Raw genomic sequence first — 84,253 nt, forward strand, 5'->3', positions numbered from 1 at the left:
AGGAGCTCTGCTCCGCTCGCGCCTAATTTTTTTTGAAAAAGGACTTGCATTCGGACGATGGGCCTGATATATTATTACTTGTCGCGCTGAACAAAAAGTTCTTCGACAAGCGGAAGTGGCTCAGCGGTAGAGCATCGCCTTGCCAAGGCGAGGGTCGCGGGTTCGATTCCCGTCTTCCGCTCCATACGTGCCCGTAGCTCAGCTGGATAGAGCATTTGACTACGAATCAAAAGGTCGGGAGTTCGAATCTCTCCGGGCACGCCATTTATACAACGGGATGTAGCTCAGCTTGGTAGAGCACCTGGTTTGGGACCAGGGGGTCGCATGTTCAAATCGTGTCATCCCGACCATTGCTTCAACTTGCCTGTCGATTTCGTTTGCGGGTGTAGTTCAATGGTAGAACTTCAGCCTTCCAAGCTGATAGCGTGGGTTCGATTCCCATCACCCGCTCCAATAGAGAAACCTTCAAACCTTGCCTAGTGGCAAGGTTTTTTTGTAACGTCAACGCTTTAACACAGTGCTTGGGCAAAAAAACCTGCCCCGGACCGTCTTCTATCCCTATAGCTTTTGTAGTATGATGGGAAAAGCGATTTGAAGTCACCTGCAACCGGGAAAGACGCGCCAGGAGCGGCGTTCAGGGATTCAGCGCCAGGCTGGCTATGCTTACGATTTGGTTCTTTCCGCAGCCTTAGGAGCGAACCAGGAGGAGGAACATCATGTCGGAACAGGCTGCAACGGCCCAAGCGACGGCTCGCCCGCAATCGAACAACTTGCTGCGCCGAGACGTAAGGTTCATGGGCAATCTATTGGGTGAAGTGCTTGTCCACCAAGGCGGCGACGAGCTGCTCGAGGTGGTCGAGAGGATCCGCGAGATGAGCAAGGCGCTGCGCGCCGAATTCGTCAACGAGCTGTACGAGGAATTCAAGAAGACGATCACGACGCTCGGCCCGGAGATTCGTCACCAGGTCATCCGCGCGTTCGCGGTCTACTTCCAGCTGGTGAATATCGCCGAGCAGAACCACCGCATCCGCCGCAAGCGGGATTACGAGCGCTCGGTGGGTGAAAGCGTGCAGCCGGGCTCGATTGAGGCGGCGGTTCAAGTGCTTCATGAGCGCGGCATCGGGGTCGACGGCGTCAAGTCGATGCTGGACGGCATCTCGCTCGAGCTCGTCATGACCGCCCATCCGACGGAAGCGACCCGCCGCGTCGTGCAGGACATCCACAAGCGCATCGCGCTCGGGCTGATGGAGCTCGACAATCCGACGCTCACGCATCGCGAGCGGGAGAAGCTGCGCGCCGGCCTGCTCAACGACGTGCAGATCCTCTGGCAGACCGACGAGCTGCGCGACCGCAAGCCGACCGTCATCGACGAGGTCCGCAACGGCTTGTACTACTTCGACGAGACGCTGTTCGAAGTGCTTCCGAACGTCTACGAGGAGCTGGAGCGCTGCCTGCACAAGTACTACCCGCAGGAGCAATGGCATGTCCCCACCTATCTCAAGTTCGGTTCCTGGATCGGCGGAGACCGCGACGGCAACCCGTCCGTCAAAGCCAAGGTCACCTGGGAGACGCTGACGCTCCACAAGCAGCTGGCGCTGAGCAAGTACCAGACGGTCCTGAAGGAATGGATGGACATCCTCAGCTTCAGCACCAACATCATCGACGTTCCGTCCGAGCTGCTCAGCTCGATCGAGGCCGACGAGCAGGCCGTCGAGCTCCGCGGAATCGACAAATGGCGCAACAGCAGGGAGCCGTACAAGGTCAAGCTCTGCTACATGCTCGAGAAGCTGGCGAACACCGGCGACGATGCCCTCAAAGGCACGGCGAAGCGCTACAACGGCCCCGAGGAGTTCAAGCAGGACCTGCTGCTCATCGACCGCTCGCTGCGCTCCCACTACGCCGACTACACGGCCGACTCGCATGTGCGCAAGCTGATTCGCCAGGTCGAGCTGTTCGGCTTCCATATGGCGGCGCTCGACGTCCGCCAGCACTCCAAGGAGCATGAATCGGCGATGGCCGAGATTCTGGCCAAGATGAACATCACGCCGGATTACGCCTCCCTCTCCGAAGAGGAGAAGATCGAGCTGCTGGACCGGCTGCTGAACGATCCGCGTCCGCTGACCTCCTCCCATCTGGATTACACCGAATCCACGCGGGAATGCCTGGACGTCTACCAGACGATCTACCGGGCGCAGCAGGAGTTCGGCGAGTCCTGCATCTCGAGCTATCTGATCAGCATGACCCAGGGCGCCAGCGACATGCTCGAGGTGATGGTGTTCGCCAAGGAAGTCGGCCTGTTCCGCCAGGAGGCGGACGGCACGGTCCGCTGCACGCTGCAGTCGGTGCCGCTGTTCGAGACGATCGACGACCTGCATGCCGCACCTGGCATTATGCAAAGGCTGTTCGAGCTGCCGCTCTACCGCAAGGGAGTCGAGGCTCGCGGCAATCTGCACGAGATCATGCTCGGCTACTCCGACAGCAACAAGGACGGCGGCGTCGTCACCGCCAACTGGGAGCTCCGCTGCGCGCTCATCGACATCACCGAAACCGGATCCCGCAATGGCGTGAAGCTCAAGTTCTTCCACGGCCGCGGCGGCGCGCTCGGCCGCGGCGGCATGCCGCTCGGCCGCAGCATCCTGGCCCAGCCGCCTCATACTGTCGGCGGCGGCATCAAGATTACCGAGCAGGGAGAGGTCTTGTCCTCCCGCTACTCGATGCAAGGCATCGCCTACCGCAGCCTTGAGCAGGCGACCTGGGCGCTGCTCACGGCGGCGCGCCTGGCGAGCCATCCGGAGCAGATGCCGGAGCAGATGCCGGAGTGGGCCGAGATCGCCAAGGAAATTTCCGAGACGGCTCAAGAGAAGTACCAGGATCTGATCTTCCGCGATCCGGACTTCATGGAGTTCTTCAAGGAGTCGACGCCTCTCTCCGAGGTGGGCGAGCTCAACATCGGATCCCGTCCGTCGAAGCGCAAGAACAGCGACCGCTTCGAGGACCTGCGCGCGATCCCATGGGTGTTCGCATGGACGCAGAGCCGCTATCTGCTGCCTGCCTGGTATGCATCGGGCACGGCGTTCCGCCAGTACGTCCAGGGCGACGAGACCCGCCTGCAGACGCTACGCGATATGTACAAGGGCTTCCCGTTCTTCCGCCAGCTTGTCGACAACCTGCAGATGGCGATGGCCAAGGCCGATCTGCTCATCGCCCGCCAGTACGCCGGCATGATCAAGAACGCCGCCGTGCGCGACCGCATCTTCCAGCTGGTCGAGCAGGAGTACTCGCTGACGCTGCGGATGATCTTGGACATTACCGGCCAAAAGGAAATTCTCGACAACGTGCCGGTCATCCAGGAATCGATCCGCTTGCGCAATCCGTACGTCGATCCGCTCAGCTACCTGCAAGTGGAACTGCTCACCGAGCTGCGCCAGAAGCGCGAGGCGGAGGAGGACGACGCGGAGCTGCTGCGCGAAGTGCTCCTGACGATCAACGGAATCGCCGCCGGCCTCCGCAATACCGGTTGATCTGCTGAAAGGACTATTCCCTACCGTCCCATGCCGTGCGCACCGGCTGCGCACGGCTTTTTCCTGTCATGGAACGTTCTTGCTTTTTCCATGCGCGTGAATTACCATGGGCTAGACAGTCCGGTTAGTCTGGAGGAATGTAGGCCGTGAAATCCATCGAAGCCAACTTGGTCCGCCTCTCTCTCAAGGGAGATCAGAGAGCGTTCGCGGAGCTCGTCGGCATGTACCAGGACAAGCTTTACCATCTTGCATACCGGATGCTGTACAACCGCCAGGAGGCGGAGGACACCGTGCAGGAGACGTTTCTGCGCGTCTTCCGCAACATGGAGCGCTACGACGAGTCCATGAAGTTCTCGACCTGGATCTACCGCATCACGACCAATCTAGCCATCGACCGTCTTCGCCGCCGCAAGCCCGGCTTCTCGCTGGATGCCGAGCTGCCCGAGCATGACGGCCTGGACGGCTATTCGATGTTCGCCAGCGAGGATGCCTCTCCGGAGGACGAGGTGCTGCTCTCGGAGACGCAGCGGATCATCCGCTCGGCCATCGACACGCTGCCTCCCAAGTACAAGAGCGTGATGGTGCTCCGCTATCTGGAGGATCTTTCGCTGCAGGAGATCGGCGACGTGCTCGACATGCCGGTGACGACGATCAAGACGCGCGTCCATCGCGGACGGGAGTTCCTGCGCAAGAAGCTCGAGCATAAATTATAGGCTCATCCGGGCCATAAAAAATGAAACACCTTCCGCCATCAAACGTACCTTATAGGTAGACTTGGCATCGAGGCGTCCGCGCGCCGATGCGAGACGACGGGCAGGGCCTGCCTCTGTACCCTGAAGAAAGGACTGGCTGCCATGAATTGCAATGTCGCTATCGTTTGGATGCACGACTATATCGACGGCGAGCTGCCGCGCGAGGATTGCCTTACCCTCAAGCAGCATCTGCTTTCCTGTCCGGCATGCAGAGCCCGGTTCGAACAGCTGGAGAAGACCGAAGCGCTGCTCACCTCGGTTATGGCTGAGCCAAAGGGACAGGCGATGACGCCGGCCGCTTCCGCAGCGCTCACCGACAAGATTCTAAAACAAATTCCTCCTCCCGCTCGTCATAGAGACTGGACGGGATGGATTCGCAGACATCCTGCCGTCACGGCAGCAGCCGTATTCGTGGTCGTCATGCTGGCCAGCCTGGCGCCGACGGTGAACAACGGCTCCGAGCTGATCGTGCGCGGCGACGACCTCAAGCAGGTCGTCATCGACGGTCATACGGTCATCGTGCCGGAGGGCGTCAAGATCTACGGCAATCTGACCGTGGAGAATGGAACCGCCGATGTGCGCGGGGACGTGGAAGGCAGCGTGACCGTCATCGACGGATCGCTCCTCACTGCGTCCACGGCGCATATCGCCGGCCAGTCCCGCATGATCGACCAGCTGCTGGACCGCTTCTGGTACAAAGTGACCCAATCGTTCGGCAGCACGCCGTGAACGGGTGACGCCCCCTGCGCGCAGGGGGCATTTTTTTTGGCCGAAAAAGGATTTATGTTATGATACCTAGAAAAGAATAGGGTTACGACTAAGCGATGGAATCAAGGTCTTCGGCCATACATAGAGAAGGGACCGCAGGCAGCGGGCGGGGGTATCGGATATGAGATTTTTCACGGAAATGACGTGGCAGAACTGGATCCGGAACATCATCGATATCGGGATCGTCAGTTACATTATCTATAAAATGATCCTGCTCGTACGCGGAACGCGCGCCGTGCAGCTGATCAAGGGCATCCTGCTGCTGGTGCTCACCTGGGCGATCAGCACCTGGTTCGATCTGTATACGCTCAAGTGGCTCATGAACCAGATGTTCACCTTCGGCGTCGTCACGATCATCATCATCTTCCAGCCGGAGCTGCGGCGCGCGCTGGAGCAGCTCGGCCGGGGCAAGCTGTTCGCCCGTACGTCGTCGCTCGACCGCGACCAGGTGAACGAGCGCATCATGGAGCTGATCAAGGCCGTCCAGTACATGTCCAAGCGGCGCATCGGCGCGCTGATCGTCTTCGAGCGGCATACCGGACTGAACGAGCTGATCGAATCCGGCATCAAGATGGAGTCTCGCATCAGCTCGGAGCTGCTCATCAACATGTTCACGCCGAATACGCCTCTTCACGACGGAGCGGTCATCATCCGCGGCTCGCAGATCATGGCCGCGGCCTGCTACTTGCCGTTGTCGGAAAACCCGTTCATCAGCAAGGAGCTCGGCACGAGGCATCGCGCCGCGATCGGCGTGAGCGAGGTGACCGACGCGGTATCGGTCGTCGTGTCGGAGGAGACCGGGCAGGTAACGCTTGCCGTCGGCGGCATGATCGTGCGCGACATCAAGGAAGAGTCGCTCATCTCCAAGCTGTTCGAGGAGCTAACCCAGCAGAACGGACAGACGTCCAAGACGAAGTCCAAGTTCCCGTTCCGCAAAAAGAAAGAAGGGGAAGCCAATGGATAGATGGCTGAGCCATCCGACCGCCCTCAAAATTCTCTCGATCGTCATCGGCGTCCTGCTGTGGGCGGTCGTTCACTTCGATCCGGAATCGACGCCCAATACGGTCACGTCGACGACGGAGACCAAAAGCGTCGACATGCTGCGCATCCAGACCGAGGGGCTCGACGAAAGCGCCTATGCGCTCAAGGTGCTCGAGCCGAGCGTCGCCAAGCTGATGGTGCGCGGCAGCCGCTCGGCGCTCGCCTTCGCCGAGGATGGCGATTATACGGTCAGCGTCAATCTGAGCGGCAAAGGCCCGGGCAGCTATACGATTCCGCTCACGGTCGGCAAGCTGCCCCGGGGCATCGAGCTGCTCAACGTATCGCCGTCGATGGTCGAGGTGATCATCGACCGGCTGGAGAGCGGCACGTTCGACGCCGGCGTCGTCACCCAAGGCAAGCCGGCCGAAGGATACGAGCTCGGCGCTCCGGTCATCCGTCCGGGCAGCACCGTGCAAGTGACGCTGCCGGCGCAGGACCTGGCCCGCGTCGGTTCGGTCAAAGTATTCGTCAACGTCGAGGGCGAGACCGAGACGGTGCGAGACAAAAAAGCCCGCATGATCGTCTTCGATAAGTCGGGCAATGAAATTCAGGGAGCCGTCATCGCCCCGGCGACGCTCGACGTCGAGGTGCCGATCACGATGCCGGGCAAGGCCGTGCCGCTGCAGATCGGCACGAGAGGCAGCCTGCCGGCCGGTCTGTCGCTGGAGGCGATCGATTCCGACGTGAGCGAGGTGACCGTATACGGCGATCGCTTGCTGCTGGACTCGGTCAATCTGCTCGCCGCCGACGTCGATCTGTCCCAGATCCGGGCGACGGGCGACGTCGAGCTGGAGCTGCTTCCTCCCGAGGGCATGAAGGCGGTCGAGCCGAGCAAGGTCAAGGTGCGCGTGACGCTCGCTTCCTCCGACGTGAAGACGCTGCAGGTGCCGATTACGCTCGAAAATGCGGGCAGCGGCCTCGATGCGGCTCTGGAGGCTCCGACAGGCGGCACGATCGGCGTGCGCGTGCGCGGCACCCCGGACGAGCTGTCCGGGCTGACGGCCGGAGACATCCGCGCCGTCGCCGACCTGCAGGACCTCAAGGAGGGCGCGCATGAGGTGCGGCTGCAGCTGACGCTGCCGAACTATGTGACGGCCGTCGATCCGGCTCCGACCGTCACCGTGCGTCTGACGGCCAGCGAGGCGGCCATGGGCAGGCCGGAAGGCGGCAGCGCGACGCCATCGCCGACGCCGACGCCATCTCCGGACCGCGGGCAGGGCGAGAACGACTCGAGCGGAGGCTCCGGCCCGTCCCATGGATCCGGCAACGAGAACGACGCCGGTGCCGGCAGCGGCGATGGCGCAGACAGCGGAGAGGGGCGGCGTTGAAACGCCGCGGCTCCCTTCCGCTCTTTTTTTGTGGAACCTATCGTCTCCGACCGTGCGTATGATATCGAATGGGCGCGAGGCCATGGACTGGATTAACCCGCCATAGCGTTAACGGCATGAACACTTTATAATCAATACCATTCATCCGATTCACTATCCACCTCAATCCGAAAAGGGGCAGCAGGAATACATGGGAAAATATTTTGGAACCGACGGAGTACGCGGGGTCGCGAACCTCGAGCTCACGCCGGAGCTTGCCTATAAGATCGGCCGCTGCGGCGGTTATGTCCTGACGGCAGGAGCGCATAAGCCGACGGTCGTCATCGGACTCGACACCCGGATCTCCGGACCGATGCTGGAGTCGGCGCTGATCGCCGGCCTGCTGTCGATCGGAGCGAGCGTCATCCGGCTCGGCGTCGTCTCGACGCCGGCGGTCGCTTATCTGACCCGCCAGCTGAAGGCGGATGCGGGCGTCATGATCTCCGCGTCGCATAATCCGGTCGCGGACAACGGCATCAAGTTTTTCGGCGGCGACGGCTTCAAGCTGTCGGACGAGACGGAGCTCGAGATCGAGCGTCTCATGGATGCGGAGAGAGACGAGCTGCCGCGCCCGGTCGGCGGCGACATCGGCACGGTCGAGGAGCATGAGAGCGGCAAGCGCGAATACCTCGATTTCCTCAAGACGACGATCCGCACCCGCTTCGACGGGCTCAAGATCGTGCTCGACTGCGCGAACGGCTCGGCTTACGAGCTGGCCCCGCAAGTGTTCCGCGAGCTGGGAGCGGAGATCGTCACCGTCGGCGCGGAGCCGAACGGGCGGAACATCAACGACGGCGTCGGCTCTACGCATCCGGAGCATCTGCGCGACGAAGTGCTGCGCCACGGCGCCGATCTGGGCCTCAGCTTCGACGGCGACGCCGACCGGCTGATTGCGATCGACGAGCGCGGCGAAGAGGTCGACGGCGATTTCATCCTCTGCATCTGCGGCGACGCCATGAAGCGCGCCGGCACGCTCAAGGGCGATACGGTCGTGACGACCGTCATGAGCAACATCGGCTTTTTCAAGGCGGCGGAAGGCCTCGGCCTGCAGACGGCGCGCACCGCGGTCGGCGACCGCTACGTGATGGAGGAGATGCGCAGAGGCGGCTACAACCTCGGCGGCGAGCAGTCCGGGCATGTCATTTTCCTCGACCACAATACGACCGGAGACGGCATCCTGACGGCGCTGCAGCTGACCGACACGCTCGTGCAGTCCGGCCGCAAGCTGAGCGAGCTGCGGGGCCTCATGCGCAAGTATCCGCAAGTGCTCATCAATGTGCGGGTGGCCGACAAGACGCTGTACAACGACAACGAGGCGATCCTGTCGGCGGTGCACAAGGTCGAGCGGGAGCTCGGCGACAACGGCCGCGTGCTCGTCCGTCCGTCCGGCACCGAGTCGCTCATCCGCGTCATGGCCGAAGGTCCCGACAAGGATCAGGTGGCGGCTTATGTCGACGAGATCGTGCATGTCGTCAAATCCGAGCTCGGCTAGTCGCTTGCAGCGGGTCGTTTAACCCGGGCCAGTCCCGGGTTAATGTCCCCTAGCGGCGGAACCAGGATGGATTTCCCGACGTTCCGGGGTTGCCAGCCAAGCCCGCATCGAATATGATAGAGCGTATTGCATTTCTTTTATTCCAGCAGGAAAGCGAGGATCGAGGTACGCCCATCCAGCATCACAAGCGCCAGAGCTTGCGACGATCAAGCCGATCCATCCCCCGGCCTCTTCGCCCGTTGCGAAGAGATGCCGGCAGCATTGATCCGTCAAGCTGACGAGGTGAAGGTGTTCGAAATTTTCGGCGGGGACCTTCCGGTGGAGCATGACATCGACAGCCATTCCGGCAAAAGGACGCGGGCAACCGGTCCCACAAACGGATGGCGAACATGCCCTTGAAACGACTTTAATCCGGACGCGGGCGAGATTCCTCTTGCAGGGATAGCCGCGGTCCGATGCGATGATACTAATCCTTATCAAACTACAACTGAGCGGGCAAGCCGCTCGGACGGAACGGATGCCCCGGCCGCTGGCCGGAGGTTCAATTGAATACTGCCATCAGCCTGGATTCATGGCATCCTTACCGGAGCGGCTTGCGGCCGCATACGGAGGTTTCTTTTCTTATGTGTGGAATCGTGGGCTATATCGGCAATCGGGACTCCAAGGAAGTTCTCATCGAAGGTCTGAAAAAGCTGGAGTACCGGGGCTATGACTCGGCGGGCATCGCGGTGTTCACGGACAACGGTCTGGAGATCCGCAAGTCCAAAGGCCGTCTGGCGAATCTGGAGGATAAGCTGAAGAGCGAGCCGATCGAAGGCTCCGTCGGCATCGGCCATACGCGCTGGGCGACCCACGGCAAGCCGTCGGACGTCAACTCCCACCCGCATACGGACAACAGCGCCAAGTTCTCCGTCGTGCACAACGGCATTGTCGAAAATTACCTTGACCTCAAGGAAGAGCTGTCGGCCAAAGGCCATACGTTCGTGTCCGAAACCGACACCGAGGTCATCACCCACCTGATCGCCGACGAGTATCAAGGCGACATCGTAAGCGCCGTGCAGCGCGCCGTCAAGCGCATGAGAGGCGCGTACGCGCTCGGCGTGCTGACGGAATACGAGCCGACCAAGCTGGTCGCGGTACGCTTTGCCAGCCCGCTCGTCATCGGCATCGGCGAGAACGAGAACTTCATCGGCTCGGACATTCCGGCGATCCTGGAATATACGCGCAACGTCTACATCCTGAACGATGGCGAAATGGCGGTTTTGACGCGCGCCGGTGTCGAACTGATGACGACGGAGGGCGACATTATTTCCAAGGAAATATTCCATGTCGACTGGGATCTCGTCACGGCTGAAAAGGCCGGCTTCGACCACTTCATGCTGAAGGAGATCCATGAGCAGCCGAAGGCGTATCGGGACACGATGATGGGCCGCATCGCCGAGGACGGCAAATCCGTCACGCTGAGCAAAGAGATCGGCATGACGACCGAGCAGATCCGCGGCATCAGCCGCGTGCATATCGTCGCTTGCGGAACGGCGTTCCACGCCGGCCTCGTCGGTAAGACGGTCATCGAGAGCCTGGCGCGCATCCCGGTCGAGACGGATGTCGCTTCGGAATACCGCTACCGCTCGCCGATCATCACGCCGGATACGCTCGTCATCGTCGTCAGCCAGTCGGGCGAGACGGCCGACACGCTCGCGGCGCTGCGCGAAGCGAAGCGCAATGGCGCCCGCGTGCTGGCGATCACCAACGTTGTCGGCAGCTCGGTCGCCCGCGATGCGGACGACGTCATCACGACGTGGGCGGGGCCGGAGATCGCCGTCGCTTCGACGAAGGCTTACTCCTCGCAGCTGATCGCGTTTTATCTGCTCGGACTGTACCTGGCTCAGGAGCGCGGCACGATCGACCAGGCCCAAGTCGTCGACATTGTCGAAGCGATGCACCGGCTGCCGGAGCAGGTCGAAAGCATCCTGGAGCAGGCGGAGCTGTTCAAGGGCGTGGCGGAAGCCGTGTCGAAGCATGACAACCTGTTCTTCATCGGCCGCGGCCTCGACTTCGCCGTCGCCCAGGAAGGCTCGCTCAAGCTCAAGGAGATCAGCTACATCCACTCCGAGGCTTATGCGGCAGGCGAGCTCAAGCACGGCACGCTGGCGCTGATCGAGGAAGGAATCCCGGTCATTGCGCTCGTCACGCAGGAAGACCTGTACGAGAAAACGCTGAGCAACATCAAGGAAGTGAAGGCGCGCGGCGCGCATGTGATCGGCATCGCCAACGCCGGCTACGAGGACGAGGTCGCCAAGTCGGTCGACGAGACGTTCTCGATCCCGCGCACGCTGCCGCTGCTCACGCCGGCCCTGTCGGTCGTGCCGCTGCAGCTGCTCAGCTACCATGCTTCCCTGGCTCGCGGCAACGACGTCGACAAGCCGCGGAACCTGGCGAAGAGCGTGACGGTGGAGTAAGCAGAGAGTCGCGAAGTCGACATCTGTCTGGTGACATTAAAGTTGGTTCCAATACAATATAGTTGGTTCCTATACAATATAGTTGGTACCTTTGCAATATAGTTAGTCCCCTGCAGAATAGTGTGTGATTTAATAATTAAGCTCTGTGATTCATTACATTAATGTATTGTTCTCAACAAAATAAATAGAATATAGTTTTGTTCTGATTGTCAGAAGAAAATAAAGTTCTAGACTGAAAAATAAAGTGTTAGACTCGGCAAATAAAGTTGTAGACTGAGAAAATAAAGTATTAGACTGACGATGCTTCATTAAGAGAGCAGCGCGGAAAAGCAAAGGAGCCTCCACTCAAGTTGGGGGCTCCTTTGCTTATTCAGAACTCGCCTGAGTAGCTTTGTCACGTAGAACCACATTAGGAACAAATCGAACATAGATAAGTTCTACAGCAAGCTCAACAATGGTTTGCGTCACTATAATTGCAGTGACTAGTGTGCTCCAGTTTTCAGGTAAAGCTAGAGCAAGGGGAAGAACCACAAGGGAATTACGTGTTCCCGAACTAAAGATAACCGCTCGTCCTGACTCAACATCTAGTCTAAACCATTTTACGATAAAGCGAGTAATGAACGGCATAATGAGCATGAATGCGATATAAATAGGAATTACTTTGATAATTAGATCCCAGTAGGCGGATAACTTGCTAATTTGTGATGATACAACAATAAAAAGCGTTAGCGCCATCAACGGAACAGGAATCCACGCCGAGGCATCTAATAAGTTTTGAACACCACGACGAGTTTTATTAGAAAACAGTTGTAATCCTATAGCCAGAAGAAGTGGCAACACGATGATGATAAGAAAAGCTTCTATAAAAGGTCCCGGATTCACAACTTCAGAAGCTTTTTTGCCCATGAAAATCCACAGATAAACGGGTAATAAGATCATTTGCGTCACAAAGAGTATAGGTGTTGAAAGGAGCATAGCTTTTTCATTTCCACGGCCTAGATGAGTAAAAACAATGACATAATCTATACACGGTGCCAGTAAAACAAGATACACACCCAGTAATACAGGAGCCTGTTGAGGCAGGAACTGAGATAACAGCCAGACGACAATCGGTACCGCAATATAATTGGCGGTTAGGATGGCTAGGATAAAACGTCGATTGCCAAGCGATTCCTTCATGGATGTAAAAGGAATCTGTGTAAACATGCCAAACATTAAAACAGCGATGACGACAGAAATTAATATGTGATTATCTAATGTCGTCATTAGATTAGGGGCAAATAAGCCAAGACCAGCTGCTAGCACTAATATCGCGACATAGAGCCAAATCTGTTTTTGCTCAAGTTTCTCCCGGTTTATCATTCCGTTACCTTCTCTCCTCTAACACGAGCCTTCGTTTTCTATTTTATCCTTGCATTCCGACCAAGTAAGGCATTTGCAGCTCAAGCCGCTGTCTAGGATCTGTATCATCGAATTTAGCTGTCTTTTTCGCTCTTCGAGTTCGGAGCGTTTTTGCCTTGCCATCTGCTCCCACCGATCCGATAATGAATCGCCTGGTTCAAATCCTTCTAGCAAAATCGCAATTTCCTGAATGCTAAATCCCGTTTGCTGTGCGACTTTAATAAAATTAATGCGATCTAAAAGTCCCTCGTCGTATCGGCGTTGACCATTTTTGCGTTCTGGGGGAGGAAGAAGCCCAATGGACTCATAATAACGCAGCGTCGACGCATTAATCTCTGCCTTTGCCGCGAGCTGACCAATACTCAGTCCAGCCATAACAATAACCCCCTTGACTTAAAGTTAGCTTTAAGTTTTATGATTAGTATTATAACTATACTTGGAAGGTGATGTAAATGAAAAAAGGGAGTTGGCTCGCCGGTCTTGGACTATTAGGGGCTTGCGCTTTGTGCTGCATGTTGCCGCTGATTGGAGGTCTAGCTGTTTTAGGGGTATCCTCCTTCTTTTCAAATCCATTTGTCATTACGGGTATTGCGCTTCTATTCGTAATAGCAGGCATCGTGATTTATCAAAGACGAAAAGCAAACGGATCAGCTTGCATGACGACAGGATGCGGCTGCAATTCCTGTAAAACGAAAGGAGCATAATAAAATATGGAAAAGGAAATACCAGTGGCTTGCTTTCACAGCGTTTTTACGACTGAACAGCGCGTGGAGTATAAGAGCATTTGGGGAGAGCTTGAAACAAGAAGGCTCGGCATCACAGAGCTTGAAAACGGGTACAAATATGGCTTCCCAGGGGACGCGGAAACGCTGCGGCTTATCAATGAATGGGTAAGCATGGAGCGCAAATGCTGCCCATTTCTAACGTTTACGGTCATTGCAAGAAACACAGACGAGTCAGTTTTGCTTCAGCTAACAGGAAATGAAGAAGCAAAGGCATTCTTGAGGAGCGATATTAAATCAAATAAACATCATAATTGGTAAGTCACAGGAGAAACAATGAAACCAACCGCATACTGGATAAGCACCATATTAGCTACAGGACTTTTATTTATCGGCGGCATTCTTTTCATCATGCGGGGAGAGCACCAAATAGAGGAAATGAAGCATCTTGGGTACTCTATCTACATTTTAACGTTTTTGGGGATTGGAAGAATCCTGGGTTCTATCGCAATCGTTATACCACGCTTTCCACGCCTGAAAGAATGGGCATATGCGGGCTTTGTCATTGACCTTATCGCCGCTTCAGCATCTCATGCCTACGCAGGGGACAGCCCAGTTCAGATTGCATCACCATTAATATTTCTTGTACTGATTATAGTATCTTGGGCACTACGTCCACCAAGTCGTAAACTTAAGGTTTAGTAGTGTATTCAACTAACGGAAAACGTTAGTTGAATGACTGCAGTGGCAGTCTAAGACTTTATTTATCAAGTCTTGGTCTGCCGCGCTGCTTTATATTAATGGTTCAGTCTAAAACTTATTTTTCAAAAGCTGACGATTCTTCAATTCAACCCCCCCCCCCCCCCCGCTAAATCAACAACTCCAGTCTAATACTTTCACCGAACACTGATTAAAAGCAGCAAAGTGTCTATTAATAAAAAAGTGTAGAACCGTCAAGTTAGTCCCGATGATGCAATGATGTCATCGGGATTTCTTCGTATCTTAAGGAGGTTGTCGGAATGTCTACGATCGGTGAAAGAATCAAACGGATAAGAAAAATATATGGGCATAATCAGGTCGATTTTTCTAATATAATCGGGGTCTCACAAGGAACATTAAGTGAATTGGAACAGGATAAATATAAACCTGCGTTAGACACAATAATGCAAATTTATAATAAGTTCAATACAGATATTTATTGGCTGTTATTTGGAGTAGAACAACATAATGACGATAAAAACAGGTTTGGTAAAACCGAGAGTGAACTAATTTTACAATTTAGAAAATTAAACTTAGTTGACCAGGAGGAAATTCTTGATATTATCCAATTGAAACTAAATCGTTATAATAAGGTAAATGATATAATAGAAGAAAAAGAGGGTAGTAAATGATGCAAAATAAGGTGGATAATCTTTACTTTGGTACCGGTGGGGAACATCATGTGTATGAAAGTCTTGATTTTATTCACTAAGTAACAACTAAGGAGCGTACATCATGGATTCGATATTATTTATTGCAGCGTGGGCAATTGTTGGGATTTTTATTGGTGGAGTAATAGTACTTGTAAAAGCTAAATTCAAGAAATAAATTTACAACAGAACACCCTTATTTGTTTTTTATGACGAATGAAGTTTTTAAGATGTCTAGTTGAGACATATTAATTAACCGGTAAGATCAGGAGTCCTGATCTTACTGGTTTTTTTAGTTTTCAGAGTGTGTAAGGACGTGGATCGAATTACTTACTCAGAGCGATGGTTTTTTAATTTATTAGACTTACAAATGACACTTTCAGTAGGAGGGAGAAGCAAAGAACTAGAAATCAAATACTTGGTTCTCTGAAAATCAATTATATGCCCCGAAAAGAAAAGTGGATTAAAAAGGAAGCTATGGGTACTAGTGAAAAATTGCAAAATGTAAAGTGAAATTAGATTAACTGTAATTATAAATATGCTACAAACACAGTGCTACTGGGATACACAAACTCAAATAAAAAATCAGGACAAGTTATTATAAAAAATGCTTTACAAAGAGCCTATGGTATCATATATTCTATTCAGGATAAAAGTTTCCTTCAGTCAACTTTTTGTCCCTTGGTAAAATAAAATTTTTTTATAAATTATTTTGCATCAAGGCAAAATAATTTCCTTATATTAACATGGAGGTGAATAGTTAATGGCACTTGATCCAAATCGACAATTTTCAAGGAGAAGCATACTTAAAGTTGGGGCAGCTGGGATACTGGGTGTTCTGGGAAGTAGTTTTTTAAATACAACTGCATTATTCGGAACGGCTGCTAATGCAATGGGAAATGAAAAAATGCACCATTCGCTCAAGGATCAGATGAAACAGGGGATGGCACATGGCTATGATCCTGGAATAGATTCAACTCCGGGACTAGAAGCAGCTATCAAGGCGTTAACAGCTTTCGATTATGGGGTTGTAAGTAAGTCTTCGGATGGCAGGACCATTAGAGAATACGAAATTCAGGCATGGGATACTGAGGTGGAGATAGCGAAAGGCATCAAATTCCCTGGATGGACATTCAATGGTACGATTCCTGGACCAACATTGCGTTGCACGGAAGGAGATATCGTACGAATTAAGTTTGGGAACGGTTCGGCTCATCCTCATTCCATTCATTTACACGGTATTCATCCAACGAATATGGATGGATTGGAACCAGTTCCGACAGGTGGGGAATTCATATATGAATTCGAAGCAAAACCAGCAGGACTGCAACCTTATCACTGTCATGTACCACCGCTGGCTAGACATATTCACAAAGGTCTCTATGGTCACTTCATCATCGACCCTAAGAAACCAAGGAAACCGGCAAAAGAACTAAGCATGGTGATGAATGGCTTTGATTTGGATTTAGATGGTGAGAACGAGGTTTATACCGTTAATGGCTACGCATTTGCTTACCAATCGAGACCCATTAAAGTGAAAACGGGAGAGCTGGTTCGTATCTATTTAAGTAATTTAACAGAATTCGACCCCATTAACTCATTTCATTTGCACGCGAATTTTTTTCACTATTATGCGACTGGAGCCGATCCGGATGCGAGACCACAATATACGGATACGATTATGCAATGCCAAGGGGAGAGAGGCATCATTGAAGTAACGTTTCCTGCTCCGGGAAAATATATGTTCCATGCTCATCAGAGTGAGTTCACGGAGCTCGGCTGGATGGGGTTCTTTGAAGTCGGATAAAAGAGGAGGAATACGATGTGCAGACCGATAGTGTAAATAAGAAGTTAAATAGGACAGTCGTTTGGTTACTTGGTATACTGCCGCTTCTGCTGCTGGCAGTTATGATTGCTTTTATCGGTACATGGGGTACAGGTGTTAAAGAACAGCAGGCAGCTCCAATTGAAGTGTTGAATATTGAACGCATCATTCTTACTGATGATGGATTTGAAGTTCGAATTCTCAATTCTGGGCCGGCGGAACTGACCGTTGCGCAAGTTGTGGTAGATGGCTCGTTTTGGAACGCTTCCTATTCACCTAGTTCAACTATTGAGCGATTTGAAAGCTCTACGGTTAGCATCCCTTATCCATGGGTAGAGGGAGACCCACATGAAATTAAGCTTATTACCACAAACGGATTAATTTTTATTGGTGATGTACCTGCTGCAATGAAAACGCCGGCTGCTGATACCAATCGATTTTTGCAATATTCACTCATTGGTTTTTATGTAGGCGTAGTTCCAGTTGGTCTGGGGTTACTATGGTTTCCTTTCATGCGTCGTTTTTCTTCAAAAGGCATTCAAGCGGTTATGGCATTTACAGTTGGTCTGCTTTTCTTCCTTGCCGTTGATACTATTCAAGAAGGGCTAGAGCTTGGTGCGGAAGCGCCTGGCGTCTTCCAAGGAACGGGTCTCGTTTGGTTCGGAGCTGTACTCAGCTTTTTATTTCTGCTTGCACTTGATCAGACGAATTCGAAGAAAACAGTGAATACTGATGATAATGGTAAGCGGGTATCCTTCAAGATAGCAGGGGGAATCGGTCTGCATAACCTCGGAGAAGGTCTCGCGATAGGTGCAGCTTTTGCTTCAGGTGAGGCCGCACTTGGTACATTTCTCATTATTGGTTTCACGCTTCATAATATTACAGAGGGTATTGGCATTGCTGCGCCGCTGCTGAAAGCAAAGCCAACATTAAAGACATTCCTTGCATTAGCTGTTCTCGGCGGAGCGCCAGCCATTATAGGAACTTGGATCGGCGGATTTGTGTTTAATCAGACTTTGGCAGCATTATTTTTCGGTATTGGTGCAGGTGCCATTGTTCAAGTCATCTATGTCATTTTCAAAATGATCTTAAGAGATGCCAACGCTGACGGTACTCCTTCAGTTTCATGGCTTAATTTTGGCAGTCTAACGTTGGGAGTCTTGTTAATGTATATGACAGCCCTTTTGGTTAACTTCTAATTCATTGCGAGTATAGGGGGAGAGTCATTTGCCTATGAACATAGGTGTTGCAGGAGTTGTATTGCTTGTCATTTTGGGATTGCTACTTTTCGGGCCATCAAAATTACCTCAGTTAGGGAGAGCTATCGGCACGACATTGTCGGAGTTCAAAAGAGGAACAAAAGGATTAATTGATGTAGATGAAAAGCAGGAGCAGGCAAAGGAACAAAAAGAATAAGGAAAGCAAAAAGCCGTTAGAATACCTCTAACGGCTTTTTGCTTATTCACGTTATTGTTTACCAAGATGCTTTTTTCTTTCAATTAATATGGTTAAACTAACGAGCGTAACAAATATGGTAGCTCCCATATCAGAGAGGATGGCAATCCATAATGTGAGCCATCCGGGAATGGTGAGCAAAAGAGCAATTACTTTTAGCCCGAGTGAAACGATAATGTTGAAACGAATAATACGATTTACCTTTTTGGCAATCGAAACGGCTTCCGGAAGTTTCCCTAGATGATCCTGCATCAAGACGATGTCTGCAGTCTCGACGGCACTATCCGTTCCTTTGCCCATCGCAATGCCTAGCTGCGCAGAAGCGAGGGCGGGAGCGTCATTAATACCATCACCAATCATAGCGACATGATGATTCGCGGAGAGTTCTTTAATTCGTTTTACTTTGTCTTCCGGAAGCAGATTTCCATAAAATTCGGAGACTCCGACTGCTGAAGCCACTTTCTCTGCTGTCTTCTGATGATCGCCTGTTAACATGATCGTTCTTTTAATTCCTAGTTTGTGTAATGACTCAATAACAGAGCGACTTTCTTCTCGTATTTCGTCAGCAATTCCGAACATGCCAATTACTTGTTGCTCGTCTGCTAACAGTACGAGGGTAAGACCTTCTTCTTTTAATTGTTCTACGCGGGTTTGTATGGAGTCAGGGATAATTATGTGCTCGATGCTTTTTTCATTGCCGAGCCAGTACGTTTGACCGTTCACTTTCGCTTTAATCCCTCGACCAGTAATCGTTTGAATTTCATCCGGTTCAGAAGCGACGATGTTCCTACTGTCAATTTCTTTCATAATCGCTTTCGCCAGCGGGTGAGAAGATGATTTTTCGATTGCTCCGGCAACAAGGAAGAATCGTTCTTCGTCATAGACCTCCAATTGAGCCACATGTGGTTCACCTTTAGTCAATGTCCCTGTTTTATCAAAGGCAAGCGTATCGATCTTACCGAGCTGCTCCAGGAACACACCGCCTTTGACCAGCACACCATTACGTGCGTTTCTGGTAATTCCCGAAACAATCGCAATAGGTGAGGAAAGAATCAGAGCGCAAGGACAACCAACAATTAATACAGATAAACCTTGATAAAGCCATGTCATCCAATTTCCTTGAAAGAGAAGAGGAGGTATTAACATGACAAGAGCTGCGACAATCATAATGAGCGGTGTATAGTACTTGGCGAACTTATTAATAAACAGCTCAGTTGGTGTTTTCGTTTCTTGTGCTTCTTGAACAAGATGGAGAATTTTTGCTAAGGAAGAATCTTTATACGCTTTATCTATACGAACGAGCAGAAGCCCTTCATTGTTAATGCTTCCACCGTAAACGGGCTCTCCGGATTCTTTCTCAACCGGAAGTGATTCGCCTGTAATGGCAGCCTCATTCACCGAACTCTTACCTTCTGAGACAATACCGTCCGAAGGGATTTTTTCACCAGGTTTTATCTTTACCAAATCACCGACTTGAAGAGAGGAAATCGGAACGATGATTTCTTCGCCATTCTCCATCTTTAAGGCTTCCTTTGGAGCAACTTGCAGTAAAGCTTCCATGGAACGGCGAGCTTTTTCCATACCATAGCCTTCGAGCAACTCATTTAGTCCAAACAGAATGGCAACGAGTGTAGCCTCTTTCCATTCACCAATGGATACAGCTCCCACTAACGCTATGGTCATTAAAGTATCAATATTAAATTTTAATTTGAATAAGTTTTTTAATCCTCTAAAAAAAGTTGTGTAACCGCTAATAATCGTGGCGACTAAATACAAAAGAATCACTGCTTGTTTGTCGAGGACACCATCTAACAGTAAGGCGGCTACATAAATAACACCAGATGTAACAAGCATTTTAAGCATTTTCGCATTGCCTTCTGTATGGCTATGATCATGTCCATCATGATCATGGTCACTATGGTCGTGCCCAGTATTCGTTTCCGAGTTCTTCTCAATGTAAGCATTGTCTGATTTCAAAATCTTTTTGACATCAGTCATTGAGACTTGTGGATTTACCGTTAATATTCCAGAGTTATAACTTAGTTTGGCATCTTCGCCATGTTCTAATTGTTGAATCTCTTCCTCAATTCTTTGGGCGCAACCACTACAAGAAAGCCCCTTTATCCGATATTCATTCATAAGACATCCTTCTTTCAAAGTAATATATGAATACTTGCTCATATGATATGCGATACCAAGATTTATGTCAAACTTATTCTCTCCAATTAGTCGTAGAAAAATGAAAACCACCGGACTGTTATTCCTCAGAAACAGTCCGATGGTTTAAATTCAATGATCCCGAATAATCTCATTTACAACATGTTGAGCATCTAAGCCAACTCCGCCAATCAGTGCAGAGGTTCTACGATGCTGCCAAGGCATGCCAACGATATATAATCCGCTTTCTGGGGTTATACCACGTTCGTGTTTGATGGCACCACGTTCATTAATGACATGGGATAGTTCCAACCACTTATAATCCGGTTTAAAACCTGTACTCCAAATAATATTGGTGAATTCCCTCTGACTGCCGTCTGAAAAAATAATGCTTTTATTTTTCGCATCAATTGTTCTCGGAACTAAAGTAATAGCTGAAGCTTTTATCCGTTTTTTTAATTCAAAACCAAAGATTGGGTCAGGCCGTGATTGAATTTTCTTACCTATAAAAGAGTGAGCTGTTGCCTTTAAAATACCGAGTTTATCAAACCAGTAAAAAATATTTTTACCTCCAATATGAAGAGGGAGTAATAACGGACGATGTCCAGATGATAAATAGACTTTCCGATGTTTTGATATTTCTACGGCAATCTGTGTCCCTGAATTGCCGGCTCCAACGACTAAAGTATCTCCTTCGGAAAGCTGCTCTGGATTTTTGTAACTGGCGGAGTGGATCTGTTTAACGTCTGTTGAGATTTTAGATGCAATATCGGGTATCGCCTCTTTATGAAAGGGACCTGTAGCAATAATGACATGGCGTGCTATATAGTCTTCTTTGTTTGTTGTTATATAAAATAACCCATTACTTTTGTTTAGGCTAATAACACTTGTATTGAGATGAAGGGGTAACTGGAAGTTTGATGCATATGTCTCCAAGTAATCGGCTGTCTCGTTCTTGTTTGGGAGCTGCTCCTTCTTCCCAGGAAAGGATAAACCGGGAAGTTCACTATATCCTTTTGGCGTAAATAATAAGAGGGAATCATAACGATTTCTCCATGAATCACCAACGCGTGAACTCCCGTCGACAATAATAAAGTCAATTCCTGCAAGGGTTAAGTAATATCCTGCTGCTAAACCAGCTTGTCCTCCCCCGATGACGAGCACATTCGTAGTCATTGTAATGAGAAACCTCTCCTCTACTTCACAGATAATAGTAAACCAAGGAATGGAAGTATAACGCCTATAATCGCAAAAGTAGCAAATAAGCCGCGTTTATCTTTTTTGTAAAATGGATTCAGCAGGGACAGAGCAATGAGTCCTAATACCATCATGATTAAATGAGAAACATTCCAATTCCATTGAAGAGCTAAGTCCTGTACATTACCATGCAGAAATTTAAATAATAAAGAAGGTGATGGTTGTTCAAACTCGTCTTCATGTGGAGGTTCTTGTACACCCATATAGGCTGTAATCATAAGGACAGCAAGGGCAATAAACGTTTCCATACGAAGCCACCACTTTAGCTTTCGTTCCTTGGTGCCATTGTTCGTTAACTTCGTAAGGAAACCATTCATAAAGCCAAGAAGAAGGAGGGGCAGGAAAACGAGATGTTTTAGTAGGAGAGCCTCTCCGTAATTAATTCCCCAGGAACTGATATATCCGTCAACAATTAATGACATCATAACCAACCCAGCTACGATAATAAGCACAATACTGCTTATCGATAGTGGTGTAAACCAACGAGTAAAAGCTTTCCAATTCATGGCGCCTGTCGTAAACCACGCAACCACAATAAGCGTTCCCAACCAGATTGAAACGGCAGCGACATGAATGGATTGGGAAAGTAATCCCCATGTTGCAGAGAAACCTGTTGGGTGACTGGCCCACCCATGTGCAAGAATACTACCTATCCAAGTGAAAGCCAATGCCCACTTTGTCCATTTTTGATGAAAATCACACAAGACTGTTATCATATACATCCCGGTACAGATGATCAGGTTCCAGATCCAAGCGTTTCCGTAGGAGTAATCTTTTAATACAATAAGTAAAACTTGAAGGAAAGACATATCTTGCGCAAAATCTCGAAGGATGATGGTAGTTCGTATAATGGATATAAATGAGAATAACGGAATTCCTAAAATAGCATATTGAAATAAGTCGAACGGGTTTTTAACGGCAGGTTTTGAGTGATCTGGAATAAACAGAAGTAATATATAACCACCAGTAAAGGCAAAGGACAAATAAAGAAGAGTTTCAAAGAAGTAAATGTACAAATTCACCAGCTCCAATTCGATGGTTAGATCCAAGTGAAATCATATCATAAATGAAAACAATTGAATGTATGCTCATATGACAATTGTTCGAAATTTCGTGATACATACAAAGTTTTTTACCTTTTTCTTTTGATATAATAAACACGTTTCACAGATGAACAATAAATTAGGAGGGGATATTCTTGCGACGTGTATATATCATGTCTTTCTTATCATTTTTATTGCTGCTTATCGTGTTTCCACAATTCACATTTGCGCACACGAAGCTTCAAAATTCGTCACCGGAAGCTAATGCAACAGTATTAAAAGAAACCAAGGAAATTGTAATGGAATTTAATACGGAAGTGGAGCCTTTAAGTTCATTTAAAATGAAAATGGAAGACGGAAATGAACTTAAGATTGGCACTACAGAAATCGTAGAAAATCGAATTATCGGAACATTTGATGAAAGTATTCCGAATGGTGTCTATACAGTTGAATGGAAAATTGTTGGCCGAGATGGACATCCCATTCAAGGCGACTTTAATTTCACTATCGCTGTGCCTGTTGAAACCTCAGAATCATCTCAAGAGCAGCCTCCGACCCTTACACCTACAGAGCCTATTCATTCTCCTCAGCCAGTTAACGCAGAGGAGAATGAGGTTGACCACAGTGCTACAGGACAAGATCGTAATCAAGCTGGGTTTTGGATCGTGGCTGGCGTGGTCATGGTAGCATTGATCTTCATTATTTTTGGTAAGAGGAGGAAGAAATAGCGATGTGGTATTGGGCTGCGGAGCCTTTTCTTTATCTATGTTTTGCGATTGTAAGTGGTTATGTCCTTTTAAATCTTGTTCCGGAGAGTTATCGACCGGTTACTCAACTATCGCATAAAGTTGTAGCAGTTGCCGCACTCGGAATAGGTCTGTTTTCATTTTTTCCTATATTAAGAATAGTCTCGTTCTTCGCAGAAGACATTGGATGGGGTTTAACCTTCCGGAAAGTAATCCTTGATTTCACAGAAGGAAGAGCTTTCTTATTTACTTTAACGTTATCTCTTATCTTAGCTGGTGTTATCATGCTTAATGGTCGTGTAAAGGGAACCGGAGGATTGAAGGTAATTTTATTCATTCTTTCCCTCCTCATTGTAGCGCAGGGTTGGTCTAGCCATGTGGCTTCCTGGTACGGCACATGGGGAATACTGGCTCAAACGCTGCATTTGATGGCTGTTTCTTTGTGGGTTGGCCCATTACTTATAGCAGGCTGGCAGAATCGCAGAACGGAGCATTGGAATGGTTTCTTAAGCTGGTTTCATCCAACGGCTATACTATGTATGACTGTAATCGCTGCATCAGGATTCGTCTTGACCATCGGTGTAGCTCCAGAATATGTGAATGCATGGAAACTCTCTTACGGACAAGCCCTGCTCGTGAAGCACGTTTTAATTATACCGTTAATACTTTTCGCCATTATTAATGGGTTTTGGGTGAAAAGGAAGTTACAAATGGATATAACGTTTAATCCTCAGCCTTGGGCTAAGGTCGAAAGTGTTATTCTAGTGCTTATCTTTTCAGTCACCGGCTTTATGAATCAGCAACCTGCACCGCATGATGTTTCAGAAACATTGAATGAATCGCCTGCGTCTCCATTGTATCTATGGTTTACAGGGGGTATGTTAGATAAGCAGAAAGATTTAACTTTATCTTTCGGTTGGTTAAGTGCTTCCTTCTTATTTGCTACTATGATTACAATAGGGACCGCAGTCATTAGTGCTAAGCGTCGCAATGTAGCACAAACCCTTTTATGGGCTTTAGTAAGTTCAATCCTTGTGTATTATGGTCTCATGTCGTCGATTTAAGCTCTCATTTATCTAGACTGCTTTAAACGTAATCTTTCTGATATAATAGAGGATACGAATATGAAGGCGGTGGCGAAGAGAGATGGATCGAGTAGTGGAAGATCAATGCGATGATACTTGTTTAGGAACCGAAATTAATCTTAATGCCTTGATGCAAGCCAGGCTCCATGAACAAACGGCTGTCGATTTGGCTGAGTTGTTTAAAGCTCTAGGTGATCCTACAAGGGTGAAAATGATACATGCTTTACTTAGTAGTGAGTTATGTGTTCATGATTTGTGTGTAGTATTAAGCATGGCTCAGTCGGCAGTGTCTCATCAACTCCGTTATTTGCGTAATGTAAGAATGGTCAAACGTCGTAAAGAAGGAAAGACCGTTTATTATTCCATCGATGATGATCATGTAAAAGAGATTTTTATTCAAACCTTAAAACATTTGGAGCATGCTTAAGTAGAAAGAGTAACTGTATGTAAATACGGATACTCTTTTTTTGTGTCTAAAATATATCTGAGAATCATTAAATTAGCTCGATGAATGAGCTTATTTATTGATGAATAGTTATTCATATGTTAAGGTAATTTATGATTTTAGTCTGTGTATGAAAGAAAAGGAGGCTGCAATGTCACCAAGCAATGTTAGAATGAATTTGAAAAGACCGAAAAAAATTGTAACTCTGGTCACACTTGCTATGCTGGTATTAATTTGTAGTGGATTTGTCTTGGCTTCACAAATAAAGACCGTTTATCAGGTATCATATAAAGGTACTACAATTGGTGAGGCTTCAAATCCGGAGATCGTAAAGCAGTGGTTCCAAAATGAATATGCGAAGTTTTCTTCCGAGTATCCTGATATACAGTTTGAAACTAACGAAAACGATTTTTCCATAGTAGAAATAAAGCGTTTAAATGCAAAAGCTGCAGATGAAGCAGTGAGAAGTTCACTACAAAAATCGTTTGTCGTGCAAGGTCGCGGTATACAAGTAATCGTTAATGGCAAAGTAATGGGGATAGTAAAGGACCGGGAGACAGCAGACAAGATTTTAAACGAATTACAACAATCTGTAGCGTCAGCGAAAAAGGATTTAAAGGTTCAAGCACTTAGCTATAATGGCGAAGAAAATCAAGATAAAAACGATATAAGCAGTCAACCTACTTTAAAATCGATCGGTTTCGTTGAGCCAGTCAAGTTAGAGACCATTGTTTCTGATCCATCTGATTTTATCTCGGAAGCAGATATTGTCAAACGATTAAAGGGTACTGATCTTAAGCCCATTACGTATGTGGTGAAAGAAGGAGACTGTGTCTCCTGTATTGCACAAAAATTTAATATTTCGCAAGAGGCTATTTATACAAATAATCCATGGATTATTAATGATTTCATTAACATCGGAGATGAGCTAGACCTCACGGTAAGGCAGCCTAAGCTGTCAGTGAAAACGGAAGAAGAATATTCCGAAACCGTCAGCATTTCGGGTGGGGTTGAGATTACTTACGATAAAACGATGCGTGTTGGTGTTTCGAAAGTTACGAATCCCGGTAAAGCAGGGAAAAAGAAAATAACCTACCTCATGACCAAGGTGAATGGTGATCTTGTGGAAGAAAAAGTGTTAAAAGAAGAGACTTTGGACAAGGCGGTACCTAAAAAGGTGACTCAAGGCTCTAAAGTCATTAAAGGAGTGGGTACTGGGGCATTTGCTTGGCCAATAACAGGACCTACCATAACAAGCGGATTTGGAAAAAGGTGGGGAAGGCTGCACGCAGGTACGGATACTGTCTCTTCAAATCGGGACATCTACGCATCAGATAATGGGAAAGTTATAACGGCAGATTATAACTCAAGCTTTGGCAATCATGTTATTATCGATCATCGAAATGGTTATAAAACAGTTTATGCTCATCTAAGCAAAATCAAAGTTAAAAAAGGAGACTTATTAGAGAAAGGTGATCTGCTTGGCATTATGGGAACGACTGGCCAATCGACAGGTGTCCATCTTCACTTTGAAATTCGTAAAGGTAGCACGCAGCTTAATCCTTTGAAGTTTCTAGATTAGCTATAAAATGAAAAATAAGAGATCCCATTTGAAAGGGTTCTCTTATTTTTGTAATAGGGATGAGACAGGATATGCTATCATTGAGTGCACGTTTGATTGAAATGAACTTTCGTATTTGGGATTAAACTATTGTTTGTAGTCTAAAGAAGTGTTCTTGCGAAAGGAAGTAAACCATGAGTTCTGAGAGCAAACATATTCTAGTTATCGACGGTGATAAACGATCTAGAAGTGTGATAAGAAGGTATTTGGAGAAGGAACGTTGTTTTGTAGAGGAAGCTGAAGATGGTGAAACTGGTCTGCCATTAGCACTTCAAAAAAACTATGACCTGGTTATTCTTGAATTAACCCTTAGCGGAATATCTGGTATAGAGGTATGCAGCCTTTTGAGACAGATAAAATCTACGCCTGTCATTATGGTAACTGCGGAAGGAGATGAGGAAAGTCGTTTGAAAGGATTTCAGGCAGGAGTTGACGATTATATTCTCAAACCATATAGTCCACTTGAAATGACACACCGTGTTAAAGCTTTATTACGGCGAGCAGCGTCAAACTCATATTTAAGAATAGAAAAAAATACGAACAACTTGGTACTTCCTCATTTAGTCATTGAATGGGACGCCCATCGAATAAGAGCAGCAGGCCAAGAAGTTTACCTCACTCGAAAAGAATATGATTTGTTATACTACCTGGCCAGTAGTTCAGATAAAATATTCTCTAGGGACGAATTAATAAAGGTAATTTGGAATAATGAGAAAGGCATTGATGCACGAACAGTTGACATGAATATTAAACGTATTCGAGATAAGTTAAATAAAGTTTCTCCAGAGGCAGCATCAATGATCAAGACGATTTGGGGTGTTGGGTATATCTTGAAGTTTAGCAGCTAAGTGACAGATTTTTTTGTATGTTGAATGATTAATTGCTCATGTGTTAATCTTTTGAGTGCGTCTATTAAATAGTTGATTGAGGTGGAAAATGAACAAGAAAAGTAAGAAATCGCGTAGTTTAGTCCTTTATACTTTGGTTGTTATCGTGTTATTTGTGGCCTTATTCGCTATTAATCAAGCTACAAATAAGAAGGATAATGTGAATCAGACGACAGCAGAAGCCCCGTCAACGGCTTCACAGCCTGTAATGGGTAAGGAAGATGCCAAAGTTTCAATTGTTGAGTTTGGTGATTACAAATGTCCATCCTGCAAGGCGTGGGGTGAGCAAGTATGGCCTCTGCTAAAAAGAGATTACATTGATTCAGGAAAAGCGAAATTTTCGTATACTAATGTTTTGTTCCATGGTGAGGAATCAAAATTAGGTGCTTTAGCTGGAGAAGCCATATTTAAGAGTAATCCAGAAGACTTTTGGACTTTTCATAAAGCATTATTCGATGAGCAACCAGAAGTTAACCATGATGGGCTTTGGATAACAGAAGGAAAATTGTTAGAGGTGGCAAAGAATTCTATTCCAGCAATGGATTTAGAACAATTTCAGCAGAGCTTAAAATCGAATGAGATACAAGGATCAGTTGATCTAGACCAAGAATTAGTAAGGCAGTTTAATATTAAACAAACCCCAACGATTATGATTAATAATATTGTGATTGCTAATCCGTTTGATTATGCTGCAATTACAGCAGCCATAGAGCAAGAAATGAAATAACTCGAAGAGGAGTAGGGGTTAATGGGGATTAGGCAATACACCTTGTATATGGCATGGATGGTAGCTGTCGTTGCAACTCTTGGTAGTCTTTATTTCAGTGAAATTAGAGGGTTTATCCCGTGCGAATTATGTTGGTATCAACGCATCTTAATGTATCCATTAAGTTTGATTTTAGGTATTGCAGCTTTTTACGATGAATATAAGATTAAGAAATACGTATTGCCATTATCCATTATGGGAATTTTTGTTTCATCTTTTCACTACATGGAACAAAAAATACCGGGATTTGCGGCAATTAAACCATGCACGCAAGGTGTACCTTGTAATGTTCAATATATTAATTGGTTTGGTTTTGTTACGATTCCTTTTTTAGCTCTTTCAGGTTTTATTTTAATCACTCTGATTCTGCTTATTAAGAGAAGATAATCCTTTTCGTGCGGGATATAAATGCTTTATGGAGGTCAATATGTTTCATAGTCATTCAGGTCAGATTGGATTTAACAAGAAAACGATCATTTGCAGCAGTGTTTTACTAGTTATTACTTTAGGTTTAGCGGTGTTATCGATAATCCTGTTTGAGTTTAGTAAGATTGGACAAGTATATTGTTTGCTAGTTCCTTTTCTCATTCATATTGTCATATCAATTTTCATTAAACAGAAAGCTTCTTGGATGCTAGGTGCGACTGCTGCAACAATCATTTCTTTACTCCTATTTGTAGTATGTGTTGTATTCCTTGTAGACAATAAATAGCAGATTTAGTATCGGGACGTCTCGGTTTGCTAACGAGGCGTTTTTTGATTTTTCAAAATATGAGCATGTATTCATATTTGTGAACAGGATATGATCGACTTGTGTAAGGCTGGTGAACAAAAATTGACTATCTCATGACATCGTATTATTAGACTACAAAACTTAGTTTAATTGTAGTAGCATAATCTTTGAGCTGAAAGCATTCCCCCAATTAGAAAGGAAGGTGAACTGAACTAATATGTTCAAAAATGTTAAACCATGGTTAATCGTAATGATAAGTTTAATTTCACTGATTGTAATAGCAGCATTAGGTGTTCGCAGCGACCTAATTATATTAGATCCTAAAGGACCAGTTGGAGCAATCCAAAAGGATCTGATTATGTTTTCAATCTACTTTATGCTTGCTATCCTAATCATTGTTTTTGCTTTGTTTGCATTTATGCTGACAAAATACCGTGATCGCAAAAATTTTAATAACAAAAACTATAAACCGGATATGCACGGCAGCACGAAATTGGAAATCATTTGGACGATCATTCCGATCTTAATTGTAACTGCATTATCGATTCCCAATGCTAAGGCTCTCTATGAATTGAAAGAACCACCGAAATCAACTATTGATAAAGAGCCTATCGTTATCTATGCTACTGCCGCTGACTGGAAATGGATATTCAGTTATCCGAAGGAAAATATTGAAACCGTTAATTACGTAAACGTTCCTGAAGATCACCCGATTCTCTTTAAAGTTACTGCTGCAGATTCTATGGTTTCTTTCTGGGTTCCACAGTTAGGTGGTCAAATATACGGGATGCCAGGAATGGTAAATGATCAATATCTGCAGGCAGATGAGCCAGGAGAATATAAAGGCATGAACTCTAATTTCACAGGTGCAGGTATGGCACATCAACTGTTTAGTTTTGTAGCCTTAGAAGAGGCAAGTTATCAAGATTGGGTGAAAAAAACGCAAGAAAACGCGCCAAAATTAGTTGAAGAAACCTATGAAAAATTAATGTTGCCTGAAACAGTTGATGAAATGACGTTTTCATCCACTCATTTGGAATTTGTAGATCATGGCAATGATTCCGAATATGCAATGAACATTCGTGAGAAATATGGTGTTGAAGTAAAAGGAATTAAAGTAAAAGTGGATGGCAACGAAGATAACGAAAATGAAGAGACGGTTTCAAATAATGGTTCTCACTCGAACCATTAAGAAGGGACGAACAAGATGTTTAATTTTATAAAGGATAATCTAATTCTAAATGATCCAATGATTCTTGGGGCGAATATTTCCATTGTATTAACCGTGATTGGAATCGTGGTTGTTCTTACTTACTTTAAAAAATGGAAATGGCTTTGGACAGAGTGGATAACATCTGTCGACCATAAACGAATTGGAATCATGTATATCATTGCTGCCTTATTGATGCTTTTCCGCGGCGGTGTGGATGCATTGTTAATGAGAGCTCAATTAACAGTGCCTAATAATACATTCTTGTCAGCACAGCATTATAATGAGATTTTCACAACACACGGTACTATCATGATTTTATTTATGGCTATGCCGTTTCTACTCGGATTGATGAACGTCGTTGTTCCTTTACAAATAGGAGCAAGAGATGTAGCATTTCCATTTTTAAATAATTTAAGTTTCTGGTCATTCTTCTTTGGAGCAATCCTTTTTAACGTCTCCTTTGTTTTTGGCGGATCACCCGATGCCGGTTGGACAAACTATGCTCCACTAGCAATTGAGGGAAGTCCTGGACCAGGAATAAATTATTATTTACTAGGTTTACAGGTTTCAGGGATTGGTACGCTTTTAACGGGTATTAATTTTATTGTAACGATTATTAAAATGCGTGCACCTGGCATGACATTACTGCGTATACCGATGTTCACTTGGACAACGTTGATTACATCGTTTATTATTGTTTTTGCATTTCCAATACTTACTGTTACTTTAGGGTTAATGACATTTGACAGATTATTCGAAACGCATTTCTTTACACTGACTAACGGCGGTAATCCAATGCTCTGGTCAAACTTTTTCTGGCTTTGGGGACATCCTGAGGTATATATTGTTGTATTGCCCGCATTCGGTATCTTCTCAGAGGTAATAGCTACATTCGCTAGAAAAACATTATTTGGATATAAATCTATGATTATTTCTCTAGTCGTTATTTCAGGCTTAAGCTTCCTTGTTTGGGTTCACCATTTCTTCACAATGGGAGGAAGCGCAGCGTTAAATAATGTATTCTCAATAACCACGATGGCAATCGCCATACCAACAGGGATAAAAATCTTTAATTGGCTTGGCACCCTATACAAGGGCCGAATACAATTTACTGCAGCAATGATGTGGGCACTTGCGTTTATTCCGACGTTCATCATTGGAGGAGTAACAGGTGTTATGCTTGGAATGGCAGCAGCGGACTTTCAATATCATAACAATTACTTCCTTGTTGCCCATTTCCATTATACGTTAATTGCTGGAGTTGTATTTGCTTGCTTCGCAGGCTTTGTGTACTGGTATCCAAAAATGTTTGGACATAAAATGAACGAACGACTTGGAAAGCTGGCGTTTTGGTTCTTTGCGATTGGATTTAATGTCTGCTTCTTGCCACAGTTCTTATTAGGGTTTGCAGGTATGCCGAGACGTGTATATACTTACCTTCCGGAAGATGGATGGACGGCATTAAATGTTGTTTCCACCGTTGGGGCAGTTGGTATGGGAATTGGTTTTGTGATCTTGGTTTACAATGTAAATTATAGTATGCGTAATGCCAAAAGAGAGACAACGGGAGATGCGTGGAACGGACGCACGTTAGAATGGGCAACCACAACAGCGGTTCCTCCACATTATAATTTTGCGGTTCTTCCTGAGATTAAAGAAATAGATGCTTTTTGGCACATAAAACAGCAGAACAAAGGAACAAAGAAAGAAAACATGGAGTATAAACCGATTCATATGCCTAGCAACGCATCTACACCATTTATTATGTCAGTTCTCTTCTTTGTTGGAGGTTTCGGCTTAGTGTTTGAATTGTGGTGGATGGCTATAATTAGCGGAATAGGTATACTTGCTTGTATGATACTTCGTTCACTCCGCTCACATAAAGAAGATGAAGGATATTATGTTAGTGTGGATGAAATAAAAAAATTGGAACAAAAGTTTCAAAAGGAGGCGTGAGTTTATGTCAAATATAAACAATAGTGCAAGTACAAACACGCCCTTGGAATATCAGTCTGAAACAGGCAAACTGAATATATTTGGATTCTGGATTTTCTTAGGCGCGGAAGTTTCGTTATTTGCTACTTTATTTGCGGCATATTTTGCCCTTAAAAATGGCACAGTGGGAGGTCCGCTTCCCAATGAAGTTTTTGACTTAAATAATACAATAGTTATGACGTTAATTTTATTAACAAGCAGTTTCACTTCTGGTTTGGCGATTAATGAGATGAGAAGAAACAACGTTAAATCAATGATTATTTGGTTGATAATCACATTATTATTCGGTTTAGGATTTCTATATATGGAAGTTGCTGAGTTTGTGCACTTGGTAAACGAAGGTGCTGCTCTGGGCACAAATGCTTTCTGGTCATCTTTTTATCTTCTGACTGGAACACATGGACTTCACGTATCACTTGGTATTGGGTGGATAATATTGATTATAATGCAAGTGCTTAAAAGAGGTTTAACACCAGATACTGCTAAAAAGGTTTTTGTCTCCAGTTTATACTGGCACTTTTTAGACTTTGTATGGATTTTCGTCTTTACAGGTGTATACCTATTAGGGATGGTGGGATAATGGCAAATAAAACAGTTAATCGCAATCATTTTCCATGGTCGCAGGTCATTGGTTTCCTCCTATCTATTGCTTTAACTTTTATAGCAGTTTGGATAGGTATACGTACAGATTTAACGTATAGAACGATTGTTATTCTTGTGTTTTCACTAGCGTTTATTCAAGCGGCAATTCAGTTATTTATGTTTATGCACGTATCGGAAGGAGAACACGGAATTTGGCAAATTGGTAAGATGATTTCTGCTGCTTTTATTGCAATTGTGATTGTTGTAGGCAGTATGTGGGTATTGAACCAAATGCATTAAAATATAAGAAATAATAGATATAGCAATAGAGCGCGTTCTGAACTGGACCCTTTGTCAAGGACACTTTAAAAAAGAGGGAGATAGAACATTTAGGTAGCCGACAAAAGATGATTCCTGTACTGTACGAGGCCACTAAAAAAAGTCTCCTTGATGTCAAAAGGTACGGTCCCTCAATAAATTGAGGAGATTGTACCTTTTTTACTGTATAATTAAGACGACATAAGGTGTGGGTGATTCGAATGATTCAACCACAATAAATGCTGACCGTAAGTCCATATATAGAAATCTATAATTTGGTAATTCTTAAGGATAATATGCTGCGTCAATTAAATGAGTTGGTTGACTTCTCATTTGAGTATGAAGAACTGAAAGAACGCTACTGTCTGGATAACGGTAAAAATGCGATTGCCCGGATTCAGATGTTTAAGTACTTGCTCATGAAGTCGATCTTTGAATTATCCGACGTTGACATCGTCGAGCGATCCAAATACGATATGTCCTTTAAGTATTTTCTCGACATGGCGCCGGAAAAATCAGTAATTGACGCCAGTTAGTTGACCAAATTCCGGAAGTTGCGACTTAAAGACTTGAATCTGCTCGTCATGCTCTCGTGGGCAAAACGGTTGAAATCGCAATGGAGAAGGATCAGAAACCCTTTGCCAAAAACTCATTGCAGTGCTTGAAGCAGAAAGGGCATCTATGAGCTTCCAAAAATAAAATAACCATAGAATCTATTGAAAGAAACGGTTGCAGACGACCTAGAACAGCTACCGATCTTAGAAGGTGTGCCACAAGAGTGCGGATTCCTCGTTTTTCGGATACAAAATCCACATTGCTATGACCGAGAAACGACTTATTACGGTGGTTATTGTCACGACTAGCGAGAAGAATGACGGGAAGCAGTTGCAAACACTGAAAAAAGCAAGGCAACTGGCATGGAAGTCAAAACGGTCATTGGAGACACAACCTACTCGGAAAGAGACAACATTAAGTTCAACAACGACATTGACATTGAATTGGTCGCCAAACTAAATCCGCTAATCACGCAAGGGACACGGAAAAAAGAAGATGAATTCTTATTCAACAAGGACGCGAGTATGTATGTGTGCAAGGCCGGCCATATGGCGATTCGGAAAGCACGGCAACCTACCACTTCGATGTAGAGGTATGCAAGAGATGTCCGCTTAAGGAAGGTTGCTATACCGAAGGAGCAAAAAGCAAAACCTACTAGGTGAGTATTAAATCTGATGAGCACAATAGTATGAGTTATAATAGATTCTTGAGAGGAGAATCCGCGCATGAAAATTAAAAAATTAAATTTACATGAAGAAGGAATAAGTCGTTTTTTCGGCTCTCTTGAAGTCAAAGTCATGAACATCATGTGGGAAAAAGAAAAGCTTACAATTAAGCAGGCTCATGAAATTATTAATAACGAGAATCCCGTTTCTATTAATGCGGTCATGACCGTCATAATCCGACTAGCTGAAAAAGGACATTTGTACAAGGAAACCTCGGGTGGTGGACGGAACCGCTTGACGTTCTTTTATCCGGTTCAAAGTAAAGAGCAATTCATCATCGAACAGACAAAAGTTGTAACAGACGGACTTATTGAGGATTTCGGCTCAGTAATTGTTAATCATTTTATTGATACGCTGGATGGTGCAGATCCTGAGTTGATTCAGAAGCTAGAAAATAGGATTAATGAGATAAATAAAAATGATGAAGCTACTTGAGATGCCACTAAAACCCAAAGCCGCGCTTACGTTTATTTTACTTCTTGTTAGCTGGATCTTGTTGCAGATGGGATACAATGTCGTCCACCAATTAAATGATGTACCCACTACACCGAGCTTCAGACAGTTAGTACTCGCCGTCATACTTGATATCGTTACTAATCATGCTATTATGGAGCGACTATATAACGGATTCATTGTTTATATATTTATTGTCGTCTTCTACCATTCTGTTGTACAACTAGTACTTCATAACAAATTACAACGCTACATTAGAGACCGCCTCGATGCTAAATTATCTGCGTCTTGGAATCAACGATATCAGCAAACACAAATGGAGATCATAGTCATTAAAGAATCTGCTTTTGTTGCGATGTCATACGGTTTATTGAGGCCAAAGATCCTAATATCTACAGCGGTTTTTAATCAATTTCAGGATGAAGAAATTGAAGCCATTCTGTTGCACGAACTATATCATTGTAAGGCGTACCATCCGCTCCAAATGATTCTTTTAACAATAGTAAGTAAGGGACTTGCCTTTGTACCTGTCATAAAGGAGCTCACCCATTATTACGCTATTTGGACAGAGGTGCTGGCTGATCGATATGCTATTAGTTGTATGAACACTGAGGTGCCGATAGGGAAAGTATTGTTATCCTTGATTAAAAGAAATACAAATTCAACTGTCGGAGCTGGAACTCATTTTGCTAATGAAGCCGTTAATTATCGTATCAAACAAATTATAGATCCTTCCGGTGATATACGCATTTCAATGACCAACCGAAAAACTTTGATTATATCTTTTGTCGTATTAATTGCGATGTCTTTGTTATTAATTGGGAGGTGCTTGAATTAATAAGGACGGGGATTCGTCTAAGGACTTTCCCCCTTGTTGTATTTGGATATCTATGTATGATGAAATAAACTATTGCGCGTAGTTTAATAAATGAAGGAGGATTACAAGTGTCACAGGTTATTGTTTTTTTTGCCATTATTACTATTGTAGCAGTTATATTGCCTTTCATTGTTGTGAAATCAGTAAGATCGACTCAATTTGGGCAAACGACTAAAAGACAATATGAAAGAAAAGATGATGATATATGAAAGTATTCTAATAAACTTATTGGAGGATTATGACTAAAATAATCGAATTAAACTATAACGTGTAGTCTAATATAATGCCTAATTCTTTATTGAGGAAACGGGGGAACCATCTAGGGTGAATTGCTTAAGGAAAATCCTTTAGCATAGGGATCTTCAACCGAACCCATAAGCTAACCTCGTAGGCAACGAAGGGAGAAGCAGTTTTGAGAAAGCGTTTAATTGTTTTTTTATCATGCATGATGTTATTTATTGGTGGAGGAAGTGTGCTCGCAGATAAGTCCGCATCATCAGAGCTTATAGATTCAGTAGATGAAGTCATTGGAACTCCATATAAGTGGGGTGGCACAACGGTTAAGGGTTTTGATTGTTCGGGTTTTATCTTACATATCTTTAATCAGTTTGATGTGAAATTACCAAGAACATCTAAATCGCAGGCTGAGGTTGGTAATAAAGTTGATAAAGAGGAGCTACGTGAGGGTGATCTCGTATTCTTCAACACAAGTGGAAGAGGAATCTCTCATGCCGGCATTTACATAGGGGAAGGAAAGTTTGCGCATTCTTCTTCGAGCAAAGGAGTTACCATCAGTAAGCTGAGTGATGATTATTATGAGAAACGTTATGTAACGGCCCGGCGTGTAGTAACCGAAGATACATTTACTGCGATGATGGATTCAAAGTAATTAAGGGATGGACGGTTAGGTACTTATAACCGTCCATTTTAATGCAATAAAATAAAAGCATCTATGGGGTGTCGGTAATGAAACTGGCAGTTTCGAATCGTAAAATCATTCAAATTTCTATTCTAATATTTGTATTAGCGGTAGGTGGGTTTGCCATAGGAAAGACCTTTATAAAAACAAACAATTATCCTCAAGTAGGTGGAGAGCCTCCTACAATTGAACTAACAGATATGGAAGGGAACGTACATCGTATATCTGATTATATAGGGAAACCGTATATTATTAATTTTTGGGGTACCTTTTGTCCTCCATGTGTCAAGGAAATGCCTGAGTTTCAGCGACAATATGAAAAGTGGGGTAGTAAAGGATTAAAAGTTCTTGCTATTAATTTAAGTGAAGACGATTTGACAGTTAGGAACTTTTTGCAGAAATTCGAATTAGAGTACACGATCTTACGTGATCGGAATAGGGTTACTGAAAGACGATTTGGTCTAAAAGCTTACCCAACAACCTATTTTGTTAAAGCAGACGGGACGATAATGGGAATTTACGTCGGTGGCATGACGGAGAGTGATATTAATGAGAGAGTGGAAGGCTTGTTCAGTAATTAAAGAGATCGATATTAGATCAATTGTGACACGTAAGTGATTTCATTTTTTTGATGGAATTTTATTGGACGTTTAAATGGAGAGGTGGCGGTCATCGTTTTCGCCGGTTCACCGATGTACGCAACTTATGAACACGCTGATCAGCTATCTGCTTTACTTGGTCCGATTGATGATCAACAGTTAGGAGGAGTCATCATGAAATTTGTTCAAGAAGGAGCGCTTGCGTATGCGCTCGCTCGACTCGTATCAGCATGGCGAAAAAGAGAATTGGTGGAGGATTAGCACTTTAATTTCGATAATGCAGCGGCAGTCTAGGACTTTATCGTTCAAGGCTGCCGATTGTCTTCTTAAACAAGTCAATCCCCTGAAAAATAAGAGTTTTTCTAATGGATGGACTTTAGCAGACCCTATTGCAAGTGTGCTGGTAGCCATCATGATCACGATCAGCGCTTGAGTGCCTCGGCTATAAGAATAAATATCCGTAACTAAATAAAATTGATTAAAAAATTTATTTTCGGATAAAATTACAGATATCAAAAGTCTTTAAAAGAGGTGTCAACATGATATTTGAAATTACTGAAGAGATGGAACAAAAAATTGAGGAATGGGATTCATGTGATGCAACAGATGTAACAGGAGCGAGATTATCATTCACATTTATTCCCACAGGACTTGGATTAGTCATTATAGTCAATTGCGATGTTTGTAAAAGAATCCTGGACCTTACTGAAGACTGGGGGTGACTAATTACTTCAGTTAAGTATGCAAGAAGACAATTCGGAACAGTGGTTAAGTTAGCCCAATTCATGCTTGTAAGTTACACACGTTTTACTGAATTTTAATAACAATAATTACTTGCGTAACATTATATAATGAAACATTTAAATACTAATTCGAAATTTTTATTATTGACATACATAATATGTTAATTTAACATCAAAATTATAATGCAATTGCTTGGTGTTGTTATTATGTTCAGAGTATATGAGTTAATTTGTATGAGCCATGGAGGTGATGAGATGTCTCAAAGGGGTTCGCGAATAGCGAAGATGCAAACGAATTACATAAAGAAAGGAAGAGGGCAAGGCTCTGGGAAAGATTATAAGCCATTTATTCAAGCTCACGATAACAAGACGGCCTCAGAAGGATGGTTAACGCGTCATAAAGGGTGGAAGACAAATCGTATTCACCATACGTTATCGGAACATGAAAGGAAATTCCTGTACTTTTGCGAGTGGTCTGATAGGATAACAGACATCCGCGAACAATGGGCGCTACTGCCTATTGAAAAGACGATTGAAATCTCGGAACAACTTGGAATTAGACATGCAAATGTAGATGGCACACCAGTTACGATGACCACTGATTTTAGACTCACTTTGCAAACTTTAACAGGTACTGTAGATGAAATTGTAACGGTCAAACCAAAATCGAAGCTTGATGAACGGACTCTTGAACTCTTTGAAATTGAACGTAGGTATTTTGCAGAAGAAGGAACACCTTGGAGGATTATTACTGAGGAAGAAATACCTGAGACGTTAGTGGCTAACGTTGAATGGCTTTGTGAAGCAAAATACTTAAATACTAGACCAGGAATTGATGAAGAACTTCTATCCTTAGTGTCAGAGGAATTGTATGATCTCATTGTGTATGATGCAGGACAATCATCTATAAGTAAAATGTGCTTGCTTACTGATAAAGAGTTTGGTTTACGGAATGGGGCGTGCTTATTTATATTGCAGCATATGCTTGCCAATAAGAGATGGAAAACAGACATGCATTCAAAGAAGATTAAAGAATTAGAGCCAATTGTAATTCATTCGAATAACCAAAGAATTACATCAACTAGCTCTATTCATTTTGCTTAGAGAAAGGGGTGTTTTTTTGCATCTTGTTATAAATTCTATCATTGAACGATTAAATGTAAATCTCGAAACAGAAGTTCTCTTGCGGGTGCTCTGGATTTCAGATGATAAGAAGAATGTTGTGGTTGTGAATATTAATGATCACCGTAAAATGACACTTCCATTTTTTCTTGATTATGAGGACATGATCGAGGAATTAGAGGCGGGAATGAGCAGAATCATTGAGCTGGAGGTTGATATGCAACTCCTGTCCCCAGATGATGATTATCTCGATAAATATAAAGCAAACCGTAACCGAAGATGGGAACTTATTAAGGATATTGTAAAAAAAGAACCTGAAATTTACTTACCAGAGAAGAGGGGGAAACTCATTACAGAAGCTCATCTGACTTCCAATAAGCCAAAAAAAGTTATTAGAAACTACTTAAAAAAATATTGGTATTACGGTAAGACTATTAATGGACTATTAGATAATTATTTTGATTGTGGTGTTTCAAGTAAAAGGAGGAATTATAGAAGAAAACCAGGGCGTGTATCTGATAATCGCTATCTAGTTACTGAATCGGACAAAATAAACTTTATTTCGGCGATTAAGTTGTTTCATAAGCGCCAAGGAATGAACATTAAAACAACACATGAGCGTATGTGCGAAACGTATTATAAACGGGGATTTTATCGGAAATATGGAGTGAGAGTACCCATTGTAAATCCTGATCAGGCTCCAACTCTTCGTCAATTCAGATACTGGTATACCCAAAATTCAACCTTGTTCTCGAGATATTCAAATAGGCATGGGAAGCGACGGGCATCAATTGATGTTCGCCCGATGCAAGGGAACTCTTCGGAAAGAGCATCTTGTGTAGGTGCTGTATTTGAGATTGATGCCACACGTTCAGATGTCCTCCTTGTGTCATTTGATAGAAAGACGATTCTCGGAAAGCCAACGCTTTACATAGTAATTGATGTTTTTAGTAGATTGGTTGTCGGCTATCATGTTAGTCTAGCTTCAGAATCCTGGCTAGAAGCTATGATTGCGATGGAACATGCAGCAACAAGCAAAGTTGAAAACTGTAAGAAGTTTGGCATCGATATAACGGAAGAAGAGTGGCCATGTCATGCATTGCCGAAGTATCTAGTCGGGGATCGTGGTGAGCTGAAGGCCCAATATACCGAAAGGTTTGTAAATTTAGAAGTTGATGTATTGAATGCACCTTCCTACCGTGGCGATTTAAAGCCATTTGTTGAATCACGATTTCATATTACAAATGAAACCATTCGGCAATTATTACCCGGATCCACAGAGGCGCAACCTAAAGTTAGAGGCGATCATGATCCAGCACGAGATGCTGTTCTAACTATTGAAGAATTCAATCGATTTTTAATTGTGTTTTTTATGACCTACAACAAGAGCGCAGTTAGTGAAGAGTTCAAGCCCACGAAAGAAATGTTCGTGGAAAAAGTAGAACTAACACCGTTAAAGATTTGGTCCTGGGGAAAAGGGAAGAGATTGCTTCACGAAAAAACTAGAAGTGAAATTCGATATAACCTATTACCTCGAGCACAAGGAAAAGTAACACGATTCGGAATCGAATTTAAAGATTTGTACTACACCTGTGACATAGGTTTGAAAGAAGGATGGTTCGAAGGAGAAGGGAGAATAAACGGTCAAAAATATATTGAAATTAGCTATGACCCAAGAAACTGCAGCAGTATCTTTTTAAAACATAAAAAAGGGCTGATCCAATGTAGTTTGACTGGTCAGTCAAAGGAATACGAAGGGCTTCACTTTGAGGAAATTGCTAAAATTACGGAGTACAAGAATGAAGAGATTAAACAACAGGAAAAAAACGAAAAGCAGCATAAAGCTGAACTTCACGCTTATACTCAGCAATTGAATAAAACAGCCATAAAGGAAACGAAAGAAGTTATAAATGATAAGAGCTTCTATTCAAGACAACAAAACAAACGTCAAAGGCGCCATGAGGATAGTCGAACTTGGGGAGCACAGAATGCTTGGTCAAATCCTGAGGCGAATTTATCGCCAGTTGAGGCGGAAAAATCCCGCATTATACCTTTTCCTAATGATGAAGCTGAAGAAACTTCGTTGATTGACATGCATTCAAAAGATGTCCAAGCATTGTTTTCGGCTAAAAATAGAGATCGAAGGAGAAAGCATAATGATGAATGACTCCTTTGCAAACCTAAAGGGTTCACATTGTATGGCCCAATATAAACAGCAGCTAATACCGCAAAATCAAGATAACCCCTTTATTGAAGCAATCCCGGATCGGGTAACGATGGAACAATTTATTGATGTTCTATCGAGCGTGCCTCCTGTTTTACCCGATTATAGAAATTTATCGGTTGAAGATCGATTAGAGTTTGTTCAGCAAATTAAACCTCATTTCTGGCTTACACTCCCCTCACATTATGATAAATATCGAAATATTTATTCTATGATAAAAATCGGATATCAATCACGTAATCCTCTTCAAGCCGTATATAATAGACAATTTGCCATTGGAGTAGATAAGATATTTCAAGCGGGTATCGATGAGAACGGTGCTAATCTTGCAGGAGTAGTGCAAACAGCGCAAAGCCATGTCGAAATTGCAATAAGTGGATGGGGGAAATCGCAAATATATGAAAGAATGTTGATGTATTTATTTCCACAAGTGATTCATCATAGTGAGTACAAATGCAGAAAACTACCGGTTACTCAGGTAACTTGGTTAAAGGTTGAGTGTCCTTTTAATAAGTCAGTGGGAGCTTTTTGTAAAAATGTTTACGCAGAAGTCGATCGCATATTGGGGACGGATTTCTATGAAAAATTTGGTGAAAAACCTGGAAGAATTGACGCGCTTGCAAGAAGGTTAATTAAAGTGGTTTCCCAGATAAATTTAGGCGTCCTTGTAATAGATGAAATCCAAAAGATTCAAAAAGCATATTCCGGCGGTACGGAGGATATGATTGACTTCATTACAGAGCTTGTAAATACCATAGGCATTCCAGTAGTACTGTTGGGCTCATATAAAGCGCTGTATCTATTTAAAGATTCACTTGCGAATACACGTAGAGGAATTGCAAATGGATTTACTGAAAATATTTCTGGATACATGTTAGAAGATAGCTGGGAGTGGAGGGAACTTATAGATAACTTGTGGGATATTCAATATACAAGGAAATACACCGAAATGACAGATGAGATTAGGAAGGCTTTGTATGAAAATTCTCTGGGGATTCCTGATTTGGCTGTAAAATTGTTTATGCACGCGCAATCAAGAGCGATTGTAAGTGGTGGAGATGAAAAAATAACAGTATCACTCATTAGAGATGTAGCAGGTAAGAGTTTGAAACTCGTGCAACCTATATTTAAAAGAATGCTGTCTGGTGATACTTCAGCCTATGCAGCATTTGATGATGTAAAGCCTGATTGGGTTGCTCTAAATGGTTATATTAAGGAAGCAGAACATCGAGTTATTATTACTGGAAACTTAGCAAGGGAGCATTCTAGAGCTCTTCAGCAAAAGGATAAGTATGAGATTTTAAAGAAATTATCTGATTTTGCCCTACGCCTAGGTCAAATGCCAGCACATGCTGAAACCCTTTCAAACCAGGTCTATGATTCTAGTGAGGGAATGGGAGATTTAGAAAGTATGTTTGCTCAATTGGCCCAATTAGCATTAGGAAATACAGTATCAGATCCAGGAGAACAAGGAAATAAGGTTGGAGCCCTTCCAAGAAATAGGCCGACAAAAAAAGTAAAACCCGAATTAGATGAACAAGATATTCGTTATATAGTCCAAGAAGGTCATCGACGGGGACTAACAACAGAAGAAGTTTTGGGGGAAAGTGCAATCATTAGAGGAATAGACGATTTGTTGAGCAGTAATTAGGGGAGGAGATCGAATGAAATCACTCGTTTGTTTTCCAGAGCCGTTTCCAGATGAAGACTTTAGAAGTATTATTTTTAGGTACCATTTACGGTCAACAAATACACAGTTTTCAGAGAGTCAATTCGAATTGTTTGGTGTACGATCAAACAAACAAGATGTATTTCCTAAAAAACTTAACCATTTAATTGAAAAACTCACTATTGGACATACCTTCACGATAGAAGGGTTTCTATTTAACAATACGTGGTATGGACTGTATAAAGTGTTTTTATCAACTGAACGGAACGAGAGACTACTTAATAATATTAAATACGGAGCAGCAAATCTGGGTATTACATATATTGGTCATTCTGTTCTTACATCCGAGATAAAATTTTGTCCGATATGCGTAGACGATGACGAGAAAAAATATGGTGAAGTTTATATACATCGATTGCATCAAATTTCATTTCTCGATATATGTCCAAAGCATTATGCGAGGTTGCTTTCACAATGCCCATTATGTAAGTTGAATTTATTTAATCTTAATTCATTCGTATATCTTAAGTCTATGGTTTGTAGCTGTGGACAAAAATTACCCATAAACTATGTATACAGAAATGATGAGCACGTCACTATTCAAATTTCATTGTTAAATGATTTAGTTTCACTTCGAGAACTTCATCATCAAATTTCAATTGAGTACTTTCGTTATAAAATATTAGACAAGTTAAATGATATCGGTTACATTACGCCTGCTGGATTAATTTTAAAAAGTCAGCTTTTTTCTGATTTAAATAATTTACCGTCAAACGAGATACTAAAAGCACTCAGCTTAACAAATAAGAGTTTATCTCATGGATACAATATCTTTAATAAGAAGTCTATGGTTAACTTTATTGGATTCTATCTTTTTCTGGCTCATCATCTGGGTAGTACTTTAGTGGAAATATTAAAACCAAATCGGGTAATGAGAGAGAAGGTTACTCGTATAAACGTTTTGATTAGCAATAAAAAGCAGCCTTGCATATTCTCAGCGGGGCTTAGTGAGTTAATACAGGCGAAACAGCAAGTGAGTTCAACAAGTGAAGTAGATAAACGAGAAATGATACGACAGAGAATGAACAATTTTTTGTTGAAAAATGAATGTATGACTCGAAAAGAAATAAGAATGAAGCAATATTCCATATTCACTTGGTTAGTGAAAAATGATGCAGAATGGTTTAAAGATAGGGCTATTAAGAAAATAGATTCAAGAATCAGGGAGATGTATTTCATCGAAATGGATAAAGATTTACAGCAAAAGATTAAAGATGCAGGTAATAGAATTGGTTCAGACTATCATTCATCTGTTGATCAAATGACTATACTTAGCTTTCTCAGTGCGTCCGATAGATTCCACTTTAAGACCTTTGCTCATGACTTCTTACCTGCGGCAAGACAAGAGATTGCCAATTACGTAGAGTCTCCAAAACAATTTATATCTCGAGTAAACCAAGATATTGTAAATCATAATTATAACAAGGAATAACTAAAATAATTGAATCCTCGTAGTGATTGTGTATAAAATTTGTCCTGAAGGAAAAAATAATCATATAGCCAAATCACGCATTGGAGTGAGGTATATGATTTTTTTTCCTTCTTTATTTGAAGACGAACTTTTCTACAGCGCTCAAGCACGTTACCACTGGTTTACTGGGAATGAGAACCCTAGAGTGTCAATGAAAGAAATGTTTGGTTCGCATAATATTTGTGCCACACTATTATTCCCTTCACACTTATCTGATTTTTGCGGACATTTACCTGTTCCCAACACCTATACAAGCGATGAGTTAATTGAGAATCATTCATTTCTCCCCTATTTTTCTCCCTTTATTCCCGAAGAACGAACAGTGAAATTAATAGATTCGATGAAAAAGAGGAACGGGACATCAATATACATGATGTTGGGCTTAGCAGCCAGTGAGATTAGACGAGATCCATTTTTAAAATTCTGTCCAAAGTGTGCTGAAGAAGATGAGGAAAGACATGGAGAAGCATATTGGCATAGATCCCATCAAGCATATAGAGTTAGTGTCTGCTATAAACATGAGTGTTCATTAATAGATTCAGATATTGAGGTAGATCAGCGGCATAAGCACGAGATGTTTACGTTAAGTAATTTTCATAGACGGGGAGGTTGTAAATTTGAAACTGTTGAATCACGCCATGCGGAAAAAGAATTATTTATCTCTCAGCAGTCTTATCAATTGCTAAATACGAATTTCGGATCACTGGGGATTAATCAAATTAGGGATTATTATGTATTTAAACTCCAGGAAAAGGGCTTAGCAACTGAATCGGGGCGAATTAGGTGGCTAGAATTCCTCCCGCTTTTCAATCAATATTATGGCCAAGAGTTCCTTTCAAACTTATCTAGCTATGTTCACCCTAGCGATGAGGACACCTGGTTACATAAGCTGCTGCGTTCACCAAGAGTTACTTGTCATCCTTTAAGGCATATACTCTTTTTGGGTTTTGTAAACGAGTCAGTAAGTTCATTAAATGCAGCTATGAATAATAAATTTGACCGAAAACAGCAAATGAGAAAGATTTTACCTGATAAGAAGTTGGTATCAAAGAAAGCAATTATGTCTCATCGGGTAAATTGGCTTCGTCGGGATATGGAGATAGCTGAAGAAGTACGTAAGGTTGCTAGTGACATTGCCAAAACTGAAACAAAATTAGTACGTATTACAAAAACGGAAGTAGGAAGAAGACTTAGGATTCAGCCACTTCTAAATAGAGCGTACTTTAACTTGCCAAAGACAAAGGAGGTTATGAATGAAGTAATCGAATCTTCCGAACAGTACCAAATTAGAAGAATAAAATGGGCAGTAAAACAGTTAAGTAAACAAAAATTAAACGTCCAAGTCTGGGAAGTAAACAGAGCTGCTGGAATTAAGCAAAAGTTCGAAAAGAAGTACAGATTACTAATTGAGCAAGAGATACAACTTCAGATGGTAAGCAACAAAGAGACCTCTCTATAGTTGGGGTTTTATTTTTCTGTTTAAGTAGACTGGTTTCTTCAAGTAATTAGCCGTTTTTTTGATTTATAGCCACAATCAAGAACAAGAAGTATCCTTCGGATATTAATTTCTTTTCCACTTAATCATCATCCCATTAGGAATGGTCTTTCCTGATTCTTCGCTGCGAATACGCTTTACGATCAAGTCGATATTGATGATCTTCTGGGCAAACTCTTCAACGTTTGGCTCGAAGCCCCAATTCCTTTTCACTGAACGGTAATACAGTAAGAATTGTTTCTTCGCTTGATTTAGATTCATTCCTTGTTTCTTCTGCAAAATCTCAATGACTGAATACATATAACGTTTATTCGTCGATTGAAATAGTGTTTGCCTAGTCATAGTATCTCCACTCCCCCTGTGTGTCTATAATATTCATTGATTTGATGGGTGTAGCTCCTTAAATTGAATTTTCCTATAGTTCATCATCTCCTTCTTCAATTGCTTTAACACCCTACTATGTAAGCGTCTAACAAGAAGGTGTATTCCAATCGAATTTAGATTTTGAGACAATTCCGTTAGAGTAGTCGTTGGAGTTTTTCGACTCTACTCGAAAAACTCTAATGGGAGTGTGTCCAATTGCAAACTGTAGAAATGAGGAATCGCTATCGACTCCAGCAGTGGACCGAGATCATTCGTGACTGCCGTTCCAGTGGTCAGACCGTGGTTCGCTGGTGTGCCGATCACGAAGTTAATGTGAAAAGCTATTACTACTGGCTTCGGAAAATCCGTGAAGCTGCTTGTGAATCCCTTCCTGCCTTCTCCTCCCCGAATGAACCAACTCTAGTACCGGTCCCTCCATCTTTGCGGACGAACGCCCCACGTTCCGAAGCGAGTCATGAACAAGCGGCCATCATTCTTCGTATGAATGCCATTACGATTGAAATTCATCCGCATGCGTCTACCGCACTTCTCGAACAGACGCTTCGCATCCTGCAGTATGTTCGGTGACATCTCGAAGGCCGATCAACTGTATATTGCCTGTGGTTATACGGATATGCGAAAGTCCATTGATGGACTCATTCACTTGGTGCAACATGAGCTACAATTGAACCCGTTTCAGAATCATTTGTTTCTGTTCTGTGGTCGCAAGCGTGATCGGATGAAAGCCTTGTATTGGGAAGGCGATGGATTTGTCCTGTTGTACAAGCGACTGGAATCCGGTCAATACCAGTGGCCCATGGATGTGGAGGCCGTACGCTCGATCACTCCACAGGAGTTTCGGTGGTTGTTGGAGGGACTGTCGATCCATCAGCCAAAAGCGGTCAAAAAGTTAGGCTTCACCCCTTCCATGTAGGTTAAAACAGAGACGAAAACCCTTGTGAAACCTGGGTTTATGCACGCTTCTATGGTATAATAATAGGCATAGAAGACAGTGAAGGAACGGTATCTCATGAGCCCCTTGGAACAGATACAAAAGATGGAACATCGCATCGGCGACCTGGAAAAAGAGAATAAGCGGCTACATGAAACCGTGCAATTTCTAACGCAGAAGCTGTACGGCAAAAGCTCCGAAAAAACAGCTTCCCTCCCGGTGGGTGTGGAGCAGCTGTCTTTATTTGATGAGGCGGAAACAGCAGCTTCACGCACTGCACCGGAGCCAACCATCGAGCAGATCCAAAGCTACCAGCGGAAGAAGCAGGTAGGTGAACGAGCAGAACTACTTCAGGATCTTCCGCATGAGAAGCATCTCTGTCAGGTGCAGGATCGTTGTTGTGACGTATGCCGCAGCGAGCTTGTCTTGGTAGGGGAAGAGTTTGTGCGTACGGAAGTGGAGTTTATCCCTGCTCGCGTTCAAGCGATTGATATATACAGAGAAACCTTAGAGTGCCGGACCTGTCGGAAAGAGGACAAGCCTCACATGAAAAAGGCAACGACACCAACGCCTGTCATACAGCATTCGATGGCCTCAGCTTCCTCTGTCGCATGGGTGATGTACCAGAAGTTTGTGAACAGCATGCCGCTGTACCGTCAGGAGAAGGAGTGGAAGAGCATTGGCCTTGATCTGAGTCGAGCCACGATGGCGAACTGGATGATCGCGGCCACGAGAGACTGGCTGAAGCCACTGGTGAATCGACTGCATGAGCTCCTTGTACGAGAGCGCTATCTGCATGCGGATGAGACGCCCTTGCAGGTCATGAATGAGAAGGGACGGAAGAACACGACCGCTTCCTACATGTGGATCTACAGCAGTGGGCATCATAGTGCGCATCCCATGCGAATCTTTGAGTACCAACCAGGACGAGGGGCGAAGTACCCGCAAGCGTTCCTGAAAGGATTCAAGGGATACTTACATAGCGATGCAACTCGGGCTATGCGAATCTAGCAGGGACGACATCCTGCCTATGCTGGGCGTATCTTCGACGTAAGTTTGTTGAGGCGTTACCACCGGAGGCGAAGCAACCGGAAGGGGCGCTTGCCAGTGAAGGGGTAGCCTATTGCAACAAGCTTTTTGAGCTGGAGGCACAGCTTGCCTCACGTCCTCCTGAAGAGCGAAAGGAACAACGTCTGGTGCAGGAAAAGCCTGTACTCGATGCTTTTTGGTCATGGGTAGAAACGGCTAAAGGTAAAGTTCTTCCCAAATCCAAGCTAGGCGAAGCGCTGAAGTATGCACATAACCATAAGCAAGAGTTGCTAAATTACTTACAAGATGGGAACTGTGTGATCTCGAACAATCTAGCTGAGAACAGCATTCGTCCCTTTACAGTAAACGTAAAAACTGGTTATTCAGCGGCAGCCCACGGGGGGCAACCGCAAGTGCAGCGATCTACAGCATCGTAGAGACAGCAAAGGCAAATGGATTGAGCCCATACAAATATCTAGTCTATCTGTTGCAACAGTTACCAGCGGTTGCATTTCGCCAGCAGCCGGAGCTACTTGATGCGTACCTTCCATGGAGTCCGGCAGTTCAACAACATTGTACATAACGCAGAGCCTGTGGATCTTCATGAACCATGGGCTTTTCTTTTTCAATACACCTTCTTGTTTGACGCTTACCCTACTATTTATTTTATTCAATTTTTGCCGATATCTTGGACTGTATTAATCCGTTCGTATAACGTAATAAATTTTCGATGTGTTCACTATAAATTCTTTTCAAAAAACTTATTTTCATTAACAATGTTCAGAATTCTAAAATTTTACAAAAACCAACATAATACAAAGGGAAAATAAGCGCTGAAGTCGAATTTCCTTTAGAAGGGATATGTCTTATTGGCCAGGTTATTAGAACTGGGTAGGAAAATGGGGGGATAGTTTTGTATTTAACAAAGATGAATATTAAAAGGTTCAGAAATTTCGATGAAACAGAAATTGAGTTTCAAGATGGCATTAATATTATTATAGGACCAAATAATGCTGGGAAATCAAACTTACTTAAGGCGATTAATCTTCTTGATAATATTTCTGAAAATGATGGATCTGTCCATGACTTTAATAAAAATGATCTTCATGCAAACTTACATCATTATAAAACAGAGCCACCTTGTATCGAAATATATTATCATATTCAACATTCACTTATGTTAGATAGATTTGATGATGGTATTCTGAGATTTAAGAATTTCATAGTTTATAATGAGGACGGAAATGTTTTAACAGAGGATGGGAAGTACATAATTAGCGCAGTTGTTTTACTCAAGTATGAGCTGGATCCAAAATTCCTAACCGACTATAGAGAAGAGATGAAATCTAAAGAAAAACTGAGTGATTTTCTACTTTCATTGGAGAAACTTATTTCTAGATTCTCTTGGAATTATTACAATACGACATCTCATAAAAGTATTAAGAAAAATGAAGTTCAGAATATATTTAATATCGATTACATTCCTGCTGATAGAAATACTGACGGGTTGCTTCCACATACACAAAAATATATTAAGAAGCGATTAGATAAGTACGAAGGTCAGGTTGATTTAAGAGCAAGTATTACTCAACTATTGGGAACGAATTTTGCTGAGATTACTGATGAAATGAAGCAGTTAATAGAAATCGATCAAGGCCGTGTTGGAATTAAAAATGGAAATAATTCTTTGACGCCAAGTTTTGTATATGATTCATCTTTTGAACGTTATTTTCAATACATTTTTCAAGATACAAATTTAGGTTATGAGATGCCAATGAAAAATAATGGACTTGGATACAACAATCTTGTTCAAATATATAATATTATCGCTTTCAAAATAAATAATGATTACAATCTTTTGTTAATTGAGGAGCCAGAGGCACATCTTCATCCAGCTATGCAGTATAAACTCTTCAGATATTTAAGAGATTTAAAACAAGCCGACGAATTATCTAAGAAAAAAGAGAGTGAAGGAAAAGAAGAGGACAGCACGAATATCGATAATGGAAGGGTCATAAAAAACCAAATTTTTGTAACTACTCACTCACCTAATATAACAGCTGCTGCTAATATCGACGATATGATCTCATTGAAATACTTTCGCAACTTTAATTTTAACGAACATAAAGTTGCTTCAGACAACTTGAAAAATAAATACTTGAAAAAGGAATACGTTGATAGCAAAGCACATCTAGCAAAATTTCTAGATGTTACAAGATCTGATTTGCTATTTGCGTATAAAGTAATTTTGGTCGAAGGGCTAGCTGAAAAAATGCTGATGTCAGCATTTGCTAGCAAATGTGGAATAGATTATGAAATTGAAACAAACCATATCTCAGTAGTAGAAGTAGGCGGTATAAACTTTAACCACTTCCTTCCGCTTTTCTTAAATACGAGTGTCAAAGTTTTGTGTTTTAGAGATTGTGATTATAAATATTTTGACGATGGTAATTTTAATGACTTATCGATGTATCAAAAGCACTTAGCTTCAATGAAATTAATAAATAAAGAGTTCATAGAAAGTGAAAATATTTTAGTTAAAACACAAAAAAACCTAGGCTCAACATTTGAAAATGAGCTTTTTTTGGATAATTTCGATAACTCCTTTGTTATAAAAACATTATTCAGATTTGTTACTCCAGATAGTTTACACCCGTTTATTAATGGTATAGAAGATATGTCTATACTAGATTGGAAATCAGATTTAGACTTAATAAAACACCCTAAGACTAAAAAGAAAATCAGCGATTATATTGATCTATATATTAACGATTATACAGATGCAAAAGATGAAGCAGTTAAAAGAAATATTGAGAAACTTTTCTTTGCCAATTTATTTCTTAGTTATGCCGATAATAAAAAAGGTGATCTTGCATTAAATATTCTTTCAAAAAATATCTTGGATGATTCAGACTTGAAACCTAAATATATTGTTGATGATCTACTTGTCCCTGAATATATTAAGGAGGGACTAGAATGGCTCAAGAAATAAGTTCATCAGATGATCTAAGGATTTACGAAAATAGCAGACATTTGAAAATATTTGCTGGTCCTGGAGCAGGGAAGACACATTTATTAATCGAGAATATAAAACAAATGGTTCAGCATAGTATCAAACTTAATAGTAGCTTTAGGAAAATACTTTGTATAACTTATACGAACGTTGCAGTAGAGCAAATACAAAACAGATTAGGTGCATTTAATAATAATGTTATTGTCTCAACCATTCATTCTTTTATAAATGAATATGTCATAAAGCCCAATCAACTCCAACTTAAAAATATTATTAAACAAGAGTTTGGTTTACAGATACACACGAAGAAGGTGATTTCTTCAGTTCAAGAAGGCTTTACTGTTTTGAGTGGGCATAAAAAGGAAGAAATTTATAATTATATTGAAAAAAATTATCCAACAATAGCATCTGATTTATATACAGGATTATCCCGAACTAAAATGGCAGAAGTCCAGATTGATATTACTAATTTGAATTCAGAGAATTCAGATGAAAACTTATACGGTGGTTTGAAAGATATTAGAAATATAACTCCACAAGTAGCAATGGCAGTAAAAAGTTATATTTGGGGCGAAGCCGGGAAATTATCTTTTGATGAGATATTATATTTTGGTTATAAAATCTTGAAAAATTTTAATCTTTCTACACATCTTATCAGGTGTGAATTCCCATATATCTTGATTGATGAATATCAAGACACGAATCCGATTCAAAATAAGATTATAAAAGTGATTTCAAAAAAAGAATGTATCATAACTGTTATTGGAGACGTAGCACAATCAATCTATTCTTTTCAGGGAGCAAATTATAAAGAATTCCAAAACTTCACTTTAGATTCTACTCTGCCAATCCAAAATTATGTTATTAAAGGAAACAGAAGAAGCACACAAAACATTATTAATTTAATAAATTACTTACGCCAAGAAGACAAGGAATTAAATAATCAGAATTGTGAATTGAATTTTGATAATAAACATAAGGTTACTTTTCTTATTCAAAAGAATCCAAACACCATTTCAAGGCCTTTAAATACGATCCTTGAGAAGGACACGGTTTTTTTATGCAGAAAGTGGGCAGAGGTATTAAAATATATTAGCAATACCTCTGAGGAACAACGTAAACTGATAAACGACATCATTAATGCATACTCATTTCAAGTTCGAAGAAACCTGGAAAATGAAATTCAAGCCAAAAGAGAAGCCTGGATAGAGTCTATGATTGCAATCAATGAACTTGACGATGCATTTAATAGAAAATGTATTCCGAGTGCATTTGAAGTCTTAGAAAAATATTTTGATATTGCTCCCTCATTACGCAGCTATAATGAAGTGAATAATAAACTTCTAAGAAAGGTTTTTACATTTTGGGAGAAGGTACACAGTAATATTGATGAAACTATATTGTTAAAAGATTTGATACGTAAAATCAATAACTTAATAATCGAATTAGAGATTCCAGTAAGATCTTACTTCAGATATCCTGATGAGAATGATGATGATTACATAGAGAATGTATATAAATACATCGATAAATTGCAATACTTCACCTCCAAGAAAATCACTAACGAAATCTTTTCTCGAAATAGTAAATTCATGACAATACACAAAGCTAAGGGAGCAGAGTTTGATAATGTACTCATAAATATTGAACCAGCGACTAGACTAGATTCCCAAGCATGCACTCCTCTAAACATAATATGTAATCCTATTATTTTTAAAAGTTCACCCGATAGAGATGGAAATTCATATGAAGAGTTCACTAGAATTGTATACGTGGCTGCAAGTAGGGCCAAAAATAAACTCTATATTCATTTAAACGGAGATGAGCAAACGGCTAATATTATTGATCATGCTCTTGGGGAGTACTGTATCAAGAATGAGAAAGAAAAGTTTTTTGATTTTGAGTATTGTTAACGAGAAACCAACATTAATGTAAGGAAGAGGCACAAACTTTAATGTCATCGTGTGTTGACAGTTCAATTATTAGGTACCAACTATAATGTGAATTTAAATATTGATAAAAACCTTGGAATTCCTTGATTTTACTGAGTTTTTCAGGAACAAACTATAATGTCACTGAACACATCAAGAACAACAACATGACTCTTTATTTGGGGGCTGCCTTCGGGCAGTCCTTTTTTTATTTTGTCAAAACGAGAATGTATGTTCTGATATAATTGGACGGAGAACCGTTGATCTTCTACGATCTAGATTCGAACGGAAATAAAACCGTGAGGTGATTAACATGATGGAACAAAGGAATGCCAAAGGTAATCCTTGAACTTTGGGATGAAGGGGATCTAGGGTTGCTCCGCCAATTAAATTCAGCAGAGATGACCGTGCACTTCGGCGGTCCAGAAACGGAGGGAAAAATACTAGCTCGTCATAAGCGCTACATTGAAATCGCCCAAAAAGGAACCGGACGAATGTTCAAGATCCTCTTGCTTCAAATGCCATTTGTCGCAAACTCGGCTTCTCATTTGCCGGTGAATGTGATTAATGACTGGAGGTTGACGATCGGGGAGAATGAATAATAATCGGTCCTCGACAGCCGATGCCGACAATCAATACGTCGAACACGGATGCTCTTGAGGTGGCATTGCCGATAAAAGAGTGGGCGCAGCGATCTCTCTGAACGACAAGCAACCGAAAAAGGAGCGGCCCTGCCAGGGCCGGCTCCTTTTTCGGTTTAACACGCATCTATTCGGTTGAGGGGCTTTAGCTTTCAGCTCTTCTCGATCAGCTCCAGCCCGAGCTCGAGCCGCACCGGCTCCATCAGGCCGTCCGCGCCGAAGCGGAGCGGGCTTATGCAGGTCTCGCGATGGTAGCCTTTTCCGTCCGGGAACCGCGTGAGCGGCGTGACGAAGCGGTGATAGGCGATCCAATAGCGGTCGGCGTCGGGCTCGTGCAGGATCGAATGATGGCCGGTGCCGAGCATGTCCAGCTCGTTGTTTTTCTCCAGAATCGTGCCGCGGTAGGCGATCGGCCCGTAAAGCCGCTCCGACGTGCCGTAGTGGACCCGGTAATCCTCGCTGCCGGTGTCGTCGCAGGACCAGGTGAAATGATACAGTCCGCCGCGCTTCAGGACGGCGACCGCCTCGCGGAATTCGTGCAGGCCGTCGATGTTCGCCATCGTCTCCTCGACGACGCCGACCCGATCGTCCGTGAGCTGCACGATCGCGCCATGGCCGTTGCCGAACAGCAGGTAGGCCGTGCCGTCCTCCTCGACATAGACGGACGGGTCGATCGTCTGCCCCATGGCGATGCCGAGCCGCTCCATCTGATCCATCGTCAGCAGCGGCTCCGGCTCGGCGCGGAAAGGTCCCGTCGGCGACGGCGCCGTCGCCACGCCGATGGCGCTGACGCCGCTTGGCGTCTTGCCGCAGAAATAGAAGAAATACTCCCCGTCCTTGCTGGCGATGGCCGGAGCCCACGCGCTGCCGACGGCCCAAGGGACATCGCCGGCGGCGAGATCCAGAATGACGCCCTCGTCCTTCCATTCCCGCAAGTCGGACGAGGAGAATACGCTGAAGCTGCCGCCCGACCAGCCGGTGAAGCCGTCGGTCGTCGGGTAGAGATAATACCGGTCGCCGAACTTCGCCAGATCGGGATCGGCGAATTGCCCGGGCAGCGCCTGATGGCCGTCGCCGTATGCCGCCAGCAGGCGGCCGCATTCCTCGGCGGTGATCGGCAGGACGCCGCCATGGCGCTTTTTGGACCGGCCCAGATCGAACTCCTCGTCCGCCAGCACGCGGAATTCGCCGCTGTCCAGATCGCTCGTCAGCAGCGGCAGATAGCCTTTTCCTTCGGCGAAGCGGTCGACGATGAGGCACCATTCCTCGCGGCCGCTCCGCTTATAGATCTGCGGCCCTTCCACGCCGTACAGCTGCTCGAGCGCCGGCGCCTGCACGGGGACGAACGCATCCTTGTGCAGAGAGGAGCCCTTTTCGACGAGGATCGTCTTGGTCGTCTCGTCCTTGGAATAGCGATAGTAGGCGCCGCCATGGGCGATCATTGTCGTGTCGATGACATGGTTGTCCCGTTCGATATACAGCTCGGCCGGGGCGAAGCTGCGGAAGTCCTTCGTGCGGGAGCTGTATATTTTCTGCTTGCGCTCTTGTTCATGCGGCAGCTGCGTGGCGGACGCCCAGTAGACGAGAAAGTCTCCGCTTTCTTCGTCATAAATGGCTTCCGGCGCCCAGACGCAGCCTGCGCCGTCGACGCCGACGGTGATCGCGCGAGGGGCGGACCAGCTCACCAGATCGCCCGACTCCCAGACGATGATGTCGCGGCTGCCCGCCTCGACGGCGGCTCCCCAGCCTTTGCCGTTCGCGATGCGGAGATCGGTGGCGATCAGATAGAACTTGTTCTCCTGCGGGTCGCGGACGAGGAACGGATCGCGCACGCCCTTCTCCCCGAGCTCGGAGCGGAGCGCCGGCAGGCCGGCGTTCAGATCCTTCCAATGGAGCCCGTCCTCGCTATAGGAAAAATAGACTTGCTCTCCGTCGGGCTGTTCCCCGATGAAATGGGCCATCAGATAGCCGGAATAACGATTGCCATGAATGGACAACGAGAACTCTCCCCCTTGCGGAAATGAACGTAAGGAACGCTCTTTTCTCCCTATCATAGGGGAATGTCCTCGTCGTTTCCCACAACAAAAAAAGTCGGGGAATAGCACAAAATTGCTCTTGCCCCGGTGCGAGCCTTAGACCGGCTGCTCCGCCTTCGCCACATGAAGCGCGATGCCGGCGGCCCGGTAGGCGTCCGCCTCCGCCTCGTTGAGCCGGTCGTCGGTGATGATCTCGTCGAAGCCGTCCGCCGGAGCGAAGATGGCGAGCGAGCTGTAGCTGAACTTGTCGGCGTCCGCGAGCAGATAGCTCTTGGCGGCGGCGTTCATCGCCGCCTCGCGCGGGCCGACGAGCACCGGCGACCAGGCCATCGCGCCCTTGGCATGCGACACGGCCTCGCAGGTGAGGAACGCCGCGTCGACGGTGACCGAGCCGAGCATCTTCTCGGCGTAGATGCCGTCGAGGCTGTACGCCCACTTGCTGATCCTGCCGCCCGTGCAGTACACGTCGAAGCTGCCGAAGCGCTTCTCGTCGGACAGCAGCAGCGCCGTATGCAGGTCGCGGGTGATGATCTTCAGCCCCTTGAACCGCTCCAGCTCGCCGACCATCGCCGCGATCGTCGTCCCCGCATCCAGAATGATGCTCATCCCGTCCTCGACATGCCTCGCCGCCGCCCGGGCGATCGCCAGCTTCTCGGAGCGGTTCTCGCTCGCCCGCTGGTCGTAGCCGGCGCCCATGAAGCGCTGCACCTTGACCGCTCCTCCATGCGAGCGCTGGATCTTGCCCTCCGCCTGCAGCTGCTCCAGATCCCTGCGGATCGTCATCTGCGAGACCTGGAACGCCTCCGCCAGCTCCGCGATCGTCGCCTGCTGCCTGAGCTCGAGCAGCTTCATGATCTCATGCTGCCTCGTTCCCATGAGCATGATCGATTTCCTCCTTCTATTCCGCAGCAGCCTGCGCTTGGCTTCTTTCTTCTGCTTGCATTATCTTGCATTATAGCGTGAGTGCAAGCGGTTGTCAGCACGAAAATGAACATAATGGATGTTCGAAAATGTGAAAAAGAGCTAGCCAAAGCATGTTTCTCTGTGATATAAGGGAGATATAGATGTCAGGAAACCATACATGATCGAAAAGAGGGGAAGGGGGGGACGGCCTTCATCCAGGCCGGATAAACGGCATTCAAGCCGACAAAAACAGATATATGTCAGACTATATGACATAAAAGGAGCGGGAGAGATGGCATTCCGTTATGAAGGCAAGGCGTACGAGCGGCATTTCCTGCCGCGGCTGACGAGCCGTGAAATCGCGGCGCTGCCCAAGGAGGACGCGCTCGTCGTGCTGCCGGTCGGCGCCGTCGAGCAGCATGGCCCCCACATGCCGGTGTTCACCGACACGCTGATCGGAGAGGCGATGATGGCGGCGGCGTTCGAGCATCTGCCGGACGAGGCGCCGATCTGGCTGCTGCCGTCGCTCGCCTACGGCAAGAGCACCGAGCATAAAGGGCATCCGGGCACGATCACGCTGTCCGCGCAGACGCTGATGCTCGTGCTGCAGGACATCGCGGAATCGCTGGCGCGCGCCGGGTTCCGCAAGCTGCTGCTGTTCAATACGCATGGCGGCAACGCCGACCTGCTCGGCATGATGGCGCGGGAGATCCGCATCGCGACGGGGCTGGCGGTGTTCCGGCTCGACTCGGGCGCGGTCGGGTACAGCGATTCGTTCACGAGCGACGAGGAAAAGGCGGCGGGCATCCATGCCGGCGACGTGGAGACGTCGCTCGTCCTGGCGGTGTGCCCGGACTGGGTCCATCCGGAGCTGGCGCCGCGGGAAATGCCGCGCTTCCCGCAGCTGCCCTACTTTTCCTTCCGCGCCAAGTCGTTCGCCTGGGTGATGGACGACATCTCCGCGAGCGGCGCCGCCGGCGACGCCACCGCGGCGACCGCGGAGCGCGGCGCGGCGATGCTGGAGCTGGCCGGGCCGCGGCTGGCGGAGGCGCTGACGACGATCGCGGCGTTCGAGATGGAGTCTCTCCGAGCCTGAGGCTCGGGCATCCGCAACAAGGAGGCGATAGGCATGGAAGCGATGGCGTCTACGAAAGAATGGGTTCGGATGGATTCGGTGTCCAAGGTGTATCCGAACGGCACGACGGCTTTGCAGGAGGTCGATCTGTCCGTCCGCGAAGGCGAGTTCCTCTGCTTCGTCGGCCCGTCGGGCTGCGGCAAGTCGACCGTGTTCAAGCTGATTACCGGGCTGTCCGGCGCGACCGGCGGCACGCTCGAGGTGATGGGGACGAGTCCGCAGCAGGCGCGCAAGCAGAGCGACACCGCCTTTGTGTTCCAGGACCATACGCTGCTCCCGTGGAGCTCGGTCGTCGACAACGTGTCGCTGCCGCTCGCGCTGCGCGGCATGTCCCGCAAGCAGCGGCGGGAGGAGGCGGAGCAGGCGCTGGAGCTGGTCGGCCTCAAGGACTACGTCAAGGCGATGCCAAGGCAGCTGTCCGGCGGGATGAAGATGCGCGTGTCGATCGCCCGCGCGCTCGTCTCGAAGCCGAAGCTGCTGCTGATGGATGAGCCGTTCGGCGCGCTCGACGAGATCACGAGGCAGACGCTGCAGCTCGAGCTGCTGGACATCTGGAGCCGCAACAAGGAGATGACCGTGCTGTTCGTGACGCATAACGTGTTCGAGGCAGTGTTCCTCTCGACCCGCGTCGTCGTCATGACGCCTCGCCCCGGCAAGGTGGCCGCGACGATCGACGTCCCCGTGCCTTTTCCCCGCGATGCCTCGTTCCGCACGACCCCGCGCTTCGGCGAGCTCGTCCGCTCCGTCTCGGAGGCGCTGAAGCATTGACCGCGAGCCGTCCTGCCCTGGCGCAACGAATCCATAGATTGGAAGGGAGACTTGTCCATGACCGTCAAGCCTGAATGGTCGGCCGGCCTGGCCGGCATCGTCGGAGAGGAGCGGCTGCTGCTCGGAGAGGAGCAGCGCGAGAAGCTGTCCAAGGACTACTACTGGTATTCGCCCGTGCTGGAGCCGCTGCTGCGCGGCAAAAGAGCCGACGGCATCGTGCAGCCGGAGGCCGAGCGGGAGGTCGCCGAAGTGCTGGCCTACGCTTATCGCCATGACATTCCCGTGACGACGCGCGGCGCAGGCACGGGCAACTACGGCCAGGCCGTCCCGCTGGACGGCGGCCTCGTGCTCGATCTCAGCCGCCTCGACGCGGTGCTGGAGGCGACGGACGCGTTCGTCCGCGTCCAGGCCGGCGTGCGGCTCGGCGCGCTCGAGAAGCGGCTGCGCGAGCAGGGCAAGGAGCTGCGCATCTATCCGAGCACGTTCATGAAGGCGACGGTCGGCGGCTTCGTCTGCGGCGGCTCCGGCGGCATCGGCTCCATCACCTACGGCAATCTGTGGGACGGCAACGTGCTGGAGGCGGTCGTCTGGACGATGGAGGAGTCGCCGCGGCGGCTCGTCGTCAAAGGAGCGGAGCTGCAGGCGTACATCCACAACTACGGCACGAACGGCGTCCTGACCGAGCTGACGCTGCCGATCGCGGAGCGCACGGAGTGGAGCCAGGCGGTCGCGCAGTTCGACGAGTTCGAGGCCGCCTGCCGCTTCTGCTATGCGCTCAGCCTGACGGACTCGATCCGCAAGCGGCTCGTCGCGCCGGTCGAGTGGCCGATCCCGTCCTTTTTCAAGCCGCTCGTCAAAAAGCTGGAAAGCGGAGCGGCCGCCTGCCTGCTGGAGGTCGAGGAGGGCAATGAGGCGGCGCTGGCCGCGCTCGCCGAGGCCGAGGGCGGCCGGATCGGCTACGCCGTGCCCGCGGACCGCTATCGCCAGGGCATCGGCTTGTCCGACTTCACCTGGAACCATACGACGCTCTGGGCGCTGAACGCCGATCCGACGCTCACCTACCTGCAGGCCGGGTTCGATCCGATCCGGTTCATGGAGCAGATCTCCGAGCTGAAGTCGCGCTTCGGCGACGAGCTGCTGCTCCATCTGGAGTTCGTCCGCTCCGGCGGCACGGTCATGCCGTCGGCGCTGCCGATCGTGCGCTATACGACCGAGGAGCGGCTGTACGAGATCATCGCCTTCTGCGAGTCGATCGGCGTCGGCATCAACGATCCGCATACGTACAAGCTGGAATCCGGCGGCCGCGGCCGTCTCGAGGCGATGCTCGCCGCCAAGCGGGCCAACGATCCGAAGGGGCTGCTCAATCCCGGCAAGCTGCAGCTGCCGGTCGCCGGATCGGCAAGGGGGGATGGACGATGAGAGAGGAGATCGCTGCCGAAAGCATCGCCTTGCCGCTGCGGAGCGCTTCCCCGAACGGAGCGGCCGCCGCTCCCGGAGCGGGGCGGACGACCCGGCTCGCCGCCAGGCTGCGCTCGGCGCTGCCGCCGGCCGTCGCGTTCCTCGTCGTCATCGGAGGCTGGGAGCTGTTCTGCCGGCTGGCGGGCATGAAGCCGTACCTGCTGCCCAAGCCGTCCGACATCGTCGCCGCCGCGTCGGCCAACGCCTCGAACCTGTGGGTATCGGTCTACACGACGATGTCGGAGGCGGTGCTCGGCTTCCTGCTCAGCGTGCTGCTCGGCGTCGGCCTGGCGATCGCGCTCGCCAGCTCCAAGCTCGTGGAGCGGAGCATCTACCCGTATGCCATCGTCATGCAGACGATCCCGATCGTCGCGATCGCGCCGATCATCGTCATCTGGTTCGGCGCCGGCATGAACGCCATCGTCATCATCGCCTTCCTGATCGGCTTTTTCCCGATGCTCTCCAACACGCTGATCGGCCTCAACTCCACGGACCACAACATGAAGAACCTGTTCCATCTGTACAACGCCTCCCCGCTGCAGACGATGTTCCGCCTCCGCCTGCCCGCCGCGCTGCCGTTCATCGTGGCCGGGCTGAAAATATCGTGCACGCTCGCCGTCATCGGGGCGATCGTCGGCGAGTACATCGCGGGCATCGGCGGCGGCAAGGGCGGCCTCGGCTATGCGATCACCGTCGCCGCCGCGCGCCTGCAGACCGCGTATCTGTTCGCCTGCGGGCTTGCCGCCTCGCTGCTCGGCATCGCCTTTTTCCTGCTCGTCAGCCGGCTGTCCAAATGGCTGCTCAGCTCCTGGCACGAGTCCGAGCTGAACTCGTCGGAAGGTTGAAGCGCCGCAAGAGCCGCGGCGGCCGCCGCAGGCCGCTGCGAGGAGAGGGGGAAAGCCGATGGAGCCAGGCAGAATCGAGCTCGTCAACGCCCGGCTGCCGCTGAAGGAGGAAGGCCGCCTGTACCGGCTCGTCCTCGAGGACGGAGCCTGGAGGAGCGTCGAGCGGCAGGAGGAAGGATGGCTGGCGGCGCCGGAGGCGCTGCCGATCGGCCAGGCGGGGCTCGGCGAGCTGCGGGGAGCGGCGACGGTCGATCTGCAGGGGCGGACGCTGCTGCCGGCGTTCGTCGACGTCCATCTGCATCTGGACAAGGCGTACTCGCTGCCGGCCGTCCGCAACCGCTCCGGCACGCTGCGGGAGGCGATCGACAACTATCGCGCCCATGTCGCCGGGTTTTCCAAGGAGGAGCTGCGCGAGCGCATCATGCGCGGCGCGCGGACGGCGGCGTCCTACGGCAGCCTGCTGCTGCGCACCCATCTCGACGTGCCGCTGCATCTGGGCCGCGACGTGGCGATGCGCTCGGTCGAGGCGGCGCTCGAGGCGAGGGAGTCGCTGCGGGACATCGTCGACCTCCAGCTGTTTCCGATGTTCGCGTATGAGCAGCGGCGGCATGCGGAGCTGAGCGAGTTCGCCGGGGAAACGCTGCGCATGGGGGTCGACGGAATCGGCGGAGCCCCCCATCTGACGGACGATCCGGGCGCGGGCATCGAGTGGGCGCTGGCGCTCGCGGCGGGAGCGGACCGGCCCGTCGACCTGCATCTCGACGAGACCGACGACCCGCAAATGAGGACGATCGGGCTGTTCTGCGACGCCGTCCGGCGGCATGGCTACGGCGGCCGGGCGACGGCGGGCCATCTGTGCTCGCTGTCGGCGATGCCGCAGGAGGACGCGGAGCGCCTGATCGCCGGCATGCGGGAGGCCGGCGTCGGCGCCGTGACGCTGCCCGCAGTCAATCTGTATTTGCAGGGACGGGGCGACCGGGGCAACGTGCGGCGCGGCCTCACCCGCGTCAAGGAGCTGCTGGAGGCAGGCGTCACGGTCGCCGCCGCCTCCGACAACATTCAGGATCCGTTCCATCCGTTCGGCAGAGGCGACCTGCTGCAGATCGGCCTCATCGGCGCGTATGCCGCGCATCTGGCCGGAGAGGAGCATGTGCGGACGGTGCTGCGGATGCTGACCGAGGCTCCGGCCGCGCTGGCGGGCGTCCGGAATTACGGCGTCGCGCCGGGCTGCGCGGCATCGTTCGTCGTGCTGGGCGCCGCCTCCGGCGAGGAGCTGCTGCAGGAGCTGCCGTCATCGCGCTGGGTTTGCCGCCGCGGCGGCTGGATCAGCGCCTCGGTGCTGCGGCGCGAGGAGCTGTCGGCCGGAGCGGAAGCGTTTGTCGGAAAGAACCTATAGATCGGGGAGGAAAAGAACATGGACAATCGGAAGACGGCAAGCAAGGCGATGAGGAAAGCGGCAGGGATGGCGGCGCTGGCGGCGGCCATGGCGTTGTCCGCATGCGGGTCGAACGGCGGCAATGAAGGCGGAAGCGCGAACGGGGCGGCTCCGTCGCCGTCCGGCTCGGCGACGGCTGCGCCGGAGGCGTCCGCGCCGCCGGCCGAGCTCGCCAAGGTGACGCAGGTGACGAACTGGTTCGCCCAGCCGGAGCATGGCGGGCAGTACGCGGCGCTCGCCAAGGACTTTTACAAGGAAGCGGGCCTCGACATGACGATCCAGTCCGGCGGCCCGGGCATCTCCTCGACGCAGATCGTCGCCTCCGGCAAGGCGGAGTTCGGCATGGGGCAGGCGGACGAGATTCTGCTGGCGCGCCAGAACGGAATCCCGCTCGTCGCGATCGCCGCCACGTTCCAGAAAAACCCGCAGGGCATCATGTACCACAAAGGCAAGTACAAGGACGTGTCCGAGCTGAACGGCCATAAGGTCTATGTGGGCAGCGGCGTGGCGTTCTGGGAATACCTGAAGCGGGCCTACAAGCTCGACGGCGTCGAGGAGATGAAGTATACCGGCTCGCTCGCGAACTTCGTCGACGATCCGGATTCGGCCACCCAGATGTACGTCACCTCCGAGCCCTATACGATGGAGCAGCAAGGCGTCGCGGTCGACTCTTTCCTCAACTACGACCTCGGCTACAAGCAGTACGGCAACGTCCTCTACACGACGGAGGACTACCTCAAGAAGCATCCGGACCGGGTCAAGGCGTACGTCGAGGCATCCGTGAAGGGCTGGAACTATTACCGCGACAACGCCGAGGAGATCAATCTCGTCATGCAGAAGAGCAATCCGGATCTGAAGCTCGAAGCGATGGCCTTCGGCACGAAGGCGCTGGAGCCGCTCGTCTACGGCGGCGATGCCGAGACGAACGGAGTCGGCTACATGAGCAAGGACATCTGGGAGGGGCTGCAGCGGCAGCTCGTCGAGATCGGCCTGCTGACGGAAGCCGAGCCGATCGACGGCGTGTTCACGAACGAGTTCCTGCCGAGCCCATGACGATGGAGGCGGTTCGATGACCATACCCTATGACCTGCTCCTGACGAATGCCCGCCTGCCCGGCGGCGGCGCCGTCGATATCGGCATTGTCGACGGCCGCATCGCGGCGGTCGGAGCGCTTGCCGCAGAGCCGGCAGCGGCCGGGCAGCCGCTGCCGGAGGGGAGCGCGCTTCGGCTGGCGCCGGCGAAGCGGCGCTTCGAAGCCGGCGGACTGCTGCTGCTGCTGCCGTTCGCGGAAGCTCATGTCCATCTGGATACCGCGCTCACCGCCGGCATGCCGGCTTGGAACGAGAGCGGCACGCTGGCGGAGGGGATCGGCATCTGGAGCTCGCGCCGAGCCGCCCTCACCCGCGAGGATGTGCTGGAGCGGGCCGAGCGGACGCTGGAGCTGTACCTCGGCTACGGCGTGCTGGAGCTGCGGACGATGGTCGACATCGGCGATCCGCAGCTGACCGCCCTGCGGGCTGTGCTTGAGCTCAAGGAGCGGTGGCGGGACCGGATCCGCCTGCAGGCGATCGCCTTTCCCCAGGACGGGATCGAGTCGTGTCCGTCCAACCTGGAGCGGATGCGGGAGGCGCTCCGCCTCGGAGCCGACGGCGTATCGGCGGTGCCGCATCTGGAGCGCACGCGCGAGGAAGGCGTCGCCTCGCTGCGCGCGGCGTTCGCGCTGGCCGAGCGGAGCGGCGCGCAGGTGCATCTGTTCTGCGACGAGACGGACGACGGGCAGTCCCGCTTCCTCGAGGTCGCGGCCTCGCTCGCCTTGGCGACCGGCCTGGGCGGGAGCGGGCGGGTCGCGGCGGCGCATGCCAACGCGGCGGCCTATTACAACGAGCCGTATTTTCAAAAGCTGCTGCCGCTCGTCCGGCAGTCGGGCCTGTCGATCGTCGCCTGTCCGCTCATCAACAGCGTGACCCAGGGGCGCAGCGACGGCTATCCGAAAGGAAGGGGGCTCACCCGCATCAAGGAATTCCATGAAACGGGGGTGAACGTCGCGCTCGCCCACGACGACATCCGCAGCCCGTTCTACCCGCTCGGCACGGGCAATCCGCTCGACGCGGCCCATATGGCGGCGCATCTGGCCCATATGAGCGGCCGTTCGGAGCTGCGCGCGCTGATCGGCATGATCGCCTCGGGCGCGCGGGCGGCCATGGGGCTCGGCAAGCCGGCGGACGGAGCGGCCGGCTTGCGCGTCGGCGATCCGGCGTCGTTCCTGCTCTTCGACGCGCTGGACGAGAGCGAGCTGATCCGGCTGCGCCCGGCGCCGCGGCAGGTGTTCCGCGAAGGCAGGCTCGTCGCCGAGACGGTCCCGGCCGTCACGAGGCTGCTGCCCGGCGGCCGGGCAGCCGGGCCTCCTGCGGCCGCCGACGGCGGCCAGGGAGCGGCGAAGGAACGGCCGATCCTCTCCGGGACGGAGAGGTAAGCAGGAGAGTAGCAAGCCCATGCGGCAGGCCGCATGGGCTTTTTGCCGCTGCTTGCCGGCAACATCCGTCCCTCTTCCTCCGTCAGGAGGGGAAAGGGAGGGCGAGAGGCATGAACAAGCTGGCGGGAATCGGGATGGCGATGACGATCATGATGGCGCTGCTGCTGGTCCGGCCGCCGCAAGCGGACGCGCTGTCCTGCGTGGAGATCCGTTCCGGAGCCGATGCTTATGCCGCGTATGACGGAATCGCAGTCGGCCGCGTGAAGAAGGTCCGCGAAGGCGTGGAGCGGAACTCGCTCCGGATTGCGGTCGAAACGAGCTACAAGGGAGTCGTCTCCGAGCGCATCACGGCGGACGAGGATAAGTTCTGGGGCGCGCTGAACGGTCCGAGCCAGGCCGGCGAGAAGTATCTGTTCTTCCTGAAGGCGAAGGGCGAGCGCTGGGAAAATCCGCTCTGCGCGCCTTCCAAGTCCATGCAGGACGCGGCCGCGGAGCTCGCGTTCCTGAAGGGCAAGGAAATTCCGCTGGAGCGCGAGCCCGCGCCGCTGGCGGGAGCGGACTCGCGCCACCCTGCGCGGCAGGCCGCGGAACGGGGCTTTGCCGCCGCTTCTTTCCTATGGATCGCGGCGGGCATCGGCATGGCGATGCGCAAAAGGCGCGGCTGAGCGGGCTTGGACCTGCGATCGATGCTATAATGCGGTTAACCCTTCCTGAGGATCATCCTTCATCAGGCTTATCCTCCATGCGGTTAAACTTATCGTCCGAAGGAGAATGAGCATGTCGGAATCAAACGTATTCATCCGCTATCCAGAGGAATCCGATGCCGCGCAGCTGGCCGATCTTTACAGGCGGAACCGCTCCTTTTTCGAGCAGTTCTCGCCCGCGCCGGGCGATGAATTCTATACGGAGGAGCATCAGCTCGAGTCGATCCGCGCCGCCAAAGCCGACCGGGAGAACGACTCGCGCTATTCGTTCGTCATCTGCCTGCGGGCGGACGAGTCGGTCATCGGCAGCATCGGCTTGTCGTTCGTGGCGCGCGGGGTGCTCCAGAGCTGCATGGCCGGCTTCAACCTCGACCAGGCGCACAACGGCAAGGGCTACATGTCCGAAGCGCTGCGCCAGGTCGTCCGCTATGCCTTCGAGGTGCTGCGCTTCCACCGCGTCACCGGCGAGGCCTCGCCGCGCAATCCGGGCTCCATCCGCACGATGGAGAAGGCCGGCTTCCACAAGGAAGGCATCGCTCGCCAGAACGTCAAGATCAACGGCGTCTGGGAGGATCATCAGGTGATGGCGATCCTCAATCCGTCCGGGGACGTCTAGCTTCCCGACAGGACAAGGCCGGCGCATGCCGGCTTTTTCTATTTCTTCAAGTCGCCGGCGGCGGCCATTCCTGCTGCATGAACGCGATCCACTCCCGCGCGGCATAGCTCAGGTACTTGTCCTTTTTCCAGATCATGTTCAGGCTCCACACCATCGTCGGGCGAACGACCGGGATGACGAGGAAGCGCTCCGGATCGAGCGAGCGGCGCATGCCGCCGGGCAGCAGCGTGATGCCGAACCGCGCTCCGACGAGCTGCACCATGAAGTCCCACTGCGAGCTCTCGAACACGATGTCCGGCTCGAACCCGGCCTGCCTGCAGCGGTCGAGGATGAGATGATGGAGCGTGAACTCGTCGCGGAACAGCAGGAACGGCTCGCGCTCCAGCTCTCCGAGCTCGACGCTTGCGCGGCCTTCCGCCCAGTGGCCGCGAGGCGCGATCAGATGCAGGGGCTCGTCGAGGCACGGGAGCAGATGGAACTTCTCCTGCTGGGCCATCGGCAGGATGACGAGCCCGACGTCGAGATCGCCGCTGTCGACCTCCTGCTCGATCCGCTTGCCTCCGCGCTCGACGAGCTGCAGCCGGATCTGCGGATAGCGGCTGTGGAACCGCTCGATCAGCGCGGGAAATACATGCACGCCGATCATCGGCGGGATGCCGAGCCGCAGCGTGCCCTTGCGCGCCTGCGCGAGATCGTCGAGCTCGGCGGCCATCGCCTCGATCGAGCGCAGGATTCCCTGCGACGAGCGCAGGATCGTCTCGCCCGCATCGGTCAGCGCGATCTGCTTGGACGAGCGGTCGAACAGCGTCGCGCCCAGCTCCTCCTCGAGCAGGCGGACCATCTTGGACAGCGTCGGCTGCGTCACATGCAGCTCGCGGGCCGCCTTTGTAAAGCTGCCGTGCCGGGCGACGGCGGCGAAGTAGGTCAATTGCCGGATATCCAATGAAATCGTTCCGCCTTTCGTTCGTGACGCTCGGCTTTACTATAGACATATGGAATGAAATCCATTCCTTATATGTATTTTATCTATAGTTTAATCGCGTGTACAATTAAGGGCACTTCCGGTCCAGGCTGGAACCGATCCGAACGAAAGAAGGGTTATGGCTATGATTCCCCACCACCAAGCGATGCCGGCCAAGCCGGCCAGCGATTCCTATACGATCAAAGCGTCGATCGTGCTGCCGCCCGACACGAACCATCACGGAACGATTTTCGGCGGCAAGCTGATGGCCTACATCGACGACGTCGCCACGATCGCCGCGACGCGCCATGCGCGCCGTCCGGTCGTCACCGCCTCGACCGACTCGGTCGATTTCCTGCACCCGGTCAAAAAAGGCGACGCGGTATGCCTGTCCGCCTTCGTGACCTGGGCGCACAAGACGTCGATGGAGATTTTCGTCCGCGTCGTCACGGAGGATCTGCTGTCCGGCGAGCGCAAAGTATGCGCGACGTCGTTCCTGACGTTCGTCGCGCTCGGCGAGGACGGCCGTCCGGCCGAGGTTGCGCCGGTCATCCCGGAGACGCTGGAGGAGCAGCGGCTGCATGAGACGGCCGCGGAGCGCAAGCAAGCGCGCCAGGTGCGGCGCAAGGAAAGCAAGCTGTTCGCCGAGGTGCTCGGCCCGGACTTCAGCCTGCGCAAGGCGAAGCAGACGCTGGACGAGAAGCGCGCGAGCCGTCCTCAGCGGGTCGGCGGGCGCTCGGCGGCGCGCGCCGGGCTGGAGCCGGCGGGCGCAAGGCTCGAGCCGCGGGAGGAGCCGGCGGCCGGCAGCGGCGCGCCCGCGGGTCCGCGGCCTGCCGGCCGCCTCGCGGCGGCCGACGCGCCTGCTCCGCGCCTGACGGAAGCGTACGCCAATGCCTGGGGCAGCGAGTGGTAGACAAGCTGCCGCGAATGTGGTCCATTTGCCCGCCGGGGCTGTCCGGCGGGCTTTTTTTGAGCAAAACCCGCGTGCAGGGATTGAACTCCGAAAAATCTATGGTACGATCATGTTATATATTCTTACATTGATAGTCATAGGGGGATCGCTCATGAAGAAATGGACGACAGTCGGCATGATCGCGCTGCTTGGGGTGACGCTGGCGGCCTGCGGCGGCAACGAGGCGGCAAGCGGCGGAGAGACGCTGAAAATCGCCACCGATGCGAGCTACGCGCCGATGGAGAGCATGGACAAGGACAAGATCGTCGGCTTCGACGTCGACTTCCTCGATGCGGTCATGAAGGAAGCGGGGCTGAGCTACGAGCTGACGAACACCGGCTGGGACCCGCTGTTCGCCGATCTGGAGAAGGGCGAGAAGAGCGCCTACGACGCGGCGATCTCGGCGATCTCGATCAGCGACGATCGCAAAAAGACGTACGACTTCTCGATCCCGTACTTCGAGTCTGTGAACATGATCCTGACCAAGGAAGGCGCCGGAGTCAAGGACGCGCTGGAGCTGAAGGACAAAAAGGTCGCGGTCCAGGGCGCGACGACGGCCGAGGAGCTCATGAAGGGCATCATGGGGGACGGCAACACGGACCTCAAGCGCTTCGCCAGCAACGCCGAGGCGCTGCTCGAGCTGGACAAGGGCGGCGTCGACGCGGTCGTGGCCGACTTTGCCGTCGTGCAGGCTTATGTCGAGAACAATCCGGACAAGAAGTTCGACGCCATCTTTGACAAGACTAACTTCGCTCCGGAGTACTACGGCATCATGTTCCCCAAGGGGAGCGAGCTGAAGGCGAAGATCGACGCCGCCGTCGAGAAGGTGCGCGCGAGCGCCGAGTACAAGGAGATGTACAAGAAGTGGATCGGCGTCGAGCCGGACACGAGCGATCTCGTGAACGTCAAGTAGGACGAGCGGGCGGGAGGGACCGATCGGAGGCATGCGCGGGCGCAAGGCTGCGGCGCATGCCTCTTTTCGCGGCTGGGCTTCCCGCCCCGCGCCTCATCATCCAAGAGGGGAGAGCGGCTTGTGAAGTTCGATTTCGACATCGTGTGGGACTATCTGCCCCTGCTGCTGAGGGGCACGGGCATTACGATCGGCATTTCGCTGCTGTCCATCGCGCTTGGCGCGCTGCTCGGGCTCGGCATCGGCTTCGCCAAAATGTCGCGCCGCTGGTGGCTGCGCTGGCCGGCCAGCGCCTACATCAACTTTTTCCGCGGGACGCCGCTCATCCTGCAGATCATGATCACCCACTTCATGCTCGTGCCGATGGTGCTGGGCACGACGCATGCCTTCGCCGCCGCGATCGTCGCGCTGTCGCTCAACTCGGCCGCCTACACCGGCGAGATCTACCGGGCGGGCATCCAGTCGATCGATCCCGGCCAGGAGGAGGCGGCGCTGTCGCTCGGGCTGACGCGCTGGCAGTCGATGCGCTACGTCGTCCTGCCGCAGGCGGTCAAGCGGATGATCCCGGCGTTCGGCAACGAGTTCATCGTGCTCGTCAAGGACTCCTCGCTCGTCGCCTATATCGCCGTGCCCGAGCTCATGTACTGGAGCAACGCGATGAAAGGCCAGTATCTCAAAGTATGGGAGCCGTACATGACCGCGGCCATCATCTACTTCATCCTCACCTATCTGCTGAGCAAAGCGCTGCAGGCGGTGGAGAAGCGGGTGTAGCCGCCAGGACGCATGGAAGTAAAGACGCCTTCGACGAGGCGTCTTTTTTTTCGCCTGCGTTCGTCAAACCGCGCCTCCAATCCAATCGTTTTGCCTTAGAAAAGCGGAGGTTTACCCTATGTAAAGGCTTTCAAAGGAACGGTACGATGGGAATATCCGGCATGGGCCGCAAAGCGTGGCTATTGCCGTCGACAAGCAGCGAAAGGGGGGGCAGGACGAAGAAAAAAGACGCGAATGCGGCATGAATGCTGAAGGAAGGCGTCATGTCCATCCGATCCATCTCAACTCGAATCAGGGAGGAATGAAAATGTCGGGTAGAAAGAAGAGCGCTCATCGTTCGATGATGCTCGTCATGGCCTTCGCCATGCTCCTTTCCAGCTTCATGAGCGGGACAGGCCTGCAAGGGATCGCAAAAGCGGCGGAAAGCGGAGCCGGAGACCGCTTCACCAGCATCCTGTCGCCGGCGTATCGGTCTGAGATCACGGACGATACGATCGACATCGAGTTTTACAACCAGCTTGGCACCACGGCCAAGATTTATTCCCAAAAGCAGCCTGCCGATCTGGCAAGCGACAGCAACGGGACGAAGGAATTGGTGGGCGAGGTCGCCTTGAGTGACGGCAATGGCATGATCTCGTTCCCCGCCAGCCAATATCCGTACGGTCCCATTACGATTCGAATCCAGGTATTTCAAAATGGGGCGGAGCTCGACAACGCCTACCTGCAGCTGTACAACAAAGCCGGCGTGCGGTGGAAGCTCGGACTCGACGAAGCGCCCGCCAATCCGGTGACGGCAGGCATGGACGTCGTGTTCAGCGACGATTTCAAAACGATGCCGGCCATCAACAAAACCGGCATCGGAGCGAAGTACGCTTCGGCTAAAATCGACGAGGCGCGCGGCGGCATGTTCGGCTGGGGCGCATTCGAGGATTTCGACGGGCCTTACAATCCGTTCGCCATCCAGGACAACGAGCTGATGAAGCTGACGACGACCTATCACCCGACCGGCTATGTCCGCAACGACTATTGGGGACAGAAGATCAGCACCGGCTACCTGAGCTCGATGAACCAGGCGGGCGGAGGCTTCTACACGGAAGGCGGACGCAACCAGTATTTTGAAGCGAAGATGTTTTTCGGCGCCAATCCCGGCATGTGGCCGGCTTTCTGGACGTTAACCGCCAACGGTTATGTGCAGAACGCGAACTTGCCCAACGAGCCGAGCGATGAGATCGATATTATCGAAGGCTACATGGGCACGCCGGCCGGCTATCAGATCGCCTGGCATCCTTGGGGCTACGACAAAGGGCCGGCAGCCGGCTACGATGCTTCGAAGCTCGGCGGCGGAGCAAAGGTGGAGCTGGATGCGCCGGAATTCGGCAACATCAACCTGGCGATGGGATTCCATACGCTGGCCACCTACATCACGAAGGAATGGACGTACTACTACTGCGACAACATTCAAGTCGCGAAGCACAAGACGCTGCCGTTCAGCTGGGAGTACGGCAATTATTTCATCATCAACGCCGCTGTGTCGGACCACTACGGAATCAGCGACGGCAGCAGCGATCCAAGATCTTTGCTGATCCGGCGGGCAGCGTCAATCCGTTCGCTGTGCTCGGCGAAAACTTCCTGCGCATCCGCGCAAGCAAGGCTCCGGCGGACTACGCCGATCCGCAAGGCTGGCACCGCGAGCACGTGAGCGGCTTGTTGTCCTCCGTGAGAGTTGACGGCTCGGGCTTTGCGGCGACGAACGGCTACTTCGAGGCCCGCATCCAGATGCCGGCCGGCAAAGGCGCATGGCCCGCGTTCTGGCTCATGTCCCAGGACAGTACCGGGGCAAGCGGCCGCCCGTCTACGGCGGAGATCGACATCGTCGAAGGCTACGGCCATAATCCGCAGGGGGTATGCCAAGCGAAGCATTGGTGGGCCGGCCAGCCCGAGACTCACGGCACGAGCTGCCTGCCGAACAGCTTTTCCTTCGGCGACAGCGCCTCGACCTGGCATCTGTACGGCGCGAAGGTGACGAAGTCGGAAGTCATCTATTATATCGACAACATAGAAGTGTGGAGGCATGACACGTTCGAGCAGGCGAATACGCCGCTTTATTTCATGTTGAACCTGGCTCTCGGCGGAGGCTGGCCGATCGACCTGGCGCAGTACGGCGACCAGCTCGACATGTATGTCGACTATGTGCGGGTATTCGAGCCGAAAAAGGGCGAGGCGACGCCGACGCCGAGCGCCGGCGCAAGCCCGACGCCGACGCCGAGCGCCAGCGCAAGCCCGACGCCGACGCCGAGCGCCAGCGCAAGTCCGACGCCGACGCCGACGCCGTCCGTGGAGAACGGCACGCTGCGTCTGCCGTTGTCCGGTTCGGTCAAGGACGGAGCATGGACGGCTGGACTTGCGCCTGAAACCTGGGCGCAGCTGTTGAAGCAGTCGGACGGCCTTCGCAGCCTCGTCCTCGATGCGCAGCAAGCCGCGACGTCCGATTCCTATTCGCTGGAGCTGCCTGCGGCGCTCGTCGACGGCTCCCGCGCCGGCTTCACGACAAGCATCCTGCTGCCCGGCGGCATGATCGCAGTCCCGGGCAGCCTCGGAGCGAGCGGCGGCCTCAGGCTGACGCTGAGCATCGGTCCTACGCTGCAGCTGCGGCTTGAATCCGGAGGCAATCCGTTCGCCGTCGCCTCAGGAGCGACCGGGCTGACGCTTGAAGCTTCCTTCCCGGCGAGAAGCTTCGTCCACAGGCGCTCGTCGCGAAGCGCGTGCTGGAGGGCGGCCGCCTGCAGCCGATCCCGAACAGCCGATTCGATGCGGAGCGGGGCGTCCTGAGCTTCACGGTCGGATCGTCAGGCTCGTTCGTTCCTGATTTCGCGCCGGCCGCCTTCACGGATACGGGGCATCTGGGCTGGGCGCAGAAGCCGCTGGATGCGCTCGCCGCGCGCGGCATCATCGCCGGCACCGGCGCCAGCCGCTTCGGGCCTGCCTCGGAGATGAAGCGGGCCGATTTTATCCTTATGCTCTCCCGCCTGTTCGAGTGGCAGCCGGTTTCCTCCGACGCCGGCTTCAAGGATGTGGATGCCGCCGCTTATTATGCGGCTGCCCTTTCCGCCGCGCGCAAGCTCGGCATAGCGGCAGGCGATGGAGTGTCGTTCCGCCCGGCCGCCTCGGTGACGAGGGAGGAAATGATGACGCTGCTTTATCGCGCCATGCAGGCGCATGGCATCCGCTTGCAGCCTGGCTCTGCTGACGCGTTGAACGCTTTTGCCGATAGCGGCCGGATGTCGGGCTATGCGCAGGAAGCGATGCAGTCGCTTCTTGGCATGGGCATCGTCCAGGGCAGCGGCGGGAAGCTGCGTCCGGAAGAAAAGGCGACACGAGCCGAAGCAGTCCGCTTGCTGTACGGAGCTCTTGAACAGCTGGGACATAGTTGATAGCGGTAGAGGGAAAGTAAACAGACGACGATTTTACCGGGATGCCGCATCCCTTATGATGGACTCATGGAAGAAACGCAAGGCAGCGACAAGCATGACATAAGGGGAGGCAACGCAGATGAAAAAGATCCGTCAACGAAGCGCAGCGCTATCGCTCGTCCTGCTGCTCGCCATTACGAGCGCCTGCAGCAGCAACGGAGGAAGCGGCGGCAACGCGGCGAATGGAGCCGCAGGCTCGCCGGAAGGGACAGCGTCGCCGTCCGCCCAGCCGTCGGCCGCTCCGGTCGATCCGAACGCCAAGTACGATCCGCCGATCGAGCTGACGACGGTCCGCTACACCGACTCGAGCTTCAAGTTCAACGGAGGCGACTCGATCGACGACAACGTCTGGTACCGCGCCTACGAGAGCGAGCTGGGCATCCAGGTCAAAAACCAATGGGTCGTCAGCGGCGACCAGTACAGCCAGAAGATGAACCTGTCGATCACCTCCGGCGAGCTGCCGGATCTGTTCATGGTCGACTCCAAGCAATTCCAGCAGCTGGCCGAGGCCGACATGCTGGAGGACCTGACGCCGCTGCTGGAGACCTACGGCTCGCCGCTCACCAAGGAGATGGTCGAGCGCGGCACGAACGCCAAGGCGGCCGCCTCCTATGACGGCAAGCTGCTCGCGATTCCGCCGGCCGAGGATTATCTCGGCGGAGCTCCGCTGCTGTGGGTGCGCACGGACTGGCTGAAGAAGCTGAACCTGCCGGAGCCGAAAACGATGGACGACTTCATGGCGATCGCCGACGCCTTCACGAACCAGGATCCGGACGGCAACGGCAAGAAGGACACGTACGCGCTGGCCGGCTCCAAGGATCTGTTGGGCGGCTACCCGGACTTCACCGGCCTCATGAACGGCTATCACGCCTACGCCAACATCTGGATCAAGGACGACTCCGGCAAGCTCGTCTACGGCAGCGTCCAGCCGGAGATGAAAACCGCGCTCGGCAAGCTGCAGGAGCTGTACAAGGCCGGCATGATCGACAAGGAGTTCGCCGTCAAGGACGGCGGCAAGTCGGCCGAGCTGCAAGCGGCGGGCAAGGTCGGCATGAGCTACGGCGCGATGTGGAATCCGCTCTGGCCGCTGCAGGACAGCGTGACCAAGGACCCGAACGCCGAGTGGGGCGCCTACCCGGTGCTGTCCGCGGACAGTGAGCCGGCCAAAGCCCAGTCCAAGGCCGACTTCAACTCCTTCTGGGTCGTCCGCAAAGGCGCGGAGCATCCCGAGGCGATCATCAAGCTGTTCAACCTGTACAACGAAAAGATCGTCAGCGAAAACGCCGAGCCGGCGACATTCCACAGCAAGGACGGCGTGGAGTTCTTCAAATACGCGCTCATGTCCAACGGCTTCGGCACGCCGGAGGGGCTGCTCGCCATCCACAAGCAGGTCGTCGCCGCGCTCGAGTCCGGCGATCCTGCGGCGCTCAATCCGGAGGGCAAGGACTACTATGACAAGATCAAGAAGTTCCAGGACGGCGACAAGGCGAACTGGGGCACGAACAAAGTCTTCGGCGTCGGCGGCTCATGGGATGTCATCGGCAAAAACTACGTCGATGCCGGCAACCTGATGAAAAGCGAGTTCTTCGGCGCTCAGACGCCGACGATGAGCGAGAAGCAGGCCATCCTCGACAAGCTCGTGCTCGAGACGTTCACCAAGATCATTCTCGGCGCCTCGCTCGATACGTTCGACAAGTTCGTCACCGACTGGAGCAAGCTCGGCGGCGAGCAGATCACCAAGGAAGTGAACGACTGGTACGCCACTAAAAACGGCTGAGTTCCTCCGGACTCGGACGGACGAATCGGGGGATCGGAGCTGCTTCCGATCCCTTTCCTGCGGTTTGGCTGCGGATGGCGGTCTCTTGGCCGCCGCTTTTTTTCAAAAGGAGGGCATTCCCATGTTCAGCGCCAAGGCGAGACGCCAGCTGCCTCTTCATCTCATGGTCTTACCGTCGCTCGTGCTCGTGCTGATCTTCAGCTACGGTCCGATCGGAGGGCTCGTCATCGCCTTCCAGAAATTCTCGATCATCAAAGGCATCTTGGACTCCCCGTTCAACGGGCTGGACAACTTTCGCTACATGCTCCAGCTGCCGGAGATCGGCACGGTCGTGCGCAATACGCTCGTCATCGCCTGCATGAAGATCGTCGCCGGCCTGGCCGTGCCGATCGTCGTCTCGCTGCTGCTCAACGAGCTGCGGCTGCAGCTGTTCAAGCGCTGGATCCAGACGATGATCTACCTGCCGCATTTTCTGTCCTGGATCATTCTGGGCGGCATCCTGATCGACATCCTCTCTCCGTCGCAGGGCATCATCAACCAGCTGCTCGGCGCGTTCGGCATCGAGCCGGTCTTTTTCCTCGGCGATGCGCGCTGGTTCCCGGCGGTCGTGGTCGTATCGGACGTGTGGAAGGAATTCGGCTTCAGCACGATCGTTTATCTCGCGGCGCTCGCCGGCATCAATCCCGCGCTCTACGAGGCAGCCGTCATCGACGGCGCGAACCGCTGGAAGCAGACGCTGCACATCACGCTGCCCGGCATGATCCCCGTCATCGTGCTGCTGGCGACGCTCAGCCTGGGCAACGTGCTGAACGCCGGCTTCGACCAGATCTTCAACCTGTACAGCCCGGTCGTCTACGAGACCGGCGACATCATCGACACGCTCGTGTACCGGATCGGCCTCGAGCAGGCCCAGTACAGCCTCGCGACCGCCGTCGGACTGATGAAGTCGATCGTGTCGGTCATCCTCATCTCGGTGTCCTACTACCTCGCGTACCGGCTGGCGAACTATCGGATTTTCTAGAAAGGAGCGAGTCGCCATGAATCATCTCACCCGCGCAGGGCGCGTCTTCAACGCCTTCAACGCCGGCTTCCTGCTGCTGCTCGCGCTGCTCTGCCTGTTCCCGCTCGTCAACGTGCTCGCCGTCTCGCTCAGCTCCAGCTCCGCCGCCGGCGCCGGACTCGTCACGCTCTGGCCGGTCGACTTCACGCTGCAGTCGTACGAATTCGTGCTGAACAAGCCCGAGTTTCTGCGGGCGCTCCTCATCAGCGTCGAGCGGCTGCTGCTCGGCACCGCCATCAACATGCTGCTGACGATCACGCTCGCCTATCCGCTGTCCAAGGAGCCGGCCGCCTTCAAGGGCCGCACCGTCTACGTCTGGTTTTTTGTCGTCACGATCCTCGTCGGCGGCGGACTCATCCCGTGGTACCTGATCATCCAGAAGCTCGGCCTGCTCGGCTCGATCTGGGCGCTCGTGCTGCCCGGCGCGGTCAACGTGTTCAACGCCGTGCTGCTGCTCAATTTCTACCGCGGCCTGCCGCGGGAGCTGGAGGAGGCGGCCTTTGTCGACGGCGCGGGCCACTGGCGCATCCTGTGGAGCATCTATGTGCCGCTGTCGATGCCGGCGATCGCCACGCTCATCCTGTTCTCGATGGTCGGCCACTGGAATTCCTGGTTCGACGGCCTCATCCTGATGAACTCCCCGAGCGAGTATCCGCTGCAGAGCTATCTGCAGACAGTCGTCATCAACCGCGACCTGACGCTCGTCACGATGTCGGACGCCGCGACGCTTGCCGCCGTATCCGACCGCACGCTCAAGGGCGCGCAGATTTTCCTGGCGGCGCTGCCGATCATCTGCGTCTATCCGTTCCTGCAGCGCTTTTTCATCAAAGGCATCGTCGTCGGCAGCGTCAAGGAATAGAGAGGAGACTGCCTTATGTCAGACGTTCACCCAAAGTCAGACGTTCATCCTAAGTCGGACGTCCATCCATTGCCGGACCTGGCCCGCCTGCACGCTCCGCATCGCCGTCCCGAGCCGGTCCTGCTGCCGTCGGGCGAGCCCGGGCGCTATGATTCCGAGGCGGTCGACTGCCCGTTCGTCTTCCGCCATCGGGATCGATTCTACATGATGCATATCGGCTTCGACGGGCGCGGCTACCAGACGGCGCTCGCCGCGAGCGACGATCTGCTGGCCTGGACGCGGCTCGGCGTCATTCTCGGACGGGGGACGGACGACTCCCGCTGGGACCATGTCGGAGCGGCGGGCTCGTGGATGCTGCTGGAGAGCAGCGATCTGGACGAGACGCCCCGGCTCAAGAAGGTCGACGGACGCTACTGGATGATCTATCACGCCTACCCGGACTTCGGCTATGAGGAGGGGGGAGCGGCGATGGGGCTGGCCTGGTGCGAGGACGAGGAGCTGCTGGAGTGGCATCGGCTTCCCGAGCCGGTGATGACGTTCGGCGATGGCGGGGAGTGGGAGCGCGGCGGACTGTACAAATGCTGCCTGCTGGAGCATGAGGGGCGCTACTGGATGTTCTACAACGCCAAGGAGAAGCCCGACTGGCCGTGGATCGAGCAGACCGGACTCGCCTGGTCGGACGACCTGCGCGTCTGGCAGCGGCATCCGGCCAATCCTCTGCTTGCCGTCAGCGAAGGAACGTTCTACAGCCGGTATGTCAGCGATCCGTGCATCCGCTTCGACAAGCCGAGCGGCTGGTGGGTCAATTTCGGGTTCGGCTTCGACGGTGAGCATGCGCAAGGGCTGCTCGCGCTCTCCCGCGACCTGGAGTCGTGGCGCATCCTGCCCGAGCCTTCGCTGCCGCATGGAGCGCCGGGCGAGATCGACCAGACGCATGCGCACAAGTCGTTCGTCGTCCGCTGGGAGGGGACGCTGTACCACTTTTACTGCGCCTGCCGCCCCGCCCGTCCCGGAGATCCAGCGTGGAGCGGAGCGGGCGGCGAGCTGCGGAGCATCGCCGTCGCGACGAGCCGGCCGCTCTGATCAGCCGCCGCCTTCCCGATCCCGGTATTCCTGGGGAGTCGCATTCATTTCCCGTTTGAAAAACCGTCCGAAGGATGTCGCCGAGTCGAACCCGACTTTCGCTGCGACATCCTGTATTTTCATGCGCGAATATTTCAGCAGATCGCAGGAGCGGGCGAGCCGCAGGCTCGCGATATGCTCGGACAGCCCGACGCCGGCCTGCTGCTTGAACAGCCGGGACAGGTAGGTCGGGTTGAGGTAGACGAGATCGGCCAGCCGGTTCAGCGACAGGTCCTCGTCGAGATGGCTTTCGATGAATCCGGTCAGCCGGCCGATGACCTGATGGGTGCCGGCCTCGCTTTCGCGCCGACGGCTCTCCAGCAGGCTCTCGAGCGCGGAGCGCAGCGCATCGAGGGCATGCTCCCAGGTCGGATGGGCGTCCAGCGAGGACAGGCGCGCCGTCCATGACGCCGGCTCGGACTCGTCGCCGCGCGCGGAGCGGTTGGCGGTCGACAGCAGCATGTAGGTGATGCCGTTGTACATCTCGTAAAGGAACGGATGCCGCCCGCCGAGCTGGCGCGAGAGGGCGGCGAGCCGGTCGAAGTCGTCCAGCAGCTTCATGTCCAGCGCCGGATCGGCGTCCAGCACCTGCTTGAGCCGGTTCTGCGCCTCGACGAGCGCTTCGCTCGGCTGCCCGGCTCCTGCCGGGGCATGGTTGAGCAGCACGCGGTCGGTGAGCAGCATTTCCTTGCGCTGGCCGTAGCCGTAAAAAAGGATGCGCCGCAGCTCGGCCTGCTTCGCCGGCAAGCCTTGCCAGGGCACGGCCTTTTCGGCGGCGACGAGCGAGACCGGCAGCTTGAGGTACGTGCGGCTCGCTTCCTGCACCTGCTCGAGCTGATCGTGCAGACGCTTCGCCCAGCCGTCTGGCGCGGCGTCCGGCTCCGGCTGCGCCAGGCCGACCAGGCCGTCCTCCTCCAGGAAGCAGACGATGCGGCTGCCGGCCAGCAGCTCCTGCATGATATTGTCGAGCGCATAGCATAGCAGCGCCTTGTCGGCGTCGGAGCGGACCGCGCCCCATTCGTCGATGCGGGCGAGCAGCGGCAGGACGGGGCGCGACGCGTCGAGCCCGAGCCGCAGCTCGTCGAAGCGCTCCTGCCGGACGGGGGCCGTGCCGGCCAGCAGCTGCCGCGCGTAGTCGCGCCGCAGCGCCGACAGCGACTGCTCCATCGCCGCTCGGGCCTGCTCCAGCAGCCGGCTCATCCGTTCGGACTCGGCGAGCTCTCCGATCGCCTTGCCGACCGCCTCCAGGATCGCCTCGTCGCCGTCCATTTTCAGCACGTAATCGACGCTGCCGCCGCGCATAGCCTTCTGGATGTAGGAGAAGTCGTCATACCCCGAGAGAAAGACGACCTTGCAGGCCGGCCATCTCTCGCGCATGACCGCCTGCAGCTCGAGGCCGCTCATGCCGGGCATGCGGATGTCGAGCAGCGCGACGTCGATCGGATGCCGCTCCAGCTGCTCCAGCGCCTCGGCGGCGGATGTCGCCGTGAGCGCCTCCAGCGGCCAAGGCGCCTCGGTCTCCATCAGATGCCGGATTCCCCGGACGATATTCGGCTCATTGTCCACGATCAGCAGCTTCATCTTGGATGCTCCTCCTTTGTTGTTCGGCAGGCAGGACGAGAGTCAGCGACAGGCCGCCGAGCGGGCTGCGGTCGGCTGTCAGGCGCGCGCCTTCGCCGAAGTGCAGCCGCAGCCGCAGCTGGACGTTGCGCAGTCCTTCGCTGTCCGACGGGAAGCCCGGATCGCCCAGCAGCTTGCGGATCGCGTCCAGCCGCTCCTCGTCGAGCGCTTCGCCGTTGTCGTCCACATGGACGAGCAGCCGGCCGTCCTCCTCGCGGAACGACAACCGGACAAGTCCTTGCCCGGAGCGGTCCTCCAGGCCGTGGTGATAGGCGTTCTCCACGAGCGGCTGCAGCAGCAGCTTCGGCACGGCGAGCTCCTCCCATCCCGGCGGGATCGGGTCCAGCTCGACGCGGATATGCTCCTCGAAGCGGATCGTCTGGATGGCGGCGTAGGCGTTCACGAACATCATTTCCTGCCGCAGCGGCACCTTGTCGGCGTTTTTGGTCACATAGCGGAAGTAGTCGCCCAGATGCTTGGTGAAGGCGGCTACCTTGTCATGCTCTTTCAGCTTGGCGAGGCGGTACAGATTGAACAGGCAGTTGTACAGGAAATGCGGATTGATCTGCGACTGCAGCTGCTTCAGCTCGGCTGCCTTGACCTGATACTGCTGCACGTACGCCTCGTCGATCAGCTCCTGCAGGCGGGAGACGGTCCGGTTGTACTGCAGGTACAAGTAGTTGAACTCGTCGCGGGACCGGTAGCGGAGCTTGAACGAGAGATCGCCCTTCTCCAGGCTCTTGAAGGCGCGGACCAGCTCCCGCAGCGGGCTGTGGATGATCCGGTACAAGCCGTACGCGAACAGCAGGGCGAGCAGCGTCGAGGCGGCGGCCAGCAGCAGCGTCCAGTTGCCGAAGCGCTGGATCGGTCCGAGGAAGCTCCGCTCGTCGAGGAACAGCACGAGCGTCAGCCCGAGCCGGGAGGAGGTCTCGTAGAAGGCATACTTGCGCCCATCGCCGCCGCGCAGCAGGAACAGGCCGCTTTTGCTGCCGGCCTCCATGCGGGAGGCAAGCTCCTCGCGGAATCCCGTGGCGTCGTCCGGCAGCGGGCCGTAGCTCTCTTGCCAGCTCATCTGCGCGTTCGTCAGCATGGCGGCTCCTTCTCCGGTCAGCTCGAAGCCCGACAGCAGGCGCCGGATCGACGCTCCGGACAGCTCCATGCCGATCGTGAAGCCCTTGCCGACCGGGGGCGAGCTTGGATACGGGCTGCTCAGCCAGAGGCGGCCGCGATCGACGAGGAAGGGCGCCTCATAGGGATTGATGACCTGGTTGAGCGCCGCCGCCTGCTCCGGATCGACCGATCCGTAGCTGTCCGCCGATACTTTGCGGTCGAGTCCGGGAAACAGCACAAACGCGTCGGAGACGTACGAGCTCATGAACTTGAGCGTCGTCAGCTTTTTCTGCACGTTCTGGATCGACTCTGTGTACTGCTGGTCCGACATGATGATCGAGGAGTAGGCGAGCGCCCGAATCTCGTCGTCGAAGGCATACTGCTGCTGGAGCGTGATGAGCGGACCGAAATCGTACTCCAGCACGCGCATGTAGGAAGCGGCCTTGGCCTGCGTCGAGCGGATGATCTCGTCGCGCACGAGCCTTTCGCTCTGCGCGTTCATGAGCAGGCTGATGGCGACGAGCGGGACGAGCAGCAGCAGGAAGCTCAGCACCAGCTTCGGGTAGATGGTCAATCGGCTCAGGAACGTTCTCATGCCGTCAGGCTCCTCCCGCTTGGGGGCGTCTTTTTTTTTCATTATAGCCCGGATAGCCCGCCGCTCCTACGCATCGGAACGAACAAGTCAAGGAGGGCAGAGCGGAAGGTTGACAGCTGCAGATGGAATGGAAACGCTTCCGGTCTAGAATGGGTGAGCCAGGCCAACTTCGGTTCAGAGAGAGGATGATTCAGCTTGATGAAAAGCAAGAAGCGAAAGGTGTGGAGTTATGGACTGCTCGTCGCGCTGCTGGCGGGAGCCGGCGCGCCGCCGGCTCCCGCGTCGGCGACAGACAGCGGAGCGGCCGTGTCGGCGTCGTATACGTTCTCGATGGACAGCGTCGCGCAAGTCAAGGACGGCATCGTCTCCTACACGGATTCGCCTCGCAACCGCTGGTCGGCCTACGAGTCGCCGAACGCCTCGGACTGGGTGCAGACCGACTTCGGCAGCGCGCAGAGCCGATCCAAGGTGGACCTGCATCTGTACGGAGACGGATCGGGCATCAAGGCTCCGGCGAGCTACGACGTCCAGTACTGGACCGGCTCGGCCTGGGCAAGCGCGCCCGGCCAAGCCAAGTCTCCCGCCCAGCCGGCGGCGAACCAGCTGAACACGGCGACGTTCACGGCGGTATCGGCGTCCAAGTTCCGCGTCGTATTCACCCACGCCTCCGGGGCGAAGAGCGCCGCGAGCGAGATCGCCTACGGCTTATCGTCGACGCCGACCGCGACGCCGACCGTCACGCCAACGCCGACCGCGACGCCGACCGTCACGCCAACGCCGACCGCGACGCCGACCGCCAGTCCGACGGCGACGCCGGCGCCGATCGCCGGCGGCACGGCCTCGGCTTCCTACACTTACGGCATGGATGCGGTCTCGCAGGTGAAGGACGGCATCATCTCCTACGCCGACAACCCGCGCAACCGCTGGACCGCCTACGGATCGCCCAACGCTTCGGACTGGGTGGAGACCGCCTTCGGCGGCGCGGCGACCGTCAGCCAGGCGAAGCTGTACCTGTACTCGGACGGCGCCGGGGTGCAGGCGCCGGCCAGCTATGACGTGCAATATTGGAGCGGCACGGCCTGGGCGAGCGTGCCCGGCCAGACCAAGTCTCCGGCCCAGCCGGCAGGCGGCCAGCTGAACACGGTCAGCTTCAGCGCGGTCGTCTCCTCTAAATTCCGCGTCGTATTCACCCACGCCTCCGGCGCCAAGTCCGGCGCGACGGAAATTGTCTACGCCGGCACGGGAGGCGGCTCGACGCCGACACCGACGCCAACTCCGACCGTCACGCCGACGCCGACGCCGACCGCCACGCCAACGCCGACGCCGACCGCCACGCCGACTCCTGGAGCTTACCCGAATTACCAGGTCAGCGTCGTCTCGCCTTCGTACGGAGCCTCCATCAACGGTACGGTGACGATCAAGTTCTATGCGCCGGGCATGCAGAACGTATGGGCGCGCTCCTGGCATCAGCCGGACACGGCCAACCCGGGGGCCAACGGGTACGACAGCTGGTTCGCCCGCACGACGCCCGATGCCAGCGGCTACGGCGAGATCGTCTTTCCCGCGAACTCGTTCCCGCACGGTCCCGTCACGGTCATCCTGAGCGCCTGGGACAGCCCCGAGGGCAATCCGAACTTCACCCGTTCCGACAACTGTTATGTGCAGCTGTACAATGAAGGGGGAGTCGTCTGGAAGCAGGGGCTGCCTTCCGCGCCGCCTCAGGCGTCCGGCATGAGCGTGCTGTTCGCGGACGACTTCACCGGCCCGCTCTCGGCCTCCCGCACCGGAGCCGGCGCGACATACGCCGCCGCCAAGCCGGACAGCCCCGGCGGCTCGGAGTTCGGGGAGGCGATCTTCGCCGATCCGAACGGTCCGCATAATCCGTTCTCGATCCTGGGCAGCCAGTACCTGCGCATCCGCTCGACCAAAACGCCGGCCGGCTATGTCGATCCGATGGGCTGGAACCGGACGCACTTCGGCGGCTTGCTGTCGTCCGTCCGCACGGACGGCACCGGCATCGCCGCGCAGTACGGCTACTTCGAGGCCCGCATCCTGATGCCGGCGGGCAAAGGCGCATGGCCTGCGTTCTGGCTCATGTCGCAAAACAGCATCTCGCAGAACGTGCCGTCGACGGCGGAGATCGACACGATCGAGGCCTACGGCCACAACCCGGCCGGCTCCTGCCGCTCGCAGCATTGGTGGAGCGGATCGCCGGAAATCCACGAGACAGTGTGCACGAGCAATTCGTTCGCCTTCGGCGACAACGCGTCCGTCTGGCATGTCTATGGGACGAAGATTACGCCGACCGACACGATCTACTACATCGACAACGTCGAGGTGTGGCGGCATGCTACGTTCGAGCAGGCCAAGACGCCGATGTACTTCATGCTGAACCTCGCCCTCGGCGGCGGCTGGCCGGTCGAGCTGGACCGCTACGGCAACCAGATCGACATGTTCGTCGACTACGTCCGCGTCTTCCAGTAGCGGCCGAACAGGCTTGTCCAGGAGCGCCCGGGCTTTTCCCGCGGCGCTTTTTTTGCATGACGAACCCGAGGCTGCCAGGGCGAGGGGGACTGGAGCGGCTGCTCGTGCTCGGTTCCATTTGATTCTAGATCGAGGAGCCGTTGGAATCGGCCATTAGACCGGGCTTGGGAACGTCTGCAACCCGATTATTTCGGGTTACAGTTCGGGAACCGGGCTTGGGAACGTCTGCAACCCGATTATTTCGGGTTACAGCTCGGGAACCGGGCTTGGGAATGTCTGCAACCCGAT

At 51.0% G+C, this 84,253-nt stretch carries 72 protein-coding genes, 4 tRNA genes, 3 pseudogenes and 1 riboswitch; of the genes and pseudogenes, 68 read left to right on the top strand and 11 right to left on the bottom strand.

Annotated elements, in window-relative coordinates; all coding sequences use genetic code 11:
• The first annotated feature begins 109 nt into the window (after nt 1-109).
• The 11 genes from H582_RS0120400 to glmS all read left to right on the top strand — a co-directional run bounded on the left by H582_RS0120400 (nt 110) and on the right by glmS (nt 11,400).
• Nucleotides 110-184, top strand: a tRNA-Gly gene (locus H582_RS0120400).
• 3 nt (nt 185-187) lie between these two features.
• Nucleotides 188-264, top strand: a tRNA-Arg gene (locus H582_RS0120405).
• Between the two features lie 9 nt (nt 265-273).
• A tRNA-Pro gene (locus H582_RS0120410) sits at nt 274-350 on the top strand.
• A gap of 29 nt (nt 351-379) precedes the next feature.
• Nucleotides 380-453 (top strand) — tRNA-Gly (locus H582_RS0120415).
• A gap of 263 nt (nt 454-716) precedes the next feature.
• On the top strand, nt 717-3,521 hold the full coding sequence (ppc, locus tag H582_RS0120420) for a phosphoenolpyruvate carboxylase (RefSeq protein ID WP_028600024.1): 2,805 nt from the start codon (nt 717-719) through the stop codon (nt 3,519-3,521).
• A gap of 146 nt (nt 3,522-3,667) precedes the next feature.
• A complete protein-coding gene (gene sigW, locus H582_RS0120425) occupies nt 3,668-4,234 on the top strand; it encodes an RNA polymerase sigma factor SigW (RefSeq protein ID WP_028600025.1) in 567 nt (188 codons plus the stop codon).
• A gap of 141 nt (nt 4,235-4,375) precedes the next feature.
• Entirely contained in the window at nt 4,376-5,002 is a 627-nt protein-coding gene (locus H582_RS0120430) for a zf-HC2 domain-containing protein (RefSeq protein WP_028600026.1), read from the top strand.
• A 160-nt stretch (nt 5,003-5,162) separates the two neighbouring features.
• Nucleotides 5,163-6,005, top strand: coding sequence for a diadenylate cyclase CdaA (gene cdaA, locus H582_RS0120435; RefSeq protein WP_028600027.1), 843 nt, complete (start codon nt 5,163-5,165; stop codon nt 6,003-6,005).
• Entirely contained in the window at nt 5,998-7,410 is a 1,413-nt protein-coding gene (locus H582_RS0120440) for a CdaR family protein (protein WP_028600028.1), read from the top strand. Before cdaA ends, H582_RS0120440 begins: the two co-directional genes overlap by 8 nt.
• A gap of 190 nt (nt 7,411-7,600) precedes the next feature.
• Nucleotides 7,601-8,941 (top strand): phosphoglucosamine mutase, encoded by a 1,341-nt coding sequence (gene glmM / locus H582_RS0120445; RefSeq protein ID WP_028600029.1) that lies wholly within the window; start codon nt 7,601-7,603, stop codon nt 8,939-8,941.
• A gap of 623 nt (nt 8,942-9,564) precedes the next feature.
• Entirely contained in the window at nt 9,565-11,400 is a 1,836-nt protein-coding gene (gene glmS / locus H582_RS0120450; RefSeq protein ID WP_028600030.1) for a glutamine--fructose-6-phosphate transaminase (isomerizing), read from the top strand.
• A 366-nt stretch (nt 11,401-11,766) separates the two neighbouring features.
• On the opposite strand, the gene H582_RS31235 is transcribed toward glmS, so the two are convergent.
• Nucleotides 11,767-12,762: an arsenic resistance protein gene (locus tag H582_RS31235; protein ID WP_084137459.1), complete on the bottom strand. Its 996-nt coding sequence runs from the start codon at nt 12,760-12,762 to the stop codon at nt 11,767-11,769.
• 18 nt (nt 12,763-12,780) lie between these two features.
• A complete protein-coding gene (locus H582_RS31240) occupies nt 12,781-13,176 on the bottom strand; it encodes a MerR family transcriptional regulator (protein ID WP_084137460.1) in 396 nt (131 codons plus the stop codon).
• 335 nt (nt 13,177-13,511) lie between these two features.
• Between H582_RS31240 and H582_RS0120455 the strand changes: the two genes are divergently transcribed.
• The 6 genes from H582_RS0120455 to H582_RS31250 all read left to right on the top strand — a co-directional run bounded on the left by H582_RS0120455 (nt 13,512) and on the right by H582_RS31250 (nt 18,173).
• Nucleotides 13,512-13,844: a hypothetical protein gene (locus H582_RS0120455; protein WP_240479051.1), complete on the top strand. Its 333-nt coding sequence runs from the start codon at nt 13,512-13,514 to the stop codon at nt 13,842-13,844.
• 15 nt (nt 13,845-13,859) lie between these two features.
• Complete coding sequence (locus H582_RS31245; protein ID WP_084137461.1) at nt 13,860-14,225, top strand: DoxX family protein; 366 nt, start codon at nt 13,860-13,862, stop codon at nt 14,223-14,225.
• 317 nt (nt 14,226-14,542) lie between these two features.
• The gene (locus H582_RS28675; protein ID WP_052333481.1) at nt 14,543-14,914 is read left to right on the top strand and encodes a helix-turn-helix domain-containing protein; all 372 of its coding nucleotides are present in this window, start codon (nt 14,543-14,545) and stop codon (nt 14,912-14,914) included.
• Nucleotides 14,915-15,875: 961 nt separating this feature from the next.
• Nucleotides 15,876-16,739, top strand: coding sequence for a multicopper oxidase domain-containing protein (locus tag H582_RS0120465; RefSeq protein WP_373864117.1), 864 nt, complete (start codon nt 15,876-15,878; stop codon nt 16,737-16,739).
• A gap of 17 nt (nt 16,740-16,756) precedes the next feature.
• Entirely contained in the window at nt 16,757-17,956 is a 1,200-nt protein-coding gene (locus tag H582_RS0120470; protein ID WP_028600033.1) for a ZIP family metal transporter, read from the top strand.
• 34 nt (nt 17,957-17,990) lie between these two features.
• Nucleotides 17,991-18,173, top strand: a complete 183-nt coding sequence (locus tag H582_RS31250; RefSeq protein ID WP_174817683.1) for a twin-arginine translocase TatA/TatE family subunit — start codon at nt 17,991-17,993, stop codon at nt 18,171-18,173.
• 51 nt (nt 18,174-18,224) lie between these two features.
• Here H582_RS31250 and H582_RS0120475 read toward each other — a convergent pair whose 3' ends face one another.
• The 3 genes from H582_RS0120475 to H582_RS31260 form a co-directional block, all read right to left on the bottom strand.
• The gene (locus tag H582_RS0120475; RefSeq protein WP_028600034.1) at nt 18,225-20,351 is read right to left on the bottom strand and encodes a heavy metal translocating P-type ATPase; all 2,127 of its coding nucleotides are present in this window, start codon (nt 20,349-20,351) and stop codon (nt 18,225-18,227) included.
• 150 nt (nt 20,352-20,501) lie between these two features.
• On the bottom strand, nt 20,502-21,545 hold the full coding sequence (locus tag H582_RS31255; protein WP_084137463.1) for a flavin-containing monooxygenase: 1,044 nt from the start codon (nt 21,543-21,545) through the stop codon (nt 20,502-20,504).
• A gap of 20 nt (nt 21,546-21,565) precedes the next feature.
• On the bottom strand, nt 21,566-22,675 hold the full coding sequence (locus H582_RS31260; protein ID WP_084137464.1) for a copper resistance D family protein: 1,110 nt from the start codon (nt 22,673-22,675) through the stop codon (nt 21,566-21,568).
• A 149-nt stretch (nt 22,676-22,824) separates the two neighbouring features.
• Between H582_RS31260 and H582_RS31265 the strand changes: the two genes are divergently transcribed.
• The 25 genes and pseudogenes from H582_RS31265 to H582_RS31305 all read left to right on the top strand — a co-directional run bounded on the left by H582_RS31265 (nt 22,825) and on the right by H582_RS31305 (nt 45,936).
• Nucleotides 22,825-23,397, top strand: coding sequence for a copper resistance CopC family protein (locus H582_RS31265; RefSeq protein ID WP_127464441.1), 573 nt, complete (start codon nt 22,825-22,827; stop codon nt 23,395-23,397).
• A 2-nt stretch (nt 23,398-23,399) separates the two neighbouring features.
• Nucleotides 23,400-24,479, top strand: a complete 1,080-nt coding sequence (locus H582_RS31270) for a copper resistance D family protein (RefSeq protein WP_084137466.1) — start codon at nt 23,400-23,402, stop codon at nt 24,477-24,479.
• A gap of 82 nt (nt 24,480-24,561) precedes the next feature.
• Complete coding sequence (locus H582_RS30385; protein WP_052333482.1) at nt 24,562-24,927, top strand: ArsR/SmtB family transcription factor; 366 nt, start codon at nt 24,562-24,564, stop codon at nt 24,925-24,927.
• 169 nt (nt 24,928-25,096) lie between these two features.
• On the top strand, nt 25,097-26,527 hold the full coding sequence (locus H582_RS31275) for a LysM peptidoglycan-binding domain-containing M23 family metallopeptidase (protein ID WP_164820136.1): 1,431 nt from the start codon (nt 25,097-25,099) through the stop codon (nt 26,525-26,527).
• 173 nt (nt 26,528-26,700) lie between these two features.
• A complete protein-coding gene (locus tag H582_RS30390; RefSeq protein WP_052333483.1) occupies nt 26,701-27,414 on the top strand; it encodes a response regulator transcription factor in 714 nt (237 codons plus the stop codon).
• Nucleotides 27,415-27,502: 88 nt separating this feature from the next.
• Nucleotides 27,503-28,180 carry a DsbA family protein gene (locus H582_RS30395; RefSeq protein WP_052333484.1) on the top strand — a complete coding sequence of 226 codons (678 nt, stop codon included), beginning with the start codon at nt 27,503-27,505 and terminating at the stop codon, nt 28,178-28,180.
• Nucleotides 28,181-28,201: 21 nt separating this feature from the next.
• Nucleotides 28,202-28,606, top strand: coding sequence for a disulfide oxidoreductase (locus tag H582_RS30400; RefSeq protein WP_052333485.1), 405 nt, complete (start codon nt 28,202-28,204; stop codon nt 28,604-28,606).
• 563 nt (nt 28,607-29,169) lie between these two features.
• Nucleotides 29,170-30,144, top strand: a complete 975-nt coding sequence (gene qoxA, locus H582_RS30405) for a cytochrome aa3 quinol oxidase subunit II (protein WP_052333486.1) — start codon at nt 29,170-29,172, stop codon at nt 30,142-30,144.
• A gap of 15 nt (nt 30,145-30,159) precedes the next feature.
• Nucleotides 30,160-32,121, top strand: a complete 1,962-nt coding sequence (gene qoxB / locus H582_RS28685; RefSeq protein WP_052333487.1) for a cytochrome aa3 quinol oxidase subunit I — start codon at nt 30,160-30,162, stop codon at nt 32,119-32,121.
• A 4-nt stretch (nt 32,122-32,125) separates the two neighbouring features.
• Nucleotides 32,126-32,740 carry a cytochrome aa3 quinol oxidase subunit III gene (gene qoxC, locus H582_RS30410; RefSeq protein ID WP_052333488.1) on the top strand — a complete coding sequence of 205 codons (615 nt, stop codon included), beginning with the start codon at nt 32,126-32,128 and terminating at the stop codon, nt 32,738-32,740.
• Nucleotides 32,740-33,042, top strand: a complete 303-nt coding sequence (gene qoxD / locus H582_RS30415; protein WP_052333489.1) for a cytochrome aa3 quinol oxidase subunit IV — start codon at nt 32,740-32,742, stop codon at nt 33,040-33,042. The genes qoxC and qoxD overlap by 1 nt, the downstream gene beginning before the upstream one ends.
• Before the next feature lie 257 nt (nt 33,043-33,299).
• A pseudogene (locus H582_RS32975) lies at nt 33,300-34,270 on the top strand (transposase); the annotation flags it as partial.
• Between the two features lie 70 nt (nt 34,271-34,340).
• Nucleotides 34,341-34,775, top strand: coding sequence for a BlaI/MecI/CopY family transcriptional regulator (locus tag H582_RS0120495; RefSeq protein ID WP_028600037.1), 435 nt, complete (start codon nt 34,341-34,343; stop codon nt 34,773-34,775).
• Nucleotides 34,759-35,631, top strand: coding sequence for a M56 family metallopeptidase (locus tag H582_RS31280; RefSeq protein WP_084137468.1), 873 nt, complete (start codon nt 34,759-34,761; stop codon nt 35,629-35,631). Before H582_RS0120495 ends, H582_RS31280 begins: the two co-directional genes overlap by 17 nt.
• Before the next feature lie 107 nt (nt 35,632-35,738).
• Nucleotides 35,739-35,879, top strand: coding sequence for a hypothetical protein (locus H582_RS32115; RefSeq protein ID WP_156876715.1), 141 nt, complete (start codon nt 35,739-35,741; stop codon nt 35,877-35,879).
• Between the two features lie 65 nt (nt 35,880-35,944).
• Nucleotides 35,945-36,079, top strand: a riboswitch (cyclic di-AMP (ydaO/yuaA leader).
• A 3-nt stretch (nt 36,080-36,082) separates the two neighbouring features.
• The gene (locus H582_RS31285) at nt 36,083-36,559 is read left to right on the top strand and encodes a C40 family peptidase (protein ID WP_084137469.1); all 477 of its coding nucleotides are present in this window, start codon (nt 36,083-36,085) and stop codon (nt 36,557-36,559) included.
• A 77-nt stretch (nt 36,560-36,636) separates the two neighbouring features.
• Entirely contained in the window at nt 36,637-37,170 is a 534-nt protein-coding gene (locus H582_RS31290) for a redoxin domain-containing protein (protein WP_084137470.1), read from the top strand.
• Between the two features lie 111 nt (nt 37,171-37,281).
• Nucleotides 37,282-37,449 carry a cytochrome c oxidase assembly protein gene (locus tag H582_RS33380; protein WP_084137471.1) on the top strand — a complete coding sequence of 56 codons (168 nt, stop codon included), beginning with the start codon at nt 37,282-37,284 and terminating at the stop codon, nt 37,447-37,449.
• On the top strand, nt 37,370-37,621 hold the full coding sequence (locus H582_RS32480; protein WP_164820133.1) for a hypothetical protein: 252 nt from the start codon (nt 37,370-37,372) through the stop codon (nt 37,619-37,621). The genes H582_RS33380 and H582_RS32480 overlap by 80 nt, the downstream gene beginning before the upstream one ends.
• A gap of 106 nt (nt 37,622-37,727) precedes the next feature.
• Complete coding sequence (locus H582_RS32120; protein ID WP_127464439.1) at nt 37,728-37,910, top strand: hypothetical protein; 183 nt, start codon at nt 37,728-37,730, stop codon at nt 37,908-37,910.
• A 276-nt stretch (nt 37,911-38,186) separates the two neighbouring features.
• Complete coding sequence (locus tag H582_RS30420; RefSeq protein WP_052333490.1) at nt 38,187-39,035, top strand: heteromeric transposase endonuclease subunit TnsA; 849 nt, start codon at nt 38,187-38,189, stop codon at nt 39,033-39,035.
• Nucleotides 39,036-39,051: 16 nt separating this feature from the next.
• Nucleotides 39,052-41,220 carry a Mu transposase C-terminal domain-containing protein gene (locus tag H582_RS28695; protein WP_043111676.1) on the top strand — a complete coding sequence of 723 codons (2,169 nt, stop codon included), beginning with the start codon at nt 39,052-39,054 and terminating at the stop codon, nt 41,218-41,220.
• Complete coding sequence (locus H582_RS28700) at nt 41,210-42,928, top strand: ATP-binding protein (protein ID WP_240479052.1); 1,719 nt, start codon at nt 41,210-41,212, stop codon at nt 42,926-42,928. The genes H582_RS28695 and H582_RS28700 overlap by 11 nt, the downstream gene beginning before the upstream one ends.
• A 13-nt stretch (nt 42,929-42,941) precedes the next feature.
• A complete protein-coding gene (locus H582_RS31300) occupies nt 42,942-44,438 on the top strand; it encodes a TniQ family protein (RefSeq protein ID WP_084137472.1) in 1,497 nt (498 codons plus the stop codon).
• 94 nt (nt 44,439-44,532) lie between these two features.
• Nucleotides 44,533-45,936 carry a TnsD family Tn7-like transposition protein gene (locus tag H582_RS31305; RefSeq protein ID WP_127464438.1) on the top strand — a complete coding sequence of 468 codons (1,404 nt, stop codon included), beginning with the start codon at nt 44,533-44,535 and terminating at the stop codon, nt 45,934-45,936.
• A gap of 102 nt (nt 45,937-46,038) precedes the next feature.
• Here the strand turns inward: H582_RS31305 and H582_RS0120515 are convergent, their stop codons facing one another.
• Nucleotides 46,039-46,314, bottom strand: a complete 276-nt coding sequence (locus H582_RS0120515) for a hypothetical protein (RefSeq protein ID WP_127464437.1) — start codon at nt 46,312-46,314, stop codon at nt 46,039-46,041.
• Nucleotides 46,315-46,551: 237 nt separating this feature from the next.
• Between H582_RS0120515 and tnpA the strand changes: the two genes are divergently transcribed.
• The 6 genes and pseudogenes from tnpA (at nt 46,552) to H582_RS32125 (ending at nt 53,862) form a co-directional block, all read left to right on the top strand.
• A complete protein-coding gene (gene tnpA, locus H582_RS31310; RefSeq protein ID WP_205621431.1) occupies nt 46,552-46,923 on the top strand; it encodes an IS66 family insertion sequence element accessory protein TnpA in 372 nt (123 codons plus the stop codon).
• Complete coding sequence (tnpB, locus tag H582_RS33385) at nt 46,913-47,269, top strand: IS66 family insertion sequence element accessory protein TnpB (protein WP_028600041.1); 357 nt, start codon at nt 46,913-46,915, stop codon at nt 47,267-47,269. Before tnpA ends, tnpB begins: the two co-directional genes overlap by 11 nt.
• A gap of 96 nt (nt 47,270-47,365) precedes the next feature.
• Nucleotides 47,366-48,899: pseudogene (gene tnpC / locus H582_RS28705) on the top strand (IS66 family transposase).
• A 330-nt stretch (nt 48,900-49,229) separates the two neighbouring features.
• Nucleotides 49,230-51,308, top strand: coding sequence for an ATP-dependent nuclease (locus tag H582_RS31315; protein ID WP_084137475.1), 2,079 nt, complete (start codon nt 49,230-49,232; stop codon nt 51,306-51,308).
• Entirely contained in the window at nt 51,293-53,242 is a 1,950-nt protein-coding gene (locus H582_RS31320; RefSeq protein ID WP_084137476.1) for a UvrD-helicase domain-containing protein, read from the top strand. The genes H582_RS31315 and H582_RS31320 overlap by 16 nt, the downstream gene beginning before the upstream one ends.
• Nucleotides 53,243-53,589: 347 nt before the next feature.
• Nucleotides 53,590-53,862 (top strand): hypothetical protein, encoded by a 273-nt coding sequence (locus tag H582_RS32125; protein ID WP_127464436.1) that lies wholly within the window; start codon nt 53,590-53,592, stop codon nt 53,860-53,862.
• Nucleotides 53,863-54,053: 191 nt separating this feature from the next.
• Here H582_RS32125 and H582_RS0120545 read toward each other — a convergent pair whose 3' ends face one another.
• A complete protein-coding gene (locus H582_RS0120545) occupies nt 54,054-55,898 on the bottom strand; it encodes a glycoside hydrolase family 43 protein (RefSeq protein WP_028600042.1) in 1,845 nt (614 codons plus the stop codon).
• 135 nt (nt 55,899-56,033) lie between these two features.
• The gene (locus tag H582_RS0120550) at nt 56,034-56,819 is read right to left on the bottom strand and encodes a DeoR/GlpR family DNA-binding transcription regulator (protein ID WP_028600043.1); all 786 of its coding nucleotides are present in this window, start codon (nt 56,817-56,819) and stop codon (nt 56,034-56,036) included.
• A gap of 313 nt (nt 56,820-57,132) precedes the next feature.
• Here H582_RS0120550 and H582_RS0120555 point away from each other — a divergent pair, with 313 nt between their 5' ends.
• From H582_RS0120555 to H582_RS0120595, 9 genes are all read left to right on the top strand, one after another.
• A complete protein-coding gene (locus tag H582_RS0120555) occupies nt 57,133-57,936 on the top strand; it encodes a creatininase family protein (RefSeq protein WP_028600044.1) in 804 nt (267 codons plus the stop codon).
• Between the two features lie 33 nt (nt 57,937-57,969).
• Nucleotides 57,970-58,743, top strand: a complete 774-nt coding sequence (locus H582_RS0120560) for an ABC transporter ATP-binding protein (protein ID WP_028600045.1) — start codon at nt 57,970-57,972, stop codon at nt 58,741-58,743.
• A gap of 57 nt (nt 58,744-58,800) precedes the next feature.
• Nucleotides 58,801-60,162, top strand: a complete 1,362-nt coding sequence (locus tag H582_RS28710; RefSeq protein WP_052333491.1) for an FAD-binding oxidoreductase — start codon at nt 58,801-58,803, stop codon at nt 60,160-60,162.
• The gene (locus H582_RS0120570) at nt 60,159-61,046 is read left to right on the top strand and encodes an ABC transporter permease (protein ID WP_028600046.1); all 888 of its coding nucleotides are present in this window, start codon (nt 60,159-60,161) and stop codon (nt 61,044-61,046) included. The genes H582_RS28710 and H582_RS0120570 overlap by 4 nt, the downstream gene beginning before the upstream one ends.
• Before the next feature lie 58 nt (nt 61,047-61,104).
• Entirely contained in the window at nt 61,105-62,442 is a 1,338-nt protein-coding gene (locus H582_RS0120575; RefSeq protein ID WP_028600047.1) for an amidohydrolase family protein, read from the top strand.
• Between the two features lie 18 nt (nt 62,443-62,460).
• Entirely contained in the window at nt 62,461-63,534 is a 1,074-nt protein-coding gene (locus H582_RS0120580; protein WP_028600048.1) for an ABC transporter substrate-binding protein, read from the top strand.
• Between the two features lie 16 nt (nt 63,535-63,550).
• Nucleotides 63,551-64,954: an amidohydrolase family protein gene (locus H582_RS28715; protein ID WP_084137478.1), complete on the top strand. Its 1,404-nt coding sequence runs from the start codon at nt 63,551-63,553 to the stop codon at nt 64,952-64,954.
• A gap of 110 nt (nt 64,955-65,064) precedes the next feature.
• A complete protein-coding gene (locus tag H582_RS0120590; protein WP_028600049.1) occupies nt 65,065-65,619 on the top strand; it encodes a hypothetical protein in 555 nt (184 codons plus the stop codon).
• Nucleotides 65,620-65,731: 112 nt separating this feature from the next.
• Nucleotides 65,732-66,274, top strand: a complete 543-nt coding sequence (locus H582_RS0120595; protein WP_028600050.1) for a GNAT family N-acetyltransferase — start codon at nt 65,732-65,734, stop codon at nt 66,272-66,274.
• 46 nt (nt 66,275-66,320) lie between these two features.
• Here the strand turns inward: H582_RS0120595 and H582_RS0120600 are convergent, their stop codons facing one another.
• A complete protein-coding gene (locus H582_RS0120600; protein ID WP_028600051.1) occupies nt 66,321-67,217 on the bottom strand; it encodes a LysR family transcriptional regulator in 897 nt (298 codons plus the stop codon).
• Nucleotides 67,218-67,401: 184 nt separating this feature from the next.
• Here H582_RS0120600 and H582_RS28720 point away from each other — a divergent pair.
• From H582_RS28720 to H582_RS0120655, 10 genes and pseudogenes are all read left to right on the top strand, one after another.
• Nucleotides 67,402-67,914 (top strand): annotated as a pseudogene (locus tag H582_RS28720) (acyl-CoA thioesterase); the annotation flags it as partial.
• 385 nt (nt 67,915-68,299) lie between these two features.
• On the top strand, nt 68,300-69,100 hold the full coding sequence (locus H582_RS0120610; protein WP_028600052.1) for a transporter substrate-binding domain-containing protein: 801 nt from the start codon (nt 68,300-68,302) through the stop codon (nt 69,098-69,100).
• 120 nt (nt 69,101-69,220) lie between these two features.
• A complete protein-coding gene (locus H582_RS0120615) occupies nt 69,221-69,868 on the top strand; it encodes an amino acid ABC transporter permease (RefSeq protein WP_028600053.1) in 648 nt (215 codons plus the stop codon).
• 307 nt (nt 69,869-70,175) lie between these two features.
• The gene (locus H582_RS32130) at nt 70,176-71,567 is read left to right on the top strand and encodes a glycoside hydrolase family 16 protein (protein WP_164820135.1); all 1,392 of its coding nucleotides are present in this window, start codon (nt 70,176-70,178) and stop codon (nt 71,565-71,567) included.
• Nucleotides 71,568-71,584: 17 nt separating this feature from the next.
• The gene (locus tag H582_RS32135; protein ID WP_164820134.1) at nt 71,585-72,697 is read left to right on the top strand and encodes a family 16 glycosylhydrolase; all 1,113 of its coding nucleotides are present in this window, start codon (nt 71,585-71,587) and stop codon (nt 72,695-72,697) included.
• Nucleotides 72,631-73,299: an S-layer homology domain-containing protein gene (locus tag H582_RS0120635; RefSeq protein ID WP_028600057.1), complete on the top strand. Its 669-nt coding sequence runs from the start codon at nt 72,631-72,633 to the stop codon at nt 73,297-73,299. The genes H582_RS32135 and H582_RS0120635 overlap by 67 nt, the downstream gene beginning before the upstream one ends.
• 118 nt (nt 73,300-73,417) lie before the next feature.
• Nucleotides 73,418-75,115, top strand: a complete 1,698-nt coding sequence (locus H582_RS0120640) for an extracellular solute-binding protein (protein ID WP_028600058.1) — start codon at nt 73,418-73,420, stop codon at nt 75,113-75,115.
• A gap of 121 nt (nt 75,116-75,236) precedes the next feature.
• Complete coding sequence (locus H582_RS0120645; protein WP_028600059.1) at nt 75,237-76,136, top strand: ABC transporter permease; 900 nt, start codon at nt 75,237-75,239, stop codon at nt 76,134-76,136.
• A 16-nt stretch (nt 76,137-76,152) separates the two neighbouring features.
• Nucleotides 76,153-77,034: a carbohydrate ABC transporter permease gene (locus H582_RS0120650; protein WP_028600060.1), complete on the top strand. Its 882-nt coding sequence runs from the start codon at nt 76,153-76,155 to the stop codon at nt 77,032-77,034.
• 15 nt (nt 77,035-77,049) lie between these two features.
• The gene (locus tag H582_RS0120655; RefSeq protein WP_084137479.1) at nt 77,050-78,117 is read left to right on the top strand and encodes a glycoside hydrolase family protein; all 1,068 of its coding nucleotides are present in this window, start codon (nt 77,050-77,052) and stop codon (nt 78,115-78,117) included.
• Here H582_RS0120655 and H582_RS0120660 read toward each other — a convergent pair whose 3' ends face one another.
• Complete coding sequence (locus H582_RS0120660) at nt 78,118-79,737, bottom strand: response regulator transcription factor (protein WP_028600062.1); 1,620 nt, start codon at nt 79,735-79,737, stop codon at nt 78,118-78,120.
• Nucleotides 79,712-81,481 (bottom strand): sensor histidine kinase, encoded by a 1,770-nt coding sequence (locus H582_RS0120665; RefSeq protein ID WP_028600063.1) that lies wholly within the window; start codon nt 81,479-81,481, stop codon nt 79,712-79,714. Before H582_RS0120665 ends, H582_RS0120660 begins: the two co-directional genes overlap by 26 nt.
• A gap of 198 nt (nt 81,482-81,679) precedes the next feature.
• Here H582_RS0120665 and H582_RS0120670 point away from each other — a divergent pair, with 198 nt between their 5' ends.
• The gene (locus H582_RS0120670; RefSeq protein WP_028600064.1) at nt 81,680-83,965 is read left to right on the top strand and encodes a galactose-binding domain-containing protein; all 2,286 of its coding nucleotides are present in this window, start codon (nt 81,680-81,682) and stop codon (nt 83,963-83,965) included.
• Nucleotides 83,966-84,253 lie beyond the last annotated feature (288 nt).

Origin of the sequence: Paenibacillus pasadenensis DSM 19293 (genome assembly GCF_000422485.1) — a bacterium.
Taxonomy (GTDB): Bacteria; Bacillota; Bacilli; order Paenibacillales; family Paenibacillaceae; genus Paenibacillus_O; species Paenibacillus_O pasadenensis.

Bases quoted from the DNA above. Each gene is read 5' to 3' on its own strand.
- ppc (WP_028600024.1), top strand. From the start codon at position 717: ATGTCGGAACAGGCTGCAACGGCCCAAGCGACGGCTCGCCCGCAATCG.
- H582_RS0120430 (WP_028600026.1), top strand. From the start codon at position 4,376: ATGAATTGCAATGTCGCTATCGTTTGGATGCACGACTATATCGACGGC.
- cdaA (WP_028600027.1), top strand. From the start codon at position 5,163: ATGAGATTTTTCACGGAAATGACGTGGCAGAACTGGATCCGGAACATC.
- H582_RS0120440 (WP_028600028.1), top strand. From the start codon at position 5,998: ATGGATAGATGGCTGAGCCATCCGACCGCCCTCAAAATTCTCTCGATC.
- glmM (WP_028600029.1), top strand. From the start codon at position 7,601: ATGGGAAAATATTTTGGAACCGACGGAGTACGCGGGGTCGCGAACCTC.
- glmS (WP_028600030.1), top strand. From the start codon at position 9,565: ATGTGTGGAATCGTGGGCTATATCGGCAATCGGGACTCCAAGGAAGTT.
- H582_RS31235 (WP_084137459.1), bottom strand. From the start codon at position 12,762: ATGATAAACCGGGAGAAACTTGAGCAAAAACAGATTTGGCTCTATGTC.
- H582_RS31240 (WP_084137460.1), bottom strand. From the start codon at position 13,176: ATGGCTGGACTGAGTATTGGTCAGCTCGCGGCAAAGGCAGAGATTAAT.
- H582_RS0120455 (WP_240479051.1), top strand. From the start codon at position 13,512: ATGGAAAAGGAAATACCAGTGGCTTGCTTTCACAGCGTTTTTACGACT.
- H582_RS31245 (WP_084137461.1), top strand. From the start codon at position 13,860: ATGAAACCAACCGCATACTGGATAAGCACCATATTAGCTACAGGACTT.
- H582_RS28675 (WP_052333481.1), top strand. From the start codon at position 14,543: ATGTCTACGATCGGTGAAAGAATCAAACGGATAAGAAAAATATATGGG.
- H582_RS0120465 (WP_373864117.1), top strand. From the start codon at position 15,876: ATGGCACATGGCTATGATCCTGGAATAGATTCAACTCCGGGACTAGAA.
- H582_RS31250 (WP_174817683.1), top strand. From the start codon at position 17,991: ATGAACATAGGTGTTGCAGGAGTTGTATTGCTTGTCATTTTGGGATTG.
- H582_RS0120475 (WP_028600034.1), bottom strand. From the start codon at position 20,351: ATGAATGAATATCGGATAAAGGGGCTTTCTTGTAGTGGTTGCGCCCAA.
- H582_RS31255 (WP_084137463.1), bottom strand. From the start codon at position 21,545: ATGACTACGAATGTGCTCGTCATCGGGGGAGGACAAGCTGGTTTAGCA.
- H582_RS31270 (WP_084137466.1), top strand. From the start codon at position 23,400: ATGTGGTATTGGGCTGCGGAGCCTTTTCTTTATCTATGTTTTGCGATT.
- H582_RS30385 (WP_052333482.1), top strand. From the start codon at position 24,562: ATGGATCGAGTAGTGGAAGATCAATGCGATGATACTTGTTTAGGAACC.
- H582_RS31275 (WP_164820136.1), top strand. From the start codon at position 25,097: ATGTCACCAAGCAATGTTAGAATGAATTTGAAAAGACCGAAAAAAATT.
- H582_RS30390 (WP_052333483.1), top strand. From the start codon at position 26,701: ATGAGTTCTGAGAGCAAACATATTCTAGTTATCGACGGTGATAAACGA.
- H582_RS30395 (WP_052333484.1), top strand. From the start codon at position 27,503: ATGAACAAGAAAAGTAAGAAATCGCGTAGTTTAGTCCTTTATACTTTG.
- H582_RS30400 (WP_052333485.1), top strand. From the start codon at position 28,202: ATGGGGATTAGGCAATACACCTTGTATATGGCATGGATGGTAGCTGTC.
- qoxA (WP_052333486.1), top strand. From the start codon at position 29,170: ATGTTCAAAAATGTTAAACCATGGTTAATCGTAATGATAAGTTTAATT.
- qoxB (WP_052333487.1), top strand. From the start codon at position 30,160: ATGTTTAATTTTATAAAGGATAATCTAATTCTAAATGATCCAATGATT.
- qoxC (WP_052333488.1), top strand. From the start codon at position 32,126: ATGTCAAATATAAACAATAGTGCAAGTACAAACACGCCCTTGGAATAT.
- qoxD (WP_052333489.1), top strand. From the start codon at position 32,740: ATGGCAAATAAAACAGTTAATCGCAATCATTTTCCATGGTCGCAGGTC.
- H582_RS0120495 (WP_028600037.1), top strand. From the start codon at position 34,341: ATGAAAATTAAAAAATTAAATTTACATGAAGAAGGAATAAGTCGTTTT.
- H582_RS31280 (WP_084137468.1), top strand. From the start codon at position 34,759: ATGATGAAGCTACTTGAGATGCCACTAAAACCCAAAGCCGCGCTTACG.
- H582_RS31290 (WP_084137470.1), top strand. From the start codon at position 36,637: ATGAAACTGGCAGTTTCGAATCGTAAAATCATTCAAATTTCTATTCTA.
- H582_RS33380 (WP_084137471.1), top strand. From the start codon at position 37,282: ATGTACGCAACTTATGAACACGCTGATCAGCTATCTGCTTTACTTGGT.
- H582_RS32120 (WP_127464439.1), top strand. From the start codon at position 37,728: ATGATATTTGAAATTACTGAAGAGATGGAACAAAAAATTGAGGAATGG.
- H582_RS30420 (WP_052333490.1), top strand. From the start codon at position 38,187: ATGTCTCAAAGGGGTTCGCGAATAGCGAAGATGCAAACGAATTACATA.
- H582_RS28700 (WP_240479052.1), top strand. From the start codon at position 41,210: ATGATGAATGACTCCTTTGCAAACCTAAAGGGTTCACATTGTATGGCC.
- H582_RS31300 (WP_084137472.1), top strand. From the start codon at position 42,942: ATGAAATCACTCGTTTGTTTTCCAGAGCCGTTTCCAGATGAAGACTTT.
- H582_RS31305 (WP_127464438.1), top strand. From the start codon at position 44,533: ATGATTTTTTTTCCTTCTTTATTTGAAGACGAACTTTTCTACAGCGCT.
- H582_RS0120515 (WP_127464437.1), bottom strand. From the start codon at position 46,314: ATGACTAGGCAAACACTATTTCAATCGACGAATAAACGTTATATGTAT.
- tnpB (WP_028600041.1), top strand. From the start codon at position 46,913: ATGTTCGGTGACATCTCGAAGGCCGATCAACTGTATATTGCCTGTGGT.
- H582_RS31320 (WP_084137476.1), top strand. From the start codon at position 51,293: ATGGCTCAAGAAATAAGTTCATCAGATGATCTAAGGATTTACGAAAAT.
- H582_RS32125 (WP_127464436.1), top strand. From the start codon at position 53,590: ATGCCAAAGGTAATCCTTGAACTTTGGGATGAAGGGGATCTAGGGTTG.
- H582_RS0120550 (WP_028600043.1), bottom strand. From the start codon at position 56,819: ATGCTCATGGGAACGAGGCAGCATGAGATCATGAAGCTGCTCGAGCTC.
- H582_RS0120555 (WP_028600044.1), top strand. From the start codon at position 57,133: ATGGCATTCCGTTATGAAGGCAAGGCGTACGAGCGGCATTTCCTGCCG.
- H582_RS0120560 (WP_028600045.1), top strand. From the start codon at position 57,970: ATGGAAGCGATGGCGTCTACGAAAGAATGGGTTCGGATGGATTCGGTG.
- H582_RS28710 (WP_052333491.1), top strand. From the start codon at position 58,801: ATGACCGTCAAGCCTGAATGGTCGGCCGGCCTGGCCGGCATCGTCGGA.
- H582_RS0120570 (WP_028600046.1), top strand. From the start codon at position 60,159: ATGAGAGAGGAGATCGCTGCCGAAAGCATCGCCTTGCCGCTGCGGAGC.
- H582_RS0120575 (WP_028600047.1), top strand. From the start codon at position 61,105: ATGGAGCCAGGCAGAATCGAGCTCGTCAACGCCCGGCTGCCGCTGAAG.
- H582_RS0120580 (WP_028600048.1), top strand. From the start codon at position 62,461: ATGGACAATCGGAAGACGGCAAGCAAGGCGATGAGGAAAGCGGCAGGG.
- H582_RS28715 (WP_084137478.1), top strand. From the start codon at position 63,551: ATGACCATACCCTATGACCTGCTCCTGACGAATGCCCGCCTGCCCGGC.
- H582_RS0120590 (WP_028600049.1), top strand. From the start codon at position 65,065: ATGAACAAGCTGGCGGGAATCGGGATGGCGATGACGATCATGATGGCG.
- H582_RS0120595 (WP_028600050.1), top strand. From the start codon at position 65,732: ATGTCGGAATCAAACGTATTCATCCGCTATCCAGAGGAATCCGATGCC.
- H582_RS0120610 (WP_028600052.1), top strand. From the start codon at position 68,300: ATGAAGAAATGGACGACAGTCGGCATGATCGCGCTGCTTGGGGTGACG.
- H582_RS32130 (WP_164820135.1), top strand. From the start codon at position 70,176: ATGTCGGGTAGAAAGAAGAGCGCTCATCGTTCGATGATGCTCGTCATG.
- H582_RS0120640 (WP_028600058.1), top strand. From the start codon at position 73,418: ATGAAAAAGATCCGTCAACGAAGCGCAGCGCTATCGCTCGTCCTGCTG.
- H582_RS0120645 (WP_028600059.1), top strand. From the start codon at position 75,237: ATGTTCAGCGCCAAGGCGAGACGCCAGCTGCCTCTTCATCTCATGGTC.
- H582_RS0120650 (WP_028600060.1), top strand. From the start codon at position 76,153: ATGAATCATCTCACCCGCGCAGGGCGCGTCTTCAACGCCTTCAACGCC.
- H582_RS0120655 (WP_084137479.1), top strand. From the start codon at position 77,050: ATGTCAGACGTTCACCCAAAGTCAGACGTTCATCCTAAGTCGGACGTC.
- H582_RS0120660 (WP_028600062.1), bottom strand. From the start codon at position 79,737: ATGAAGCTGCTGATCGTGGACAATGAGCCGAATATCGTCCGGGGAATC.
- H582_RS0120665 (WP_028600063.1), bottom strand. From the start codon at position 81,481: ATGAGAACGTTCCTGAGCCGATTGACCATCTACCCGAAGCTGGTGCTG.
- H582_RS0120670 (WP_028600064.1), top strand. From the start codon at position 81,680: ATGAAAAGCAAGAAGCGAAAGGTGTGGAGTTATGGACTGCTCGTCGCG.